The organism is Streptomyces sp. NPDC001056 (assembly GCF_053598955.1).
On record NZ_JBSFLI010000005.1, the window covers coordinates 1 to 115034 of the forward strand.

The following is a 115034-nucleotide window of genomic DNA, read 5'->3' on the forward strand; positions in this document are numbered from 1 at the left end:
TTCGACCAGTCCAGCGTCTCGGTCGGTTCCTTGGCCCAGGTCAGCCGGCGGGCCTGGGCGGCCCAGAAGCCGAGCCGGTCAGCGCTGGCCTGTTCATACGCCTCCGCGGTGACGTTGGCGTGCGCGGCCAGGTCGGCGGGGGGCGCGAACCTGCGTTCTTCCTTCAGCAGGTTGGCCAGGCTCTTGTCACTCATCAGAACTCCGTCGTCGTCGATCGGGTGGGCGGCGGTGGCGGGATCAGCCCGCGAACGGCCAGGTGGGCAGGGTCTTGTTCTTCCAGGTGGCGTTGGCCACTCCGGCGAACGAGCCGTACCAGGCCAGCAGCGCGGTGATCAGGCCGGCCCAGCCGCCGGCGTGCGACACGCCCGCGTTCTGCCCCAGCGCGCCGGCGGCAAGCAGTGCGAAGGTCACCGACAGCACCGTGAACACGGCGAACAGGACACCGTTGATCCGGATCGTGATGATCGTCATGTAGACGGTGAAGATGGTCCAGGCGAGCAGGAACAGGCCGGTGGCCTGGTAGGCGTGGGCCGCCGGCAGCTTCGGGGCGATGAACTCGACGTAGGCCGCGAAGGAGAGCCAGAAGCTGCCGTAGGAGACGAAGGCCACGGCGCCGAAGGTGTTGTTCTTGCGGAACTCCCACATTCCGGCGAGCACCTGGGCGATACCGCCGTAGAACAGGGCGAGCGGCAGCACCACGGCCTCCAGGGAGCCGTCCTTGATCAGGCCGGCGTTGAAGACGGAGAGCACGAAGGTGGTGAGGGCGAAGGCCGCCAGGCCCAGGGGGCCGGGGTCGGCGATCTGGGGGGCTGCGGGGCTTGCCGGGGTCCGCTCGTCGGTGCCGGGCGTCTGGGTGTCGGTCATGGTGCGGTCCTTCGTCGAAGAGGGCTCGGACACGGGTCCGGGAGCGAGGCGGTGCGGGGCGCAGACACGACGGCACGCAGGAGTGGCGTGTATCGGGCTACGGGTGTGTCCGGGGCGCGAGTGCGCGGACGGACAGGGCAGGTCCGGTTGCCGGTCCCGGTCGGGGGGTACGGCCGGCCGGGCCTTGCCGGTGCCTTTCTCTGGTCGGTTACTGTGCGGCACACCTGCCCCGACGGGGAGCCCTCGTACGGGACTTGTCGGTCAGCGGTGGCCGTTGCGCGACGAACGGGCGGGGTGCTGGGACGAACGGTCGCCATCCGTTGCCGAGCGGCCGGCCGCGCCCGCCGCCAGCGCCTCCGGCAGGTGCAGCCGGGCCAGCATCACGGAGGCCGCGGCGGGCACCTTGCCGGGGGTGAGCAGGGAGACGCCCACCATGGTCAGGAACGCCGCCGGAACGCTCCAGGCCGCGGGCTCGGAGAGCAGGGCCCCCGCCCACCCGGGGCCGCCCACCCCCAGCAGCGTGAGCGTCAGGGCCGCCGCCGACAGCCCGCCGCCGACCAGCATCCCGGCGACGGCCCCGGCCGCGGTCAACCGCCGCCACCAGATGCCCAGGACCAGCAGCGGACAGAACGTGGAGGCGGCCACGGAGAAGATCAGACCGACCTCGTGCGCGACGGACATGCCGCTCCCCGACAGCAGCAGCGCGATCCCGCAGGGCACCACGACCGCCGGCGCGGCGGCCCGGCGGAAGCCCCGTACGTCCCCGCCGAACAGGTCCTGCGACAGCACGGCGGCCACGGACAGGGCCAGCCCGGAGCAGGTCGACAGGAACGCGGCGAAGGCACCCGCGACCACCAGCGCCGTGAGCAGTTGTCCCGTGGTGCCCGGCACCAGCCGTCCGGGCAGCAGCAGCACCTCGGTGTCCACCCGGTTCCCCGCGGCCGGACCCGGCGCGTAGAGCCTGCCGAGTCCGCCGTACACCTCGGGCAGCAGGTAGAAGACACCGAGCAGGCCGAGGACGCCCACCGTGGTGCGGCGGGCCGCGCGGCCGTCGGGGTTGGTGTAGAAGCGGGCGGTGACGTGCGGCAGACCCATCGTCCCGAGGAACGTGGCCACCATCAGCGAGTAGACGCCGTAGAGTTCGTGTCCGCCGGTGTGCCCGGCCACCGGCTGCACGGGGGCGACGGGGGGCGGGCTGCCGGCCGGGTGCCAGACGCCGCGCCAGACGAGCAGCAGGACCACGGCCGGGACGGCGAGCGCGGTCAGTTTCAACCAGTACTGGACGGACTGGACGAGCGTGACACTGCGCATGCCTCCGGTGATCACGCTCACCAGCACCACCGCGGTGACCAGCACGGTGCCCGACCAGGCGGGCGCGCCGAGGGCCGTCTGCAGGGCGAGCCCCGCGCCCAGCAGCTGAGGCACCTGGTAGAGCAGTCCGATGAGGACGACGAACACGGTGGCCGTCCGCCGCACCGCCATCGAGCCGAGGCGTGCCTCGGCGAAGTCGGAGACGGTGTAGGCCCCCGACCGGCGCAGCGGGGCGGCCACCAGGACGAGCAGCACCAGATAACCGGCCGTGTATCCGATGCCGTACCAGAGCATCGTGCTTCCGTACGTCGCCAGCAGCCCGGCGATGCCCAGATAGGAGGCGGCCGAGATGTACTCGCCGCTCACGGCGGCCGCGTTGCGCAGCGGCGAGACCGTGCGCGACGCGACGTAGAAGTCCGGGGTGGAACGGGACCGCAGGCCGTAGCCGCCGATGCCCACGGTCACGGCCACGACGAGGAGGACGGCGATCAGGTTCGCCGGTGCGTTCATCGACATGGCTTCACGAGCGGCGGACGTGTTCGTCGAAGTCGCGTTCGTTGCGCTCGGCCCGGCGGACGTAGCAGGCTCCGGCCGCCACCAGCAGCGCGTAGACGGGCAGCCCCAGGACCAGCCACGGCAGCCCGGCGCCCCACGGCCGGGCCCAGTGCGGCACCGGTACGCGCCCGAGCAGCAGCGGCAGGGCGGCCAGCGGCAGGAAGACCGCGGCGCACACCAGCAGCCCCAGCCGGAGCTGGGTGCGCATCAGCGCCTTCATGTAGACCTCGCCGAGCGGGGTCTGCTCGTGTATGTCGCGCACCGCCGCGTCCCGCCGGCCGGGCCGGGCGGCGCGGGTACGGGGATGGGTGACGCTCACACGCCTGGACGGGTCACCCATGGGCGGTCCTTCCGCCGCGCGGGAGGCCGGAAGCGGGCAGCATCAGTTCGCGGAGCCGGCGGCTGCTGCGACGGCTGACCGGCAGCACGGTGCCGGCCACCCGCACCGACAGCCGGCCGGAGTCGGCCAGCAGCTCCTCGATGTGGCCGGTGGCGACGAGGTAGCGGCGGTGCACCCGCACGAATCCGGCGTCCTGCCACTGCTCCTCCAGGCTGGACAGCGGGGCCCGCAGCAGACAGCTGTCGGATTCGAGGTGGAGACGCACGTAGTCGCCGCACGCCTCCACGTGGCGCACCTCGGAGCGCTGCACGAAACGGGTGACTCCCGACATCTCCACGGGGATCGTCTCGTCGGCCGCGGCAGGCTCCGCCGGGGGCGCGGGTGGTGGCGCGGGTGCGGGTGGCGGTACGGGGGCGGGTTCCGGGAACACGGAGGACGGCGTCCGCCGCTCGGCGATCCGCCGGACGGTCTCCGCGAGCCGCTCGGCGCGGACGGGCTTGAGCAGGTAGTCGAGGGCTCGTACCTCGAAGGCGGGCACCGCGAAGTCGTCGTACGCGGTGACGAACACGACCGGCGGCGGCTCGGCGAAGCGGGACAGGACCCTGGCCACCTCCAACCCGTCCAGGCCCGGCATGCGGATGTCGAGGAAGACCGCGTCCACGGCCTGGTGGTGGGCCAGCGCGCGGTCCAGCGCCAGCAGCGCCGCGGCGCCGTCCGCCGCGCATTCGACGGGGCCCACGCCCTGGTTCAGTCCGAGCAGGTAGGCCAGCTCGTCGCGGGCGTGTGGCTCGTCGTCGACCACCAGAATGCGCAGCATGCGCAAATATGAGCATTGCGCGCATACCTGGTCAATCTCTTGGGGCGTGTGGGCTTGGCCACAAGCGTAGAGGGATTTCGGTCGATCGAGTGCCTCACGTGTGCCCGGAGAACTGCCCACCCCCGGCGGCCGGCGGGGCCGTCACCCCCGCCCGGTACTTGGGGATCCGCAGCCGCACCTTGGTGCCCGCTCCGGGCGCGGTCTCGATCACCAGCCCGTACGCGTCGCCGTACACCCGTCGCAGTCTGGCGTCGACGTTGCCGAGGCCCACTCCGCCCGAACCGCCGCCGCCCGACGCGACCGTGTCACCCGCGACCAGGATGCGTCGCAGCTTCTCGGGGTCCATGCCGGCCCCGTCGTCCTCCACCGTGATGTGCGCCTCCGCGCCCACGTCCCCCGCGAGCACCGTGATCCGCCCCGGGCCGGTGCTGCCCTCGAAACCGTGCCGCACCGCGTTCTCGACCAGCGGCTGCACACACAGGAACGGCACCGCCACCGGCAGCACCTCCACGGCCGCCTGGACATCGACGCGCAGCCGGTCGCCGAAGCGTGCCTGTTCCAGCACCAGATACTGGCCGATCGAGCGGAACTCCTCCGCCAGCGTCGTGAACTCGCCGTGGCGACGGAAGGAGTAGCGCGTGAAGTCGGCGAAGTCCAGCAGCAGCTCACGCGCCCGCTGCGGATCGGTGCGCACGAGCGAGGCGATCGCGGTCAGCGCGTTGCACGAGAAGTGCGGGGAGATCTGCGCGCGCAGCGCCCGCAGCTCTGCCTCCACCAGGCGGGTACGGGACCGGTGCATCTCCGCGAGTTCCAGCTGACCGGAGGTCCAGCGCGCCACCTCACCGGCGGCCCGGACCAGGCCCGCCGACACACCCGGGGCGTAGACCAGCAGCGCGCCCTCGATCCGGTCCTCCACCACCAGCGGCGCCACGACGGCCTCCCGCAGCTCGCAGCGCAGGTCGCCGCACCACACCCGGTCCGCCTTCAGCACGGCACTCCCGCCGCCGGCCAGCACGTCCGCCGCCAGGTCCGCCGCGCCCGCGCCGTGGTGCCGCCCGGCACCGTCCCAGGCCAGCACCCGCTCGGTGTCGGTGAGGGCGAGCCCCGGCGCGCCCAGCAGCTCGCGCAGATGACGTGCGGCCGCGCCGGCCGACGCCTCGGTCAGCCCGCCACGCAACGCCGGGGCCGCCAGGGACGTACGGTGCAGCGCCTCGAAGGCCGCCTGTCCGGCCCGCCCGTCGAAACCGGTGTGCCGGCGCAGCCGCCCGGGCCGCCAGAATCTGCCTGTCATACCGGACAAGGTAGCCCTCCCGGCGGAACACCGGGCGACCTGACCGGGGGGGCCGGGAGTCCGGGGTGACGGGAGGGGCGGCGCCCGCGGTCGCGGTCGGACGGAACAGATCGGGGGGTGGCACCCGCGCCGACCTCCAGGACTGCCGCAAGGCCGCGAAGGGATACGGCGACGGCACCGGCACCGGCGACCGCAAGGTATGCCGTGTCACCGACACCGACACCGACACCGACACCGACACCGACACCGACACCGACACCGACACCGACACCGACACCGACACCGACACCGACACCGACACGGACACGGACACGGACACGGACACACCGACACCGCGACCCCGGCCGGCACCGGCCCGGACGGTCACCAGGCCGTCAGCGAGCCCGCCGGGGCCACCATCACCGTGACCCTGAAGAACGCGGAGAACCCCTCCCACCACAGCGGCTGACGGTCCGGCTCGCCGTACGACCTGACCCGCCGGCCGTGCTACCCGGCGGTCACCGGCTCCGTGACGGCCGGCTCCGCCGTCGTGCCGCGGCGGCTGCGGCGTGCCGCCATCACGGCGTAGACGACGACGCCGGCGAAGAGGAAGAGGGCGCCCTGGTAGACGGCGGCGTAGCCGGCGCCGGCCATGAGCCACAGGGAGAAGCCGGCGGCGACGGCGGTGATCACGGAGTCGCGGATCAGACGGGCCCGGTTCACCGCGTCGGCGCGGCCGGAGACGAGGTGGAAGAGCTGGGCGGCGGTGGCCAGCAGATAGGGGACGGTCGCGGTGAAGGTCGTGACGAGGACCAGGACCTCGAAGACCTTGCCGGAGCCGGAGAAGTAGTTGTAGGTGGTGAGGAGGGAGGCGAGCACCACGGTGACGCCGACGCCGACCGTCGGCACGCCCCGGCGGCGCCGGGTGAAGGCGGCCGGGAAGAGGCCGTCGCGCGCGGCGGCGTACGGGGTCTGGGCGCTGAGCAGGGTCCAGCCGTTCAGGCAGCCGACCATCGACACCAGCGCGGCGAGCGCCACCGCCCAGCCGCCCCAGCTGCCGCCGAACATCGCGTTCACGGCGTCCGAGAAGGGCGCGGTGGAGTCGACGAGGCGGTGGTGCGGGACCGTACCGAACACGGACAGCGTGCCCAGCAGGTACACCAGCGCGGCGCCCGCGGTGCCGATCACGGTCGCGCGGCCCACGTTGCGTCGGGCGTTCCTGACCTCACCGGCGCTCACCGCGGCGGACTCCACGCCGAGGTAGGAGAAGAGCAGCAGGGCCGCGGAGGCGGACACCGCGCCGATCGCGCCACGGCCGCTGGAGTTGAACGGCCCGAGCCGGGAGGGGTCGAAGAAGAACAGCCCGCCGACCGCGACGAGCAGCAGCGGCACGAACTTCAGCACCGTGGAGACCAGCTGCACGGCGCCCACGTAGCGGGTGCCGGCGAAGTTGGCGAGCGCGGGCAGCCACTGGATCACCAGCGCGGCCAGACACGCGGTCCAGCGGTGTCCGCCCACCGGGACCAGCACGTCCAGATAGCCGACGGCGGCCACGGCGAGGGCGGCGTTCGACACCCAGGTGGTGATCCAGTACGACCATGCCGCGAGGAAGCCCGCGAAGTCGCCGAACGCCTCGCGGGCGTAGACGTACGGGCCGCCGGTACGGGGATCGCGCGCGGCGAGCCTGCCGAAGGTCAGCGCGAGGGCGATGGCGCCGATGGTCAGCACGCCGAAGGCGACCAGGCTGACCGTGCCGTAGGGAGCGATGGAGGCGGGGAGCAGGAAGATGCCGCCGCCGATGATGTTGCCCATGACCAGCGCGGTGGCCACGGGGAGCCCGAACCGGCGCGCGTGCCGGCCGGGCGAGTCCTGGGGGTCCTCGACGGGGGCCGCGAGGGTCTCCGAGGGGGCCGGAGCCGGCAGGGGAGCGGTTCCGGTGACGTGCATGGGTGGTGCGCCTCTCATCAAGCCGATGTCCCGGGATCGCCGGGACCCAGCCATGGTCGGCGATGCCCCTACCTGTCGCAAAATCGCCGTTTCTTGTCGCGTCCGGGCATTCCGTACACGCAAAAACTGAGCCGCGGGACCCCTCGGGCCGCGATATCTCCGGCGCCCCCGTCCGGGACCTCCTCAGCGGACCCCCACCGGTGCACCATGTGATCCGAGGGGCGAGCGGGCTTCGGGAGGCGACATGAGCATGTCCGCACAGGGCAGGGTGTCCGGGATCGAGGTCCGGTCCATCGACTACGTCCCGCTGAACGAGCGGCACGGCAAGCTGTGGCACCTGGGACCCCTGTGGTTCATGTCCAACGCCCAGATCGCCACCCTCGCGGTGGGGCTGATCGGCGTCACCGGCGGCGGCAACCTCGTCTGGTCGCTGCTGGCCATCGTCGCCGGGACCGTCCTCGGCACCTTCTTCATGGCCTTCCACTCCGCCCAGGGCCCGCAGCTGGGCCTGCCGCAGATGATCCAGTCGCGGCCCCAGTTCGGCTATGTCGGCGCCCTCCTGGTGTGGCTCTTCGCCTATGTGCAGTACGCCGGTTTCAACGTCTTCAACAGCATCCTCGCCGCCGACGCCCTGCACACCACGCTGCACGGCGGGGTCGAGCCCTGGGTGCTCGCGGTCACCGTCGTAGCCCTCGTGATCGCCCTGGTGGGCTACGACATCATCCACAAGGCGGAACGGATCCTGACCTACGTCTTCCTGGTGGTCTTCGGGATCTTCACCGTCGGCATCCTGCTCACCCTGCACTACCCGGCGGGCTCCTTCGACCTCGGCGCTTTCAAGTGGACGCCGTTCCTCGCCCAGTTCGGCGTGGTCGCCGGCTACCAGATCAGCTGGGCCATCTACGTCTCGGACTACTCCCGCTACCTCCCGCCGGACGTGACCGTCCGCAAGACCTTCTACTGGACCTACTTCGGCTCCGCGCTCGGCGGCATCTGGATGATGGTCCTCGGGGCGCTGCTCGCGGCCTGGGCGGGGGCGCACTTCGAGACCGTCACCTCCATCGGCGCCGCCGGCGACAAGGTCTTCGACGGCTTCGGCGCGATCGTGCTGCTCTTCGCCGCGCTCGGCCTCGTCTCCGTCACCGCGCTCAACATGTACGGCGGTTCGCTGACGCTCATCAGCGCCATCGACTCGGTACGACGGGTACGGCCGACGCTCGCCGTACGGCTGCTCGCCCTCGCCCTCACCGCCGCGCTGTCCGTGATCGGCGCGCTCGTCGCCACCGCGCACTTCCTGGCCGACTTCAACGACTTCCTGCTGCTGGTGCTCTATCTGTTCATCCCGTGGACCGCGGTCAACCTGATGGACTACTACGTGGTGCGCCGCGGCCACTACGCGGTCGCCGAGATCTTCAACCCCCTTGGCATCTACGGCCGTTGGGGCTGGCACGGCATCATCTCCTACCTGGTCGGCTTCGCCGCGATGGTCCCGTTCTGCTCCGTCGGCACCCTGTACGTCGGCCCCGCTGCGAAGGCGCTCGGCGGCGCGGACATCTCCCTGTTCATCGGGCTGCCCGTCTCCGCGCTCCTGTACTGGTGGCTGACCCGCTCCCTCGACGTCGAGGCGGAGGCACGGCTCGCGAGGGCCGAGGCGGAGGAACTGGAACGGGCGGCGCACGAGCACCGGGAGCCCTGAGAAGCGGGCCCTCGTCCCTGACGGTGGACACCCTCTTGACGCCCGGCCGAGGGGGATCGAGACTCCCGACAGGGAATCCTAGTGAACGGGTAGGAAATCATGGCGCGCCTCGAAGCGGTCACCGGCCGAGCAGGCCGGACACCGTCGCGCACCTCGCCCAGCACCCCCCTGCTCACCTCCCGCCGGCACATCGATCTGCTGCGCGTCAGCAGCGCCCTGGGCGGCCCGCGCTGAGGTCCGGGACCCCGCGCGCCCCTCGCTGACACGGTCGGCGCGCGCCCGGCCCGCGCCGGATCAGGCTCCGCGCACGGAGCCAGGTACCGGACCAGGCCCCCACCCGGCCCCGGACCAGGCCCCCACCCGGCCCCGGACCAGCTCCGTGCCTCGCGCGGGACCAGACCCCACGTCCACCTCATCCGGCCCTCCCGGCCCCGCCCGGCGGCTCCCGCCGACGGGGCCCCTCGTACGCCCACGAACCCGGGGAGACGCATGACCATCACTCCGCTCGCCGCCGCCGCCGTCCCGCCCGCCCACCGCATCGCCGCGCCCGTCTTCCGGGGCAGGCTCGGCCGCGACGCGCGCAGCGGCCACTACGCCGTGCCCCACCGCTACCGCCTCCATCTGTCCACCGCCTGTCCCGACGGGCTCCGCCTCGCCGTCGGCCACACCCTCCTCGGCCTGGGCGGCAGCTGTCCGGTCACCTTCCTGCCCGCCCTCCCGGACGGCCACGACGGCGGCCACGCCGAGCTGCGCCCGCTGTACGAGGCGAGCGCCCACCGCTACCGGGGCCCGGCGCTCGCGCCGGTGCTCAGCGACGAGTGGTCCGGCCGCATCGTCAGCACCCGCGCGGCCGACATCCTGCGCGACCTGGACCGCTTCCCGCGCGCCGGCCGAGGGCCGCTGTTCCCGCCCGGCTCGGAGTCCGTGCTCGAAGCCGTCGAGCGGATGTGCGCCGAGGGGATCGAGGGAGCCGCCCAGCGCGCGGGAGACGCCGGTGCGGGACCGGCCGAGCGGGCCGCCGCCCTCGGTGTGCTGCTGGACACCCTGGGCCGCCTGGAGCGGCGGCTGACGGGGGAGGACCACCTGGCCGGCGGCCGGCTCACCGCGGCCGACATCGAACTGTGGGTGTCGCTCGTGTGGTTGGACACCGTGCACCGCTGCCACCTCGACGCCTCCGCCGTGCGGCGGATCGCCGAGCACCGGGCCCTGTGGGCCTATGCCCGGCGGCTCACCGCCCACCCCGCCTTCGGGCGCCACCTCGACCTCGTCGGCATCGCCCGCCGCCATCAGGGCCGTTGCCGGGGCCTGGAGGCAGCCGGAGCCGCCGTCCAGATCCTGGACTGGGTGGCCCACACGGCCGACTCCCCGGACGCTTCCTGCTGGTGAGACCGGGCCCGCGACTGTCCATCTGGCGGACAGCCGTTGACATTCGCGGCGCCGACTGCCTTACTTGCGGCTCAGATGCGGTCATGAGTGTCAGCGCCAAGCCCTGGCTTGCTGACCGGCAACCCTCGCGACGCGGTGGGGTGCCCCAGGTGACGACCGGACCGGACGACGACTTCGGTAAGCGCGCGGCCCCCAGGGCCCGAACAGTGACAGGTGACGCCATGTACGCAGCTTCCAGGACGGCCCTGAGCCGCCCCCAGGGCTGCGTACCGCCGCGCGCCGCCCTGGTCGCGGACCGTGCCGTCGACCTGCTGCGCGTCAGCAGCGCGCTGTGTACCGCGCCGGGCGCGGCCCGCGGCTGCCGGGGCTGACCTCCGCCCTCCAGCCCGGCCGGCCGCGCACCGGGCACGCCGTCTCCGCGGCCCCCGGTCCGCCCGTTCCCCGCTTTCCGGACCAACTCCGTTATCGCTCCCGCGCGTTCCGACGCGTCCCGCCGTGTGCCCCGAGCCGCGCGGCGGGGCGCGCCCGGTCCGTCGTACCCGGGATGCCCCGCCCTCCGCCGGAGCCCGCCATGAATCAATCCCCAGGCGCCGCCGTCTCGCCCGCCGACGCGCCGCCCGCCCAAGAGCCCCCGAAACGCCTTGAGGCACAGCGAGTTCAGCCGCTGCGCCGACCCGGCCGGTGGATCGCCACCGCCGTCGTCCTGGTGGTCGTCGCACAGATCGCGCACGGCCTGGCCGCGAACCCCTTCTACCAGTGGGACCGGTTCCGGTACTGGTTCCTGCGGCCCACCCTCCTCGACGGTCTCCTCGTGACCCTCGAAGTCACCGCCCTCAGCGCCGTGTCGGGCCTCGTGGGCGGCGTGCTGCTGGCCCTCGCGCGGCAGTCCGGCAACCCGGTGCTGCGCGCCGTCAGCTGGACCTACACCTGGCTGTTCCGCTCGGTCCCGCTGATCGTCGTTCTGATCTTCCTCTACAACTTCGGTGCCCTGTACCGGACGTTGAGCCTCGGCATCCCCTTCGGGCCCGCCTTCGTCACCTTCGACGAGTCGAAGCTCGCCACCGACATGACGGTCGCCGTCATCGGACTCGGCCTCAACGAGGCGGCGTACGCGGCCGAGGTGGTGCGCGGCGGGCTGCTCTCCGTCGACCAGGGCCAGCACGAGGCGGCCGCCGCGCTCGGCCTGCCCAAGGGCTACCGGTTCACCCGGATCGTCCTGCCGCAGGCGCTGCGCTCCATCACGCCCAACTACGTCAACCAGCTGATCGGCCTGGTCAAGAGCACGTCACTGGTGTTCTACGTGTCCCTGCTCGACCTGTTCGGCTCCGTGCAGAGCATGGGCAGCACCTACCCCGGCGACATCGTGCCGCTGCTGCTCGTCGCCACCGTCTGGTACCTGGTCCTGACCAGCGCCGTGTCCGTCGTCCAGTTCTACGTCGAGCGGTACTTCGCGCGGGGAGCCACCCGCACCCTGCCGCCGACCCCGCTGGAGAAGGCGCGCGCGGGGCTCACCGGATTCCGGGCCCGGCTGCGCGGGGAGGCCGCCGTATGACCGCCCCCACCACCCCCGAGACGGCCCCGGTCGCGCTGGAGGTGCACAACGTCCACAAGTGGTACGGCACCCACCGCGTCCTGGACGGCATCGACCTGACCGTGCGCCCCGGCGAGGTCACCGTCGTCATCGGGCCCTCGGGCTCAGGCAAGTCCACCCTGCTCCGGGTCGTCAACCACCTGGAGAAGCCCGAGATCGGCCATGTCAGCGTCGGCGGCGAACTGATCGGCGTCAGACGCGGCACCGGCGGCCGGCTGAAGGAACGCGCCGAACGCGCCATCCTCGCCCAGCGCAGCCGGATCGGGTTCGTCTTCCAGAACTTCAACCTCTTCCCGCACCTGACCGCCCTCGACAACGTGGCCGCCGCGCCGGTCGCCGTCGGACGCCTCGGCAGGACCGAAGCCCGCGTTCTCGCACGGGAGTTGCTCGCCCGGGTCGGGCTCGGCGACCGCACCGGCGCCTACCCGCGCCAGTTGTCCGGAGGCCAGCAACAGCGCGTCGCCATCGCCCGCGCTCTCGCGCTGCGCCCCGGCATCATCCTCTTCGACGAGCCGACCTCCGCGCTCGACCCGGAACTCGTCGGCGAGGTCCTCTCCGTCATCAGGGACCTCGCCACCAGTGGTACCACCCTGGTCATCGTCACCCACGAGATCGGCTTCGCCCGCGAGGTCGCCGACCGGATCGTCTTCATCGACGGCGGACGGATCGTCGAACAGGGCCCGCCAGACGAGGTGTTGGACCGACCGCGGCACGCGCGCACCCGGGACTTCCTCGCCAGGGTCCTCTGAGCCATCCCCTTCACCGCACCACCGAACGACAAGGACAGCCATGCCCATCCACCGCACCCGACCCAGCCTGATACGCGGCCTGACCGCGGCCGCCGTGGTCGCCTCCCTCACCGGCTCCCTCGCCGCCTGCGGCGGGAACGGCGACGCGGCCACCACGACCGACACCGCCGGCACGGTCACCGTGGGCAGGGTGTCCAACGGCGCCGCCAGACCGACCGGGTTGAAGGTCTCCGAGGTGAAGTCCCTCAACGCCGAACTGCCCGCCGCCGTCCGCGAGAGGGGCACCCTGAACATCGTCGTGGGCGCGCTGCCCGACGGCTTTCCGCCGCTCGCCTACATCGGCGGCGACCAGAAGACCCTCACCGGCGCGGAGCCCGACTTCGGCCGTCTGGTCGCCGCGGTCCTCGGACTGGAACCCCGACTGTCCAACGCCACCTGGGAGAACATGTTCGTCGGCATCGACAGCGGCAAGGCCGACGTCGGTTTCGCGAACATCACCGACACCGAGGAACGCAAGAAGAAGTACGACTTCGCCTCGTACCGCAAGGACAACGTGGGCTTCGAGGTGCTGAAGAAGAGCACCTGGGAGTTCGCCGGCAACTACGAGAACCTCGCCGGGAAGACCGTCGCCGTCGACAACGGCACCAACCAGGAGAAGATCCTCCTGGAGTGGCAGCGCAAGCTGAAGGCGCGGGGCAAGACCCTCACCGTCAAGCACTACGCGAGCAAGAACGCCACCTACCTCGCGCTGACCGGCGGCCGGATCGACGCCTACTTCGGGGCCAACCCCGGCGTCGCCTACCACGTCACCCAGACCGCGAAGTCGCCGAACCCCACCCGCAGCGCGGGCACCTACTCCGGCGCGGGCGCGGGCCTCCAGGGGCTGATCGCGGCCACCACGAAGAAGAACAGCGGCCTGGCCCGGCCCATCGCGGACGCCGTCAACCACCTGATCAAGAACGGGCAGTACGCGAAATGGCTGGCCGCCTACAACCTCTCCACCGAGGCCGTGGCCACGTCCCAGGTCAACCCGCCCGGACTGCCGCTCGGCGACTCCTGACGAGCGAACGCCGCACTCCCCGGCCCCGCGGAGTGCGGCCGGGAACACCCGGTGGGGCCGGGACGTTGTGACTCACGACGAGATATGCGCGGGCCCGCACACGCGGCCCGCCGAGCACGCCGGCAGCGGTGGACGGAGGTGGCGGACATGACCGAGGACCCCAGGCGCCTCCCGTGCGCGCGCGTCCTGCGGACCGCCCGTTCCGCCGTGCTGCACTCCCGGCCCCACATCGACCTCCAGCGCGTGGCCGGCACGCTCTGTCGCCCCTGACGCTTCCCCCCTGTTCAGCCCCGGTTTCCACGGCCGCGCGGATCTCCCGTCCCGCCGTGCCCGCCCGCCGCCGTGCCCCGCCACCGGCGCGGCCCGGCGCGCCCTCGTACGGACACCCAGGAAGGCGCCCAACTCGTGTCCTCTGCCACTCCTTTCGACCATCCCGAACACCGCCACCTCCACCTCGCCGTCGCCCTGGACGGCACCGGCTGGCACCCCGCGTCCTGGCGGGAACCGGTCGCCCGCCCCCGGGAACTGCTCACCGCCGGATACTGGGCCGGCCTGGTCGCCGAGGCCGAGCGGGGCCTGCTCGACTTCGTGACCATCGAGGACGGCCTCGGGCCGCAGTCCTCGCACCCGCTGGATCCGGACGACCGCACCGACCAGGTCCGCGGCCGGCTCGACGCGGTCCTCGTCGCCGCCCGCGTCGCGCCGCTCACCCGGCACATCGGCCTGGTCCCGACCGTGGTCGCCACCCACACCGAGCCGTTCCACATCTCCAAGGCGATCGCCACCCTCGACTACGTCAGCACCGGCCGCGCGGGCCTGCGGGTGCGGATCACCGCCCGGCCGAACGAGGCGGACCACTTCGGCCGCCGCACCGTCGACCGGATCGAGGCGTACGACAGCCCGGACGCCCAAGCGCTGGTCACCGATCTGCTCGACGAGGCCGCCGACTACGTGGAGGTGGTGCGCAGACTCTGGGACAGCTGGGAGGACGACGCCGAGATACGCGATCGCGCGACGGGCCGCTTCGTCGACCGGGACAAGCTGCACCACATCGACTTCGAGGGCCGCTTCTTCAGCGTCAAGGGCCCCTCCATCACGCCCCGCCCGCCCCAGGGGCAGCCGCTGGTCACCGCCCTCGGCCACGGCACCGTGCCGTACCGGCTGCTGGCCCGCCAGGCCGATGTCGGGTTCGTCACCCCGCGCGACACGGCGGACGCCCGCGCGATCGTGGCCGAGATCCGCGCCGAGCAGGAGGCGGCCGGGCGGGCGGGGGAGACCCTGCACGTCTTCGGTGACCTCGTGGTCTTCCTGGACGACAGCCAGGCCGAGGCCGAGGCGCGGCGGGAGCGGCTGGACACGCTCGCGGGGGAGCCGTACACCAGCGACGCCCGGATCTTCACCGGTACGGCGGCCCAGCTCGCCGACCTCCTGGAGGAGTCGGCGGGCGCCGGGCTGACCGGATTCCGGCTGCGGCCCGCCGTCGCCGGGCACGACCTGCCCCGCGTCGGCCGCGACCTGGTGCCCGAACTCCAGCGCCGGGACCGGTTCCGCACCGCCTACGCGGCGGACACCCTGCGCGGCCTGCTCGGCCTCGCCCGCCCCGCCAACCGCTACGCCCCCACCGCCCCTGCCGCAGCCACCGCCGTCTGAGCCGGAGGACCGTACGACCATGAGCAAGCCGCTGAAGCAGATCCATCTGGCCGCCCACTTCCCCGGCGTCAACAACACCACCGTGTGGAGCGACCCGGCCGCCGGCAGCCACATCGAGTTCAGTTCCTTCGTGCACTTCGCGCGCACCGCCGAACGCGCCAAGTTCGACTTCCTGTTCCTCGCCGAGGGCCTGCGCCTGCGCGAACAGGGCGGAAAAATATACGACTTGGACGTGGTCGGCCGTCCGGACACCTTCACGGTGCTGGCCGCGCTGGCCGCCGTCACCGACCGGCTCGGCCTGACCGGCACCATCAACTCCACGTTCAACGAGCCCTACGAGGTGGCCCGCCAGTTCGCCAGCCTCGACCATCTCTCCGGCGGCCGCTCCGCGTGGAACGTCGTCACCTCCTGGGACGCCTTCACCGGGGAGAACTTCCGCCGCGGCGGCTTCCTGCCGCAGGAGGAACGCTATGCGCGCGCCAAGGAGTTCCTCGCCACCGCCAACGAACTCTTCGACTCCTGGGGTGCCGACGAGATCCTCGCCGACCAGGCGGGCGGCACCTTCCTGCGGGACGCCCGGGCAGGCGCCTTCGTGCACCAGGGACAGCACTTCGACATCCACGGCCGGTTCAACGTGCCGCGCTCCCCGCAGGGCCGCCCGGTGATCTTCCAGGCGGGCGACTCCGACGAGGGCCGCGAGTTCGCCGCCGCCGGCGCGGACGCCATCTTCAGCAGGTACTCCGACCTGAAGGAGGGCCAGGCCTTCTACGCCGACGTCAAGGGCCGGCTCGCCACGTACGGCCGCCGCCCCGACCAGCTGCTCATCCTGCCCGCCGCGACCTTCGTGCTCGGTGACACGGACGCCGAGGCCGCCGAACTCGCCCTGGAGGTGCGCGGGCAGCAGGTCAGCGGCGCCACCGCGATCAAGCACCTGGAGTTCGTCTGGAACCGCGACCTGTCGGCGTACGACCCGGAGGGCCCGCTGCCCGACATCGATCCGCTGGTCGGCGAGGAGCACATCTCCCGGGGCCGCGCCCAGGTGCGGATGTACCGGGACCCGCTCGCCGTCGCGCGCGAGTGGCGGGAGCTGGCGGAGGCCAACAAGTGGTCCATCCGCGATCTGGTGATCAACACCGGAAACCGGCAGACCTTCGTGGGCGCCCCGGCCACCGTGGCCCGGACCATCAACGAGTTCGTGCAGGCGGACGCCTCCGACGGATTCATCCTCGTCCCGCACATCACCCCGGGCGGCCTCGACCCGTTCGCCGACAAGGTCGTCCCGCTCCTCCAGGAACAGGGCGTCTTCCGCGCGGACTACGAGGGCACCACCCTGCGCGACCACCTGGGCCTGGCGCATCCCGACTCCGTCGTCCCGGCCGAGCGGGCCGCCTCGTAGGACAGCGGCGGGAAACGGCGCGGGCGCGTACGTCACCTCCCCCGTGGGTGACGTACGCGCCCGCTCCCCCGGTGCCGGACTATGGGCCGTGTCGTCCGCGTGTGCCGTTCACCAGCACATCACCGCCGTCCGACCCGCCCCCCAGGCGGAGTAGAGGCGGACGCGGACGAAGTAGCGGCGGCCCCGGACGAGCCGCACCCGCACGGAGGCGTTGTCCGGGGTGCCGCCGTCGTCGTGGCCGGCGAGGAAACGCGGTTCCCCGTCCCGCTCCTCGAAGACCACGAGCACGGTGTCGGCGTCGCCGAAGGTCCCCACGGTGTAGTCGCGGGTCTCCGTCGGCTCGACGACGAAGTCCGCCTGCTCGCCCGGCCCCAGGCCCAGCGGTGCCGAACGGAACGGCACCAGTGGGTCGGGCCCGGACCCGGCACCCGGCGGGTACCAGCGCAGGACGAACTCCCGGTCCCGGTCCGAAGGCCGGTCGGCCGGACGCAGCCCCCCGCGGTACTGCTCCGGCTCCAGCACCAGCCCCGGACCGAACGGCAGGGCCATCACCGAGCGCGGGTCCCATACCGCGCCCCTGGACTCCCCTGCGTCCAGTGACCGCAGGACGTTGGTGTACACCGTCTCCCGGCTCCAGTGGTTCGGCGGGCCCGCCAACTCCGCGTAGACGGCCTCGTCGTCCCAGTGCAGCCCGGCGCACGGGTTCTGGTGCTCGTGCACCAGGCCCAGCGCGTGCCCGATCTCGTGCAGGACCGTGCCGCGCTCCCCGCGCGCGGTCACGTCCCAGCCGAGATTCATGGTGCGCTCGCCCCGGCCGACCGCGAGGGCCTCGCGGCCCACCGCCGACCAGGAGCCCCCGCCGGCCTGGAACCCGATCCGCAGCTCGGCCTCCCCCCGGTCGCCGACCTCCGCGAAGGTGACGCCGATGCCGAGTGCCTCCCACTGCGCGAAGCACTCGCGGACCACGTCCTGCTGCTCCTTGCCGCCCGCCCACGCGACCCGGCGCAGCTCCCCGGTCCCGGGGACCGGGATCACCGAGGCGTCGTGGTCGGCGTCGAGGAAGCAGTAGTGCAGCACCGTGCCGTTGACCCACATGCGCCGCCCGGCGAGCAGCGCGGCCTGCCGCTCGGCGGTCAGCCCCGGTCCGAAGGACGGGGCCGGCTGCCGCGAAAGCGAGCACAGGCGTCGGGTCATGCGGCCAGCGTGCCCGGCCCGCCCCGACCGGCGCCTGAGTCGGGGGCTACTCAAGTCGCCCTGTATCAAACCTGAGTACGCGTGCTCTGGATGATGTGAGGACTTACGAACAGGACGCGAAGACCCTCGAACTGCCCTGGCCGTTCACCGGTCGGCAGGACGAACTGGAGCTGGTGCGGGACGCGACGGCCTCGTGCCGGCGCGGCATCGTGGTGACCGGTCCCGCCGGGCGCGGCAAGACCCGGCTGATCACGGAGGCGGTCCGGGGCATGGACCACGCCCGGGTGACCGGCACTCCCGAGGCCCGCCACCTGCCGTTCGCGGCGTTCGCGCACCTGCTGCCCGACACCGGCTCGCTGCACGGCGCGGTGCGGGCCCTGGCCGGCGTCCGGCTCCTCGTCGTGGACGACGCCCACCTGCTGGACGAGGACTCCGCCGCGCTGGTCCACCAGCTGGCCGCGCACGGGCGCACCCGGCTGGTCGTCGCGGCGACCGAGGGGGCGGCGGCGCCCGGCGCGGTGTCCCGGCTGTGGACGGGGGAACTGCTGCCCCGGCTGGCCCTGGCGCCGCTGCCCGCGGAGGACACCACCGCGCTTCTCGGCCCGGCCGGGCTCGACGCGCTCACCGTGCGGCGGCTGCACCGGCTGTGCCGAGGGGATCTGCGGCTGCTGCGCTCCCTGGTGACCGCGCTCGGCGCCGGTGACGGCCTCGTCCCCGTGCCCGGCACCGGCGAGCGCGCCTGGCGCGGCCCGCTGCCGGTCACCCCGGTCGTCCGCGAACACCTCGCCCCCGTGCTGGAGCGCTCCGCGCCCGGCGAACGCGAGATCCTCGAACGCCTCGCCTTCGCCGAGCCGGGGCGGCTTCCGTCGCACGACCTCGACCTCGACGTCCTCGAACGGCTGGAGGCGGCGGGACTGATCGCCGTGGACGACGCGGGCGGGGTCGTGCTGGCCGACCCGCTGCACGGTCCCGCGCTGCGGGCGACGACCGGGCGGCTGCGGGCGCGTCGGCTGAGCCGGGACGCGGACGGTCACGCCGCCGCGCTCGATGCCGAACAGCGCTTCCTCGCACGGCGCCTGGAACAGATGGACGTGCGGCCGGTGGCCACGCCGGTGGGGGACTGGGTGGTGGGTGAGGGGGGCCCGGTGCCGGCCGGGTACGCGGCCGTACGGGCTCGGTTCGCGCGGCTGGGCGGTGCGGTGCGGGACGCCGCCGCCTGGGCGCGCGAAGGGATGCGGTGGGCGCCGGGGGACGCCGGGTGCGGTGCGGAACTGGAGCTGGCCGAGGCCGAGTCGGACGAGTCGGGGCGGGAATGCGTCGCGGGCGACGTGTACGCGCGCTACGGCGCCGTACGCCTCGGCCACCCCGCCGGTCCGCTGCCCGCGGGCAGTGTGCTGGCGCGGCACGCCGAGGCGCTGGCGCGGGGGGACGGGGGCGCGCTGGACCTCGCCGCGGCGGCGCTGGAGGAGCGGGGGTTCCTGCTGTTCGCCGCGGAGGCGTACGCACAGGCCGTCCGCGTCCATCGCGACCCGCGTGCCGCGCGGTGCTCCCGGACGCGGGCGCTCGCGCTCGCCCGGCGCTGCCAGGGCGCGCGCACGCCGGCGCTGGCGGGGCTGGTGCTCGGCGAACTCACCGCGCGGCAGCGGCAGGTCGTGGCACTGGCCGCGGCGGGGCTGAGCAACCGGGAGATCGCCGAGCGGCTGACGCTGTCCGTGCGGACGGTGGGGAACCATCTGTACAGCGCGTACACGCGGCTGGGTACGGGGGACCGGGGGGCGCTGCCCTGTCTGGTCGACGAACCGGCGTGACCGGACACCCCGGCCTTCCGGTTCACGCCGCGCCGAATGCCGCGAAGGCCCAGCCGGTTGCCTGGTGGACCGTGTCGGAGGGCAGGGTGGTCCGGGCGTCGCGGAGGGACTCGGCCAGGGAGAGGCCGGCGGCGAGGCCCTTGTGGAGGGCGAGCATCAGGGGGATCACCGCCGCGTCGTTCACCGGGGCGCTGCTGGCGACCACCCCGGCCGTGCCCAGCGGGAGCAACGCCGTGACCAGGCCGAGGAGTTCGTCGGCGCCGACCGAGGCCAGGCGGGCGGTGTCGCAGCTGGAGAGGATGATCCGGTAGGGGCTGCGGGCCAGGCGTTCGAAGTCGTGGACGATCAGGGGGCCGTCGGCCATGCGCAGGGCGGAGAAGAGGGGGCTGTCCGCCCGGAAGGTGCCGTGGGCGGCGAGGTGGGCCAGGCAGGAGCCGTCCAACTCGGACAGGACACGGGGTACTTGGGCGTTGTCGCCCTCCAGGACCGTCGCCGTGCCGTAGCGCCCCGCGAGATCGGGGACCTCCGCGCCGCCCGTGGCGAGGCCGGGGCCGCGCACCAGCACGGTGCGGCCCTCGCGCGGCGGTTCCGTCTCGCGGGCCCGCAGCCAGCTGCCCGCCGACGGCGACACGCTGAGCACCCGCTCCCGCAGCGCGGGCAGCAGCGCCCAGGGCACCCGGTGCAGCGCCCCCGGCGGCACGATCACCACCGGGCCCCCGCCCAGATGCGGCACGGCCCCGGCGAGCAGCAGCTCCTGGAGCCGGGCGCCGGCCGCCTCCACCAGCGGCAGCCGTGCCTCCGCCCCCGGGTGGGCGAGCCGTCGCAGCCCCGCCTGGACGTACTCCGCCTCGGCCACCGCGTCCGCCAGCGGGCCCCCGACGAACCGCCGCACCTTGCCCTGACCGCACAGCAGGACGTGCACCCGCCCCCGGACGACGGCGAGTTCGACCAGTCGGCCGTCGCCGAGCCGGTCGAGCAGCCGGGGCACGTCGAAGCGCGCCCCCTCGTGCGGCGCGGAGCCGCGGATGTGACGGGTGCGGGAGCGGATCTCCCTTTCCAGGCGCCGCTGTTCACGCTCCAGGGCCGGGACCGGGCGGCCCTCCATCCGGGCCTCCTCCGCGCGCGCCGCGATCTCCCGGTACGCGGTGAGCCCGCTGAGCAGTGCCGGGTCGGCGGGCGGCCGGGTCGGCGGCGTGGACAACACCGTCGCCCGCCACCGCTCGCTCCACTCCAGCAGCCGCCGCGGGCCGCCGTGGGTGAGGCTCACCTCCTGGGCCAGCGCGGCCAGTTCGGCGCCCTGCGCGGTCACATGGGCGCGCAGCTCCGAGGCCCCCAGCGTCATCCGGTGGTCGTCCAGGACGTCCAGGCCGCGCCGGCACGCCTCAAGGACGCCCCGCCGGGAGCCGGCCGCGCGCGACCGCAGAGCCTGCGCCGCCCAGCCGGTCATCCGGGCGGGCGGCGGTCCGTTGTGGCGGCTGCGGGCCGCGACCGCGAGGTGCCGCTCCGCGTCCGCCGTCCAGCCGAGGGCCAGCGCGATGCGGCCCGCGAGCAGCGACGCCTCGGGCGCGGCGGGCGAGCCGAAGGAGGCGAGCCGCTCGGCCACCGCCGCCGCGTCCCCGACCAGCCGCCCCGAGCGGCGCCCGGCCGCCACCCGCGCCTCGATCAGCACCAGCCGGGCGTGCGTCTCCCACCACAGCCGCCGCTGCGCCGCGAACAGCCGTACGGCGACGGCCGCGCGGGCGATCGCGGTGTGCGCGTCCCCGGCCGAACGAGCCGCCCGCGCGGCGGCCAGCAGCAGCTCCGCCTTGCGCGTCGACTGGCCGCCGATCCGGTCGAGCAGGGCGATCGCCGCGTCCGCCTCGGACAGCGCCTCCGGGGCGAGCCCCGCGGCCATCAGCACCTCGCAGCGCCGCACCGACAGCATGTAGGTGGGCGTGCCGAGCTTGGCGTACCGCTCCTCGGCCTCGTCCAGGAGGCGCAGCGCGGCCGGGATGTCCCCGGAGCGGAACGCGGCCAGACCCCGGCTCTCCACCGAGTCCGCCTTGTCGTGCTCCTGGCCCGTGGTGTCCCACAGCCGCTCCGCCGCCGTGAAGTCCGCGTCGGCCCGGTCCACCGCGCCGAGCGCCAGGTGCACGGTGGCCCGCAGGGTCAGCGCCCGAGCCGTCCAGATGTCGTCGCGCAGCTGCCTGAGCACCGGCAGCGCCCGCCGCACGTCCTCCAGCGCCTCCCGGTGATGTCCCAGCACCCACCAGACGTACGCCCGCCGGTACAGCACCCGGGCCCGGGTGTGCCCGGTGCCCCGCGCGACGCCCCGCTCGAAGGAGGCGAGCCCCTGCCGTGTGCGCCCCGCGTGCACCAGTGCGACCCCCAGCGTGGCCAACACGTCCGCCTCGCGGTCGGCGGAGTCGGCGCGCGCGGCCAGGTCCCGGGCCCGGCGCAGATGCGTGAGCGCGATCCGCAGATCGCCGAAGTCCCGCTGCCAGATGCCGAGGACCTGGTGGGCGATGCTGGCGGACAGCGGTGTCGGGGCCGATTCGAGCAGCAGTTCGGCGCGCGCCCGCGCCTCGCCGGGGTCGGCGAACACCAGGGGCAGCAGTTGGAGGGCCGGTTCGCTTCCCGCTGTCACGCCTCGCATGGTAGTGGCCTGTATCAGACGGCGGACCGGCGGCTCTCACTCTCGTACACCGCCTTTCAGGGGGAGGACACGGCATGGCACTCCAGCGATACCGCGAGCAGTTCGACCACATCCAGCGCTCGATGCCCGACGTCCCGTTGGCCATGGGCCCGGACGACGAGACCCATCTGCTGTACGAGAAGGGAGTCGTCCTCGCCCGCTCCGGGGAGGAGGCCCGCGCCGTCGAGGACGCGGTGCGCGCCCACTTCACCGAGACCCGGGGGCTGCTGCCCGAACACGTGCGCCGCGACGGGCCGGAGACCGGCCGGGGCGGCGTCACCCGCATCCGGGTCGGCGCGCCCGACCTCGGCGACGACCCCGTGCCGCACGCCCTGGGCGCCCTGCGGTCGGCCGAGGAGCGGCACGGACGCCCGCTGGTCGGCCGCAACCACGTGGTGCACATCGCGGTCAACGCCTGCCCCGGCGACGAACCGGTGCCCGTCGCGCGCGCCGGGCAGCCCAACCCGGCCGCCGCCGGGACCGGGCACGACCCGGCGAGCGCCGTCCGCGTCCTGGTGGTCGACACCGGTCTGGTGCACGACCACCACGCCTACCCGCTGCTCGCCCACACCACCGGCGACATCCAGGCGGCCGAGACCGACGGCGGCGGGGTGCTGCGTCAGTACGTCGGCCACGGCACGTTCATCGCGGGCATCCTCGCGGCCGTCGCGCCCAACACCGACATCACCGTCCGCGGCACCCTGAACGACGCGGGTGCCGTACTGGAGTCGGAGTTCGGCGGCCGGCTCTTCGAGGCCGTCGACCGGGGCGGCTGGCCCGACGTGATCAGCCTCTCCGCGGGCAGCCCCGCCGCGGGCCGGCACGGACTGCTCGGCCTGGACGCCTTCATGCGCGAACTGCGCCGGCAGCGCACCCTGCTGGTCGCGGCCGCCGGGAACAACGGCAGCGACATCCCGTTCTGGCCCGCCGCCTACGCGGGCCTGCCCGAGTACGCGGACAGCGTGGTCTCGGTCGGCGCGCTGCGCTCGGACGGCGAGGGTCCCGCGTGCTTCAGCAACCACGGCCGCTGGGTGCGCGTCTTCGCCCCCGGCGAGCGCCTCACCAGCGCCCTCACCGGCTTCGGCACCCCGGTGCCGTACCTCTACCAGCACTCCACCTACGACGACTGCCGGTTCGGCTTCGACTACTCCTGCACCTGCCAGTCCCCGCGCCACACCGGCGAGTTGAGCGAGGGCAGGGAGAGCACCGGGAGCAAGCCGGACCAGGTGATGTTCGACGGGCTCGCGCAGTGGAGCGGCACCTCCTTCGCCACCCCGGTCGCCGCCGGACTCGTCGCCGCCCTGATGACGGCCGAGCGCGAGCGCGACCCGCGTACGGCGGGCGCCCGGCTGTTGGCGGAGGCGACCCACCGCACCGACGTACGCGGGGCGATGGTGCGCGCGCTGCGGCCGCCGACCTGGCGGCCGGTCCCGGTCCCGGCCCCGGCGCTGCCGGCGTGAGCGCCGGAACCCTCCGCTCCACGGCGTACCATGACGAGCCCTATACGAGGGGTGGAGCCGTGGACCGAACAGAGGTCGGCGCGCTCGTCCGGTCCGCCGTCGACGGGGACGCCGCGGCCTGGAAGGCGCTGGTCGAAGGCATGAGCCCGCTGGTGTGGTCGGTGGTGCGCGCGCACCGGCTCTCCGACGCCGACGGGCACGAGGTCTACCAGACCGTGTGGTTCCGCTTCGCCCAGCACCTGGGGCGGATCCGGGAACCCGACAAGACCGGTGCCTGGCTGGCGAGCACGGCCCGGCACGAGTGCCTGAAGGTGATCAAGGGCATGACGCGGCTCACCCTCACGGATGATCCGCAGGTCCTGGACCGGGCCAGCGACGACCGCACGCCGGAACAGACACTGATCGACTCGGAGGAGGCGGCGGACCGGGCCGAGCGGGCCCGTCGGCTGTGGCAGGAGCTGGACGAACTGGGAGCGCGCTGCCGCCAGTTGCTGCGCGTGCTGATCGCCTCGCCGCCGCCCAGCTATGTGGAGATCTCGGCCGCGCTCGGCATCGCGGTCGGCAGCATCGGCCCCCTGCGCCAGCGCTGTCTGCGCCGGCTGCGGGCCCGGATGGATCGACGGGGTGCGGCATGAACAAGGACAACGGATTCCCGTACGACGGGGCGGACGGGGGCGGTGACGGGGCGGAGGACTCCTTCGCGGGGGACGCTCCGCCGGGGGACGCCCTTGCCGAGGGCGTCCTCGCCGAGGACGCCCTCGCGGCCGACGCGCTGCTGGAGGAGGAACTGCGCCAGGCGGCGGCCGTGTTCGACCCCGTCCCCGAGGCGCTGTGCCAACTCGCCCTGGACGCCTACGCCCTGCACGACCTGGACGCGAAGATCGCCGAGCTGACCTTCGACTCGCTGGTGGACGCGCTGCCGGTACGCGGGGCCACGGACGTGCCGCGCATGCTGACGTTCCGCGCGGGCCCGCTCACCGTCGACGTCGAGGTCACCGGGGACGGACTGATCGGGCAGGTGCTGCCGCCCGGGTCGGCGCGGATCGAGGTGCTCGGCGGTCCGGGCGCCGCCCACCCGATCGCCGTCGACACCCTCGGCCGCTTCATCAGCGACACCCCGCCGTCCGGCCCCTTCGCCCTGCGGCTGCGCACCGGCACGGAGGTGATCGTCACCGAGTGGCTGCGGGCCTGACCGGGCGTCGGCTCACCAGGTCACCGGCAGGGTGCGCGGGCCCCGGATCATCGTCTGCTGCCGCCACCGGACCTCTGCCGCGGGCACGGCGAGCCGGAGGCCCGGCAGCCGGTCGAGGAGCGTGTCCACCAGCAGTTCGAGCTGGAGGCGGGCCAGCACCGCGCCGGTGCAGTAGTGGTGGCCGTTGCCGAAGGCGAGGTGCGGGTTGGGGTCCCGGTCCGGCTCGATGCGGTCGGGGTCCGTGAAGACCCGGGAGTCGCGGTTGGCGGTGAGGTAGGAGACGTAGACCGGCTCGCCCGCGGCGATCCGGTGTCCGGCGATCTCCACGTCCTCCAGGGCGATCCGGGCGAGCCCGACCGTGCTGCGGTGCGGGATCCAGCGCAGCAACTCGTCGAACACCGGGCCGCGTTCCGCGGGCCGCGACCGCATCCGCTCCATCAGCTCCGGCCGGGTCAGCATCAGATACAGCATCTGCCCGCAGTTGTGGGTGACCGCCTCGCCGCCGATCTGCAGCGGACCGGCGAGCCCGACGGCCTCCTCCTCGCCGATCTCGCCGCGCGCCACGGCACCGGCGAGCATCGAGTAGACGTCCTCGCCGGCGCTGCGCGCGCGGGCCCGGACGATGTCGGTGATCCAGCCGTACAGACCGTTCTTGGCCCGGTCGGCGGCCTCGGCGCCCCCGCACAGGGAGATGATCTGCCGGGTCCAGGCGTGCACCTGCTCCCGGTCGGTGTCGGGGACGCCCATCACCTCGCTGACGACGTACAGCGGGAACGGTTCGAGCACCCGCTCGACCAGGTCGGCGGGCGGACCCTCGCGGACCATCGCGTCCACCAGCTCGTCCAGGATCTCCTGGGCGCGGGGCCGCAGCCGCTTCATCGCGCCGACCGTGAAGGCGCCGGCGATGGGCTTGCGCAGCCGGTTGTGGTCCGGCTGGTCGGCCCAGGCGAGCGAGCCGGGGCGGGGCGCGAAGTTCGGCGCGAGCCGGGTGACCTGGCCGCGGGCGACCTCCGCGCGGCTGAAGCGCGGGTCGTTGGTGATCAGCTTCACGTGCTCGTAGCGGGTGGCCAGCCAGGCCCAGCCCTCGCCGAACGGCAGCCGTATGCGCGTCAACGGCCCCTCGCGGACCAGCCCCGCGAGCACCGGGTCGAACTCCGTACCGTCCAGGTCGAGCACGGGCCAGTCCCGCACGGGAGGCGGTTCCTGGCCGGTCGGCGCGCTGGTCTCCAAGGTCGTCATGCCCTCCACGATGGGGCGGGGCGCGGCGGGTGTCGTGCCGGATTGCTCCAGGCGGGGAGTGGGACGACGGGGCCACGGCGTGTCGCGCGGCGGCGTCATCGCGAGGCTGCTACGGGGCGTCGCCCGGCGCAGGCAGCGCGGCCCGGTTCCGGTGCGCCGGCCCGGCGTGGTCGCGGCGGGCCCGGCTACAGCGTGTCGACCAGCGCGCCCAGGGCGGCCGCGAGCCGGTCGAGGCCCGGTCCGGCCGGGCCGCCGGGCTCGCTCATGTAGGTGTCCCGCCGGACCTCGATCATCAGGGCCTCGATGCGGGGATCGGTGCCGTAGTGCTCCAGCGGCACGTAGGCCCCGTTGAACGGGCTGTCCACCCCCGTCTCCCCGCAGGGCGAGAACGCCGCGCGGGCGGCGTCGAGCAGCTTCGGCGGGGTGTGGAAGGGGTCGGTGCCCAGGCACACCGGCGGGCGCGGGCCGCCGCCGTGCAGCTCGTAGGGGAGCGCCTTGGCCGGATACGAGTGCACGTCGATCACCACGGCCCGCCCGGTCGCCGCGAGCCGCTCGGCCACGGCCCGGGTCATGGCCTCGGCGTACGGCCGGAAGTACCGCTCCACCAGCGGTCCCGGATCGGTGTCACCGGGCCGCAGCTCCTCCCGGTGCGTGGTCCGCGTGTACACGGCGCCCATGCCGACGGCGAGCATCTCCTCCCGCTCGTCCGGAAACCGCTCCGGGTCCACCACCAACCGCGACAACCGGTTGACGAACCGCCACGGCGCGACCCCCGCGAGCCCCGCCGCCCGCTCGGCCAGATCCGCCGTGTGGGCGTCCGTGAGGTGATCCAGCTCCCGCTCCAGCGCGGCGTCGTCCAGCAGGATCCCGGCGCGCACGTCGCCGGGGATCGCGCGGGCGGAGTGGGGTACGTGCAGCAGCACGGGCGACTCGGGGGCGCCGGGCAGGAGTTCGAAGGCGGGCATCGGCGGCTCCGGGGCGTCGTCGGTGGCGTGGCGCGGGATCAGGTGGGAAGGAACATACAGTCCCGGAGGCGGCCGAGCGGCCGCCGGCCTGTCCGCGCCTCACCGGCTCACCCCTGTGCGGTGACAACGATCAGTTCAGCAACTCCCTCACCAAAGAGCCCACTTGCTCCGTCTCGATCAGGAACCCGTCGTGCCCGTACGGCGATTCCACCACCCTCGCCCGGTCCGCGCCCGGGATCAGCGCGGCCAACCGCTGCTGCTGTGCGAGGGGGTAGAGGCGGTCGGAGTCGACGCCGGCGACCAGGGTGGGGGCGCTGACGCGGGACAGGGCGGAGGGGAGGCCGCCGCGTGAGCGGGCGACGTCGTGCGCGTTCATGGCCTCCGTCAGGACGACGTAGCTCGCCGCGTCGAAGCGGCGCACCAGTTTGGCGGCGTGGTGGTCCAGGTAGGAGTCGACCTGGTAGCGGCCCCCCTGCCAGGGGTTCTCGCAGGCTTGCGGGGCGCGGCCGAAGCGGGTGGCCAGTTCGGGTTCGCTGCGGTAGGTGACGTGGGCGAGGCGGCGGGCGAGGCCGAGGCCGGTGCGGGGGCCGTGGGGGGTGTCGTGGTAGTCACCGCCCTGCCAGTGCGGGTCCGCGCGGATGGCGCGCAGCTGGACGCCCGCCCAGGCGATCTGCTCCGCGCTCGCCGCCGCCGTCGTGGCGAGCAGCAGCAGCGCCCCGGTGCGCTCCGGGTACGACACCGCCCACTCCACCGCCCGCATCCCGCCCATCGAGCCGCCCACCACCAGCGCCCAGCGGTCGATGCCGAGCGCGTCCGCGAGCCCCGCCTCCGCCGCGACCTGGTCGCGTTGGGTGAGGAAGGGGAAGGCGCTGCCCCATGTCCCGCGGCCGTCGGGGCGGGGCGAGGCGGGCCCCGTGCTGCCCTGGCAGCCGCCCAGCACATTGGGGGCCACCACGAACCACCGGTCGGTGTCCAGCGGCCGCCCGGGGCCGACCAGCGGCTCCCACCAGCCGGGCGTGGGGTGCCCGGGGCCGGCCGGGCCGGCGACATGGCTGTCGCCGGTCAGCGCGTGCAGCACCAGCACCGCGTTGGACGCGTCCGGTGCGAGCCGCCCCCACGTCTCGAACGCCAGCCGCAGGCCCGGGAGTTCTCCGCCCGCCTCCAGCCGCAGCGGCCGCGCGGCCGGGTGCCACAGGCGGCGGCCCGGCGGATCGCCCTCCCGCCAGGCCCCCGTGGCCCGCACCTGCCCGGTCGCCGTGACGGCGTTCACCTACGCGCCCTTCGCCGCGCGGAAGCCGGCCTCCAGGTCCGCCTTGAGGTCGGCCAGGTTCTCGATGCCGACCGACAGCCGCACCAGCCCCGGCGTGGTGCCGGTGGCCGACGCCTCCTCCTCGGTGAGCTGGCTGTGCGTGGTGGACGCCGGGTGGATGATCAGACTGCGTACGTCGCCGATGTTGGCGAGATGGCTGAACAGCTCCACCGCGTCCACGAACCGCTTGCCCGCCTCGATGCCGCCGCGCAGCTCGAAGGAGACGATGGCCCCGGCCCCGCGCGGCAGGTACGTCCGCCCGGCCTCGTACCACGGGCTGGACGCGAGGCCGGCGTAGTGGACGGCCGCCACCTCGTCCCGACCCTCCAGCCACTCGGCGAGCGCCTGCGCGTTGGACGTGTGCCGCTCAAGGCGCAGGCTCAGCGTCTCCACGCCCTGGAGCAGCAGGAACGCCGAGTGCGGGGCGAGCGCCGGGCCGAGGTCGCGCAGCAGCTGCACCCGCAGCTTCACCGCGAACGCGCCCGGACCGAGCGCCGGCCAGTAGCGCAGCCCGTGGTAGCTCGGGTCGGGCTCGCTGAAGCCCGGGAACCGGTCCGCGTGCGCGCCGAAGTCGAAGGTGCCGCCGTCCACCACCACACCGGCGATCGCGGTGCCGTGCCCGCCCAGGAACTTGGTCGCGGAGTGCACCACGACGTCCGCGCCGTGCTCGATCGGCCGCAGCAGGTAGGGCGTCGGCACGGTGTTGTCCACGATCAGTGGCACCCCCGCCGCGTGCGCCACGTCCGCGACCGCCCGCACGTCCAGCACGTTGCCGCGCGGGTTGCCGAGCGACTCGGCGAACAGCGCCTTGGTGTTCGGCCGGATCGCCGCCCGCCAGGCCTCCGTGTCGTCCGGGTCGGCCACGAACGACACCTCGATGCCGAGGCGCGCCAGCGTGTGCCGGAAGAGGTTGTACGTGCCGCCGTACAGCGCCGCGCTGGAGACGACGTGGTCGCCGGCGCCCGCCAGGTTCAGGATCGCCAGGGTCTCCGCGGCCTGCCCGGAGGCCAGCGCGACCGCCCCGACCCCGCCTTCCAGCGCGGCGATCCGCTGCTCGAACACGTCCGTGGTGGGGTTGTGGATCCGGGTGTAGATGTTGCCGGGCTCGGCCAGCGAGAACAGGTCGGCCGCGTGCCGGGTGTCCCGGAAGACGAACGAGGTGGTCTGGTAGACGGGCGTGGCCCGCGCGCCGGTCGCGGGGTCGGGGGCGGCCCCCGCGTGGACCTGCTTCGTCTCGAAGGACCAGGCGGCGGTACCGGGCTGCGTGCTCATGGTGCGGGCTCCTCGTGCGCGGGAGGCGGTGACGTGGCACGAGGCAACCACGCGGGATCTTCCACCGACAGGTCTACGCGTGAGGCGACATGAGGACTTCACGGACGACACACGGCCGCAACGCCGCCGACATACGACGCCGCCCCGGCCGGGGATACCGGCCGGGGCGGCGGGTCACTCAGGTGGGCGGCTCCAGGAAGCCGGGGTCACTTGGCGAAGGACGCCAGCGCCTCGTTCCAGGTGGCCGACGGGCGCATCACCGCGTCCGCCTTCTCCAGGTCGACCCGGTAGTAGCCGCCGAGGTCGGCCGGCTTGCCCTGGACGCTGTTCAGCTCGGCCACGATCTTCTGCTCGTCGGCCGCGAGGGTCTCGGCGAGCGGCGCGAAGGCCTTGGCCAGGTCGGCGTCCTCGGTCTGCTTGGCCAGCTCCTGCGCCCAGTACAGGGACAGGTAGAAGTGGCTGCCGCGGTTGTCGATGCCACCGAGGCGACGGGTCGGGGACTTGTCCTCGTTGAGGAAGGTCGCCGTGGCGCGGTCCAGGGTGTCGGCGAGCACCTTGGCACGGGTGTTGCCGGTGGACGTCGCGTACTGCTCCAGGGAGGGCACCAGCGCGAAGAACTCGCCGAGCGAGTCCCAGCGCAGGTAGTTCTCCTTGACCAGCTGCTGGACGTGCTTGGGCGCGGAGCCGCCGGCGCCCGTCTCGAACAGGCCGCCGCCCGCCATCAGCGGGACGACCGACAGCATCTTGGCGCTGGTGCCCAGCTCCAGGATCGGGAACAGGTCGGTCAGGTAGTCGCGCAGCACGTTGCCGGTGACCGAGATGGTGTTCTCGCCGCGGCGGATGCGCTCCACCGACAGCTTGGTGGCCTCGATCGGGGACAGGATACGGATGTCCAGGCCCTCGGTGTCGTGCTCCGGCAGGTACTGCTTCACCTTGGCGATCAGCTGCGCGTCGTGGGCGCGGTTCTCGTCCAGCCAGAACACGGCCGGGTCGCCGGTGGCGCGGGCGCGGGTGACGGCCAGCTTGACCCAGTCGCGGATGGGCGCGTCCTTGGTCTGGCAGGCGCGGAAGATGTCGCCCTGGGCCACGGCCTGCTCAAGCACCACGTTGCCGGCCGCGTCGACCAGGCGGACCGTGCCGTCGACCGGGATCTCGAAGGTCTTGTCGTGGGAGCCGTACTCCTCGGCCTTCTGCGCCATGAGGCCGACGTTCGGCACCGAGCCCATGGTCGAGGGGTCGAAGGCGCCGTGGGCGCGGCAGTCCTCGATCACGGCCTGGTAGACGCCGGAGTAGCTGGAGTCCGGCAGCACCGCGAGGGTGTCGTGCTCCTGGCCGTCGGCGCCCCACATGTGGCCGGAGGTGCGGATCATCGCGGGCATGGAGGCGTCCACGATGACGTCCGAGGGGACGTGCAGGTTGGTGATGCCCTTGTCGGAGTCGACCATGGCCAGCGCCGGGCCCTCGGTCAGCTCCGCGTCGAAGGACGCCTTGATCTCGGCGCCCTCGGGCAGGTTCTCCAGGCCCTTGAAGATGCCGCCGAGGCCGTCGTTCGGGGAGAGGCCGGCCGCCTTGAGCGTCTCGCCGTACTTCGCGAACGTCTTCGGGAAGAAGGCGCGCACCACGTGACCGAAGATGATCGGGTCGGAGACCTTCATCATCGTGGCCTTCAGGTGCACGGAGAACAGCACGCCCTCCTGCTTGGCGCGGGCGACCTGCGCGGTGAGGAACTCGCGCAGCGCGGCGACGCGCAGCACGGCGGCGTCCACGACCTCACCGGCGATGACCGGCAGCGGCGCGCGCAGCTCGGTGGTGGTGCCGTCGGCGCCGACCAGCTCGAAGCGCAGGGTGGTGTCCTCGGCGATCACCGCGGACTTCTCGGTGGTGGCGAAGTCGTTCTCGCTCATGGTCGCCACGTTGGTCTTGGACTCGGAGGTCCAGGCGCCCATGCGGTGCGGGTGGGTCTTGGCGTAGTTCTTCACCGACGCCGGGGCGCGGCGGTCGGAGTTGCCCTCACGCAGCACCGGGTTGACCGCGGAGCCCTTGATCTTGTCGTAGCGGGCGCGGACCTCGCGCTCCTCGTCGGTCTTCGGGTCGTCCGGGTAGTCCGGCAGCGCGTAGCCCTTGCCCTGCAGCTCGGCGACGGCGGCCTTGAGCTGCGGGATGGACGCCGAGATGTTCGGCAGCTTGACGATGTTGGCCGAGGGGGTCTTGGCCAGCTCGCCCAGCTCGGTCAGCGCGTCCGCGACGCGCTGGTCCTCGTTCAGGTACTCCGGGAAGACGGAGATGATGCGCCCGGCCAGCGAGATGTCGCGGGTCTGCACGGGCACGCCGGCCTGCGAGGCGTACGCCCGGACCACCGGCAGGAACGAATGCGTCGCCAGGGCCGGGGCCTCGTCTGTGTACGTGTAGATGATGGTCGAGTCAGTCACCGGGTGCTCCGCTCCACGTCTGCAACATTGCTCGACATCAAGATATCTCGTGCCGGATGCGGGATCGACAGGGGTGGCGCCCGGGGCCGCTGTTTTCCGCCGACCGGCCGCCCGGCTGGTCATTCGCGTTCGCTTGTTTCCCCGGGTCCGTCGGTCAGCTCGTGCTCGATCCAGCGGCAGATCACCTTCACCACGTACAGGTGTTCGGTTCGGTTGAGCCGCCGTCCCTCGGGAATGCCGTGCCAGCGGGACAGACAGCCCCGGCAGCAGGTGGCGGTCGCGTGCTGGGCGACGAAGACGGGATGCCCCCGGTACGGCGTCTGCTTGCCGTCCTTGTGCGGCGCGGCCGGGGCGAGCCGCCTCGCGATCAGGTCGTACGCGTGCCACCGGAGCGTGGCCGGCCCCTGCACCTCCGCGGTGACCCGCTCCCGCCCGCGCAACCGGAACTTCGCCCGGAACGGCTGGCGGGCGATGGCGTCCAGCCGCCGGTCGAGGGGGTGGGGATCGGGCGAAACGGTCATGTCGGTACGAGCATACGGGGCCGGCCATCGCCCGCGGCGTCCGCACCGGGGGTCGTTGCGCCTCCGACCCCTCGGTCACCCGCGGCTCCCCTCCCGGTGGTCCCTCCTCGGCGTCGTCATCCGCGGCCTTCCCTTTGGCGAACATCCGCCGTCTCGGCCCTGGAGATCGCCCTCCGTCACCCGTCTCGGCCCTGGGGATCGCCCCTGCTTCCCGCTCTCGGCCCCGGGGATCGCCCCCGGCCACTCGTCTCGACCCGGGGGACGCCCCGGCTTCCGCCCCCCGGCGACCACCGGTTTCCGCCCCGGGGGCGCTCTGCGTGCCGCCTCGGGATCGTTCGCCCTGTCCGCTCGGTGGTCGCGGTCCGGCTTCGGGGTCGCTCGGTCCGTGTGCGTGCGGCCGGTTCGGTCCTGGTGGTCCCGCGTGGCGTTCGTGTTCGCGGGTGCGCCGGGTTCGCGGCCCGGTTCCCACCGCGGCCGCGGCGGTCACCGCCCCGGTTCCGGGGCGTTCCCCGGTCCCCGCCCCGGGATCGCCCCGGCCCGTGGGCCGCGATCCCCCAGCTTGTGTCCCGCGGCCCCCGTTCCGCGCCTTTGCGACCGGCGCCCGCCTTCCCGCCGTCCCCTACTCCGCGGCCCCCCGCGACACGTCCTCCCCGCTGCGCTGCTGCGGGATCGTGAGCGTTCCCTGCTGGATGGCGACCGTGCGGACGGGGGAGGGGATGCGGATGCCCTCCTCGCGGTACCGGCGGTGCAGGCGCTTGATGAACTCGTGTTTGATGCGGTACTGGTCGCTGAACTCGCCGATGCCGAGGATCACCGTGAAGCCGATGCGGGAGTCGCCGAAGGTGTGGAAGCGGATCGCGGGCTCGTGGTCCGGCAGGGCGCCGCTGACCTCGTGCATGACCTCCGCGACCACCTCGGCGGTCACCCGCTCCACCTGCTCCAGGTCGGAGTCGTAGCTCACGCCCACCTGCACCGGCACCGTGAGCCGCTGCTCGGGCCGGGTGTAGTTGGTCATGTTGGCCTTGGCGAGTTGGCCGTTGGGTATCACCACCAGGTTGTTGGACAGCTGGCGGACCGTCGTCTGGCGCCAGTTGATGTCGACGACGTAGCCCTCCTCGTTGCTGCTCAGCTGGATGTAGTCGCCGGGCTGCACGGTCTTGGAGGCCAGGATGTGGATGCCGGCGAAGAGGTTGGCGAGGGTGTCCTGGAGGGCCAGGGCCACCGCGAGACCGCCGACGCCCAGGGCGGTGAGCAGCGGCGCTATGGAGATCCCGAGGGTCTGGAGCACCACCAGGAAGCCGATGGCCAGGACCAGCACCCGGGTGATGTTGACGAAGATGGTCGCCGAGCCCGCCACACCCGAGCGGGACTGCGTGACCGTGCGCACCAGCCCGGTGATCACCCGGGCCGCGGACAGCGTGGCCACGAAGATCAGCCACACCTCCAGCACCTGGTCGGTGTGGTGCTGCACGGTCTCGCTGAGGGGCAGGACGATCGCCGCCGCCGCCACACCGCTCGCGATCAGCGCCCAGGGCACGATCGAGCGCAGCGCGTCCACGATGACGTCGTCGCCGCTCCAGCGGGTCCGCTTGGCGTGCTTGGCCAGCCAGCGCAGCAGCGAACGGGAGAGGAAGGCGGCCAGCAGGCCCGCCGCGATCGCGATGCCCGCGACCACGGCGTCGTCCAGGGTCAGCGCGCGGTTCACCGGTCACCTCCGCCGCGCAGGGTTCCTGCGGTGTGCCGTCTGTGAGGTCTCGTCACGTTGTCACCTGCTCGATGTGCGGGAGTACGAACGTGCCGGTACCGGAACTCCGGTGACCGGCACGAGCGTTCATCCTGCCGTATCCGGAACGCGCCCTACCACCGGGCCCGGTGAAGCGCCGGGATACGGATCAGATGATGCCCTCGGCGAGTTCGGCCTGGTCGCGGTCGCTCCCGTAGGCCGCCGTCGGGGTGCCGTAGGACCGGCGGGCCACGTACCACCAGACGCTGGCGAGCAGCAGGACCACGCCCAGGGCCACGGCCGCGTAGTTCATCGTGCCGACGGTGACCGGCGACGACTGCGGCAGACAGAACAGGACCGTGACGCACGTCACCCAGGCGACCGCGATCCAGCCGACCGGCCTGCTCCAGCGGCCCAGGTGCCACGGCCCGCGCCGGAACCGGTCGCCCGCCCGCAGCCGCAGCAGCACCGGGATGGCGTAGGCCGGGGTGATGCCGATGACGTTGATGGCGGTCACCGCGTTGTACGCCGTCGCCGAGCACAGCGACGGCAGCGCGAGGACCGCGGCGGCACCGACCGACAGCCATACGGCGGCCACCGGGGTCTGGGTGCGCCCGCTGACCCCGCGCCACAGCCGGGAGCCGGGCAGCGCCCCGTCCCGGCTGAACGCGAACACCATCCGGCTGGCCGCGGCGACCTCGGCGTTCCCGCAGAACAGCTGGCCCACGATCACCATCAGCAGCAGCGCCCTCGCGCCCCCGGTGCCGAGGCCGTCCAGCAGGATCTGCGCGGGCGGCACCCCGGTGGCGGTGGTGCGCGTGGCGTCGTAGTCCTGGATGGCGAAGGTCAGCCCGGCGAGCAGCACGAAGCCGGCCAGCCAGGAGACCCAGATGGCCCGGACGATGCCCTTGGCGGCGGACACCGAGGCGCGCGAGGTCTCCTCGGCCAGGTGGGCGGAGGCGTCGTAGCCGGAGAAGGTGTACTGGGCGAGCAGCAGGCCGATCGCCGCCACGTAGAGCGGGTTCGACCAGCCCGTCTCGTTGACGAACGTGGTGAACACGAAGGACGGCGACCGGTGGTGGTCGGGCACGATCGCGAGCGCGCCGACGATCAGCGCCACGCCCGCCAGGTGCCACCAGACGCTGACCGAGTTGAGCAGGCTGACGACGCGGACGCCGAACAGGTTCAGCACCGCGTGCAGCAGGAGGACGGCGCAGAAGATCAGCATCGTCCGGCCCGGCGTCGGCACGAAGCCCCACTGGAGGTCGGCGAACGCGCCGGCGAACAGGGCGGCGCCGTAGTCGATCCCGGCGATCGCGCCGAGCAGTCCGAGCAGGTTCAGCCAGCCCGTGTACCAGCCCCAGCGGCGCCCGCCGAGCCGGTCGGCCATGTAGTACAGGGCGCCCGAGGTCGGATACGCGCTGGTGACCTCGGCGAGCGCGAGCCCGACGCACAGCACGAAGAGGCCCACGCCCGCCCAGCCCCACAGCATCACGGCGGGGCCGCCGGTGTTCAGGCCGAAGCCGTACAGGGTCATGCAGCCGGACAGGATCGAGATCACCGAGAAGCTGATCGCGAAGTTGCCGAAACCGCCCATGCGGCGGGCCAGTACGGGGCGGTAGCCGAGTTCGCGCAGGCGCCGCTCCTCGTCCTGCTGGGGGAGCCCGGGGACGGGGGACGGGTCGGGGGACATGGGGGACCTCCGGAGGTGGGCGGACCTGGGGGCTCAGGGGGTGGTTCCGGTGCGGGGGCGGGACCCGGCACGGGTTCCTGCGCCGTCGGCCGTGGCGCGGCAGTGGTCGCGGGCCCGCGTGAACACGTCCGCCGCCCGGCCGCCGTCCCGGACGCGGTACAGCCAGGGCGGCGGCGTGAAGTGCGGGCCGATCGCCTCGAACACCCGGTCCGCACAGGCGAATTGACGGGCGCCCCACAGGGCGTGGGCCAGGTGGTTCAGGTCCGGCTGCGCGCGCAGCCCGGGTGGTGCGTGCTCGAACCAGGAGTGCAGCGCGGACCGCGCCTCGCGGAGGGCGTCGTCGGTGGCCCAGTACGTCTCGGGCCGGCCCTCGCGGCGGTGGCGCTCGACGCGGACGTAGAGGGGGAGGAGGTGGAGGGCCGAACCGGGCGGGGCCTGGGCGGCGGCCCAGCAGGCGTAATCGGCGGCTTCGGCATACCGGTGGGGGACCCGCGCGGTCGGTCGCGTACGGCCGGCCCGACCGTCGTCGGCTTCGGCGACGGCTTCCGCGCGGCTGACGGGGGCGTGGGCGGTGGTTCTCGTACGACCGTCCGTGTCGCCGCGCGCGTACAGGAACTGGAGCATCCGGTGGTGGGCCTCGCGGTTGTACGGGTCTCGTTCGGCGGCCGCGGCCAGCAGCCCCCAGGGGCCCGGCACGAGCCCTGGTTCGGGCGGGGCGGCCCGGTGCTCCGCCCACCGCTGCTCCGGGTCCAGCTGGGCCAGGGCGAGCAGGCATATCCAGGGGACGGGGTCGCGCGGCGCGAGCAGGGCGGCGGTCTCGGCGGCGTCCCAGGCCTCGATCCACAGCTCATGGGCCCGCAGGTGCCGTTCGCGGTGTGCCCGCAGCGCCCGCTCCACGCCGATCCGGGCCCGCATCACCGCCGCGTGGATGCTGTCCGGCTCCTCCGCGAGCCAGGCCCGCACCACGTCACTGCCGGCGGCCGCCGCCGCGAGGATCTGGGTGCGCTGGGTCCACCGCCACCACTCGGTGGTCTCCGCGAGCAGCGTGCGCATGGCCATCCAGCGGCCGGTGCGCAGGTCCTGTAACACCGCGCGCAGGGCGTGGTCGGGGCCGGCGGGGTCGTAGCCGGGTCTCGCTCCGTCGCGTGCCATCAGCCGAAGCCCCGGAGCCGGTGACGCACGGACGAGGCGGCGGAGTGAGGTGGCAACAGCCCTCCCCTGGGCGGCGCGTGGCGGTCGGCGGCCACTATAGGGGTGGTGGTTGCGCCTCACCATTGTTGCCAACTCAATAAGCCAGGAAGGTGAGTTGAAAGATCATCGGCCTGCCCCGGGTCGGCTTGACGCCGGATGCGCGCGGCGGCAGGCCGACGCGGTGATCTCCGGTGCGGCGCGCGGGAGGGCGCGGATGACGGGGCCGACGCGATGACAGGGCCGGTGCGACGAGGGAGCGCGGTGCGATGCGGGGGACCCGCGTGACGGCGGGGCCGGTGCTCGCCGTCGACCGGGGCACCTCCGGCACCAAGGCCCTCGTGGTCTGCCCGGAGCGGGGCGTCCTCGGCACCGGGTACGCCGAGGTCCACCCGAGTCACCGGCCCGGTGGGCTGGTGGAGGCGGACCCGGACGAGCTGTACGACTCCGTGTTCGCCGCCGGCCGGAGCGCGCTCGCCGAGGCCGGGGAGCGCGTCGCGGCCCTGGGTCTCGCCAACCAGGGCGAGACCGTCCTCGCCCGGGACCCCGCGACGGGCCGGCCGCTCACCGGCGCCCTGATCCGGCAGGACCGCCGCGCCGAGTCCGCCGCGCCGGACTCCGCGACCACGCCGACGAGTTGCGGCACCTCACCGGCCTGCCGCCGGACCCCTGTTCCGCCGCGCCCAAGATGGCCTGGATTCGCCGCCACCTCGCCCGCGAGGGCGTCGTCACCACCTCCGACTCCTGGCTGGTGCACCGCCTCACCGGCGCCTTCGTCACCGACGCCGCCACAGCCGGGCGCACCCAGCTCCTCGACCTCGACCGTGTCCGGTGGTCGTCCCGCGCCCCCGACCTCTACGGCCTCACCGGAGAACGCCTGCCGGAGATCACCGATGTCGCCCAACCCATCGGCAGCACGCGGGAGTTCGGCTACGACATCCCCCTCACAGGACTGATCACGGACCGGCGGGCCGCCCTGCTCGCCCAGCGCGTCACCGCCCCCGGCGCCGCCAAGTGCACCTACGGCACAGCCGCGTTCCTGCTCGCCCGCACCGGCGAACTCCCCCGACGCGGCGGCTCCGGACTGGTCAGCTGCGTGGCCTGGCGGCTCGCCGGAACCACCAGTTACTGCCTGGACGGCCAGGTCTGCACGGCCGCCACCAGTTACTGCCTGGACGGCCAGGTCTGTGCCGCCTCCGCCGTGCGCCGGCTCGCCGACCTCGGCGCCATCGGCTCCGCCGCCGACCTCGACCCGGTCGGCGGCACCGTCCCCGACAGCGGCGGCGTCACCTTCGTGCCCGTCCTCGCCGGGATCGCCGCCCCCTGGTGGCGCGGCGATCTGCGCGGTTCCCTCACCGGGCTCGGCCTCGGCACCACGCGGGGCCGTCTGGTGCGCGCCCTGTGCGAGGGCATCGCCGCCGGGGTACCGCGCCCGCCTCGGCCCCGGCACCGTGCCTTTGCACCGCACCCTGACGCTCGGTGCGCGCCGGCACGAGCGTGTGGACCCCGAGGGCGGGGAGGTGCGGGTGAGCGTCGGCTGAGGCGGGCGTTGTCGGTGCCGTGTGCGACAGTTCCGATGTGACTGAGATCAACACATCGGCGTCCGTCGCGCTGTCCGGCCTCGACACCGTCGACTGGTCCGCGCTGACGCATGCCTACGGGCCCGCCGAGGACGTGCCCGGCCTGCTGCTGGCCCGCTGCTCCGAGGACCCGGAGGAGCGGGCGGCGGCCCTGGACGCGCTGTACGGCAACATCTTCCACCAGGGCAGCCGGTACCCGGCCACGGCCGTCGCGGTGCCGTTCCTGGCGCGCATGGCGGCGGATCCCGCGCTGCCCGGCCGGGCCGAGCACCTGGAGCTGCTGGCCGCGCTCGCCATCGGCTACGACGAGGCCCATCTGCCCGGCGGCCTCGCGGTCGCCGACTGGCGGGCCGACGCCGAGAAGGTCCGCGCGCAGGACCCCGAGGCGATACGCGCCGAGTACGACGCCTGGGTGGAGGCGGCGACCGACGAGAAGGACCGGCGGCTGCGGGCGTTGCGCCGCGACATGTACGACCATGGCCGCCAACAGGAGGCCATGGCGGCGGAGCTGGGCGCCTACGACGCGGTGCGCGGCGAGCTGCCCGCGCTGCTGCCGCTGTTGCGCGATCGCGAGGCGGCCGTCCGGGCGGGCGCGGCCTATCTGCTGGCGTGGTTCCCGGAGGCGGCCGGGGAGAGTCTGCCGTGCCTGGTGCCGCTGCTGGACGAGGAGCGCGAGCCCGTGGTCCTGGCCACCCTGCTGGTGACCGCCGGGCTGCTCGGCGACGGCGAGCCGAGTACTGAACTCACGGTCAGAATACGGGAGTTCCTCGCCACCGAGGAGCCGGTGGTGCGATGGGCGGCGGCCACCGCGCTGGCCCGCCTCGGCGGCGAGGGCGTGGAGGCGGCGGTGAGCGCCGAGGTGCTGGCCGAACTGGTCGCCGCGGCCGAGGAGCCGGGGTCCGACGCGCCCCGGGTGCTGTTCCACGAGGGCGACCTGCGCGGATACTCCGCCGCCTCCCTCACCCTGCTCGCCGGCCGGTTCCCCGCACAGGCCCTGGACGCGGTGACCGACGGGCTCGCCGCCACCAGCGGCCCGGCGAGCTTCCCCGTCGCCACGGCCGCGCTGCGGCTGGCCTTCGGCGAACCGGGGCCGGACGGTCCCGGCGCCTTCACGGAGCTGACCGAGCCCCAGCGCCGCCTGGTCCGGGTCCTCGCCGACCTCGACAAGGCCACCTGGCAGTGGGCGAACCTCTGGGGCATCGTCCGCTCCTGGGGCCTGCCCACTCCGCGCGACGCGCTGCGCGCCTATGCCGGGCTGCCCGAGGCGTGACCCCGCGGGGCGTACTCGTGTACGCCCTGCTCACATGAACGAGCCGTGCCGCCCCGCGCCCGAGGAGAACCGGGCGGCGCCCTCCGCGCCCTCGGCCAACACACCCATCCCATGGCGGAGTTCACCACGCATCGCGCCCGCCTCGTCCAGCCCCTCCTGGTCGAGCACCGAGGCGCGGTCGCTGCGCAGACACGCCTGCGGGAACCGGGCGATCCCGGCGGCCAGCGCCTCCGCCTCGGCGCGGGCGGTGCCGACCGGCACCACGCGGTTCGCGAGTCCCATCGCGTACGCCTCCGGGGCCGGAACGGGACGGCCGGTCAGGATCAGGTCCATGGCCCGGCTCGTGCCGATCAGCCGGGGCAGTCGTACGGTCCCGCCGTCGATCAGCGGCACCCCCCAGCGGCGGCAGAACACGCCGAACACCGCGTCCTCCTCCGCCACCCGCAGATCGCACCACAGGGCCAGTTCCAGGCCGCCCGCCACCGCGTGCCCGGCGACGGCGGCGATCACCGGCTTGGACAGCCGCAGCCGGGTCGGCCCCATCGGCCCGTCGCCGTCCTCGGCCACCCGGTTGCCCCGCTCGGCGCCGATCGCCTTCAGGTCGGCCCCCGCGCAGAACGTGCCCCCCTCGCCCCACAGCACGGCCACCCGGGCGTTCTCGTCCGCCTCGAACTCCCGGAAGGCCGCGGCGAGTTCGGCGGCCGTCGGGCCGTCCACGGCGTTGCGGGCCCCGGGCCGGGACAGCACGACGGTGGTGACGTACTCCTTGCGCTCCACACGGACCGGCACGACGGGACTCCCTCTCCAGGCGGCTGGGAGGCCACTCTGCCTCAGATGACCTTCAGCCGCACCAGTGCCCCCAGGGTCAACGCCCCCGGCAGCAGCGGTGCCCAGACGGTGATGATCCGGTAGGCCAGCACCACCGCCGTGGCCGGCGCCGCCGGGCCGCCCACCGCGACCAGGGCCACGATCAGCGCCGCCTCGACCGAACCGAGCCCGCCCGGAGTGGGCACCAGGGCCACCGCGACCGTCGCCGCGAGATAGGCGAGCGCCATGTGGGCGGGCGGTACCGGCAGCCGCAGCGCCCGGCCGACCGCGGCGAGCCCGGCCGCCTGGAGCGCGGGAAAGGCCAGCGAACCGCCCCACAGGGCCAGGGCGCGCAGCGGCCGGGTGTGTACCGAGCGTGCCTCGCCCAGGGCGTCCCGGACGAACGCGGAGACGCGGGTGCGCAGCGGTCGTACCAGCGCCCCGGCGCCCGCCATCGCCACCAGCAGCCCGGCCGCGCCCAGCAGCAGCGGCAGCGTCGAACCGTCCGGCAGCAGCGGACCGAGTCGCAGCGCGTCCGGGAAGGCGAGCAGCAGGACGGCCAGCAGACCGAGCCGGCCCGCGCTCTCCGCGAGCAGGTACAGCGCGAGCGCGGCCGAGGAGCGGGCCGGCGGCACCCCGCACACGGTCATGAAACGCAGGTTCACCGCGCCCGCGCCGAGCCCGGTGGGCAGCAGGTGGTTGGCCGACGCGGCCGCGAACTGGGCGGCCAGCAGCCGCACCTTGGGCAGCGGCTGGACCACCGCGCCCTGCCGGGTGACGGCCGCCGCCACCCAGGTCAGACAGGTGGCCCCGGCCGCCGCGAGCAGCCAGGGCCAGGACGCGGTGCGCAGTTGGCCGAAGCCCTCGGCGAGCAGCGAGCGGTTGCGTACGGCGGCCACGCCGAACAGCAGCAGCGGCAGCAGGCACAGCACCTGGCGGACGGGCACGCGACGGGGGAGTCGTACCCGGGGGAGCGGGGGAGTGGGGACGGCAGTCACATCAGCAGAGGGTCTCGGCGCCGCCCCAACGGCGGGTGGCGTCGTCCCGGACGGCGGCTTACAGGGAGTGGTCATCGGGGTCATGAGGGTCACGGGTTCGACGGGACGCCCTGGTTCCGGGGCGCCGGAGCGGGGAAAAAGCCTCGACATTGACCTCAACGAAGCTTGAGGTTCTACGTTCTCTTCATGAGCATGGAGACCACCGCATGGACGCAGCTGCACAGCGTGATGAACGCGCAGTCGGACCGCCGTCCCCTCGCCCGCGCCACGCTGCGCCGCATCGCCGCCTTCGCCCGCCCGCACCGCGCGGGCATCATCCGCTTCGTCCTGCTCGGGGTGGTGACCGCGCTGCTCGCCGTGGCGACCCCGGTGCTCGCCGGGCGGGTCGTCGACGCCATCGTGTCGGGGCACGACTCCGGCACCGTGGTCCGCCTGTCCCTGCTGATCGCCCTGGTCGCCCTCGCCGAGGCCGGGCTCGGCATCCTGGGCCGGCGGCTGTCCTCGACGCTCGGCGAGGGACTCATCCTCGACCTCAGAACGGCCGTGTTCGACCACGTCCAGCGCATGCCCGTCGCCTTCTTCACCCGCACGCGCACGGGAGCGCTGGTCAGCCGGCTCAACAACGACGTGATCGGCGCCCAGCGGGCCTTCGCCAACACCCTGTCCGGCGTGGTGACCAACCTGGTCACCCTGCTGCTCACGCTCGCCGTGATGCTCACCCTGTCCTGGCAGATCACCCTGCTCGCGCTGGTACTGCTGCCCGTCTTCGTGCTGCCCGCGCGCCGGATGGGCAGCAGGATGGCCCGGATGCAGCGGGAGGCGGCGGCGCTGAACGCGGCCATGGGCACCCGGATGACCGAGCGGTTCTCGGCGCCCGGCGCCACCCTGGTCAAGCTGTTCGGCCGTCCCGAGGAGGAGTCGGCGGAGTTCGCCGTGCGCGCCGCCCGGGTCCGGGACATCGGGGTGCGCACCGCCACCGCCCAGTCGGTGTTCATCACCTCCCTCACCCTGGTCTCCGCCCTCGCGCTGGCCCTCGTCTACGGCCTCGGCGGCTGGTTCGCGCTGCACGGCACCCTCCAGGCCGGCGCGGTCGTCTCGCTGGCGCTGCTGCTGACCCGGCTCTACGCCCCGCTCACCGCGCTCGCCGGGGCGCGGGTGGAGGTGATGAGCGCGCTCGTCAGCTTCGAGCGGGTCTTCGAGGTGCTCGACCTGAAGCCGCTGATCGCGGAGAAGCCGGACGCGGCCGAGGTCCCGCGGGGCCCGGTGGCCGTCGAGTTCGACGGCGTCCACTTCTCCTACCCGGCCGCCGACCAGGTCTCCCTCGCCTCCCTCGAAGAGGTCGCCGCCCTCGACACCCGCGGCGGCACCGAGGTCCTGCACGGCATCTCCTTCCGCGCCGAACCCGGCCAGACCGTCGCCCTGGTCGGCTCCTCCGGGGCCGGGAAGTCCACCATCGCGCAGTTGCTGCCGCGCCTGTACGACGTCGACGCGGGCGCCGTCCGGGTCGGCGGGGTGGACGTCCGCGACGTGACGGCGGCCTCGCTGCGGGCCACCCTCGGCATGGTCACCCAGGACGGCCACCTCTTCCACGACACCGTCCGCGCCAACCTGCTGCTGGCCCGCCCGGACGCCGGTGACGAGGAGCTGTGGGACGCCCTCGGCCGCGCCCGCCTCGCCGAGGTCGTACGGTCCCTGCCGGACGGCCTCGACACGGTCGTCGGCGAGCGCGGCTACCGGCTGTCCGGCGGCGAGCGCCAGCGGATGACCATCGCCCGGCTGCTGCTGGCCCGCCAGCGCGTCGTCATCCTCGACGAGGCCACGGCCCACCTGGACAACACCTCCGAGGCGGCCGTCCAGGAGGCCCTCACCGAGGCTCTGGAGGGCCGCACCGCCGTGGTCATCGCCCACCGCCTGTCGACCGTCCGCGCCGCCGACCAGATCCTCGTGATCGAGTCCGGCCGGATCGCGGAGCGGGGCACGCACGACGAACTGCTGGCGGCGGGCGGGCGGTACGCCGAGCTGTACCGGACGCAGTTCGCGCAGCGGGACGGGGAAGACGCGAAGGTGGGGGTGGTCTGAGGGGGAGAGGACGGGGGTCGCGGCGGGGCGGGTGAGGCCGGGACGGGGCACCGTGGTGGAGCGGCCGGAGGAGGGGCCGGGCCTTTTCGGAGCGGGGGACCGGTGGCCCGGCCGGGCCGCGGGTGCGCCGCCGAGGTCATGCCGGGCGGCCTGCCGGACCTCCCTCGCCACCCTCTTCGGCCCTCTTCGACGAGCCGGGCCGCCGCGCCCGCACCACCGGCAAGGGTGCGGCGGCCGGCCGCCCCCGTCGGCGGAACGCATGCCGCGCCGGCCTCGCTCTGCCGCGCCCCGTCCGCCCCCGCGAGACCGGCGGCAGTACGACGGCCCCGGCGCGCGCACCACGCGAGGCGGCACGCGGCAGCAGGCCGTCGGCGCGCGCGCCGCCCGCGCTCCCCGCGCACGGACCGCCGGACGCGAGGCGCCGGAAGGCCGGACACCAGGGAAGACCCAGCCCCCGGCCGCGTCCGGAACCGGCCGGCCACCCACCCGCGGTCCGCCGTCCGGCGTCCGCGCCGAGCGCGGGGCCGGTAGGCCGTCGCCCGGTCCTTCCGGCCCCGCGCCCCCACCGGGGCCATGACAGCCGGGGCGAGACCCGATCCGCCGGTTCCCCGGACGCGGAGCGCACGTGTGAGCCCCGCGAACCTGGATACGCGGAGCGCACGGCACCACGGTCCGTCCGGAAGGCTCTCATGCCATGACCAGCGAGAACGCGCCCGCCCCGGGATCGGAGATCACCCTGAGGGTGAACGGCGAGCCGCACACCCTGCACGTCGACCACCGCCGCGTCCTCCTGGACCTGCTCCGCGAGGACCTCGGGCTCACCGGCGCCAAGAAGGGCTGCGACCACGGCCAGTGCGGGGCCTGCACCGTGCTGGCCGGCGGGCGCCGCCTCAACAGCTGTCTGCTGCTGGCGGTGACCCTGGACGGCGCCGAGGTCACCACCGTGGAGGGCCTGGGCGGCGACGGCGAGGAACCGCACCCGCTCCAGCGGGCCTTCCTCGACCGCGACGCCTTCCAGTGCGGCTACTGCACCCCGGGCCAGCTCTGCTCCGCCGTCGGCATGCTCGCCGAGGCAGCCGCCGGGCACCCCTCCCACGTCACGGACCCCGCGGCCCCCTCCGGCCGGCCCGTCCCGCTGGACCGGCCCGAGATCCGCGAGCGCATGAGCGGCAACCTGTGCCGCTGCGGCGCCTATCCGGGCATCGTCGAGGCGGTGGAGGACGTGATCCGGTGAACGGCTTCGGATACCTGAGGCCCGCCACGCTCCAGGAGGCCGCCGAGGCGTACGCCGCCCACCCCGGTGCCCGCTACCTGGCCGGCGGCACCAACCTGGTCGACCTGCTGAAGCTCGGCGTCGAGAGCCCGGCCTTCCTCGTGGACATCGGCCGACTGCCCCTGGACGGCGTCGAGGAGCTGCCCGACGGCTCCCTGCGGGCCGGCGCGACGGTCCGCAACAGCGACCTCGCCGCCGACCCGCGCGTGCGCGACCGCTACCCGGCGCTGTCCCAGGCCCTCCTCGCGGGTGCCTCGGGCCAGCTCCGCAACGCCGCCACCACCGGCGGCAACCTCCTCCAGCGCACCCGCTGCCCCTACTTCCAGGACGTCGACAAACCCTGCAACAAGCGCGACCCCGGCAGCGGCTGCGGCGCCCTGGAGGGCGTCCACCGCGACCACGCGGTCCTCGGCCACTCGGAGCAGTGCATCGCCACCCACCCGTCCGACATGGCCGTCGCCCTCGCCGCGCTGGACGCCCGGGTCGAGCTGTACGGCACCGACGGCACCCGCAGCGTGCCCGTGGCCGACTTCCACCGGCTGCCCGGCGAACACCCCGAGCGGGACACCGAGATCCGCCCCGGCGAGATCATCACCGGCGTGCTCCTGCCGACCGCGACCGCCGGGATGCCCTCCGCCTACCGCAAGGCCGGGGACCGGGCGTCGTACGCCTTCGCCCTCGCCTCCGTGGCCGTCGTGCTGCGGCTCGCGGACAGCGCGATCGAGCACGTGGGCCTCGCCTTCGGCGGGCTCGCGCACAAGCCCTGGCGGGCCCGCCGAGCCGAGGAGGCCCTGCGCGGCGCCGCGCCCACCCCCGCCGCCCTCGAACGCGCCGTCGACCTCGAACTCGCCGAGGCCCGGCCGCTGGGCGAGAACGCCTTCAAGGTGCGCCTCGCCCGCAACCTCGCCCTCGACGTCCTCGGCCGCCTCACCTCGGCCCCCGCCGTGGTCTGACCCCGCACGTCCGTGCCCGGCCGCGCACCTCACCCGGTGACACAGGAGGACCCATGCCCCACACCGACACCGTCCTCGGCGCCCCCGCCGAGCGCCTGGAGGGGCGGCAGAAGGTCACCGGCACCGCCCGTTACGCCGCCGAGCACCCGCTACCCGGGCGCGCCCAGGCATGGCCCGTGCCCGCCGTCGTGGCCCGCGGCCGGGTCACCGAGGTGGACACCTCGGCCGCCCGCGCCCTGCCCGGCGTCCTCGCCGTCCTCACCCCCGGCGACGCGCCCAGGCTCGCCGATCCCGAGGACGCCACCCTCGCCGTGCTCCAGGACCCCCGCGTCCCGCACCGGGGGTGGTGCGTCGCCCTCGTCGTCGCCGAGACCCTGGAGACCGCACGGGCCGCCGCCCGGCTGGTGCGGGTCCGCTACGACAACGAGCCGTGCGACGTCGAACTGACCGAGGACCACCCGGAGGCATACGAGCCGGAGGAGGCCAACGCGGGGCTGCCCGGCAGGGTCGAGCACGGCGACCCCGAGGGCGCGTTCGCCGCCGCGCAGACCCGTGTCGACGTCGCCTACCGGGTGCCGCCGCTGCACAATCACCCCATGGAGCCGCACGCGACCACGGCCCACTGGGACGACGACCGGCTCACGGTGTACACCTCCAGCCAGGGCGGTACGACGGCACGCTCCGTGCTCGCCCAGATGTTCGAGCTGCCCGAGGACCACGTCACCGTGGTCAGCGAGCACGTCGGCGGCGGCTTCGGTTCCAAGGGCACCCCGCGCCCCGACCTGGTGCTCGCCGCGATGGCCGCCCTGCGCACCGCCCGCCCGGTCACCCTCGCCTACCCCCGCCGGTATCTGCCCACCGTCGTCGGCCACCGCGCGCCCACCCTGCACCGGCTGCGCCTCGGCGCCGCCCCCGACGGCCGGCTGACGGCGGTCGTGCACGAGGTGACCACCCACACCTCACGCGTGAAGGAGTTCGTGGAGCAGGCCGCGGTGCCCGCCCGCGTCATGTACGCCACGCCCAACCTGCGCACCGTCCACCGCGTGGTCGCCCTGGACGTGCCCAGCCCCTCCTGGATGCGCGCCCCCGGCGAGTCGCCCGGCATGTACGCCCTGGAGTCCGCGGTGGACGAACTCGCCGAGGCGCTGGGCATGGACCCGATCCAGCTGCGCATCCGCAACGAGCCCGAGCACGAGCCGGGCACCGGCAAGCCGTTCAGCAGCCGGCATCTGATGCAGTGCCTGCGCGAGGGGGCCCGCCGGTTCGGCTGGGACGAGCGTGATCCGCGCCCGCGCTCGCGCCGCGAGGGCCCCTGGCTCCTCGGCACCGGTGTCGCCGCGGCCACCTACCCGTCCTCCGCGGTCCCGGCCACCGCCACCGCCCGCGCCCTGCCCGACGGCACCTTCACGGTGCGCGTCAACGCGACCGACATCGGCACCGGGGCCCGCACCGTCCTCGCCCAGATCGCCGCCGACACCCTCGGCACCGCCCTGGACCGGGTGCGGATCGAGATCGGGCACAGCGATCTGCCCCCGGCCTGGCTGGCCGGCGGCTCCACCGGCACCGCCTCCTGGGGGTGGGCCGTACACGACGCCTGCGCCGATCTCGCCGCGCGAATCGCGGCGCACTCCGGCCCGTTGCCCGCCGAGGGCATCGACGCCCACGCCGACACCGCGGGGAAGGCGGACGCGGAAGTCCCCTACGCGCGGCACGCGTTCGGCGCCCAGTTCGCCGAGGTCGCCGTCGACACCGTCACCGGCGAGACCCGGGTGCGCCGGCTGCTCGGCGTCTTCGCCGCCGGGCACATCCTCAACTCCCGCACCGCGCGCTCCCAGTTCACCGGCGCCATGATCATGGGCCTGGGCATGGCCCTCACCGAGGGCAGCACCCTGGACCCCGCGTTCGGCGACTTCACCGAGTGCGACCTCGCCTCCTACCACGTGCCCGTGAACGCCGACGTGCCCGCCGTCGAGGCCCACTGGATCGAGGAGGACGACACCCACCTCAACCCCATGGGCGCCAAGGGCATCGGCGAGATCGGCATCGTCGGCACCGCCGCCGCCATCGGCAACGCCGTCCACCACGCCACCGGGGTGCGCTGCCGTGAACTGCCCCTCACCCCCGACCGGATCCTCGCCGGTCTGCCCGCCGCGAGGTGACAGTGGCCGCGCCGACCTGGGAGTACCACGGATACGAGGCGGAGTCCGAACGCCTGCGGGAGTCCCTGTGCACCCTGGGCAACGGCTACTTCGCCACCCGGGGCGCGCTGCCCGAGTGCACCGCCGACGAGGTCCACTACCCGGGCACCTACGCGGCCGGCTGCTACAACCGGCTCACCTCCGAGATCGCGGGCCGCCGCGTCGAGAACGAGGACATGGTCAACCTGCCCAACTGGCTGCCCCTGCGCTTCCGCCCGGCGGCCGACAGCGGCGGCTGGCTCACCCCGGACACGGCCGGCGTCACCGAGCACCACCTCGTCCTGCACCTCGACGCGGGCCTGCTGGAGCGCCATACCCGCTACTCCCTCGGCCCGGACCGGGCCCTCGACGTACGGCAGTTGCGCCTGGTCCACCTCGGCGACCCCCATCTCGCCGCTCTGCACACGGAGTTCACCGTCGAGGGCGGCGCCCTGGACCTGGACGTCGAGGCCGCGCTCGACGGCGACGTCACCAACTGCGGCGTCGCCCGCTACCGCGACCTGAACGGCCGCCACCTCACCGACGTCCGCACCGGGTCGGACGGCGCCGACACCGTGTGGCTGCACTGCCGCACCCGCACCTCCGACATCCGGATCGCGCTGGCGGGACGGCTCACCGCCGAGGCCCCGGGGACCGGCGACGCCGACGCCTCGACGGCCCTGACCACCGCCGCCCCCGGACCCGGCCGCGCCGTACAGACGGTGCGCCTCACCCTGCCCCCCGGCCGCACCGCCACCGTCGACAAGACCATCGCCCTGCACACCTCCCACGACCCGGCCATCGGCGACCCGCTGCGTGCGGCCCTCGCCCGGCTCGCCGACGCGCCGGGCTTCCCGGACCTGCTGGAATCCCACCGAGCCGCCTGGGAGATGCTGTGGCGGCGCACCGTGCTCGAAGTCCCCGGCGAGGCCGGGCGGATTCTGCGCCTGCACCTCTTCCACGTGCTCCAGACCCTCTCTCCGCACACCGCCGACCTGGACGTCGGCGTCCCCGCGCGCGGACTGCACGGCGAGGCGTACCGCGGCCATGTCTTCTGGGACGAACTCTTCGTGCTGCCCTACCTGAACCTCCACCTGCCCGAGGTCTCCCGGGGCCTGCTCCGCTACCGGCACCGCCGCCTGGACGCGGCCCGGCGCGCGGCGGCCAGGCTCGGCCGGCGCGGCGCCTGCTACCCGTGGCAGAGCGGCAGCGACGGCCACGAGGAGACCCAGGAACTGCACCTCAACCCACGCTCCGGCCGCTGGCTGCCCGACCACTCCCACCTCCAGCACCACGTCGGCTCCGCGATCGCCTACAACGTGTGGCAGTACTGCGAGGCCACCGGCGACAGCGCCTTCCGCGCCGGCGAGGGCGCCGAGATGCTCCTCCACATCGCCCGCTTCTGGGCCGACTCCGCGGAGTACGACGACCACCTCGGCCGGCACCGCATCCGGGGCGTGGTCGGCCCCGACGAGTACCACGACGCCTATCCCGGCGCGGACCGGCCAGGGCTGGACGACAACACGTACACCAACGTCACCGCCGCCTGGGTGCTCGCCCGCACCCTGGAACTGCTGAGCTGCCTGCCCGAGCCGCGCCGCCGCGAACTCACCGAGAAGGCGGGCCTCGAACCCGGCGAGACCGACCGCTGGGAAGAGGTCGCGCACACCCTCCACGTGCCTCGGCACGACGGGATGATCAGCCAGTTCGCGGGCTACGGCGACCTCGCCGAACTGGACTGGGGCGCCTACCGCGAGCGCTACGGCGACATCCGGCGCCTGGACCGGATCCTGGAGGCCGAGGGCGACACCGTCAACCGCTACAAGGCATCCAAGCAGGCCGACCTCCTGATGCTCCGCTACCTCTTCTCGCCCCGCGAACTGCGTGCGCTGTTGCGGCAGTTGGGCCATGACGTCGACGAGGAGGCATGGTCCGCGAACGTCGACTACTACCTCGGCCGCACCAGCCACGGCTCCACCCTCAGCGGCCTCGTCCACGGCTGGATCCTGGCCCGCGCCCGCCGCGCCGACGCCTGGCGGTTCGTCCAGGAGACGCTGCGCGGCGACATCGCCGACGTCCAGGGCGGCACCACCGGCGAGGGCATCCACCTCGGCGCGATGGCCGGCACCCTCGACCTGGTACAGCGCGGGCTGACCGGCCTGGAGACCCGCGTGGGCGCCCTCTGGCTGGACCCCGTCCCGCTCCCCGCGGTCTCCTCCTACAGCTTCTCGATCCGCTACCTGGGCCACTGGGGCATCGCCGTCCGCCTGGCCAGCCGCCGGCTGGAGATCGCCGTGCCCGAGTCCGACAGGGAGCCCATCGACGTACGGCTGCCGGACCGGGTGGTGCCGGTGCGGCCGGGCCGTACGGCGCGACTGGTGCTCCCGGAGTGAGGTCCGGCCACTCGACGGTGGCGGGCCCGCGGGGTCACCATGCACCTGGTTGAAGGAGAAAGGAGCTGTCCGCCGTGCCCCTGCGCGCTCACACGGCCCCGCTGCGGGCCCTGGCGGTGGACGACGAGGAACCCGCGCTGGCGGAGCTGCTGCACCTGCTCCGGGAGGACCCGCGGGTCGGCGACGTGGTGCCCGCCTCGACCGCCGCCGAGGCGCTGCACCGGCTCAGCCGCGCCGGACGGGCGGACCCGGCCGGACGGGACGCCGTGGACGTGGTCTTCCTGGACATCGGCATGCCCGGCCTCGGCGGCCTCGAACTGGCCCGGGTCCTCGGCGAGTCCACCGCACCGCCGTTGATCGTCTTCGTCACCGCCCGCAAGGACTACGCCGTCCGCGCCTTCGACCTCAAGGCCGTCGACTTTCTCCTCAAGCCCCTGGGCAGGGAACGCTTCGCGGAGGCCGTACGACGGGTCGCCGAACTGGTCGGCGCCGGGCAGGGACCCCGCCCGGCGGGCCCCGGCACCGGATCCGTCCCCGGCGGCCACGTGCCCGTGGAACTCGGCGGGGTGACCCGGTTCGTGCCCGTCGCCGACATCGTCTACGCCGAGGCGCAGGGCGACTACGCGCGACTGCACACCCGCGACGGCAGCCACCTGGTGCGCATCCCGCTGTCCGCGCTGGCGGAGCGGTGGCGCCCGCACGGATTCGTGCGCATCCACCGCAGCCGCCTGGTCGCCCTCGGCCGCATCGAGGAACTCCGCGTGGACGGCGGCAACCTGACCGTGCGGGTCGGCGACCGGCTGCTCGCCGTGAGCCGTCGTAACGCCCGCGCGGTACGCGACCTGCTGGCCCAGGGCGCGTACACTCGCCCGCACACCGGGTGATCGGAGCGGCGTCCGGGAGCGCGTGGGGAGACGGAACCCGCCCCTGCGACGAGGCCGTCGCCGAGGGCGGGACCGGTCGTGCCGCGCCGTTGTCCGCCTCACGCCGCCCCTTCGAGCAGGTCGGTATGTGAGCGGGCCCATGAACTCCTGCGGCAATGGGACGAGTTCACCCGCTGCTCGCCCGCCGCGACGGCGCTGGGCGGCACCGCCGGACCGTCGGCCGGTATCGGCCTGGGCCACGTGGACCGCCGGCTGCACCGGGTCTCGAATCTGCCGCCGAAGCTGTGTAAGTTCACCTGCGTTGTCGTTGTGCTGGTGTTGTTGGAGGTGTGTGGGCTGTGCTGATGACCGGCAAGGTGCTGCGTTTCGACGAGGTCCGTGGATACGGGTTCATCGCCCCGTCCGAGCCGGGCGAGGACGTCTTCATGCACGCGAACGACCTGCTGGACGAGAAGTACCTCTACCACGAGGGCAGCGAGGTCGAGTTCCACATGGAGATGGGGGAGAAGGGCCCGAAGGCCTCCCAGATCCGGCTGGTCTACCAGCCCTCCTCGCACCGCCTCCCCAACCGCCCCGTCTTCTCCGACGGTTCCGCCGCCGAACGCCACGCCGCCCCGTCCGGCGAGGGCACCAGCACGGGCCGCTTCCGCACCGAACTGACCGAGGTGCTGGTCACCTCGGTCGACTCCCTCACGGCCGCGCAGATCCGCCAGGTCAGGGAGCGGGTCGTGGAACTGGCCCGGGAAAAGGGCTGGTTGACCGCCTGACAGGGTTCGCCGAGGCCCCTCGGCCGGCCCGGCGACAGCCTTGCCCCCACCCCCCTCCCGGACCCTTGGACCACACCATGACGACAGCGAGCCCGACCGGTGACCCGTGGGTACGCCGTTTCCATCCCGCGCCGCGGGCGTCCGCCCGGCTCGTGTGCTTCCCGCACGCCGGCGGCTCGGCGACCTTCTACTTCCCCTTGTCCGCCGCCCTGCGCGGCACGGCCGACGTGGTCGCGGTGCAGTACCCGGGGCGGCAGGACCGGCACGCGGAGAAGGGCATCGAGACCATCGCGGAGCTGGCGGACCGGGCCCACGAGGCCCTGCTGCCCTACGCGGACCGCCCGTTGACCCTCTTCGGACACAGCATGGGCGCCATCGTCGCCTTCGAGGTCGCCCGCCGTTTCGAACGCGACGGCGAGGCCCCCGTCCACCTCTTCGCCTCCGCGCGCCGCGCCCCGTCCGCCGCCGCGTCCGAGAACGTCCACCGGCGCGACGACGACGGCCTCATCGCCGAGATGCGCCGCCTCAGCGGCACGGACGCCCGGCTGCTGGACGACGAGGAGGTCCTCCGCATGGTCCTCCCGGCCCTCCGCAGCGACTACACCGCCATCGAGACCTACCGCGCCACCCCCTCCACCGTCATCACCACCCCCATCACCGCCCTCACCGGCGACACCGACCCCCGCGTCACCCCCGACGAGGCCCACGCCTGGCGCACCCACACCACAGGCCCCTTCGACCTCAGGGTCTTCCCGGGCGGCCACTTCTACCTCACCGACCGGATCACCGAGCTGTCCCAGCTGCTGCGGCAGCGGTTGACGGCTTAGCCCTTCCGTCCTGTCAGACCAGTTCCCTCGGGCCGTAGAGCGCGGCCGGAGCCCCCGTGGCCAGGGCCCAGTACCGGTCGCCGTACGACCAGTGCCACCATTCCGTGGGGTAGTTCACCAGCCCGGCGTTCCCGAGCGCGGTACCGAGGATCTGTCGGTTGGCGCGGGCCTCGGTGCCGATGCCGGTGGCCCCGGTGTAGCAGGCGCCCGCGCTGACCTCCGGATCGGCGTTCAACGGCGTTCCCATGTCCAGCTCTCGGCCGTCGGCGTCGACAAGGGTCAGGTCGACGGCCGCGCCGGCGCTGTGCGGCGCGATCTCGGGCGGTGAGACGTAGCGGCTCGCCGCCGAACGGATCCGCTCGGCCGGCCAGTCGGGATGGGCGGCGCGCAACCCGGCGCCGTACCCGTCGAAATAGCGCCGCTGAAGGGCCGGGGGACGGTACCCCTCGACGAAGAGCAGGCGCAGTCCCTCCGGCAGCGTCTCCTGCGCCTTGAGCAGCCGCTCCAGCACGCCCTCCCGCAGATGGGCGAACGCGCCGTCGCCGTCCGCCTTCCGCCCGTCGACCGGCAGCCGGCCACCGCGGCGCACATCCACCAGCCGCTCACCGCACTCCCGGACGGGCACCGCGGCGACCTTCGCGTCCGACATCAAGATGATCTCAGCCATGAGGCGATCATCGCAGCCCGCGGCGCCGGGGGCGGTGTCGGAACGACTTTCGGGACAGCGGCTCTCAGAGCCGCAGCGACAGATGCCGTGGCCCCCGCAGCATCGCGTTCTGCCGGTACGGCGGCGGGTCCTCGACCAGCTCCGCCGTGGCCAGGCGGGGGAGCAGGGCGGTGAGGGCGGAGCGCGCTTCGAGGCGCGCGAGCGGTGCGCCGTAGCAGAGGTGGATGCCGGAGCCGAAGCCCAGGTGCTGGTTGTCCGGGCGGGTCGGGTCGAAGCGGTCGGGGTCGGGGAAGCGGCGGGGGTCGCGGTTGCCGGCGGCCAGGGCCAGGATGACGGAGGAGCCGCGGGGGAGCGTGGTACCGGCGACGTCGAGGTCGGCGAGGGGGATGCGCTCGCGCATGTGCACCGGCGGTTCGAAGCGCAGCAGTTCCTCGACCGCACGTGGCATCAGGCCGGGTTCGCGGCGCAGCCGGTCCAGTTCCTCGGGATGGCGCAGCAGGGTCAGGACGCCGTTGGTGATGAGGTTGACCGTGGTCTCGTGCCCGGCGATCAGCAACAGCACCGCCGTTTCCGCGAGTTCCTCACGGGTGAGACGCAGTTCGGGGTCGGGTTCACCGGCGAACGCGGACAGCAGGTCGTCGCCCGGCTCGTCGCGGCGCTGCTCGGCCAGGCCCACCAGATACCCGCCCATCTCCGTACGGGCCCGCTCGGCCTCGTCGCGCGGTGCCGAGGCCGCGTCCGGTCGTACGTCCGCGGACGCGACCAGCGTGTCCGACCAGGCGCGGAAGAGCGGTTCGTCCTCGTGCGGAACGCCGAGCAGCCGGCAGATCACCGTGACCGGCAGCGGATAGGCGAAGTCGTCCACGACGTCGACCTGCCCGCCCGACTCGAACGGCGCCAGCAACTCCTTGGTGATGTTCTCGATCTCGGCGCGCATCCCGTCCACGCGGCGCGGGGTGTGCGGCGGCCCGAACGGCCGCATGGCCAGCGTGCGCAGCCGGTGGTGCTCCGGGTCGTCGAGGCGCAGGAACGGCGGCTTGGCGGTCACCAGGCCGCGGTTGCGCGGGTCGGCGCTCATCCGCGGGTCGTGCAGCAGCGCGGCGACCTCGTGGTAGCCGCCGACCAGCAGGCTGCCGTCCGACTGCGGGACGACGGGACCGGCCGCGCGCAGCTCCGCGTACAGGGGGTAGGGGTCGGGGCGGCTGGCGTAGTCGGTGATCCTCGCCAGCAGGGTGCCGGAGTCCATGTCGGCTCCTCGAAGTGGGCGTGGGCTGTACCGTCGTCGGGCTGTACCACCGCCGGCTAGACCACCGTCAGCCGGCGGTCCGGGAGGTAGCCGGTCAGCGCGACCGTCGGGCCGTGGGAGAGCACCGAGGGGTCCGGTACGTCCGACGGGATCGTGATCTCGGCCGCGAGGGCCCGGTCGGCGGCGCCCGGCGGGGGCGGGAACGGCGCGGCCGTCTCGATCAGGTGCTGGTAGTAGTCGAGCGACTTGGCCATGTCCACGGTGACCGCGGCGGTGACCCGGCCCCGGTAGCCGTAGACCATGGCGAGCCGGCGCGCTTCCAGCGAGCCCTGGGCGATGACCACGTGGTCGGAGTAGGTGGGCACCCCCACCGACTTGATGTTGAGCCCGAACTGCGTCGACCAGAACGTCGGCAGGGCCAGGTGGGGGCGGCGCAGGGGCCCCGGGCTGACCATGTTGTGGGCGGCCACCTCGGCCTGCGTGACCGCGTTGCCCCAGTGTTCCAGGGACAGCAGCTGGTAGCCGAAGAGCGGGTGCGGGAAGCGGGAGACGTCGCCGGCCACGAAGACGTCGTCGGTGACGATGCCGTACATGGTGAAGGCCCGGCACCCGGCGTCGCAGGCCAGCCCGCGCGGGCCCGCCGCGAGACCGGACTCCGCCAGCCACTCCACATTGCGCACCGCCCCCAGCGCCACCACGCACACGTCCGCGTCCACCCGGCTGCCGTCGGACAGCTCCACGCCGGTGAAGCTCCCGTCGCCGAGCAGCCTGGTCACCGTCACCCCGGTGCGCAGGTCCACGCCGTGGTTGCGCTGCATCACGGCCGCGAGTTTGGACAGGGTGCCGCCGAGCGCGCCGACGAGCGGCGCGGGGCCGCGCTCGGTGACCGTGACCTCCAGCCCGCGTTCCCGGCAGGCCGAGGCGATCTCCGAGCCGGTGAACCCGCCGCCGATCACCAGGACCCGCCGCGGCCCCGCGTCCAGCCGCGCCGCGAGCCCCGCCGCGTCCTCGCGGGTGCGCACGGTGAACACCCCGTCCAGCGCGGCCTCCTGCGGGTTCGGCCAGGGCCGGGCACGGGTCCCGGTGGCGATCAGCACCCGGTCGTACGGCAGCGACTCGCCGTTGTCCAGCAGCACCCGCTTCCCCAGCGGGTCCAGGCCCGTGGCCCTTACACCGAGCAGCCACTCCGCCTTCGGGTCGCGGCGCATCGGCAGCCCGGTGGAGTCGGCCGGGGCGATGCCCAGCAGCACCTGCTTGGACAGGGGCGGGCGGTCGTACGGCGGATGGGGTTCGTCCCCGACCACCGTCAGGGAGCCGGTGAAACCCTGGTCGCGCAGCGCCTCCGCGGCCCGCAGTCCGGCCAGCGAGGCGCCCACGATCACGATGCGGCCGTCGGTGAGCTCATCGGACACCGCCGCTCACCTCTTCCCCGAGGAGGATGGCCTGGACCGGGCAGGCGGCCGCGGCCTGACGGACCCGTTCGACCTGGTCCTCGGGGACGGCCGGGGTGTACAGCAGGCCCTCCTCGCCGTGCAGCCGGAACACGTCCGGCGCGAGGAACACGCACTGTGCGTAGCCCTGGCAGCGCGTGAGGTCGACAACGGTCCGCATCGCAACCACTCCTCCTCCGCCGTACCGCCCCCTCGACTCCAGCATGGGGTGAGACCGGGAGGCTCGCACGGCCACGCGGGCGGGACCGGGGAATCCCGTGCCAACGTCCGGCAGGGGAAGGCCGCTTGGCGGATCCGGACGAACACCGACATGTCCCCGGCCCGGCGGAGAAATACTGGTCCAACCAGTTGACCACTGTACGAAGCGCGTCCACCCTGATCGCCATGGCTGAGGGACACATACGGCGCGAGGCGGTCTCCGACCAGCTCTTCGCCCTGCTGCGCGACCGGATTCTCGGCGGCGCGCTGCCGCCCGGCGCCGCGCTCACCGCCGAGCGGGATCTGGCGGCCGAGTTCGGGGTGAACCGGCATGCCGTACGGGAGGCCGTCAAACGCCTCCAGCAGGCACGGCTGGTCGAGGTCAGCCACGGCGGCCGCACCCAGGTACTGGACTGGCGGCGCACCGCGGGGCTCGACCTCGCCGTGGGCATCGCCGCGGCCGACACCGGGCCCACCGTGCAGGACATCGCCCGCGACGCCCTGGAGATGCGGGCCTGCGTCGGCGCCGACGCCGCCCGGCTGTGCGCCCTGCGCTGCTCCGCGGACACCGCCGCCGAGATCGCCGCGGCCGCCGAACGGCACGCGCACACCGGGCCCGATCTGACCGAGCTGGACGAGACCTACGTCGCCTGGTGGCGGCTGATCGTGGAGGGCTCCGGGAACATCGCGTACCTGCTGGCCTTCAACAGCCTGGTGGACGGCCTGATCCCGGTCGCCGACGTGCCCGCCGACCTGGGCGCGGGCGAGATCCTCGACGTCGAGGCCCACCGCCGGCTGGCCGCGCACATCGCGGCCCGTGAGGCCGACGCGGCCGAGTCGCTGGCCCGCGAGCTGCTGTCCCGCAGCGTGCCCGCCGCGCCGCGCACCCGCGAGGGGGTACGGCCGTGATCCCCACCGTGGTCTACGCCATCCCGGCGTTCATGCTGCTGGTCGTGGTCGAGGCGCTGTCGTACCGCTTCCTGCCGGACGACGACGAGCGCGGCTACGAGCTGCGCGACACCGTCACCAGCATGTCCATGGGCGCGGGCAGCCAGGTCATCGCGGTGCCGTGGAAGGTGGCGACGATCGTGGTGTACGCCGCCGCGTACACCGCCGTCCCCTGGCACCTCTCGCCGTCGTCCGGCTGGACCTGGCTGCTGCTGTTCTTCGGCGAGGACCTGGCGTACTACGCCTACCACCGGGCCCATCACCGGGTACGGGTGCTGTGGGCGAGCCACGTCGTCCACCACTCCAGTCTCCGCTTCAACCTCTCCACCGCCCTGCGCCAGACCTGGACGCCGATGACCGGCCTGCCGTTCTGGCTGCCGCTGGCCCTGATCGGCATCCCGCCGTGGATGATCCTGATCGAGCAGGCCGTCAGCCTCGTCTACCAGTTCTTCCTGCACACCGAGCGGGTGGACAGGCTGTGGCGGCCGGTGGAGTGGTTCTTCAACACCCCCTCCCACCACCGCGTCCACCACGGCTCCAACAACGTGTACCTGGACCGCAACTACGGCGGCATCCTCATCATCTGGGACCGGATCTTCCGCACCTTCGAACCGGAGGGTGTGCGGGTGGTGTACGGCCTGACGAAGAACATCGACACGTACAACCCGCTGCGCGTGGCCTTCCACGAGTACGCGGCCGCGTGGCGCGACGTCCGCGCGGCGGGCCGGTGGCGGGACCGGATCGGGTACGTCTTCGGGCCGCCGGGGTGGGCGCCGAGCGTGAAGGGGTGACGAGGCCGGGGCGCGGGGTGACGCCGCGCGCGAGGGGCTGACGCCGGGGGCGCCCGGGGCGGGAGGGATGATGCCCCTGGCAGAACGGATGACGCGGGTGGCACGGGGAAGACCGGCCGTGCCCCTCGCGCCCACCGGCACCCGGAAGGAACCACCAGATCATGTACGACATCGTGGCCCGCGCCCTGACGGAGACGTCCCGGTGAGCGGCACCGAGGAACCCGTGCTGTTCCGCACCACCGGACGGGCCGCCCTCATCACCCTCAACCGGCCCCGGGCCCTGAACGCCCTCAACCACGAGATGGTCCGCCGCATCGACACGGCGCTCACCGCCTGGGCGCACGACCCCCGCGTGGAGACCGTCGTGCTCACCGGCGCCGGCGAGCGCGGGCTGTGCGCGGGCGGCGACATCCGCGCCGTCCACGACGACGCCCGGGACGGCGACGGCAGCGCGTCCGCCGCGTTCTGGCGCGACGAGTACCACCTCAACGCCCGCATCGCCCGCTACCCCAAGCCGTACGTCGCCCTCATGGACGGCATCGTGATGGGCGGCGGGGTCGGTGTCTCCGCGCACGGGAGCGTCCGGATCGTCACCGAGCGGTCGCGGATCGCGATGCCCGAGACCGGCATCGGATTCGTCCCGGACGTCGGCGGCACCCGTCTGCTCGCCCAGGCACCCGGCGAGTCGGGCACGCACCTCGCGCTGACGGGAGATCAGATCGGCCCCGGCGACGCCCTGTTGTGCGGGCTCGCCGACCACTACGTACCCTCCGGCGAGCTGCCCGCGCTGCTGGACGACCTCGCCGTCATGCCCGTGCCGGACGCCCTCGCCCGGCACGTACAGCCGTCGCCACGGGGGGAGTTGGCGGAGCGGCGGGAGTGGATCGACGCCTGCTACGCGGCCGACACCGTCGAGGAGATCGTCCAGCGGCTGCTCGCGTACGGCAGCCCGGAGGCGAAGGAGGCGGCGGAGACGCTGTTCTCCCGATCGCCCACCGCCCTCAAGGTCACCCTGGCGGCGGTGCGCCGGGCCCGGCGGCTCGGCTCCCTGGAACGGGTGCTGGACCAGGAGTACCGCGTCTCCTGCGCCGCGTTGGGCGGCCACGACCTGGTGGAGGGCGTCCGCGCCCAGATCATCGACAAGGACCGCGCCCCCCGCTGGTCACCGGCGACCTTGGCGGAGGTGACCGAGGCGGACGTGGAGCGCTTCTTCGCTCCGCTGGGCGACCGCGAACTCGGACTGGGCGCGGCGGGGTAGCCGCGGGCCGGAGAGGAAGATCACGTCGGGCGGGGGCGGTCTTGGCCGCGGGCCGCTGACGCGGTACGGTCTGTCCGATATCGACGACGGCAGGACGGAAGCCGGTGGGAACCCGGCACGGTCGCGCCACTGTATGCGAGCCCCCAGGGGCTCGTGAGTCAGACCCGTAGCCGTCGTCCAACGCACCACCGACATGGGACGCGAACTCCCAAAGGAGGTCCTGCCATGGCGCAGACCGTCGCCCAGCCGACAGCCACCACCCCCGCCCTGCCCACCAAGCTGCCGCTGAAGGCGATAGCTCCCTGGGCGGTGTTCTTCGGCATCCTGATGCTGGTCCTGCTGTACTTCGTCGGCGCCGAGCAGGGCGCCACCTCCGTGTTCAACGGCACGGACGTCCACGAGTGGGTGCACGACGCCCGCCACCTGCTCGGTTTCCCCTGCCACTGAGGCCGGGGAAACCGCTCGCCCATGAACCACGCAACCGTACGGAACCTTCTCGTACGGGGCATGCTCGCCGGCCTCGCCGCCGGTGTGCTCGCCCTGATCGTGGCGTACCTCCTCGGTGAGCCGAACGTCGACAAGGCGATCGGCTTCGAGGAGGCCCACGCCCACGAGCACGAGATGGCGGTCGTCTCCCGTTCCCTGCAGTCCACCGCCGGTCTCGCCACCGGCGTCCTGGTCTACGGGGTCGCCTTCGGCGGCATCGCCGCGCTCGCCTACTGCTTCGCCCTGGGACGGGTGGGCCGCTTCGGCCCGCGCGCCACGGCGCTGCTGCTGTCGGGATGCGCGCTGCTCGCCGTGTACGTCGTACCGTTCCTGAAGTACCCGGCCAACCCGCCGTCGGTCGGCAACGCCGACACCATCGGCCGGCGGACCGCCCTGTACTTCCTGATGATGCTGCTCAGCGTGTTGCTGGCGATCGCCGCGACCCTCTTCGGCAGACGCCTCGCGCCCGTGCTGGGCACATGGTGGGCGACGGTGGCCGCAGCGGTCGCGTTCGCCGTCGTGATCGCCCTGGCCTTCCGGTTCCTGCCCGTCGTCGACGAGGTACCGAAGGGCTTCCCGGCCACCCTGTTGTGGCGGTTCCGGCTCTCGGCACTGGCCGTCCAGGCCGTGCTGTGGAGCGGATTCGGCCTGCTCTTCGGCGAGTTGGCCGAGCGGCTGCTCAACCCGGGGCCGGCGCGGGCCGCGGCGGGGCGAGCGGCACCGACGGCACACTGACACCGTCCGGATCGCCGCGTCGGCACGGGCCTTCCGCCAAAGGCTAGGCGTCGTCCGACGCGGCGATCGGGCGTCCCAGTCGCAGGTTCCACCGTCCGGCCCTGCCACTGAGTTCGGTCACGGTCAGAGGCGGTACGTCGAGGCGCCAGAAGGCCGTGTCCGGCAGGTCCAGCGCCGTGACGGCCGCCGCCCGGACCACTTCCGGCTCGACCACGGCGAGCGTGCGACCCTCCAGCCGACGCATGCCTTCGAGCCGGCCCGCGACCCGCGCGCACAGCTCCCGCACCGACTCGCCCCCGTGCGGTGCACAGCCGGGATCGGCGAGCCACCGCCCCACCGCCTCCGGCTCGGCCGCGCCCACCTCCTCCAGGGTCCGGCCGGTCCAGCGCCCCACGTCCAGACCCGCCAACTCCGCTACCGGTACGCCCTCCAGACCCAGCGCCGCCGCCGTCTCCCGGCAACGCGCACCGGGCGAGACGAACACCCGGGCGACGGCGGGCAGGTTCCCGGCCGCGGCCCGGGCGCGCGCCGCACCCCCGGCGTCGAGCGAGCCACCGTCGTCGAAACGGGCCTGCCGGAGCGAGGCGCCGATGGCGGGGGAGACGAGCAGGACTCGACTGGTCACGCGGTCACTCCTGCGGTGGTGGCCGTGGGGCACGGAACGGGGCCCGGGGAACATAACACCCGCGCGATCAGTCCCGTCCGCCCCGGCGGACCAGGTCCCGCCGCGGGGCCACCACCCAGTGGTTCGTCCTGAGGGTCCGGCCCGCGAACTCCTTGTCCATCTCCGCGAGGAACCGGAAACCGACCGACCGGCAGATGCCGTTCGACGGGGCGTTGGCGGTCGCCGGGAAGGCGTGCACGACGTCCCAGCGGTCCTGGTCGCGGGCCTGCTCCAGCAGCGCGACGACGGCACGCCTGGCCAGTCCCCGGCCCTGGAACTCGGGCAGGACCATCCACCCGATCTCGGACAGCGGCCCGGCACCGGTGTCATGGGCCCACAGCGTCACCGTCCCCGCCACCACCTCGGGCCGGGCCGGATTGGGCACGATCATCCTCAGCCACGCCCGGTCGGCCGCCGCCTCCGCCGCGTCCCGGCGGACCTTGTCGGCCATCCCCGCACGCGGCAGCGGCCCGCCGAGGTCCGCCATCATGACGGGATCGCAGCGCATCCGGACGTAGGCGTCGACGTCCTCCGGCACGACGTTGCGCAGCTCCATGAACTCCCCCTCGCCCGGCGGCGGTCGCGGCCCCCACCTGATCGTCTCATCGCCCGCACGGCCGGTCGCCGCCTCGGCGGTGACGGGCTTCCCGCCCGCGCCGCCTTCGGAGACGCCGGACCGGCCTGTACCGTCGCCGACGGGCCGACCTCACGGCGCGGAGCGGACGACGGAGGCTTTCACATGATCGACAGGCGTACCTTCGGGAAGGCCGTCGGCCTGGGGACCGGCGCGGCCGCGCTGTCCCTGAGCGGGGCGCAGGCGGCCGACGCCGCTCCCGGCGCGGCGGACGAGGCGCCCGCGCCCGCGGCACACACCGAGTTTCCCGCGCTCAAGCAGATCGAGGCCGGCGTGCTCGACACCGGGTACGCCGAGGCGGGACCGGCGCACGGCCCCGTCGTCGTCTGCCTGCACGGATGGCCGTACGACATCCACAGCTACGTCGACGTCGTCCCGCTCCTCGCCGAGCGGGGCTACCGCGTGATCGTCCCCTACCTCCGCGGCCACGGCACCACACGGTTCCGGTCCTCCCGCACGGTCCGCAACGCGCAGCAGTCCGCGGTCGCGCTGGACATCGTCGCGCTGATGGACGCGCTGGAGATCCCCGAGGCCGTGCTCGCCGGTTTCGACTGGGGTTCGCGTACCGCCGGCATCATCGCCGCGCTGTGGCCGCAACGGGTCAGCGCGCTCGTGTCGACCGGCGGGTACCTCGTCACGAACGTCGAGGCGCAGAAGTCGCCGATCGCGCCCGCGGGTGAGCACAACTGGTGGTACCAGTACTACTTCGCCACCGAACGCGGTCGTCTCGCCATGGAAACCCCCGAACTCCGCGACGAGTTGTGCCGCCTGGTGTGGCAACTCGTCTCACCCACCTGGAAGTTCGACGAGGCCACCTTCCGGCGCACCGCGCGAGCCTTCGAGAATCCCGACTACGCCGCCATCGTCATCCACAACTACCGCTGGCGCCTCGGCCTCGCGGACGGCGAACGCCGCTACGACCGCTACGAGGAGGAACTCGCCACCCGGCCCGTGATCCACGTCCCCACCATCACCCTGAGCCCCGAGCTGGACCCCTTCACCGTGCCCGGCGACGGCACCCGCGACCGCTTCACCGGTCCCTACGAGCACCGGGTCGTCGAGGGCATCGGCCACAACCTCCCCCAGGAGGCACCCGCCGCCTTCGCCCGGGCCGTCCTCGACGCCGCCCGGCTCTGAAAGGCGACAGGGGGCCGGACGCGAGTCGTCCGTCCCCCTGCGCCGGGAGGCTCAGTCCCAGTTGCACCGGTGCTTCAGGAAGTAGACCAGGCTGGTGGCGTTGTCCATGCCCACGTCCGCGTGCCAGGACTCCAGGTCGAAGGTCCATCCGGTGCTCCAGCCGCTGTCGTCCAGGGGATCCTCGACGACGAACTTGGCGTGGCAGGCGAACTGCTCGAACAGGGACCGGTGTTCGGTCTCGTCCACGTCGTTCGGATAGGGCACCAGCTGCCACAGCTGCGCCCACGCGCCCTGGAAGTCCGTGCGATGCCGTTCCACGGACTCCAGAGGACAGACAGGTTGTCGGAGGAGAAGGTCTGGACGACCTCCTTGTCCGGGTCGTCCGGCCGCTCGTCGGACGTCGGGTAGCCGAACGGCCCGCTCTCCCAGCCGTACTGCCCCCACAACTCCCCGATCTTCCCCCACACGGGATGGGCGCCGTGGGAGAGGGGCGGGTGCCAGTAGATGCTCCCGCCCTCGAACCGCTGGCGCTTTCCCTGCCCGTCGGGGTTGGTCAGCTCGTCGCCGGTCGGGAAGCCGAGCGAGCCCACCGGGGTGGGCCTCCCGTGGTGGCGGTCCAGCAGATCGAGCCGCCGGTGAAGGTGTTGTACTTGCCGCGCCCGTTCGGAGTGGTGAGTTCGTCCGTCGTGGCGCAGCCCAGAGGGGATGTCTCCCCGCCCATTTCCTGGTACTTCTTCAGGATGTCGCCGCCGACCCGGTGGCCGCAGATCGTGGCTCGTCGGCGAGCGCCGGGGGTGCCTGCACGGTCAGGGCGACCAGCGCGGCGGCGCAGGCCACGGCCGCGGACCTGAGCAGGGCGGGGCGTGGCACCGGTGGGGCGCCTGAAGACGTGTGGTGCCGGCCGGGCGGTCTCGTCAGCGGCCGGGCCGATGGCGGTCGAGCAGCCTTTCGAGGTCGTCGATCCAGGACTCGATCTGTTCGGCCTCACGGGTGCGCACCGCGCAGAAGTACCGCTGGCCGGCGTAGGTGTCCACGGCCACGGTGAGCGCGAAGCCGCGGGTGCGGACGTTCTGCTCGTAGGCGACCCGGGCGATGAACGGCCACGCCAGGTCGATCATGGCGCCGTTGAGACCGAGGGAGATGCCCCGGGCGTCCGCCAGGACGGCGTTCTTGCGGTCCATCGCCAGGAACTCGGGCTCCTCCTGGCCGGGCGCCGGCTCCTGGGAGAGGGCGGTCGGGGCGTGCGGTGCGTACGGCGGCGGCGGGGGTACGGCGGTGGGCACGTACGGGGGCGGGGGAGCGGGCGCCGGGGCCGGCGGCGGACCGGCGGCCAGCGCGTCGAGGAGCGCGGCGGGGGTGGGCCGCAGCCCGGGTTCCCTTGCGAGGCAGGACCGGACGATCGGCCGCAGGGCGCCGGGGACCGCGCTCACGTCGGCGTCGTGGTGGACCGACCGGTACATCAGCGCCATGGGCGTGCCGTCGCCGAACGCCTTGCCGCCCGCCGCGGCGACCAGCACGGCGCCCAGGGCGAACACATCGGCCGCGCCGGTGACATCGAGCCCCTCCGCCTGCTCGGGGGCGAGGAACCCGGGCGTCCCCATGCCCGTTCCGGTCATCGTCAGACGGGAGTTCTCGACGGCGCGGGCGATGCCGAAGTCCAGGACGCGAGGGCCGTCCGCGGCCATGATGATGTTCCCCGGCTTCAGGTCCCGGTGCACCAGCCCGCAGGCGTGGATGGCTCCCAGGGCCTCGGCGAGTGCGGCGCCCAGACCGCGCAGGCGCGCCTCGTCCATCGGACCGTGCGCGGTGAGCAGTCCGGCGAGGGTGGGCCCGGCGATGTAGGCGGTGGCCAGCCAGGGCGTGTCCGCGTCCGGGTCGGCGTCCACCACCGGCGCCGTATGGAAGCCGCCGACCCGCCGGGCCGCCTCCACCTCGGCGCGGAACCGCTCGCGGAAGCCGGGGTCACGGGCCAGCTCGGAGCGCGCCACCTTCACCGCGACCTGACGGCCGCCCCGGGACCTGGCCAGGTAGACGACCCCCATGCCGCCCTCGCCCAGCACCCGTTCGACCGCGTACGGACCCACCCGGGTGGCCGCATGCGGCTCGGTCCCCTCCACGACGCACTTCCCCCTTCCCGGCCCCTGCGGCATACGTCCTGCCTGCCCGAGCGGGTACGCGGTGGGTCGTGCCGGCCGATGTACCGTCGATCATAAGGCGCCCGTCCGATCCGGAGCGCCGTGAGAGCCCGCCACGACGAACTGTAGGGTCGGCCGCATGCCCGGCTCCGGTACCCCCTCCGCCCTCGACCTGCTCCGCCGGAACCCCCGCCTGGCCCGACTGGCCGCCTTCCCCTTCGACTTCGACCTGGAGCGCGCGGACCACGGCGAGGAGGTCGAGTCGGCCTCGGGCGCGCCACTGACCGGCATCGCGGGCGACGACACCGGCGGCACCTACTTCCTCTGCGCCGACGGCGGCGTGCTCTACGCCGACTCGGACGGCCGCGCCGGACTGATCGGGCGCGGCGTCGACGACGTACTGGAACTGGTGACGGGCCTGCCCGGCTGGCGGGACCACCTGGAACTCCCGCCGGACACCGGGGACCACGAGGTGACCTCGGCGGCCCGCGCACACGAGGCCGACCTGCGGGCCTCCTACGCCCCCGACCTCGACGCCCACCGCGCCGAACTCCTGGCGGGCCTCGGGCTGTCCCCGCGCCCGCCCGCCGAACTCTTCGCCGAGATGCACCGCGCCCTGCGCGACACCGAGCCCGAGCACGTGCTGCTGCTCACCGAGGAAGGCACCGCCTACGAACCGCTGGGCGGGCATCCCCGGCCCCCGTTGGCCGAGACGGTGCTCGCCGCCTGCCGTCGCGACCTGGACCGGCTCAGGACCGACCCGGCCGCCTGGCACGAGGTCGCCTTCTCCCCGGTGGCCGGCGGCGAGGACCCGGAGCACGACGCCCACGCCGCCCGGCGCGCCTGTGTGCTGCACGCGGCGAGGTACGACCGCCGGCCCACCGACCTCCCCCTCCTGCGCCACCTCCTGGAACAGGAGACCCGCTGCCGCCGCGAGGCTCCCTCCGGCGGCATGGGCGAGGAGTTGCACCTCGCTGTCTTCCTGGTGGCCCGCCTGCACCACGAGGAGGACCTGCCCCGCCTGTATGCCGCCCGCGCTGCCGACTTCGACACCTGGTGCGCGCTGTCGGACCTGCCGCTGGGCCTGCCGGGCAAGGGCCCGGACGCGGAACCGGGTGGAGAGCCGGACGCCCTGCGGCGCTGGGTCGAGGCGCTCGACACCCCCGAATGGTTCGGGGACGACCCCGGCCACGAGCCGGACGAGACGTGGGTGACGCTCGCCCGCCGTCGGGGACGTACGGAACTCGCCCGCATCGCCCTGATCCGCGCCCTGGACGACATCGGTCCCGCCGACACGGACGAACTGCCCTGGATCATCGAGGAGTTCACGGCACTCGGCGACCTGCGCCAGGCAGTCCGCGCCCAACGCCTCCACGCCCGGCTCCAGGACACCGACCGGAACCGCGCCACCGCGTACATCCGGCTCGCCGCCCTGGAACGGCGGCACGGCGACCTCGACGGCGCGTCGGCCTCCCTCGGGACCGCCCTCAGGGCAATCGGCGTCGCGCCCGCCCCCGAGCCGGACGCCGTCGACCAGCCGCCCCTGTTCGAGACCGGGCCGGCCGACACGGACGCGCGAGCGCACCGGACGGACTCGGCCGTCGCCGTCGACCTCACCCGGGAGTACTACGAGCTCGCCCGCGAGGCCGCCGAGAGCGACCGCGCCGCACTCGCCCGCCACCTCCTCACGACGGCCTCGGCCCTCCTCTCCGCGCTCGCCCGCCCCCTGCCTCCGGTCCTGCTCCGTGCGGCCCACTCTGCGGCCCTGACCTGCAAGGGCGCCGAGCCGGCCGACCGTTGCGCGACCGTCGTGACGGGCGAGGAACAGCGCATCGCCGAGTTACCCCACGACGGGGACGACGACGCCGACTGATCACTGCGCGTGCAGCGCCCACCGGCTGCCGTCGACGGACTCCGACCCCGGCAACGCGATCAGTTCGGGCTTGAACAGCGGCGGCGCGCCCATCGCGGGCTCCCAGGTCGCCAGCTTCTCGTCCTGAGGGACCTCGATGCGCCGGCCCTCGGCGAGATCGGCGACCACCCGCACCAGCAACCGCACCCCGAGCGGGGCGAGATGCTCGCGCCACAGGGTCTCCGCGGTCGAGCCCGGCGGCACGAACAGGTGCTCCTGCGCGGCGATCGGACCGGCGTCGGTGCGCTCGGTGAGGTGGTAGACGCTGCCACCGGTCACCTTGTCGCCGTCGCGGATCGTCCAGCGGATCGCGTCCCGGCCGCGGTGCAGCGGCAGCAGGCTTGGGTGGTAGCCGATCGCCGCGACGGCGGCCCTCGCCCGCGTCCGGCGGCCGATGAAGGCGTGGGAGTGCGCGGCGACGATGAGGTCGACCCCGTCCGGGACGTGCATCGCACGCAGTTCGGCCGAGTCCGTCCAGGGGATGCTCCTGGGGTACGCCCACGCGCGCAGCCGGTCCCAGGACAGCGCGTTGCTCTCGTCGCAGTGCCCCTTGCGCAGCCGGGGTGCGGCCACCCCCGCGATCCGGTGCCCTTCCTCCCACAGGGCGTCCGCGACCTGCACCGCGAACGCCCCCTGTCCCGAAACGTAGATGTTCACTGGGTCGCCGCCTCTTTCATTCCGTGGGGGTCGGGCCGAAAACGCACCGGCAGCGTGGAGAACCCGGTCAGGAAGTTGGACCGGATACGCGACGCCTCGCCGGTCTGCTCGAAGCCGGTGGTGAAGTCCCTTAGTGCCAGGAGCAGTTCTGAGATCTCCACCTTGGCCAGGTACGAGCCGAGGCAGAAGTGCGGGCCGTAACCGAAGGCCAGGTGTTTGTTGGGGGTGCGGCCGAGGTCGAACGTCCCGGGACGGTCGAAGACCCGCTCGTCCCGGTTGCCGGAGGCGTGCCAGAGCGTGACGATCTCGCCCGGCCGCAGCCGGGTGCCGTGCAGTTCGGTCTCGCGGACGACACTGCGCCCGAAGTGCATGGTGGGCGACGCCCAGCGCAGCACCTCGTCCACGGCGGTGTCGATCGCCACCTCGCCGTGCTTGAGCCGCCGCCACTGCTCGGGCCGGGCCGCGAGGGTGTGCACGCCGTCGATCATCGTCAGCCGGCTGGTCTCGTCGCCGCCGATGATCAGGCTGTAGCAGTTGAGCACGATGTCCTCGTCGGACAGGGGCACCCCGTCGATGGAGCTGGCGACCAGCATGCTGATCACGTCGTCGCCGGGCGACGCCCGACGCTCCTCGACCATGTCCATGAAGTACAGCAGGATCTCGTTGCGGGCCATCTCGGAGTCGACCTCGTCGACGTCCTCGGTGTCGGCCGACAGCGCGGTCTTGGTCTGTGCGAGGAGGTGGTCCCGGTCCTGTTCGGGCACGCCGAGCAGGTTGGAGATCGTGGTCATCGGGATACGGCTCGCGATCTGTTCGGCGAAGTCGCAGCCGCCGGTCTCGACGGCCTCGCGGATCAACCGCCGGGTGTTGACCCGCACCGCCGCCGCGACATCGCTGAGCACCCTCGGCGACAGCACCCGCTGGAGGATCTTGCGCAGCTCGTGGTGCCGGTGCCCGTCGGTGACCGCCAGCATCCGCCCCGCCCCGGCGTCACCACCGCCCAGCAGCGTGACCAGCACGTTGCCGCGCTCGGAGGTGAGGTTCAGGTCGTCCCGGTAGGCGGCCACGATGTCGTCGTAGCGGGAGAGGACCCAGAACCCGCGGCGGCCGTCGACCGGGGGGTTCCAGTGCACCGGAGCGGTGTCCCGCAGGGTGCGCCAGAACCCGTCGAGGTCGTGGTCCGCGAAGGTGTTCGGGTCGCCCAGGTCCACGGTGACCGGCGCCGGGGTGCCCACGGTCACCATTCCGTACGCCAGTAGCGGCGCGGCCGGAACGGGTACGTGGGCAGCGGCACGCGGTGGCTCGCCTCGCCCTGGTGCAGGGCGCCGAAGTCCACCCGCCGGCCGTTCACCCAGGCGGCGGCGAGTTCGAACAGCGCCCGCTCGTCGTCCGTCCGGGACGGCACCAGCCCGTCGGCGCCGCGGGTGAGGGAGTCCGCGTCCCCCTGCGGCGCGGCACCGGTCGCGGCGGCCGGTCCGTGGGCGGAGCCGGCGGACAGCGCCTCGATCAGCTCCTCCCGGCTGCGGACCACGGCCGCCCACCGGCGGTCCATCGTGCGGCGCCCCAGGTTGAGGCTGAAGCACACGTCGTCCAGACGCAGGTCCGGGTCGGCCGTCAACCGGTCCCGCAGCCGGGCGCGTTGCTGCGCCAGCGCCTCGTCGTCCAGCGCGGACAGCGTGGCCAGCCGCGGCCTGCCGACGGCCTCGGGGGCGCGCTCGGTGGCGGCCGGCGGTTCCTCCAGCACCAGGTGCCCGTTGTAGCCGCCGCCGCCGATGGCCGTGATCCCCGCGCGGCGGATGCCGGCCTCCGGCCGCCAGTCCGCCGCCTCCAGCTGCGGAGTGAACGGGGTGCTGGGGAAGTCGATCTCCGGGTCCGCCTCGGTCAGGTTGATCGTCGGTGCCAGCGTCCGGTGGTACAGCGCCAGCGCGGCCTTCATGGCGCCGAAGCCGCCCGCGACCACACCGCCGTGGCCGACGTTGCCCTTGACCCCGCCGATCGAGCAGGTGCCGGTCTGCTTGCCGAACGCCATGCTCACCGCGTGCACTTCGAGCTGGTCGGTGATCGGCAGCCCGAGCCCGTTGGCCTCGTACATGGACACGGTGTCCGGGGTGACGCCGCCGACCTGCATGGCGCCCGCGATGCACGCGCTGAGCCGTTCCGGCTGCGCCAGGCCGTACGCCATCGCGCTCACCCCGTTGTTGTTGATGGCCGAGCCCTTGACCACGGCGTAGATGTGGTCGCGGTCGGCGACCGCCTGGGCCAGCGGCTTGAGCAGCATCGTGACGACACCGCTGGAGAGGGAGGCGCCGGTGCCGTTCGCGTCGAACGGGCGGCAGTGGCCGTCCCTGGACAGGATGCGGCCCTCCTCCCACAGATGGCCGCGCGGGTGCGGCAGGCGGACCATCGCGCCACCGGCGATCGCCATGTCGGTCTGGCCGAGCAGCAGCGACTGGCAGGCCAGGTGCACCGCGTAGTGGAAGCCGGCGCAGGCGGTGGTGACGGTGACGGCCTCGCCGGTCAGCCCGATGTAGTACAGCGCGTTGGACGTCATGGTGTCCGGCGACCACGCCAGGCCGTGCTCGATCGCCTCGGGGCCGACCGACACCCGGTCCGGCGGGGTGCCGTACAGCGCCGCGGTCTGCGGGTTGTTGGCGCCGTAGATGCCCACCTCGCCCCGGATCCGGTCCGGGTCGTAGCCGCCGTCCTCAAGCGCCTCCCAGGCGCTCTCCACGAACAGCCGGTTCTCGGGGGTCATCGCGGCCGCCATCCGGTCGCTGATGCCGAACACCGAGGGGTCGAACGCGTCGTACCCGTCGAGCGTGCCGCAGGCCCGGACGTAGAACGGGTTGTTGACCAGGGTCTCGTCGACCTTGATCTCGTCCTTCTCCAGGAAGCGCACGGACTCCCTGCCGTGTACGAGGTTGTCCCAGAACTGTTCCTTGGTGCGGGCGCCGGGCGCCTTGCACGACATGCCGATGACGGCCACGTCGCCCGGGTCGTAGTCCTGCTCGGGACGGTCGGACATGAAGGGCTCCTGCTCAGGTCGTCGGTGTGGTGGCTCAGTTGCCGGCGGAGGCGGCGCGGCCGCGCAGCGCGGCGCGGCGGACGGCGGCGCGGCGACGGGCCGACTCGACCGCCTCGGGGGTGGCGTCGCCCTCCTCGTCGAGCCAGCGGCCGAGGGAGTGGATGTCACGGAAGCGGAAGAGGTCGGGCACCCGGACGCGGCGGTCGAAGCGCCGGGTCATCAGCCGGGCCAGCCGGACGAGCAGGAGCGAGTCGCCGCCGAGGTCGTAGAAGGCGGCCCGGACGTCGATGCCCTCCGGTTCGAGGCCGAGCAACTGGCCCCAGATCTCCGACAGCGCCACCTCGGTCGGCGTGCCGGCGGCCGTCACGGGCCCGGCGCCGGCGGCCGGCGGCTCGGGCAGCGCGGTGCGGTCCAGTTTTCCGCCCGGCGTCAACGGCAGTTCGTCGAGGAGGACGATCGCCTGGGGCACCATGTACTCCGGCAGTTCGGCGGCGAGCTTGCCGGTGACGGCCGCCTGGAGCCCGGCGTCCGTCCGGACACCGCCTCGGGCATCGTCCTCGGTCACGACGTAGCCGACCAGCCTGCGGCCCCGTACGGCGGCGGCGGCCTCCCGTACCTCGGGACAGCCGGTCAGCCGGGACTCGACCTCCTCCAGCTCGATGCGGTGGCCGCGCACCTTGACCTGGTTGTCGGTGCGACCGACGAACTCCAGTTCACCGCCGGCGGTTCGTATGACGACATCGCCGGTCCGGTACATGCGCGCGCCGTCCACGAACGGGTCCGGCACGAACCGCTCGGCGGTGGTCTCCGGCCGGTTGAGATAGCCGTGGGCGACGCCCGTGCCGCCGAGGTACAGCTCACCGGGCACACCGGCCGGCAGCGGCTCGCGGTTCTCGTCCAGCACGTAGAGCAGGGCCCCGGCCGCGGGAGCGCCGATCGTGGGCTCACCGGTCCCGTCCCTCGGCACCGGCCCCAGCGTGCAGAAGACGGTTCCCTCGGTGGGGCCGTAGGCGTTGAAGACCTGGTCGGCGCCGGTCTCCGCGTACACCCGGTCGACCAGCTTGCGTCGCAGCGGCTCCCCGCCGAACACGACCGTGCGCAGGTTCGGCGGCAGCCCGCCCGCGTCGAGCAGGGCGTTCATCACCGACGGGATGGCGTGCAGGAGGGTGACCCTGTCGACGTACGGGCTCTCGGGCAGGTGGACGGTGCTTTCCACGAGCACGACGGCGCCGCCCAGGCTCAGCGCGGGGAAGATCTCCATCACGGACATGTCGAAGCAGATCGAGCTGGCCGCGCAGACGCCGCCGAGGTCGCGGTCGGCGAGCACCAGGTCCCAGGCGGACAGCATGGCCGCGCAGCCGCTGTGCCGGATCGCCACGCCCTTGGGGCGCCCGGTGGAGCCCGAGGTGTAGATCACGTAGGCGATGTCGGCCGGTACGACCGGTACGGGCCGTTCGCCGGGCTCGGTCGTCACGGTGCCGTCCAGCACGACCAGGGTCGGCCCCGCGGGGCAGTTCGACCGGGACGCCGGTGTGGTCAACAGCAGCCTGGTGCCGCTGTCCCGGACCATGAACTCCAGCCGCTCGGCCGGGTACCTCGGGTCCAGCGGCACATAGCAGGAGCCGGCGCGCAGGGCGGCCAGGATGCCGACGACCAGGTCGGGCGTGCGCTCGACGCAGACGCCGACCGGGACACCGGGACCCGCGCCCTCGGCGACGAGCCGCTCGGCCAGCGCCCGGGACCGCTCGTCCAGCTCGCGGTAGGTCAGTACGCCGGCGTCGGAGTAGACCGCGGTGGCGTCCGGGTTCTTCCCGGCCTGTTCGATGATCCTGGTGTGCAGGGTCTGGGTCACTGGTCCGTCTCCTCAGGACGGCCGCCCGGCGCGATGTCGTCGAGTGCCAGGTCGGGATGGGCGATCGAGTCGAAGAGCACGGTGCGGTAGAGCGTGAGCAGTGCCGTCACGGTCCGCTTCTCCAGGTAGCTCGGTTTGTACTGGACGTGGCCGACGACTTCGCCGCCGATGTCGGCCATCGAGATCTCCAGGTCGAACTTGGCGAGGTGCCTGCGCACGGGCAGCGGCTCCAGCGGCAGCGCACTGCCGGGGGCGATGGTGTCGCCGATGCCGTGGAAGAGCTTCACGGAGCGCGGAAAGGCGTCCGAGGAAAGCCAGTTGAGCACGATGTCGAACCATGGGGACCGGCCCTCGGCCCGCGGCGGCTTCAGGGCCTGGGCCAGCAGGTCGAGCGGGTAGTTCATGTGCTCCAGCAGGCCGAGCGAGAACGCGTGGACCTCGCGCAGCAGCTCCCGGAAACTTCGGTCACCGGCCGGGTGCGCGCGTACCAGCACCGTGTTCAGGTAGTAGCCGATGGCGGACTCCATACCGGGCTCGCCGCGCTGGGCGATGGCGGTGGCGAGGACGGAGTCCTCGACGCCGGCCGCGCGGTTGAGCGTGGCGAAGAACCCGGCCAGCGCGACGGTGCTGATCGACACCCCCTCACGCACCGCGAACTCCCGCAGCCGGAACGTCTCTTCGGCGCTCCAGCGGAACGTGAGGTCGCGGCCCTCGTAGGTGACGCCGGGCGGGCGCTCCATGGGGGACAGGTCGAGGTGCGCGGGCGGGTCGGCGAGGCGCCGCGACCACCAGTCCAGTGCCGCGTCGGCCGCCGGGCTCGCCAGCCATTGCCGTTCCCACTCGACGAAGTCGGTGTAGTGGGCGACGGGTTCGCCGTCGTCGGGACCAACGCCCTCGTAGAACTGCTGGAGTTCGCGGATCATCACATCGGCCGACGCCGCGTCGGACGCGATGTGGTGCACCAGGACCAGCAGGTAGTGGTCGGCGGGCCCCCGCTCCATCAGGACGACGCGCACCAGCGGCCCGTTGTCCAGGTCCATGGGCAGGTGGCCGTAGACCGCGAGTTCCTCGCGGGCCTGTTCGTCGTCCAGGTGCGTGCTGTCCACGACGAGGAACTCGTACTCGGGCTCGTCCAGGATGACCTGGTACGGGCTGCCACCCGCCTCCACGAAGACGGTGCGCAGCGCGGGATGCCGCCGCATCACGGCCGCTACGGCGCGGTCCAGCGCCTGTGCGTCGACCTCGGCCCGGATCCGGGCGGCCACCATGAAGTTGTACGGCACGGCGTCCGGCGCGATCTGCTGCATGAACCACAGCGAGGCCTGGCCGTGCGACGCCGGCGCCAGTTCGAGACCGAGACCGTCGGCGCGGAGCTGGTCGAGGGCCGGGGCGTCGGTGGGGTCGAGGAGACCGCGCGCGGCGAGTTCGTCGAGAAGCTCTTCGGCGTCCAGGTCGGAGAGGTTGTCGAGGAAGGCCGGGGCGGGCCGGGGAGGGGGCGCGGGTGCCGGGTCGGGCGGTGTCCCCGGGTGGGCGTACGACGTCTGCGCCGGGTCGGCGTGCGCGGGGGATGCCGGGGCGACCGGGGCCGACCGGGCGGGCGGTGCCGAGGCGGGGGGCCCCGGGGTGAGGGGTGTCCGTGTGCGGGATGCCTGTGCGCCCGCCGCCGTCCCGTCCACCGTGCCCGCGGCCGGCCCCGCGACCGCCTCGGCCAGATGCCCGACGAGTTCCGAGACGGTCCGCCCGTCCAGGAACACCACCGGCGACACCCGCTGTCCGAACAGCGACTGCACCCGGTTGACCAGGCGGATGGCCAGCATCGAGTCGAGGCCGAAGTCGCGCAGGCTCGCCCCGGCGTCGAACCGGTCCTCCGGCACGCCCAGCACGTCCGCGATCTCGCCGAGGACCAGCTCCTCCACCGACCTGTTCGGCACGGTCGTGCCCACCGGCTCGGCCACGGCCGCCACGACGGGCGCGGGGGCGGCGTCGGCGCGTGGCGCGGGCGCCGGTGCCGCGTCCAGCCAGTAGCGCTCCTTCTGCCACTGCACGAGCGGGGTCTGCACCACCTCGACGTCGTCGCCGAACAACGCGTCGAAGGTCAGCGGGATGCCCCTGACGTGCAGCGAGGCGGCCGCCTCCAGCAGGCAGCGCAGATCGCTCTCGCCACGCCGCAGGGAGTTCACCGCGTGCACCCGTGCCCCGTGGGTCACCGCGATCTCCTCGACCGCGCCGCGCAACGTCTCGTGCGGGCCGATCTCCACGAAGGTACCGACGCCGTCCGCGACCAGCGTGCCGATCGTCCGGGCGAACCGGACCTGGTTGCGCAGGTTGTGCACCCAGTAGTCGACGTCCACGACCGGGTTGACCGAGTCGGCCAGCGCCGTGGAGTGGAAGTCGATGGTGCCGGTCGACGGCGTGATGCCGTCGATGAGTTCGCGCAGCGGCTCGATCAGCGGGTCCATGCCGGGGCTGTGCACCGGCCGCTCGACCCGGATGTTCCTGGTCGAGATCCCGGCCCGCCGCAGATCCGCCTCCAGGGCCCGCACCGCGTCCGGCGAACCCGAAACCGCCGCGTTGGTCGGGCTGTTGACCACCGCCACGGCCGCGTGCCCGGCGTAGGGCGCGAGCCACGGCAGCAGCTCCCGCTCCGGCAGGTCGACCGAGATCATGGCACCGGGAGCCGCGGTGCGTTCGAGCAGATGCGACCGCGCCACGACGACACGCGCGGCGTCGTCCAGCGACAGCGCACCCGCGACACACGCGGCCGCGACCTCACCCAGGCTGTGCCCGACGACGGCGGCGGGCCGGACACCGAGCCCGAGCCAGACCTTCGCCAGCGAGACCTGCAACGCGAACAGGACCGGCTGCTGGAAGTCCATCTCCTCGAACCGGGCCTCGCCGTCCGGGGCGTCGAGCTGTTCGAGCACGGAGCAGCCGCCGGCCGCGCGTACGGCGGTGTCGCAGGCCTGCATCCAGGTGCGGAACCCGGCGTGTACGCGCATGAGTTCGCGGCCCATGCCGATCCAGTGCGTCCCCCCGCCGGAGAACACCAGCGCCACCCGCCGGTCGGTGTTGCCAAGGACCGTACCGGTGAGGACATCGGGGTGCGGGCGGCCGGCGGCGAACCGGGCGAGCCCGTCCAGGACGTCCTGCCGACCGGCGGCGAGCAGCGCCACCCGGTGGTTCTGGTGGGTGCGCCTGGTCGCGAGCGTGTAGGCGAGGTCGCAGACCCGCAGGCCCGGGTCGCGTTCGACGTGGTTGGACAGCTCGCGGCAGGTGTCGGCCAGCGCGGCCGCGGAGTGCGCGGAGACCGGTACGAGACAGAGCTGTTCGTCGCCCGCGGGGCCGCCGCTCCGGCTCGGCGCGACGTGCCGCCCCCGGTCGCCGACGAGGAAGGGGCTCGCCGTGACGGGGTGGCCCGCGGCGTACAGCGCGCCGAGCGAACCCAGCAGGGTCAGGGCCTCGTCGGCGCCGCGCCGGAGCGAGGGCAGGGTGGCCGCCGTGAGGATCTCGGACACGGACTTGAGGAGGACCGGGTGCGGACTGAGTTCGATCACGGCGTCGACGTCGTGGTCGCGCAGGTTGGTCAGGGCGTCGACCATCCGGATCTCGGAGCGGAGGTTGTCCGCCCAGTAGTCCGGCCCGAGTTCCGTGCCGTCGACGCGGTCACCGGTGACCGTGGAGATCATCGGGATGCGCGCCGTCCGGGGACCGAGGCCGGCGAGTTCGGCCCTCAGCGGCGCGAGGACGTGGTCGACGAGCGGCGAGTGCGGTGCGTGGCCCATCCGCACCCGGTGGGTGGTGACGCCCTCTTCGGCCAGCCGCTGGGCGAGCCCGTCGATCTCCTGCGGAGTGCCGGTGACCAGGGTGGAGTTCGGCCCGTTGTGGCCGGAGACCGTGAGCTGCCCGGTGAGGTACCGCCCGACGGCGTCGGCGCCGGTCGTGACCACGATGCCCTCGCCGCGGCCGACGGCCAGCTGCTGGAGCAGCCGGCCGTGGCAGGCCGCCAGCCGGGAGGCGTCATCGAAGTCGAGCGCACCGGCGACATGGGAGGCGGCGAACTCGCCGACGCTCTGTCCCACGACCACGTCCGGCTCGACCCCCAGCGAGCGCCAGGCGTCGGCCAGCGCGACCTGCATGCAGAACAGCAGCGGCTGGAAGACGTCCATGTCGTCCAAGCGCCCGTCCGGGGAGAGGAGTTGGTCCACCAGTGAGAAGCCCAGCAGCTCCCGCATCCGCTGGTCCGAGCGCATCATGGACCGGCGGAACACGGGCATGCCGGCCAGCAGCTGCCGTCCCATGCCCACCCATTGGGACCCGTTGCCGGAGAACAGGAACGCCACCCGCGGCCGGTGCCCGCTCGTCTCCCCGATGCTCAGCCCCGGGGCCGTCGTACCGGCGGCGAACGCGTCCAGTTGCGCCCGGAGTTCGCTCATGTCGCGGGCGGCGGCCGCGAGCCGGAACCTTCCTGCACCGGGCTGCCGCCCGCAGACCGCCCGCAGATCCTGCTCGTCGCGCAGCGCCCGGGCCCGTTCCGCCAGCGCCTCGGGGGAGTCCTCGGCCAGCAGCAGCAACGAGCCTTCGGGACGCGGCAGTTCCTCGACGGCGACGTGGCAGATCGCGCCGCCGAAGCCGAACGAACTGACACCCCCGCGGCGCGCGTCGGACCGGCGCGGCCACGCGGTGAGCCGGTCCTGCACCGTGAGGTGGTAGTCGTCGAACAGGATCTGCGGGTTCGGGGTGGCGTAGTGCAGGCTCGCCGGCAGCACGCCGTTGCGGATCGACAGCGCGAGCTTGACCAGGCCGACGATGCCGGCCGCCGCCTCCAGGTGTCCGACGTTGGACTTGACGGACCCGAGCCGCAGCGGCGTTCGGCGGTCGCCGCCCAGGACCGCGCCGATGGCGTTGGCCTCGATCGGGTCACCGAGCGGGGTCGCGGAGCCGTGGCACTCGATGTAGTCCACCAGGGACGGCGCGATGCCGGCCCGGCGGTACGCGGTGCGGAGCATCAGCTCCTGCGCCTGGGGATTGGGCGCCGTCATGCCGTTGCTCAGCCCGTCGTTGTTGGCCGAACTGCCCTTGATCAGGCAGTAGACGGGCAGCTCGCGCTCCAACGCCACGCTGAGCGGGGCGAGGACGACGACTCCGGCGCCCTCACCGCGCACGTAGCCGTCGGCGCGGGCGTCGAACGTCTTGCAGCGGCCGTCCGGGGCGAGCGCGCCCATCTGGTCCATGGCGGTGTAGTAGTCGGAGACGAAGCTCAGGTTCACGCCGCCGGCCAGCACCAGCTCGCTCTCGCCCATCCAGATCGACTGGCAGCCCAGGTGCACGGAGACCAGCGATCCGGCGCAGGCGGCGTCGATGGCCATGCTCGGGCCCTGAAGGCCGAGGACGTAGGAGACGCGGTTGGCGATGATGCCGTCGTGCATGCCGGTCGCGGTGTGCGGGGTGATCTGGCTGTCCGGGCCGCGATAGTGCGCGAGCGCCGCGTAGTCGCCCCAGCAGGAGGCCATGAACACACCGGTGTCGCTGCCGACCAGACCGAGCGGCGCGACCCCCGCGTCCTCCAGCGCCTCCCAGGCCAGCTCCAGTACCAGCCGCTGCTGCGGGTCCATCTGGACGGCTTCCCGGGGCGAGATGCCGAAGAACAGCGGGTCGAAGCGGTCGATCCCGTCGATGAACCCGCCCCAGCGCACCGCGTCACCGAGGAGTTCGCGCCGCGCCGCCGGCACCGGTCCGACGGCGTCGCGCCCCTCGGCCAGCAGCCGCCAGAAGGAGGAGGGATCGGGACCGCCCGGGAACCGGCACCCGATGCCCACGATCGCGACGGGCTCGTGCGGCGCCCCGCGGCGGTCCCTGCCGGAAACGGCACCCTCCGCGGCCCGTGGCGGACCCTCGACCAGTGCCCGGCACAGTTCGTCGACGGTCGGGTACTGCCACATCCAGGTGACCGGAACCGGCCGACCGAGGAATTCGGACAACGAGGCGGCGAGAGCGGCCGCCTTGGCCGAGTCCAGACCGTACTGGTGCATCGGTGCCCAGCGGTCCACCGCGTCCCTGGAAACGTCCAGCAACTCGACGAAGCGAGAAAGCAGAAAGTCTGTTACGGCGCGCAGGTCGCGCGCTCCGCGCTCTTGGGGCATTTCGCTCCTCGGCAGGGCGGATGGAATGGGTCGGCCGGTCGGCCCCGGAAAAGGGAGATGGTCGGCGACAGGGAGAATCACGCGGTCGCGTCAAGCGCTTCGACGCATGACCACGCGCGCGGAATCAGCCGTCAGGCGCTGATGAACGAGGAGTTGGAGGAATGTCAGGGCGATCGTGCATCCGAGGTCAGCGGATGGCTACCGACTCACGCTCGACGGATCGTGCCGCCTCGTACCCGAAGGCGGAGCTGCCGAAAACCCAATGACTGCACTGTGACCGCCCCCGTTGAGTCATCCCGACAGAATCAGCTCACGGTCAATTGCGTTCGACTGCGGAAACGCGCACGCGAAACCCCTCACGTGCACGGACACTGCCGACGGGCGCCACGGTCCGCTTTACCCCGGACGAACCGCATGACGAGGTGCTCACCCGATCGGCGAACGTCAGCCTGCCATCCGGTGATCGGTGAGACAAGAGTGCCTGCCGACGGGAAGGTGCACTGGCAGGATTTCGCTCCCCAGTGGCCGGTTCTCCCGGCATGCCCAAGGGCGGATCGCATGAACTTCGTCTTGTTTCAAGCCAGTTGGAAAGCGGGCGATTGACCTGTGTGAATCGCGGTGATCGTCTTAGGGGGTTCATGTCCAGGGGAGAGGGAGCAGCACCGCCATGCTCAACACATCGTCACCGGGGCGGGTCCTGTCGCACCGGCCGGGCCTGGCGCTCGGGGTGCTGGCCGGGGCGCTCGCACTGGATCTCAGCGGAATGGCCGTGCTGAACGCAGCCCTTCCGTCCGTCGGGGCCCGTTTCGACCTGCGCGACACCACGCTCCAGTGGGTCATGACGGCCTACTCCGTCACGTTCGCCGGATTCCTCCTGGTGGGCGGTCGGCTGGCCGACGTGTTCGGCCGGCGGCGGGTCTTCGAGGTCGGGGTCGCGCTCTTCACGGTGGCCGCGCTGGCCGGAGCGGTGGCACCGGACGGCGCGGTGCTGCTCGGCGCGCGGGCGGTCCAGGGCATCGGCGCGGCCCTGTCGGGCCCGGCTGCGCTGGCCCTGCTGACCGAGGTGTTCCCGGAGGGCCCGCGGCGCGGCCGCGCGCTGGGCGTGTACGCCGCGGTCGGCGCGGCGAGCTTCAGCGGCGGGATGCTGCTGGGCGGCGTACTGACCGAGTTCCTCGGCTGGCGCTCGGTCCTGTGGTTCTCGGTGGTCCTCGGCGCCCTCGTGCTCGCGGTCACCCGGTCCGGACTGCCCGACGGGTCCGGCACCAGGGTCCCGCTGGACATGGCCGGCGCGATATCCGGCACCCTCGGACTCGCCCTGCTGGTGATCGGCGTGAGCCTGGGCGGGGTGTGGGCATGGGCCCTGATCGCCGCCGCGGTGGTGTTCCTCGTACTCTTCGCCGTACACGAACACCGCACCCCCGACCCGCTGTTGCCCCTCGCCCTCTTCCGGGTCCCCTCGGTGCGGCTCGCCACCGCGGCCGCGTTCCTCCAGTACACGGCGTCGGTCGGGATCGTGTTCTTCGCACCGCTGTACCTCCAGGGCATGCTGGGCTACTCGCCGGTCGAATCGGGTCTCTCCCTCGTCCCGATGTCCCTGACGGTCTTCCTCACGGCCACCTTCGCCACCGGACGCCTGCTGGCCAGGTACAGCCCGCACGTCCTGATGGTCACCGGCCTCCTCCTGATCGGCGCGGGCACGGCCCTGTGGATGACCACCCCGCCGCACGGCGGCTATCTGGTGCACGTGATGCCCGGCCTGGTGATCAGCGGCTTCGGCCAGGGCCTGAACTTCCCCGCGATGACCACCTCCGGCCTCGGCGACGTCCCCCCGAACCGGCACGCCGTCGCCGGCGCCGTGAACGTCGTCGCCCAGCAGATCGGCTCCAGCGCGGGAGTCGCCGCCCTGGTCCTGCTCGCGGCGACCGCTGACACCCGGCTGGGGGGCTACCACCTCGCGTATCTGGCCGCCGCGCTCGCCTGTGCGCTCGGTGCCGGGGGCATCGCGCTGGCCCGGCGGAAGTGAGTGCGCCGGCGCCGTCCGCCGCGTACGGCGCGTGAAGCGGTCCGACCGCGTCACCGGGCGCCACGCAGCGCGGGAAACCGTGCCCGGTCCGCCGGTCCGCCCGGCAACTCGGCGGGGCTTCCCCGTACGCCGGCGTTCCCGAACGCGGACCGTCGAGGCACCGTCGAGGGCCGCCGCCCACGTCGGCCGGGGCCGGCACCCGGGCGCCACGGGCGCCCACCCGGTGCGCGAACGAGTGACAACACCGGGATGCCTGCCGTCCGAAGCACCCACCCACACTGTAGGCATGCGGTGACGCGGCGGGAGCCGAGGGGTACGGCGCGCGCCCGCGCCGCGGTCCGGCCCGGTGGTCAGCCCCCCGACAACAGGTGCAGGCGCAGGGCGAGTTGGAGCTCCAGCGTCTGTTCGGGGGTGTTCCAGCCGGGGCCGAGCAGGGCCTGGATGCGGTCCAGTCGCTGCACGACCGTGTTCACGTGCACGTGCAGTTCCTCCTTCGCCCGGGTCAGGCTCCCGCCGCAGCCGAAGTAGGCGCGCAGGGTGCGGACCAGGTGGGTGCCGCGCTGGGCGTCGTACTCCAGCAGTGGTCCCAGAGTGGCGGCGACGAAGCCGTCCACATCGTGGTCGTCGCCCAACAGCACGCCCACGAAGCCCAGTTCGGCGGCACATGCCCCGCCACCGGCACGGCCGAGCACATGCATGGCCTTCAGACAGCGCACGCCCTCGGCGTGCGCGTCGGCGATCGCCCGCGGCCCGGCCGCCGGGCCGGCACCGGCCACCGTGACCTCGGCGCCGGCCAGCCGGCCGAGCTGCGAGGCGGCGGCACGGGCGGCCTCGCCCGGCCCCGGGCCGGCGCAGGGCAGCAGCAGCACCACGGCGCCCTCGTGGACCGCGCTGACGCCGCCGCAGCCGAACAGGTACTGCACCGCGGCGTCGGCGAGCCGTTCGCGGGCCGCGTCGCCGGTCCGGGCGACGAGCAGGAAATGGGGCCGGTCGAGGTCGATGCCGAGGCGGTGGCCGCGGGCCACCAGGCCGGCCGGATCGCGGTCGGGCGCGGTGAGCAGATCGGTGACCAGGTCGCCGCGGACGCGGTTCTCGGTCTCGGCGACCGAACGCCGCAGCAGGAGCAGCAGGGAGGTGACGACGCTGCTCCGCTCGAACAGACGCCGGTCGGGGTCGTCGAGCTCCGGCCGCCCGTACAGGACGAGGCAGCCCAGCAGTTCCTGTCCGGCCAGTACGGCGCAGACCCAGCGCCCGTCGCGGAAGACGGCGTGGGCGGCCGCGCGTGAGCTTTCCGCCGCCGCGACCAGCGCGGCCGCCTCCGCGGCGCCGCCGGGGTCGTCCGCACCCCTGGTGAACGCGCCGCCGCCGATCGCGGTGAGCGGCCACCCGGAGCCGTCGTGGACCGCGACGTCCCCCTTCAGCAGGCCGGCCACGGCGGCGGCCACGTCCGACACGTCGCCGCCGCGCAGCACCAGATCGGTGAGCCGGTCATGGGATTCCGCGGCCCGCTGCATGGCCGCGGAGTGCTCCCGGATCACGGCGTTGGCCTCGGCGAGTTCGGCCAGGGCGACCCGTGCGTCGGCCATCGCCTTGGCGGTGTCGATGGCGATGGCGGCGTGGTCGGCCAGCGAGCACAGCAGGGCGACCTCTTCGGGGGCGAAGGTGCGGGGCGTACGGTCCGCCGCGAACAGCGCCCCGATGACCTGGCCGCCGCTCGCCGACCCCAGCAGCAGCGGCACCCCGAGGATCGCGACGAGGCCCTCGTCCAGGACGCCGGCGTCGATGCTTCCGGTGTGCAGGAACCGGCCGTCCGTGGGGTAGTCGGGGGAGGCGTAGGGTCGTGCGGTCTGCGCGACCAGACCGCCGAGCCCCTCTCCCATTTGCAGGCGCAGCTTCTGGAACAGCTCCGACACCGAGCCGTCGGTGACCCGCATATAGGTGTCCCCGGCCTCCTCGTCCGCCAGCGTGAGGTAGGCCGTGTCGGTGCCCAGGAGCATCCTGGCCCGCCGGACGATGGAGTGCAGTACGGCGTCCAGGTCGCGCAGGGCCGCCAGGTCGCCCGCGGTGTCGAAGAGCGCGGTCAGCTCCGCCTCCCGGCGCCGGTGCTGCCGCAGCGTGTCCCGCACCCGCAACGCCGCCTCGGTGGCCCGCTCGACCTCCGCCAGGTCCTGGCCCCCGGCACCGGCGCGGCGCGCCTCGGCGGCGACGGTGCCCAGTTCCTCGGCAGGGGCGCCCGCGGCGAGCAGTTCGAGCAGCCGGCGCAGGTGCGGGGCGACGGAGGGGGGACTGTGCGACATGGGCGGGCAACCATTGCGGAGTCGGGGCACTTGATCGGTGAGCGGCGGCCCGGGAGTGATACCGGGCCGCCGGGTGGACACGACGATCGGGTGGACGCGACCGTCAGGTGGACGCGGCCGCCCGCCGGTCCGTGGCGGTCCGCTCGGTGGAACCGTCCGTCTCGATCGCGGCCAGATCCCTGCCGCGCGTCTCCCGGGCGGCGACGACGGCGATCACGGTGATCAGGGCGGCCAGGCCGACGTACACCGAGACCGGAGTGGAGTCGCCGTAGGAGCTGAGCAGCGCGGTGGCGATCAGCGGGGCGGGGGCGCCGGCCGCCACCGAGGAGAGCTGGGCCCCGATGGACGCGCCAGTGTAGCGCATCCGCGTGGCGAACAGCTCGGAGAAGAAGGCCGCCTGAGGCGCGTACATGGCGCTGTGGAAGATGAGTCCGACGGTCACGGCCAGGACCAGGGCGGGGAACGACCTGGTGTCGAGCAGGGCGAAGAAGGCCCACGACCACAGGCCCACACCGACCGCCCCCACCAGGTACACGGGCTTGCGCCCGACCCGGTCGGAGAGGGCGCCGAACAGCGGGATCAGGCAGAACTGCACGGCGGAGCCGATCAGTACCGCGTTCAGCGACGTCTGCTTGTCGATCTTGAGGTGCTCGACGCAGTAGGTGAGGACGAAGGCGGTGATCACGTAGTAGGAGATGTTCTCGGCCATCCGCGCGCCCATCGCGACCAGGATGTCCCGCCAGTGGTCGCGGACGACCGCGACCAACGGCGGCCGCTCGGCCCGCTGTTCCGCCTTGCGTCGCTCCGCCGCGGCCAACGCCTCCTTGAACAGCGGGGACTCGTCGACGGACAGCCGGATCCACAGGCCGATCATGACCAGTACGGCGGAGAGCAGGAACGGCACCCGCCAGCCCCAGGAGTTGAAGGCGTCGTCGCTGAGCACGGTGGTCATCAGGGACAGCACCCCGACGGCGACCAGGTTGCCGGCCGGCGCGCCGCCCTGCGGCCAGGACGCCCAGAACCCGCGCCGCCTCGCGTCGCCGTGCTCGGACACCAGCAGCACCGCTCCGCCCCACTCGCCGCCGAGGGCGAAGCCCTGGATCAGGCGCAGCGTGGTCAGCAGCAGGGGAGCCGCGACCCCGATCGTGTGATAACCGGGGACACACCCGATCAGGGCGGTGGAAAGCCCCATCATCAGCAGGCTGATCACCAGGAGCTTCTTACGGCCCAGACGGTCACCGAAGTGCCCGAACACCACGGCACCGACGGGCCGGGCGACGAAACCGATGGCATAGGTGAGGAAGGAGAGCAGGGTCCCGGTGAGCGGATCCGACTCGGGGAAGAACACCCGCCCGAACACCAGGGCCGCGGCCGAACCGTAGAGGAAGTAGTCGTACCACTCGATGGTGGTCCCGATCAGACTGGCAGCGACGATCCTGCCGAGCCCGGTTGAGGGCGGGGGAGCGGTGTTTCCGGAGGCCATGTGCGCCACTTCCTCGTGTGCGGTGGGGACGGGTACGTGTCGGCACACGGTAGGAACATGCAGGTCAGGCGCACATGTGGTGGAGCGACATAGTTCGAGCGTTGGTTATGCGTGCGGCCACCATGCCGGCTCACGGAAGGGCGGTTCACGGGCTCGAATCTGGTAGAAACGAGTGCTGTCCGGATCGCACAGTTCGGGGTGATTTGACGGTGCGGTGCTGACTCCCGTGCTGACTTGGTGCTGACTACGCTCCGTTGAACTCGGACATCTTGGGGCCGATCGGCTCAGGGCCGTTCCGTGGTAGGCGACCTGAACGAGAGGTCAACCCGGCTTTGCCGCTTGGCTCTGCGGGAAAGGACAAGGCGTTGCGCCTGCGCGTGGTGTGCGTTCGGCCCAGCAGATTCCTGGTCTGCCGGCGGTACACGCTCACCATCGCCTCTGACCTGCGGCAAAGGGCGGAATCGTCTGCTGCTGAGACGAGTTGGCCCGCACCATGGTCCGGATCTTGGTGCTTGTCGGCGTGCGAGTCCTGCGGTACCACATGGCACAGGTTGTAGAGACCGTCCAGGGACGTCTGCGCCAGTCCAGAGAGGGCATGAAATCGCAGGTCAGAGCCTCCTGGTCCAGGAAGGGCTGCCCAGTTGGTGATTGCTGTGTGATACGCGAGTGATACGGCGAGGCCCCGCAGGCGTCGGCCCACGGGACCGCTGCGCGGAGCCATGAGAGGACGAAGCCGCACCGGAGGGCTCCGGTGCGGCTTCGTCTGAGAGCGGGTGCTCCGGCGCGCACGACGTGGTCGGTGCCGCATGCGGTCCGTGTTCCTGTGGCGCTCTCAGGGTGCGCCGACTTTGCGATCGCACTCGCCCCGAGGCGCGGTGCCGCAGGGCTGCCCCACGCAGGCGGCGCCCTGAGAGACCACCTCCGAGGCCGGGCACGGGTCGGGCCCTTGTCAGTAGAGTGAGAGGGGTGAGGTTGAAGGAGTGAATGCCGCCCTTCAGGCTCCTGCCGCAGGCGACATCCCCGGGACACTCGAGGAATGGACCACGCCCGACATGCCTGCCGCATGCGCAACCCGGACGGAGAGGACGCCGGGGTGGGGTGCGCCGAACTCATCGGTGCGGCGGCTGCACACGGAGATCCGCCGCAGAACCGACGTGGCCGGGATCCTTTCCGACCGCGTCGCCCTGGTGCAGTTGTTGGCGCCGTCCCGGCCGAGCAGAACGGCGAATGGACCGCTTTCACCGCTGCGTGGCAACCACTTCAGTCGTTCTGCATTTTCCGGAGGTGCCGCCGCCGACTTCTGCCTGGCTGAAGATGCCCGTCGAGGCGTCCCGTTGCGTGCTGCCGTCATCGCACCGTCGAAAGCCGAGAACTCCGGCAGCGTGCAGAAGCCGCGATCGGCCATGGCTCGCGCGACTATCGACACGTACTCGTCGCAGGAGTCGCCGCCGATCAGGTCCGTCAGCGCATGTCTGTGAGCAGGGTGCGGAGTTCAGCCTCCTGCTGGGCCGGCGACATCGGCGGGTTCGAGTGGTCGATGCCGAAGGTCTTCAGGACCTGGTCCATCTGGGCGTCGATGAACGTCCAGCCGGTGTTGTCCAGCGGCTGCAACGACGCCTGGTCGGCATCCCAGAGGTCTCGCAGCGACTGGGCAGCCGCGTGGGCCCCCTTCGCGTTCCCCGACTGGGCGTCCTTGAGCGACGTCGACGCGAGTGCCTTCAGTGCGTCGACCTTCTTGGACGGGAAGTGCTTCACGGCCTGGCCGGGGGCGAGGTGCACGGTGGAGGTGGCGTCCTCCTCCGGCGCGGGGCCAACGTGCGGCTGGTTGTGCGCCCAGATCAGCAGGCTCATGGTGGCGACGGCGAGGAGGCCGAAGCCCGCCAGCGCGATGCGCTCCCTGCGCGGGTTGGCGGTGACCTGCGGGGTGTGCGTGGCGTCGTAGGTCTCGGTGACGTCGGAGCGCGTCACCGTCAGGTAGATGACGGTCGCCAGGATGAGGCCGAGGAAGATCAGGCTGGTGGTGAAGGTGCCCAGCGCGAGGCCGGTCGGCTCACCGGGCTGAGCAACCTTGGGGGAGGCGAGCCAGTCGCCGATGTTGGCGCCCAGCGGGCGGGTCAGGATGTAGGCGAGCCAGAAGGAGAGCACCGGGTTGGCGCCGAACTTCCACAGCAGCGTGATCGCCGCAATCAGGGCGAGCGGCAACAGGACCGAGACTCCCGGGGCCCAGCCGGTGAGCTCGAGGGTCCAGTCGCCGGTCGCGGTGCCGAGCGCGAAGGTGACGAGAACGGCGAGCCAGTAGAACGACTCACGCGGCAGCGTGGTGACCGAGTGGATCGACAGCGTGCGCTCACGCGCCCACCACACGCCGAAGACCGCGGCGAGCAGCACCGAGAAGACCGCGGAACTGATCCACAGCGGCACGTTGAGCTGGTCGGTCAGGATGTCGGTGTACAGCGTGCCCGTGACACTGACGACGACCACGGTCAGCCAGTACGGGAAGGGGACGTACCGCTTGAGCCGCAACTGGACGCCCAGAACCACCACGAACACCGCGGTGAAGATCCAGGCGGTGTTCACCAGGCCGACGCCCAGCTTCATGTTGATCCAGTCGGCGAAACTCTCACCGACGGTCGTGCAAAGGATCTTGATCACCCAGAACCAGATGGTGACCTCGGGAACCTTGTTCAGCATCAGCCGCCCGCCGCGGCGTGTGCGGGCTTCGCTCGTCGTCGTCATGCGACGAGATTGGTCCGGCCAACCTGCACACAACCTGACTACACAGCCGCCTGGGGTGTGGGGAAGGTCACTTCGACGCGGCCGTGACCATCCGCGACCGCGCGGACTGCCACTCCCGCGGACGCGGCGAGGCGCCTCACCACGGCCAGCCCCAGCCCGTGCCCGTTGCCGCCGGTCACGCCCGCATCGAAGACCCGGTCGACCTCCGCCGGATCGAACCCCGGGCCATCGTCCAGGACATTGATCACGGCGCCCTGCGGCTGGACACCCGCGGTGACCCAAACCCGCGAACTGGCATGCCGCAGGCCGTTCTCCAGCAGCGGGGACAACACAGCCACCACGAGTTCGCCTGCCACGGCGACATCGACATCGGCCGGGACGGCGAGCTCGATGGAGCGACCCGCTATCGCCTGTCGCGCCGCCGTCCTGAGATCGCAGCTGTCACCGCCACCGGTCCGTGTCCGGGCGGCACCCAGGATCGTCGTGATCGCCGTGTTCAGGCGGTCGACCTCGGTCAGAACAACCTCCGGGGCCAGATGATCACCGGAGAGTTGCGCCAACTGCGCCTCGCCCCGCAGGGCCGTCAAGGGCGTCCGCAACTCATGGGCGATTTCATCGGTGAGCCGACGCTCGTCCGCGAACGCGTTGTCTATACGGTCGAGCAGTCGATCGAGAGTCCGCCCCAGCTCCCCGAACTCATCGCGGGGAACGCCGAGGTCGAATCGGCGCCCGCTTTCGTGATCGCCCCACTCGTCGGCAAGAGCGGCCATTTCGTGAACCACCCGCAACGCACGACCCACCACGAGGTACGCGACGACGCCTGCGAGCAGGATCGCGATGCCACCCAAGATGAGCGACATCGCCAGACTGCGCTGCTCCGACGTCTCGTACGGCGTCAGGTCAACCCTCACGACCGCCACGACGCGGTGGCCTTCGAGCCTGACCGGCTGGGCATACAGAAGGTCATTGCCGACCGTGGTGGTGCGGGACTGCCCGGAGCCGGCGAGCGCCTCGACGCGGTCGAGGACGCCGCGCGGCACGAGCCCGTCGACGAGGTGCCCATCGGCGTAGACCCACGCGACCGTGTCCAGCGCTTCGTTGCCATTCTCGATCAGCACGACGTGGCCGCTGCGCACGGTCACGTTCGCCGCCACCGCCTCCGCACGCGTATGCGCCAGAGCATTCGCGTCGGCGTCGGTCACCCGGCTCAGCAACACGTGAGAGACCACCACCAGCACCGCGGCCACCGCTGTCGCGATCAGAACCGCAAGCGCGACGACCCTCCCACGGAAGCCCGTCACTGCCATCGATAGCCCACCCCTCGGACCGTCGCCAGACGGTCGGCCACGCCCAGCACACCGAGTTTGGTCCGCAGCCGGCGGATGAAGGAGTCGAGGGTGTTGTCGCTGACCTGCGCGCCATGCGGCCAGCCGGCAGCGACAAGGGCGTGACGGCGTACAGCGTCGCCCTGCGAGGCGATAAGCCTGCCCAGCAACCGGAACTCGGTCGGCGTCAGGCTCTCGCTCGCTGAACCGTGGATCACGACATGTCTCGCCGGGTCGAGAACGACGCCACTTCGCGAGGTCGTCGCGGTCGTTCTGCGCAGCAGGGCGCGGACCCTCACCAGCAACTCCGGGACGTCGAACGGTTTCGTCATGTAGTCGTCGGCTCCCGCCTCGAAGCCGCCCACCTTGTGATGCATGCCGTCCAGAGCGGTCAGCATCAGCACCGGAGCATCAACGCCACGCGCCCGCAGCGCCAGGCAGACATCGCGACCGTCGGCGTCCGGAAGCCCTAGATCCAGGACGACCAGGTGAGGGACCGGATCAAGGTTCCGCAGCAGGCTGTCCGCCGTAGAAGCGACCGCGACCCTGTGGTTGTCGTGCTCAAGCGCGCGCTTGAGCACGTCGCGGACCGCCGCGTCGTCCTCGCACACCACGATAAAAGCCACGCGCTGACCCTAGATACTCCAGAGAGAGTTCTCCATTCTCCCTGGTCAGCGTCCTGCTGGTCGCGACGTCCGTAACGGCTCCTGCACCTGCACCTCGTCATGGGCGTCGAACGGCGACCGTTCGAGGCAGGGCACGACCGCACGTTTGTCTGGATGCTGCGCGGACAAGTCGATTGCACCGTCAGGGTGAGCGTGAACGCGGCCAGGAAGATACCCGCCCCGGTCAGGTAGCCGAGGCGGACAGCACGCGGCCGCGCAGGTGCGGCTCGGCACGTACTTGGGTCAGAGCGTTGGCGGTGGTGGTGACGGTGACCGCGGCGTAGCCGGTGGGGATCAGCAGCGCCATGAATGTGCCGTAGCCCGGCATCAGGCCCAGCGCCGCTTCCAGTGCTCCGAAGACTGCGGTTGCGGTGACCAGGCGCCGGGCGGTGGGAGCCTGACCGCCGTGGGCCGCAAGCGCCGCGCCGGTGAGGCTGCCTGCCGCGTAGGCGGCCGAGAGCCAGCCGAAGGCGGCGGCGCCGGAGTGGAAGACCTTGATCGCCATGAGAGAGAGGGTGACCTGGAAGTTGAGGCCGAAGGTGCCCACGACGGCGATGAGAGTGATCGGCAGCAGCAGCTCCGGGGCGGCGGTGATGTGGCGGAACGCCTCGGTCAGCCATGGACCGTCGCGCTGAGGGCCGCTGGGCTCGCGTGGGGCGCCGGTGGGGGCGGTGATCAGGCCGTAGAGGACCGGCAGGTAGGAGACGGCGTTGATGAGGAACACCGGGCCGATGCCCATGGCGGCGACGGTCAGACCGGCCGCGGCGGGGCCGAGGATGCGGGCGACGTTGAACTGGGCTGAGTTCAGGCTGATCGCGGCGGGCACCCGCTCCCGGCTGACCAGTTCGGCGATGAAGGCGTTGCGGGCGGGGCTGTCCACGGCGGTGGCGGTGCCGAGGGCCAGGGCCAGCGCATGAACGGACCACAGGTTCACCGCCCCGGTGACGGTCAGCAGCCCCAGTAGCAGGGACTGCACCGCCATGGCGGTCTGCGTGACGAGCAGCAGCCGGCGCTTGGGGAACCGGTCGGCCAGAACACCCCCGGTGTGCGAGTCGGGCTGGGCGTGCCGGCCATGGTCGCTCTCCTCGGCTTCGCACTGGCCCGCTGGATCACCCGACCCCTCCGAGCCCTGGAATGCGCCACCAGGCAACTCGCCGACGGCCGCCTCACCGACCATCCGGCCACCGACCGCGGGCCGCCGGAACTACGGCAGCTGGCCACCTCCTTCACGCGCACGGCAAACCGGCTCCAGCACCTGCTCCGCGCCCAGGAAGCCTTCGCCTCCGAGGCGTCGCACCAACTGAAGACCCCGCTGACCTCACTGCGCCTGCGCCTTGAGAACTTCGAGCCCCATCTCGCCCCCTGCGCCCAGCACGGTCTCGACGAAGCCATCGGCGAAGTGGGACGGCTCAGCCGCATGGTGCAGGGGCTGCTCGCCCTGGCCCGCCCGGAGAACTCGGCGATTACACCGGAGGTCACAGACCTCGACGCCGTCGTCGCCGACCGCGCAGCGATCTGGACAGCGTTCGCCGGTGAACAGCGCGTCGACATCACCGTGGCCGAAAGCCCGGCCGGGCCGGTGTGGGCAGTCCCGGGAGCACACGAGCAGATCATCGACAACCTGCTTTCCAACGCACTGCGGGCGTCCCCTCCCGGCAGCACCATCACCCTCGCAACCGCAGCGGCACCCACCGACTCCGGCCGTACACCACTCATGGCCGAGCTGCACGTGGTCGATCAAGGGCCAGGCATGACCGAGACGGAGCGGCAACGCGCCTTCGACCGGTTCTGGCGTGCCACCGACGCCCACCACGACGGCACGGTCTCGGCCTGTCCATGGTCCGGCGGCTCACTCAGGCCAGCGGGGGAGACGTCACACTCGATCGAGGCCGCACCCGGCGGTGGCATCGACGCCCGCATTCGGCTCCGGCCCGTACGAGGGACTCGCATCCGAGGACATTCCGTCAGCCGCGCCGGGTCACCGCACCTCGCCCATGCCGGGGCAGCCGGCCAGGAACACGGGCAGGCGCGCCTCCTGGACGATGGCGCGGGCCACCGGGCCCAGACCGACGGGCCGCAGGCGACCGTCCTCGCCGTGGCGCGCCCCGCACCGGCGGGCAGGCGATGACGCGATCCGGACTCGACACGCGGTTCGCGACACCGGTCGGGCGGCCGGGGCAACAGAGGTGCAGCGGTCACCGGCGCCGGAGTGCCGCCGCTCGTTCAGGCGCCGGCCGCCGTGACGACGGCGTCGGTGGTGAAGCCGAGCAGGAGGCCGAGCAGGATGCACCAGGTCGTGAGTGTCTTCAGCCCGGTCCTGCGGGCGACCGCCAGCAGTTCGATGACGACATAGAGGATCGAGCCGGCGGCGAGGCCGAGGAAGGCGATCGACAGGGTGTCGTCGACCAGGTGCTGGCCGATGAGCGTGCCGAGGAAGGTGGGGCCGCCGCCGATCAGGCCGAGCCACAGCAGAGTCGGCCAGGACGGGCGTTCGCCTTCGGCGGCCAGGGGGGCGACGATGCCGAAGCCCTCGGTGGCGTTGTGCAGACCGAACCCGACGATCAGCAGGAGGGCGAGGGACAGCTCGCCCTGGGCCGCGGAGTTGCCGATGGCCAGGCCCTCGGCGAAGTTGTGCAGGCCGATGCCCGTGGCGATCATCAGCGCGAGCGAGCCTGCCTGACTGCGGGTCCTCGGTGCCAGCTCGGCGGTGGCGGCGGCACCGGGCCCGGGGCGGCTTGCGTAGGCGGCCCGGCGGCGGCCGGCCCAGGCGTCGTAGTGGACGAGCCCGGCCAGTCCGATCGTGAGACCCACGGCAAGGGTGATACCCCCGGACGCGACGCTCGCCCATGTGCGCTTGCTCAGCGCCTCGTCGACCGGTTCCCAGGCGTGGGTCAGGACGTCCCATACGAGGAAGGTCAGGATGCCGATGGCCACGGCGTTCAGGCCCGCCTTGAGGCGCGGGGCGGGCGTGCGCAGGCGACCGATGGGAAGGCCGAGGTAGATGGTGAAACCCGCGATGGCGCCGAGCAGGGCGATGTTCGCGCTGGACATGGAGACTCCGGTCTTTCGTGCAGAGGAAGCACACCGAAGTTAAGTCAGGTAAGGCTCGCCTAACAAGCTATGGGGTTCCGCTGCTGGGAAACTTGACGAGACCATTACGGGCAGTGCGGTGCGGTAATCCGTTGCGGATGGCCTCCGCACCCTCTTCGCCGGCTCTCGTGGCTGGGCGTGTCGCACGCCGAGGTCCGGGTGCACTGCGTAAAGCGGCGTTGCCGGTGCTCCGCAGTCACGGTGCATCGCCGTGAGTGCCTGTTTCCGATCCCCGGATTTGAGTAGCTTTGTGCCCTAGGCTGGCTGGGTGTCCGAGGGCGCCGGGCAGGCTGCGAGACGGGTTTGTGAGAGCTGTGGGGCTCGGCTGAGGCCGCAGGCTCCGCCTCGGGCGAGGTTCTGCTCGACGGCGTGCCGTGCCAGGCAGTGGCGTCGGGACCTGCGGTTGCGCAAGCGGGTCACCGCGGAACTGGGTGGCGTCAGCCGAGCCGAGTGCCCTGAATGCGGGGCCACTTGGGTTGCGGGGGTGGACCGCCGTTCGAACGCGGTCTACTGCTCGCGACGGTGTGTCACGCGAGCCTGGCGGGCGCGAAAGGAATCGTTCGACGAACGGTCACAGTGACCGCTTCGCGAACGCACCTGGATCGCCTCTTCGGTCAGAACCGGTGATCTCCAATCGTTTGTTGTGATCTTCCTATTGACGGTCTGGCGCTCGGTCGGAGAAGCGGGCTGGGTCTTGCCACGGCCGCGGGGCCGCGCCCCGGCTCCGCGGTGGGTGGTGAAACGCCATGCCCGAAGAGATCGAGATTGCCGACAAGGTCGGCAGCGTCAGCGCGGACCGGTACGCGGAGATCGTGGGCGAGCTGCGGAAGCTGGTGGAGACCGCGCCCGGGGTGTCCTTCACCGTCCACAAGGTCCTGGCCTCGATCACCGATGACGAGGAACGGTTCACCGCGATCACCAGCCCGCCCGAGGGCAAGGCCCGCTGGACACCGGACGAGGCCAGGCGCCGGGTCGGCCGGCAGGTGGAGCGCCCGGTCACCCCGCAGGAGAAGGTCAGCGCGATCCACACCCTGGCCACCGACGAGGAGGTCGCGGTCACCGTCACCAGCGACCTGCTGCGCCGCCCGACGGTGGTCGCGCAGGTCAGGCAGGAGGACAAGGTCCGGGTCGTGGAGGAGCTGACCCGTGACGACCATGTGGCCGCGACGGTGACCACCGGTCTGCTGCGCAGGCCACACGTCGCGTTCCGGCGATGTCGGACGACACCGCCCGCCACCAGGTCAACCATGCCCAGGTCGAGCGGGGCCGGCAGGCCCGCGAGCACTTCGAGGACACCAACCCCGTCGCGCCGGCGGTGAAGAACATCGACCGGTCGGTGGAGTTCCTGGACCTGGTCACCGCCTGCCATGCGTTTGTCGCCGCGGCCGGCCGACTCGTCCCCGGCATGCGCGACCGGCAGTTCGGCGACGACGAACGAGTCATCGTGCACGGGAACGTCGCCCGGGTCCGCGCGACCCTGGACTGGACCGAGACCGCCGTCGACACCGGCAAGGTCGACGTCGACAGCGAGCTGGCCCGACTCCTGCAAGGCGAGTAGCCGTGCCGCGCGCCTCGCAGCGCAGATCGCCGGCGGCCCAACGGCACGCCGACACCGTCCGCTTCGTGCTGTTCGAGGCACGGCCGGCCGGTCTGACCTTCCTCCAACCGGTCAGGTCCAGCGAACTGTCGCCCAGCCAGACCCGGGCGGGCCTGGCCTGCCTGCGCGACATCATCACCGAACGCAGTTGGCCGCCGCTGATCTGGACCCTGAAGGACGGCTACCAGTTCTGCGCCGACCCCGAGCAGCTCCAGGCATACGAGGTCGCGGTCATCCGCGGCAAGCTCACCGAGATCCGCCGCTTCATCACCGGGACCGTCGCCCCGCACGCCGCCCTGCAGCCCAAGGGCCGGTGGATCAAGCACCTGAACACCCAGCTCAACTCCGTGGAGTCCACGCTCGACGTGATCGTCGACTTCACCGACGCATGAACCGTCCGGACTGCCGCCTGCCTGGGGGCGCGGCAGTCCGGGGCTCCTGTCCAAGGGAGGAATCGTTGCCGCGGCCACGCTGCTACCCCTCCGACACCTGGGACGACGAGTGGGCGCTGATCGAGCCCCTGCTGCCGGTCCCGGCCTGCGACACCCCGACCGGCGGGCGCCCGGAGAAACACCCGCGCCGGGAGATCGTGGACGCGATCTACCCCCGGACGCAGCACTCAAGCCCCGCCGCCCCGGCCCGCACCGGAGCCGCTGTGCTGGCCGCCGCGGCCCGCGGACACCGCCGTCTGCGGCGGCCCAGCCCCCCGTCGACGCAGGCGAGGAAGGCCGGGCGGGTGAATTCCTCTCCCACGGATCGAGCCGATGGCCGACTCCGGCTCGCGGCCTGCCTCCCGCCGGTGATGGAGTCGCTTCCGGGGGCCAGTGGACAACCTCTACCCGAGGAAAGAACATGACACGCTTCGCCGTACGGGCGGCCCTCGCCTGCCTGTCCACCGTCGCGGCGGCCGCGGTGCTCGCCGCCCCCGCGTCGGCCACCGCCCCGTCCGCGGCCTCCGCGCCCGGTGCTTCCGCGGCCACCACCGCGCTCGCGGCCCGCGCGCTGAACCCCCAGACGCTGGCCGACCTCGACACGTCCATGCGGGGCGAGGCCTTCGCCAACGCCTCGTACACCTTCTATGCCGCCCAGGCCGACCGCGAGCACCTCCCGGTGACCGCGCAGACCTACCGGCGCACCGCCTCCGTCGAGCTCAACGAGCACTTCCGCGAGGAGGCCGCTCTGGCGGGCGTGGTCGGCAGCGACGCGAGCAACCTGCGCGCCGCGATCGCCGGCGAGACGTACGAGACCACCACCATGTACCCGACCTTCGCCCGGGAGGCCGCGCAGGACGGCGACATCAACGCTGCCGCGCTGTTCACCGAGATCGGCCACGACGAGGCGGCTCACCTGGCCAGGTTCCAGGCGGCCTTGCAGGTCGTGGAGACCGGCCGCGGCCGCATCCCCGCGCCGCCGCCCGTCGACGCCGTCCAGGTCCCGGCCGGCGGCCCGCAGGTGCACTCCGCCCGTACCCTGGCCAACCTCGACACCGCCATGCACGGCGAAGCCCTCGCCCACGCCCGCTACACCCTGTACGGCGAGCACGCGACGGCCGACGGGCGCACGGCGCTGGGCCGCCTGTTCCAGGGCACCGGGCAGGTCGAGCTGCGCGAGCACTTCGCCGACGAGGCCGTGCTGTACGGCCTGGTCGGCACCACGCACCAGAACCTCGTCAAGACCATCGCCGGCGAGACCTACGAGGCGACGGTCATGTACCCGACCTTCGCCCGCCGCGCCGACGCCGTCGGCGACCACCAGGCGGCCCGCCTGTTCCGCCACAACGCCGCAGACGAGGCCGGACACGCCCGCGCGTTCCAACGGCTCCTGGACAACCCCCGCTGACAAGCCGGCAGCACCGACCTCCTTCAGCTCCCGTCACAACGATCGTGGGACGCCTGCCCGGCCTGGCGGCGTCCCACCGCTGTCGGCCCCCGACCAGTGCAGCAACCCGCTGCCCGCTGCGCACGCATCGAGCATCTGGTTCAGAAACAGGTACCGAGATGGACGTGTCGCCACAGACGGCCAGGACAGCGTGGGCGACGTTCTTCTCCTCCAGACCGATCGCATCTCGGGCCTGCTGCGTCAGTACGCCGCCCCGCCCGCGTTGCTGACGGATGGCGACCTTCGTACCGTGGGGCAGTGGCTGGGCGTGCAAGAGGGCGGCGGCGTCGAGGAGTTCGGCGATGGTGGTGGCGGTGATGCCGGCCTGGGTGAACAGGGCCTGCTGGGTCATGGTTGGGGTGGCCTCCGCCGCGGTATGCGAGGCTGTGGCACGCCGTCCGGCCTCGGACCGGCCCGCGTCCACGGCCAGCACCGGTATCGCTCGTGTCACCCGGCGGGCAGTGCGCGAGAAGGCGCGGGGATAACCGAAGGACTCCAGGTGCAGCAGCGCCAGGTCGGTGTGGCGGTTGCTCTCCCACTGCTGGAGCATGTCGTTGTCGCTGAGGTCGTACTTGTCGCCGAGCGAGACGAAGGTCGACACCCCGATGCCGAGCCGGGCCAGCCCGTCCAGCAGCGCGATGCCGACACCGCCGGACTGCACGGCGACCCCGGCGGTGCCTGGTCCGGGGTGCTGGGCGGCGAAGGTGGCGTCCAGGTGGACGTGGTCCTCGGTGTTGGCAAGGCCCAGGCAGTTCGGGCCGCCGAGCCGCATGCCGTGGCGTCGGCACGCCTCCATCAGTGCGCTGCTCTCCTGTGCGTCCAGGCCCGCGGACACCACGAGCAGGGCGCGCACGCCGACCCTCCCGCACTCCTCGGCCATATCGGGAACGGCTGCGGCTGGTACGGCGCGATCACGGCGAGGTCCGGCACCTGCGGTAGGTCGGCGACGGACCGTAGGCATGTGCTCTGGTGATCGCGGCGGCCTCCGGATGCACGGCGAACAGCCGCCCGGCGTAGGAACCGTTGTCGATGTTCCGCAGGATCGCGCGCCCGACCGGCCCGGGCCTGCGGCGCGCGCCTATCACCGTGATGCAGCAGCGGCTGCAGACTGATGACGTCGGCGACCCAACCTCGGGCCTCGTCCGCGCTCAAGTAGGTTTCATTCTCTGTGAGTTCGACCGTGCGGTGCATCTCCGGTCCGTCGAAGTGGCGGGTGACGCGGCAGCCCAGGTCGTGGAAGACCTTCAGTGCGTCGTGGTTCTCGGCCAGGGCGTCGGCGCTGAACGCGGTGATGCCTGCCGTACGCGCGGCGTCCGTGAGGTGTTCCAGCAGGAGGGTGGCCACACCTCGGTGGTGCCAGTCGTCGGCTACGGCCACCGAGATCTCCGCCCTGCCGCCGCCCGGCAGAACCTCGTGCTCGGCCAGCCCCACAAGCCGTTCACCGCACTCGGCGGCCAGCGCGCGCTATCCGGACCGTTCGCCCCTGGCCACCCGCTCGGCGGCCTGCCGGGCGAAGGACGGGCTGACGGAGAAGTTGGGCCGCACCGTGGAAGATGAGGGCCCTCTTGCAGCCCGCACGGTCGCCTGGCGGCTGCACGCGTCCGGGGCTCCTCGGGCGTTTTCTCGGACCTCCCAAATTGCAGATCCTCCTGACGAAGGGAGTCTCCAAACACGCCGGAGAGGCCAGACTTCAGCTTGTCGGCTATTACGGAGAGTGAAGTCACTTGATCCTGGATCACAACCGCCTGGGCTTCAGTCCAGTCGGCTCGTGAACCGTCAGCCGGCACGGTCCGAAACCCGTGCTGGTTCGGTGCTGACTTTGAGGCCGCCGCGGTGGCAAAACCACAGGTCCTAGCCCCGTTCGAATGAGTTGTCGTACCACTCGATGGTGGTCCCGATCAGACTGGCGGCGACGATTCTGCCGAGGCCGGTCGAGGGCGGGGGAGCGGTGTTTCCGGAGGCCATGTGCGCCACTTCCTTGTGTGCGGTGGGGAGGGGGAACGTGTCGGCACACCGTAGGAAGCCGCAGGTCAGGTACACATGTGGTGGGGCTACATAGTTTGGGGGTGGGTTGTGCGCGCGGTCACCATGCCGGCTCGCGCACGGGTGGTTCGAGGGCTCGAAAACGGTCGAGGCGGGGGGCGTCCGGGTCGCGTGGTCCGGGGTGATCCGGTGGGGTGGTGCTGTGAAAGCCCACGTCATCACCCGTCTTCACGCCTCCCGTGCTGACTTCGCGGGCCGCCGCCGAGGCCGCGCTCGCCGGGCGGGCGCGTTGCCGGCGCGGCCGACGAGAGCGGAGCCTCCTTCGGGCCGTCGGTGACGATCCCCCTCACTCCTCGGCGGCGGGCCCTTGCGGTGGGCCGGAGGCCAGGAATCTGGCGGCGAAGTTCGCCAACTGCGCCCGCAGTTCCTCCCGCGGCACGCACGCTTCCCCGGCCAGGTACTCGACCAAGTCGGCTCGTGTCGCGGCGAGTAGGGCGTGGGCGGTGAAGTCGCTGTCGGTCAGGCCGGGAATCCGCTCCAGTACGGCTCGGAGCAGGCTGTGCCACCGCTCGTAATGCTCCGCCTGGTACGGGCTGCCGCTCCCGCCTTCCTCCAGGGCCAGCGCGAGGCGCCGGTTGTCGAGCTTGAAGCACAGGACGGCGTCGAGCAGGGCGGGCACGCGATCCTGTGGCGGGGCCGCGGGCCCCAGGGGCGGTGGGCCGGTCTCGACGGCCTCCCTGATCGGTTCGAGCCGTACCTCGTACAGCGCGCGGAGCAGCCCGGCGCGATCGCCGAAGGCCCGGAAGATCGTGCCCTTGCCGACGCCGGCCGCCGCCGCGACGTCGGCCATGGTGACGTCCTCGGGACTTCCGCGACGGGCGAAGAGGGCGTCGGCGGCCGCGAGGACGGCCTCCCGGTTGCGGGCGGCGTCCTTGCGGGATCTGCGCTCGGGCATGCTGCTCCTTCGTTTGCAAACCGGACCCACGGTCCGTATTGTCAAAACGGACCCGCAGTCCGGATTCTATGAGCTGGAGGACACCCATGTCCGCACCGACTTCCCCGGCGGATCTGTACCGCCACAGCCTGCGGCTGCTGCTCGAAAAGAACATTCCCGCGTGGGTCGCCCTGTGGGCCGGGGACGGCCTCATGGAGTTCCCCTTCGCCCCCGACGGCCTGCCACGGCGTCTGGAGGGCAAGGAGGCCATCGCCGCCTACATGCGTCACTATCCCGACCACATCGATCTGCACGGCTTCCCCGACCTGCGGATCCACCGGAGCACCGATCCGGAGACCATCGTGGCCGAGATGCGCGGCGTCGGCCGCGTGGTGGAGACCGACGCCCCCTTCGACATGAGCTACATCGCCGTCGTGACCGTTCGGGACGGGCACATCACCTCCTACCGCGACTACTGGAACCCCCTCGCCGTCCTCGGGACCGGCATCGACTTCGCCAGGAGCGGCCGATGACCACTGCTGGCACTACCTTGGTCATCGGTGCCACCGGCACCACCGGCAGCCGCACCGCCGCGCAGCTGACGGCCGCGGGCCACCGCGTCAGAGCCGCCAGCCGTCAGGCCACTCCGGTCGCCGGCGCCGAGCCGGTCCCCTTCGACTGGTACGACCCCGCCACCCACGCAGCCGCCCTCGACGGAGTCGACCGCGTCTACCTCGTACCGCCCCTGGGCGAGTCCGACCCGGCGGCGGTCATGCTCCCGTTCCTCCGGCTGGCCCGCGCCACGGGCGTGCGCCGCGCGGTGCTGCTGAGTTCCTCGGCGATCCCCGAAGGCGGCCCGGCGGTGGGAACGGTGCACCAGGCCCTGCCCGATCTGTTCGACCAGTGGGCGGTACTGCGGCCCTCGTGGTTCATGCAGAACTTCACCGGTACGCACGCACACGCCGTGAGTATCCGTGCGGACGGAGTCATCCGGACCGCCACCGAACGCGGCCGGGTCGGCTTCGTCGACGCGGGGGACATCGCGGCCGTGGCCGTCCGCGCCCTGACCGACGAACAAGCCCTCGACACCGATCTCGTCATCACCGGCCCCGAGGCACTCGGTTACGACGACATCGCCGTGATCATCACCGAGGTCACCGGTCGGCCCGTTACCCACCGCCGGCTGTCCTACGAGCAGATGCGCGATCACCTCGCGGCGCAGTTGCCGGTGGAGTTCGCCGCGATACTGGCCGGCATGGACCGTGCCATCGCCGAAGGAGCGGAGGACCGCGTCACCGACACCGTCCAGCGCCTCACCGGTCGGCCCGCGCGCACCTTCCGGGCCGTCCTTGAGAGGGAGACGCGACGCCACAGCTGACGGTTCGTGACCCTGCGTCATCTCGGCCTGGCCGCCTACGGCGGCTGTGTCCGTGCCGACGGCCGGTCTTCGCCGACATGCGCCAGCCGGGAGGGGACCCCGTTCGCTCCCGGCGCAGCCGGCCTCGGCGGGGCACCGGCCGTCACGCCGTGTCGGGCCGGGACTCGTAGTGCAGGGCGTAGAAACGGCCGTCCTCCTCGTACCCCGTGGGGTCGCCGCCCAGCGCCCGTACCGCCGCGATCGCGTAGCGCCGTTCCCGCTCGTCGGTGAAGAGGCGCTGCGGATAGACGCGGGAGACATCGACGGTGGTGCTCAGACCGTGTACGGCGAGTGCTCGGGCGATCGGCTCGTACGACACCGTCCGCAGCATGAACGCGCTGACCCACAACGGTCTGCGGGCGCCGTCCAGCAGCGCCGTGAACGTCCGGGCGGTGATGTAGCTGCCGCCGCCCGTCAGGGTGACGAGGCCGATGTCGGCGAGGGCGCGTCTCAGGCCGGGGCTGGGTGGGCCCTGCTCCAGATCGTCGGTGAAGGCGGCGTCCAGCAGACCCACCTCAAGCGCGTAACGCACGGCGGGAGCCGAGACGTCCAGGCCGTACACCGGCACCGCGTCCGGCCGGCGCCGCGCGGCGTAGAACGCCTTGTCGGACGCCGTGAGTTCCTCCGTCGACATGGTCCGGGCGGCAGGGGAGGCGTACCGCTCGTACATCTCGGCCAGCGTCACGTCGTGGTTGAGCAGCGCGGCGTTGATTCCGTACGAGCAGCACAGGTCCAGCACCGCCGTCTTCTGGGCGCCGGCGTCGTGGAGCGCGGCCCGGTCGGCGGCGGTCCGCCGGAAGACCGGCTGGGCATGGTGCGGGATCTCGTACTCCAGCGGCGCCAGCCGTCCGAAGTACGCGCGGGGATCCGGCCGGCCGTAGATGTCCTCGAACCGTGCCTTGCCGCCCGTGACACCCTCGGTACCGCCAGAGCCAGGTCCGGCCATGACGCACTCCTCCTCGTGCGACGCCTCCGTACCTGCATCATCATCTGTCTCCTGCGCCCGGCACGCATGTCACACCGAGGGTCTGCGCACCTGGTCGCTCCGAAGCGCCGACCGCACGACGATGACGCCCTCGGCGCCTTCGGGACGCCGGCCCGTCCGCCCGAAGGACCGCCACCACCGCACGCGCGGTCGATTCCTACCGCCCCTGCGAAGGCGCGCCGCGTTCCGGACCCGCGGACGTCGTCGTCCCGGCAGGGACGGGAAGCCGCAGTGACATCAGCCAGCCGACGACGGCCAGCGCGGCCATGCCGATGGCCGAGACGGTCAGCGCCCGCTCCCTGGCATATGCGTTGATCCCTACCAGCCCACTGGCCGCGGTGCCCGTGATGCCCCGTGCCGCCGCCCTCGCGCGCAGGGCGTCGTCGGACATGGCGGTGATCTGGACCTGGTGATCCACCGCCTGCGTCACCAGCTCCTTCTGGGCGCCGGAAAGCACTCTGCTGTCGTTCACCCCGGCCTCGAACCCGTACAGCAGCGATGCGGTCATCAAGGCACCGGCGAGTGCTACCCCGAACGAGCTTCCCAGATAGCCGGCCGTGTAGGAGAGCCCTGTCACATCGCTCAGCTCGTCCCGCTCGGGCGCCGACTGGACGAGATCGGTGAGTGTCGTGGCCATGCCCCGGCCGAGTCCGATGAGGAGCACGCCCGGGGCGAGTGCCAGGCCCACCGCCGCGACTCCCTGCGCACGCGGACTGAACAGGACGGCGACGGCCACGCAGCCGACGCCCATGCAGAGGAACGCCCCCATCGACGCGGCACGGTGGGTCGTCCTCCCCTGCCCGATGCGCCTGGCGGTCGGCGGGGCTGCCAGCATGAGCCCCAAGCTGATCGGAAGCAGCACGACCCCGCAGTGCAGCGCGCCGAATCCGAAGGTCGTCTGGAGGAAGACCGGCAGGAGGAAGAGCACGCCGTTGGGCACCAGGATCAGCATCAACTGGGCGGAGATCCCGGCCCTGACCGTGCGGTTTCGCAACACCGTCACGCGGACCAGCGGGTCCCTTCCACTCCTGCCGAGACGCAGTTCCCATCCGGCGAAGGCGGCCAGCACCACCAGTCCCGTACCCGCCATGACGGGAACGGGTGAGAGATCGCCACGCTTCAGCAGCGTGTGGCCGAGCACCGCGAAATCCTGCCGGGCCCTGAGCAGGCCGTACCGCCCCGCCAGCAGGGCCGAGACGACGAGCAGGACCAGCCCTGTCGTGGACAGCAGCACCCCGCGGGTGTCGAAGCGCTGTCCGGGGCGTCCCGGGAACGACCCGGCGTCGACCGTGTACCGCATGGACCATGTCACGGCCAGGGTGACCGCGGCTCCCAGGAGGAACGACACGCGCCAGGTCAGGTAGTTGGTGACCAGGCCGCCCACAACCGGGCCGGCCGCCGCACCGATTCCCGACGTCATGGCCACCGTGGACAGCACCCGGGTACGCGCGGCCCCGGTGAAGGTGGTGGTGAGCATCGCCATGAGCGCCGGAAGCATCAGGGCGACGCCGAGCCCCTGGAGCATCGACCAGCCGAGCAGGACGACCGGCAGGCTCGGGGCGGAGGCGGCGATCAGCGCGCCCGGAACGAAGATCCCGCCGCCGACGGCGAAGGTCCGCCGGTACCCGTGGCGTGCGCCGAGTTTGCTGCCGCTGATCACGAACGCGGCGACCACCAGCGCGTACAGCGAGATCGCCGACTGCACACCGACCAGGCTCGTGTCCAGGTCCCTGACGAGCGCGGACAGGGCCACGTTCATGGCGGTGGCGGTGTAGTTGATCAAGAGGTTCTCGGCGGCGAGGAGGAGGAACAGCGTCCTGGAGGCCGGTGACGTCCCCTCCTCGATCGGTCCGCCGATCCACCGTGCCCCGTTTCGCCCATGCACGAATGCGTCCCACCGTTCGGTCGCCGGCCCGAGGCGGGGCCTGCCGCTCCAGGACCGGCCTTCTCGTTTCCGATTCCCGGTCCAGGGTGCACGCCGTGCCCGCCGCGGGCTTGTGGGACGCGCCAGCACGGATCCGAGCGGGCGACACCGAGGGCCGGTGCCGCACGGGAAGGGGGCCGCGGTTGTTTCGGTCGGACCTCATGACAGGTATGACATAGTCGTTTCAGGAGCTTCAAGCAGGTGGGGAGTAGTCATGTCCGTCGAGTGGGAGCCCGTTCGCCAGGCTCGCACGCATGAACTCGTGCTGGAGAGCATCGAGCAGCGGGTGGTCGCAGGCGAGCTCAAGGCCGGGGACCGGTTGCCCCCCGAGCGTGAGCTGGCGCCCGTTCTCGGTGTCAGCCGGTCCGCCCTGCGGGAGGCGCTGCGCGTGCTGGAGACGATCGGCGTGCTGGTCGCCCAGTCCGGCCGTGGTCCCGACGCCGGAGCGCGCATCGTGCGCCACCCGGACGACGCCCTCGGCCGGCTGCTCCGCCTGCACGTCGCGCTGGGCAGCTACAGCCTGCAGGACGTCCTCGAAGCGCGGGTCACGCTGGAACGCCACAGCTTCGAGGCCGCCGCCGGGAACGCCCCGTTGGAGGACATCGAGGAGGCGGAGCGGATTCTTCACCGGATGCGCGCGCCGGGCGTGGAGGTGGCGGAGTTCAGCGACCTGGACACCCGGTTCCATGTCCTGATCGCCCGCGCCTCCGGCAACCAGCTCATCTCCACCCTCACCGCGGCCGTACGCGAGTCGGTGCGGCCGATGATCCTCCGCGCCCTGGAGGCGGCCGAGGACTGGCCCGCCACGGCGGGCGCCCTGAACGACGAGCACGCGGAGATGCTGCGCCTGCTGCGCGCCGGCGAGGGCGTCCAGGCGGCCGACGTGGCCGAGAAGCACATTCGCGGCTTCCACGGCGGGCTGGTCGACGACAAGCGCTGACCGGCCGGCGCCGGGCATGTACCGGCTCGGTGGTCGGCAGGCGTCCGGCGGGATCCCGGCGGCCGGTCGGTGGGCACCTGTCCGGCGGGGCAGAGCGCCGGGCAGGCGGGTGCCGGATCGGTCGGCCGCTTTGAACGGGTGCGCGGCCACCGGCCGGTCGAGGTACCGGACGGCGGCCGACGCGCATCCGCGGGCGGCCGGCGTCTGTCCCGCGGCGGCCGGACGGGGGAGCGGGCCGGGCAGGGCTGCCCCGGCCCGCTCGTCATGCCATGTCCGTCACGGCAGCATCCACGACAGCACCGGCGTCGACTGGAGGTAGACCAGTACGCCGAGCACGGCCAGCATGGCCACGCTGTAGCCGAGGACCTTGCGCAGCAGAACCCGCTCGGACCCCGGCTGATCCACGGCGGTCGCGGCGATCGTCAGGTTCTGCGGGCTGACCAGTTTGCCGACCACGCCGCCGGAGGAGTTCGCGGCCACCAGCAGGGTCGGGTCGATGCCCGCGGCCTTGCCCGCGCTCTGCTGGAGGGTGGCGAACAGGGCGTTCGCGGACGTGTCGGAGCCGGTGACGGCGGTGCCCAGCCAGCCCAGGGCGGGGGAGAGCAGGGCGAAGACCGAGCCGACCGCGGCGAGCCAGGTGCCGATGGCGACGGTCTGGCCGGACTGGTTCATGACGTAGGCGAGCGACATCACGGTGGCGACCGTGGCGATGGCGCCCCGCATGGTCTTCAGGGTGCTGCCCGCGGCGGCCAGCCCCATGCGGCCCGACATCGGGAAGCGGGCCCGATCGTCGGCCAGGCTGTAGACGAGCATCACCAGGAGGCCGGAGATGATCAGCAGGGTGCCGGGGTTGCCCAGGACATCCAGCTTGTAGACGGCGCTGGCCGAGGGGGTGCCGTCGGCGCCCACCAGGTTGCCGTACAGGCCGGGCCAGTCGAACTTGACGGCGGCCTTGCCGAGCAGCGCGGGCATGTCGACGCCCACGGTCAGCTTGGCGAGGGCGAAGACCACGATCACCAGGGCGTACGGCAGCACGGCCAAGGTGACGCGGCGTCGGGTCAGCGGCTCGGTCTCGACCTGGGAGCGCTGGTCCTCGGGGGTCTGCGGCGTCCAGAAGCGCAGCATCACCACCGCGGCGGCGAAGGCGACCAGCGACGCGACCACGTCGGTGAGCTCGTACGCGAAGTGCGTGGAACACCAGAACTGGACGACGGCGAAGACGCCCCCGGTGACCAGGGCGACGGGCCACAGCTGGCGGAAGCCGCGCACCCCGTCGACCAGGAAGAGCAGCAGCATGGGGACGAAGAGGGCGAGCACCGGAGTCTGGCGGCCGACCACGGCGGCGATGTCCTCGGGCTTGATGCCGGTGAGGCTGCCGCCGGTGGTGATCGGGATGGCCATGGCGCCGAAGGCGACGGGCGCGGTGTCGGCGACCAGAACGGTCACGGCGGCCTTGACCTTGGGCAGGCCTATCGCCATCAGCATGGCGGCCGTGATCGCGACGGGGGCGCCGAAGCCAGCGAGGGCCTCCAGCAGTCCGCCGAAACAGAAGGCGATCAGCATCGCCTGGATCCGCAGGTCGCCGCGGCCGACGGCGCTGAAGGAGCGGCGTAGGTCCTCGAACCGCTTGCTGACGACGGTGAGTTCGTAGAACCAGATGGCAGCCACGACGATCAGCATGATCGGGAAGAGGCCGTTGAACAGGCCCTGCGTGGCGGACAGGACGCCGAGGCGCACGGGCATCCCGTAGCCGACTGTCGCGACGAGCAGCGCTGTGACCAGGGAGCCGAGCGCCGACTGGAGGGCCGATCGCCTGGCCGCCATGAGGAGCAGGAAGAACACGGCCAGCGGTACCAGGCCCAGCAGGGCCGTGCCGGTCAGGCTGCCCCCCACGGCGTGCACATCGGGGGTGTAGGCCGCGAAGACGGCCGGTGGCGCGGTGGACACGTACGTGCTCCTCCTTGAGCTGCGACTCCTGCGACTGCTGCGCGCCTGTACCGGTGCCGTGTGCACGGCCGGAATCCGCCGGTCCGGTCCCGCCGGTCGGCACGTGATGTGGCGCATGTCGCTGATGAACGGCAATCAGTAGGGCATCGATGATGTCGCATGTCAATAAGGTCGGACCGAAACGTGTCCGATCGAAATCCGGACGTGGGGTTCTATGGTCTGACCTAGTATGGTCGGACCGTAAGTCAGCTCCTCGCCCTTCCTCGCGTCCCTCGCTCGTTCCACGGAGGTGCCATGCGCATCGGACTCTTCGCCACCTGCCTCGGGGACACGCTGTTCCCCGACGCGGTCAAGGCCACCGCGGTCCTGATCGCCCGCCTCGGCCATGAGGTGGTCTTCCCGCCCGCGCAGACCTGCTGTGGCCAGATGCATGTCAACACCGGCTACCAGCGCGAACCCGTCCCGCTGGTGCGGAACTTCGCCGAGCAGTTCGGCGACCCGTCGATCGACGCGGTGGTCATGCCGTCCGGCTCGTGCGCGGGCTCGGTCCGCCACCAGCACCCGATCGTGGCCGAGCGGTACGGGGACGCGGCACTGCGCGACGGCGTCGCGACCGTCAAGGCCAAGACCTACGAGCTGTCGGAGCTCCTCGTCGACGTGCTCGGCGTGACCGACGTCGGCGCCTACTTCCCCCACCGGGTCACCTACCACCCCACCTGCCACTCGCTGCGCATGCTGCGGGTGGGGGAGAAGCCGCTGCGGCTGCTGCGCGCGGTGGACTCCATCGACCTGGTGGAACTGCCCGAGGCGGACGCCTGCTGCGGTTTCGGCGGCACCTTCGCGGTCAAGAACGCCGACACGTCCGGCGCCATGCTCCAGGACAAGACGGGCAACATCCTGTCCACCGGCGCGGACGTGTGCACGGCGGGCGACTCCTCCTGCCTGATGCACATCGGCGGCGGCCTGTCCCGCGTCGAGTCCGGCACCCGCACCCTCCACCTGGCGGAGATCCTCGCCTCGACCCGCACCTCGCCCTTCGTGTTCCCGAAGACGGAGACCACCGCCCGATGAGCAGCACCTTCCTCGGCATGCCCGCCACCCCGCCCCGCTCCCCGTTCGGAACCGGCAACCTGCGCGGTGAGCGGAAGTTCCCCGAGGCCGCCCGCGACGAGCTGCGCAACGAGCAACTGCGCGGCAACCTGCGCAAGGCCACCCACTCCATCCGCGCCAAGCGGCTCGCGGTCACGTCCGAACTGCCCGACTGGGAGCGGCTGCGCGACGCCGGCTCGGCGATCAAGGCCGACACCATGAACCGGCTGCCCGAGCTCCTCGAACAGCTGGAACGCAAGGTCACCGAGCACGGGGGCACCGTGCACTGGGCGCGGGACGGCGTCGAGGCCAACGAGATCGTCACCCGCCTGGTCAAGGAGACCGGCAGCGACGAGGTCATCAAGGTCAAGTCGATGGCCACCCAGGAGACCGGCCTCAACGAGCACCTGGAGAGCCAGGGCGTCACGGCGTACGAGACCGACCTGGCCGAACTGATCGTGCAGCTCGCCCACGACAAGCCGTCGCACATCCTCGTACCGGCGATCCACCGCAACCGCGACGAGATCCGCGACATCTTCCGCTCCGCCATCCCCGGCGTCGATCCGCGACTGGACTCCGTGCCCGCCCATCTGGCCGCCGCGGCGCGGGCGTACCTGCGGGAGAAGTTCATGAGCGTCCCGGTGGCGGTCTCCGGTGCCAACTTCGGCATCGCCGAGACCGGCACCCTGTCGGTCGTCGAGTCCGAGGGCAACGGCCGGATGTGCCTGACCATGCCGAAGACGCTGATCACCGTCATGGGCATCGAGAAGATCCTGCCCCGCTACCAGGACCTGGAGGTCTTCCTCCAGCTGCTGCCGCGGTCCTCCACCGGTGAGCGGATGAACCCGTACACCTCGATGTGGACCGGCGTCGTCCCCGGCGACGGACCGCAGGAGTTCCACCTGGTGCTTCTCGACAACGGCCGCACCGCCGCGCTCGCCGACCGGATCGGGCGTCAGGCACTGCACTGCATCCGCTGCTCGGCCTGCCTCAATGTCTGCCCGGTGTACGAACGGGCCGGCGGCCACGCCTACGGCTCCACCTATCCGGGCCCCATCGGCGCCGTACTCACCCCGCAGCTCGCCGGCATGGACGCCGCCAAGGACGACCCCAACAGCTCGCTGCCGTACGCCTCCAGCCTGTGCGGGGCCTGCTTCGACGCCTGCCCGGTGAAGATCGACATCCCGTCGCTCCTGGTCGAGCTGCGGCACCAGCACACCGAGCACGCCGGAGCCACCGCCGAGAAACTGGCGATGAAGGCCGCGGCGACGGTCATGAGCCGGCCCGGTCTGTTCACCGCCGCGCAGAAGGCGGCCGGCGCGGGCGGCAGGGTGCTGGCCGGACGCGACCGGAAGATCTCGCGTCTCCCGGCGCCGTTCGACGGCTGGACCGACACCCGGGACATCCCGGCACCGCCCCGCCGGACCTTCCGCTCCTGGCTGGCCTCCGCCGAGGGCGAGGCCGCCTTGCGGTCGGCCGCCGAGGAGGGCGCCCGGCTCGGGGGCGACGCCGTCCGGCACGATGCTCAGCACGACGCCCACGAGGAGGGGAACCGATGACCACGACCGCACGGGAGACGGTGCTCGGCCGGGTCCGGGACGCCCTGGCCCTGTCCGGCCGGGTGCCGGACCCGGAGGAGGACGCGGCGGGACCGGCGGTGCCGCGCGCCTACCGCACCGGCCGCACCCTGCCCGACCACGAACGTCTCGAACTGCTCGTGGACCGCCTGGTGGACTACAGGGCGGCGGTGCGCACCTGCGTCGCCGCCCGCACCTCCGAGGTGATCGCCGAGGCCCTCCGCGAGCGCGGCGCCCGCCGGGTCGGCGTGCCCGCCGGCCTCGACGAGACCTGGCTCGCCGGGTACGACGGAGAGGTCCTGCGCGACTCCTCGGACCTGCCGGCGCCGCGACTCGCCGTCCTCGACGGCGTGGTGACCGCGTCCGCGGTGACCTGCGCGGAGACCGGCACGATCTTCCTGGACGGCTCCCCGGACCAGGGCCGGCGCGCGCTGTCGCTCGTGCCGGACCTGCACGTCTGCGTCGTGGACCTGTCGTCGGTGGTCGTCGGCGTGCCGGAGGCGGTCGCCCGGCTGGTCCCGGAGCGGCCCACGACGCTGATCAGCGGCCCGTCGGCGACGTCCGACATCGAACTGGAGCGCGTCGAGGGCGTGCACGGCCCGCGCACCCTGGTCGTGGTGATCCGCACCGACGCCTGAGCCGCGAACGGCGGCGGCGCCGCGCCGCCGTCGTGGCGCCGCCGTGCCGGTCCGGCCCAGGCGTGCGCCGAGGCGGAGCCCCGGGCGGAGGGGCGAGGTGCCGGCCCTGTGATGCCGAGCAGCGGTGGCGAGCCCTGGCGGCCCACTGCTCGCCTCGGGCAGGTCAGCGGCCTGGGACGCGGGGGCCGGTCACTGTGCCGGGATCGCGCGTACCAGGTGCTTGCTCATGATGGAGACGCGGTTGAAGGCGTTGATGGTGATCGTCACCCAGACCACCGCGGAGATCTCGTCGTCGGTCAGCACACGGCGGGCGTCGTCGTAGGCGTCGTGCTGCGCGGCGGCGTCCGCCGGGCTGGTGGTCGCCTCCGCGAGGGCGAGCGCCGCCCGCTCCCGGGGACTGAACAGCTCGGTGTCGCGCCACGCCGGGAGCACACCGAGTCGCTGGGTGGTCTCCCCGGCGCGCAGCGCGGCCCGGGTGTGGACGTCGAGGCAGTAGGCGCAGCCGTTGATCTGCGAGACGCGCAGGTTGACCAGCTCCACCAGCCTGCGGTCCAGGCCGGCGTCGGCCGCGACCGCCCGGACCTCCTCGGCGGTCCGGGTCAGGGCCCGGTACGCCCGTGGACTGCGCTTGTCGACGAACACCCGTCGGCTCGCCTGCGCCTGGGTCGGATCAGTCACCTGCACTCCTTCGGCGGGCCGCTTCCGGCGGCTCCGGGACGGCCGCACTCTCGGGGAGTAGCGCCCGTGATCACCCGCATGATAGTTGAATTAACAACGAAAGCGGGAGGTGCTTCATCATGAGCGACGCCGAGGCTCATTCCATCGAACCGTCGCGCGGTCCGACCGCGGGCGGGGAGGCAGGCCCACGGGTGGAGGTCCTGTCCGCACGGGACGTCCCCCTGGGCGGCCCGCGCGCGATGACGGTACGGCGCACCCTGCCGCAGCGCGCCCGGACCCTGATCGGCGCCTGGTGCTTCGCCGACCACTACGGGCCCGACAATGTCGCCGAGACCGGCGGGATGGACGTCGCCCCGCACCCCCACATCGGACTCCAGACGGTGAGCTGGCTGTTCAGCGGTGAGATCGAACACCGCGACAGCCTGGGCACCCACGCCTTCGTGCGCCCCGGCGAACTCAACCTCATGACGGGCGGACACGGCATCGCCCACTCGGAGGTCTCGACCCCCGCGACCACGGTGCTGCACGGGGTCCAGCTGTGGGTGGCGCTGCCCGGAGAGCGCCGACACACCGCGCGCGCCTTCCACCACCACGTCCCGCGCCCGGTCCCGTTGGACGGTGGCGAGGTACGGGTCTTCCTCGGCTCGCTGGCCGGCGACACCTCGCCCGTGCCCACCTTCACCCCGCTGCTCGGCGCCGAAGTCACCCTCCAGCCGCACGCGAGCGTCACTCTTGCCGTCGACGAGCGCTTCGAGCACGGTCTGCTGGTCGACCGGGGCGAGGTCCGGCTGGCCGGAACGCCGCTGGGCCGGTCCGACCTCGGCTACCTCGGCCCCGGTCGGACGACGCTGAGCATCACCAACACCACCGACGGCGCGGCCCGGACGATCCTGCTCGGCGGCCCGCCCTTCGGCGAACGGATCGTCATGTGGTGGAACTTCGTCGGCCGCGCTCACGACGAGATCGTCCGGGCCCGGGAGGAATGGCAGCACGCCTCCGACCGCTTCGGCGAGGTCATGGGCTACGACGGGGACCGACTGCCCGCCCCGGCCCTGCCGGGCGCCCCCATCCACCCGCGCCGGAATCCCGCACCCCCGACCCCCGAAAGGCATCCCATGGCCACGCCCGCCGCCCCCGTCGTCCGACGAGTCGAGGACAAGCACCGGTACGAGATCCTGGTCGACGGTGTACTCGCCGGCTTCACCGAGTACCTGGACCGTGACGAGCAGCGCGTTTTCTACCACACCGAGACCGGCGACGCCTTCGCCGGACAGGGCCTCGCGTCCCGCCTGGTCCAGCAGGCCCTGACCGACGTGCGCGACGCGGGAAAGCGCATCGTGCCGGTCTGCCCGTACGTGGCGGGATTCCTGGAGAGGCACGACGAGTTCGCCGACATCGTTGACCCGGTCACCCCGGACGTCAGGCACTGGCTCCGCGAGGCACTGCGCTGACCGGATACCGAGGTCGTCCTCGCCCGCTCGGTGACTCAGTGCTCCGTCCGGGAAGGTCCGCCACCGCCGACCGCTGCCGCGGCCTCGTCGACCAGGAGCGCGGCGCCGGTCGCGGCGAGGACCTCTTCCACGGTGATGCCCGGCGCGGTCTCGGTCAGTCTCAGCCCCTCGGGGGTGACGTCGATGACGGCGAGATCGGTGATGATCCGGTTCACCACACGGCGCCCCGTGGCGGGCAGGCTCAGCTCCTCGACGATCTTCGGACTGCCGTCCTTGGCCGTGTGCTCCATCACGACCACCAGCCGCCGGGCGCCGTGGACCAGGTCCATCGCACCGCCCATGCCCTTGACCATCTTGCCGGGGATCATCCAGTTGGCCAGGTCGCCGTGGGCCGACACCTGCATCGCGCCGAGCACGGAGACGTCGATCCGGCCGGCCCGGATCATGCCGAAGGAGAGGGCCGAATCGAAGTAGGCGGTGCCGGGCACGGTGGTCACCGTCTCCTTCCCGGCGTTGATCAGGTCGGGGTGCTCCTCGCCGTCGTACGGATAGGGGCCCACGCCCAGGATGCCGTTCTCCGAGTGCAGCACCACGTGCACCCCCTCCGGCAGATGGTTCGGGATCAGCGTGGGCAGGCCGATGCCCAGGTTGACGTACTGGCCGTCGCGCAGCTCCCGGGCGGCGCGGGCGGCGAGCTGGTCGCGGTCGAGCGGCATGATCACTTCTCCTCGGAATCGGTGCGCGAGCCGGCCGCCGCGGCGCCGGCGGGTACCGGGCGCACGGTGCGGCGCTCGACGCGCTTCTCCAGCGAGCCGTCGACGGCGATCACACGGTCCACGTAGACGCCCGGCAGATGGACGGCGTCCGGGGGCAGTTCCCCGGCCTCGACGACGCGTTCGGCCTCCACGACGGTCACGCGCCCCGCCATCGCGCACAGCGGGTTGAAGTTGCGCGCCGCCGCGTGGAAGACGCAGTTGCCGTGCCGGTCGGCGACGGCGGCCCGCACCAGGGCGAAGTCGGCGGTGATGGCCTCCTCCAGCAGGTAGCGGCGGCCGCCGAACTCCCGTGTCTCCTTGGGCGGGGAGGCCACCAGGACACCGCCGTCGTGGGTGTGGCGCCAGGGCAGGCCGCCCTCCTCGACCTGGGTGCCCACCCCCGCCGGGGTGTAGAACGCGGGGATGCCCGTGCCGCCGGCCCGCAGCCGCTCGGCGAGGGTGCCCTGCGGCGTCAGTTCCACCTCCAGTTCCCCTGCCAGGTACTGCCGGGCGAACTCCTTGTTCTCACCGACGTAGGAAGAGGTCATCCGGGCGATCCGGCCGGCCCGCAGCAGCAGCCCCAGCCCCCAGTCGTCCACGCCGCAGTTGTTGGACACGACCCGGAGACCGGACACGCCCGTGTCGACCAGCGCGGCGATCAGCGTCGACGGGATGCCGCACAGGCCGAACCCACCGACCGCGAGTGTCGCACCGTCAGGGATGTCCGCCACTGCCTGCGCGGCCGCGGCCATCACTTTGTCCATGCCGTTTCCTTCCCCACCGGGGCCCGTTCCGTCCGTCGACCCGGCCGTCCGCCACGTCGCGGGCAGGACCGGGTGCTCTCACCCTTGCGGTCCCGGTCGCAACCGACCATGTGTGCCGGTGCCATGACCGGGGCCCGAAGAGCGGTGACCGACAACATGCCGCCCGCCGCACGGCGCTCCTAGGGTTCCGGCAACCACGCACCGCTCCCGTCCTCGCACAGGAGGCCGCCGCCCCGGACAGGGCGGCGGAACCCGCGCGACGGACGGGCGACACTGTCAGGAGCCGCTCATCATGCGTTCCAGCGTCACCGGCACCCTCAGAAGCAGATCCGTTCGCGCACTCACCCTGCTGGCCGCAGGCGCCCTGATCGCGGGCTGTTCCTCGGCCGGCACCGCCGGTACCGGGTCCACCGGTTCGGACAGCGCGACCGCTCCGGTCAAGGTGGGGCTGGTCTACTCCCGCAGCGGACCGCTCGCCGCCTACGGCAAGCAGTACGAGCAGGGCTTCAAGGCGGGCCTGGCCTACGCGACGCACGGGACGAACAAGGCCGGCGGCCACCCCATCGAGGTCACCGAGCAGGACGACGCGGGCGACCCGGCCAAGGCCGTCGCCGCGGCCAAGACCCTCGTCGGCGAGGGCTACAAGGTCCTCGCGGGCACCACCGACTCCGGGGTGGCGCTCCAGATGGCGCCGCTGGCCGCGCAGAACAAGGTGCTCTACGTCAGCGGCCCCGCCGCCACCGACGAGGTCACCGGTGCCAACGCCTACACCTTCCGCTCGGGCCGGCAGTCCTACCAGGACATCCTCGCCGCCGGAACCCTCCTCGGCGACCCCAAGGGCAAGAAGGTCACCGTACTCGCCCAGAACTCCGCGTTCGGGCAGGCCAACGTGGCCGCGGTGAAGGCGGTGCTCGGCAAGAAGGGGGCGCACGTCGGCTCCGTACTCGCCCCGCCGAGCGCCACCGACCTCACCCCCTTCGCCCGGCAGACCAGGGCCGGCAAGCCCGACCTGGTGTTCGTCGCCTGGGCCGGTGCCAGCGCCCCGGCGCTGTGGACCGCGCTGAACCAGCAGGGCGTGCTGGACGCGAGCAAGGTCGTCACCGGGCTCGCCGGCACCGCCTCGTACCCGATCTTCGGTCCGGCCGGTTCCAAGGTCTCCTTCCTCGCGCACTACTTCCCCGGCGCCGGGGGCGGCAACCCGGTGGAGAAGGCCATGCTCGACGGCATCACCAAGGCCGGCGGAACCCCCGACCTGTTCAGCCCGGACGGCTTCACCGCCGCCCAGATGATCGTGCACGCGATCGACTCCGGCAGCGCCACCGACACCGCGGCCATGGCCAAGGCGCTGGAGGGCTGGAGCTTCGACGGTCCCAAGGGCAAGGAGGAGATCCGCGCGGCGGACCACGCCCTGCTCCAGCCGATGTTCACGGCCCGGCTCAAGGGCAGCGGCAGCGCCGCCCGGCCCGAACTGCTCGACGGCATCCCGATGACAGCGGTCGCCCCACCGGCCGCCGGGACGGCGGGCTGAGCGGATGTCCTCCTCGAAGACGACGTCACCGAGCGCCGCGGGGGCCGGGGGCGACCGCACCTCCCCGGCGCCCGTGCTCCGGCTGCG

The 115034-nt window shown here is 72.8% G+C and carries 92 protein-coding genes, 6 pseudogenes and 1 riboswitch (1 of these 99 running past the window's edge); of the genes and pseudogenes, 48 read left to right on the top strand and 50 right to left on the bottom strand.

Annotated elements, in window-relative coordinates:
* The 6 genes from ACWDD7_RS07850 to ACWDD7_RS07875 form a co-directional block, all read right to left on the bottom strand.
* Nucleotides 1-194 (bottom strand): acetyl-coenzyme A synthetase N-terminal domain-containing protein (locus ACWDD7_RS07850; RefSeq protein WP_450456736.1); only part of this gene is annotated, 194 nt, incomplete at its 3' end.
* A gap of 43 nt (nucleotides 195-237) precedes the next feature.
* The gene (locus ACWDD7_RS07855; protein WP_351873565.1) at nucleotides 238-864 is read right to left on the bottom strand and encodes an acetate uptake transporter; all 627 of its coding nucleotides are present in this window, start codon (nucleotides 862-864) and stop codon (nucleotides 238-240) included.
* A gap of 261 nt (nucleotides 865-1125) precedes the next feature.
* Nucleotides 1126-2685, bottom strand: coding sequence for a sodium/solute symporter (locus ACWDD7_RS07860; RefSeq protein ID WP_450456737.1), 1560 nt, complete (start codon nucleotides 2683-2685; stop codon nucleotides 1126-1128).
* 10 nt (nucleotides 2686-2695) lie between these two features.
* Complete coding sequence (locus tag ACWDD7_RS07865) at nucleotides 2696-3070, bottom strand: hypothetical protein (RefSeq protein ID WP_351873571.1); 375 nt, start codon at nucleotides 3068-3070, stop codon at nucleotides 2696-2698.
* Entirely contained in the window at nucleotides 3063-3887 is an 825-nt protein-coding gene (locus tag ACWDD7_RS07870; RefSeq protein WP_351873573.1) for a LytR/AlgR family response regulator transcription factor, read from the bottom strand. Before ACWDD7_RS07870 ends, ACWDD7_RS07865 begins: the two co-directional genes overlap by 8 nt.
* Nucleotides 3888-3981: 94 nt before the next feature.
* The gene (locus ACWDD7_RS07875) at nucleotides 3982-5178 is read right to left on the bottom strand and encodes a sensor histidine kinase (RefSeq protein WP_450456738.1); all 1197 of its coding nucleotides are present in this window, start codon (nucleotides 5176-5178) and stop codon (nucleotides 3982-3984) included.
* 65 nt (nucleotides 5179-5243) lie between these two features.
* Here ACWDD7_RS07875 and ACWDD7_RS07880 point away from each other — a divergent pair, with 65 nt between their 5' ends.
* A complete protein-coding gene (locus tag ACWDD7_RS07880; RefSeq protein ID WP_450456739.1) occupies nucleotides 5244-5585 on the top strand; it encodes a hypothetical protein in 342 nt (113 codons plus the stop codon).
* 79 nt (nucleotides 5586-5664) lie between these two features.
* Here ACWDD7_RS07880 and ACWDD7_RS07885 read toward each other — a convergent pair whose 3' ends face one another.
* The gene (locus ACWDD7_RS07885) at nucleotides 5665-7104 is read right to left on the bottom strand and encodes an amino acid permease (RefSeq protein WP_450456740.1); all 1440 of its coding nucleotides are present in this window, start codon (nucleotides 7102-7104) and stop codon (nucleotides 5665-5667) included.
* A 244-nt stretch (nucleotides 7105-7348) separates the two neighbouring features.
* Here ACWDD7_RS07885 and ACWDD7_RS07890 point away from each other — a divergent pair, with 244 nt between their 5' ends.
* The 10 genes from ACWDD7_RS07890 (at nucleotide 7349) to ACWDD7_RS07935 (ending at nucleotide 16632) form a co-directional block, all read left to right on the top strand.
* Nucleotides 7349-8800: a purine-cytosine permease family protein gene (locus tag ACWDD7_RS07890; RefSeq protein ID WP_450456741.1), complete on the top strand. Its 1452-nt coding sequence runs from the start codon at nucleotides 7349-7351 to the stop codon at nucleotides 8798-8800.
* A 99-nt stretch (nucleotides 8801-8899) separates the two neighbouring features.
* Nucleotides 8900-9034, top strand: coding sequence for a putative leader peptide (locus ACWDD7_RS07895; RefSeq protein ID WP_351873585.1), 135 nt, complete (start codon nucleotides 8900-8902; stop codon nucleotides 9032-9034).
* A gap of 255 nt (nucleotides 9035-9289) precedes the next feature.
* Complete coding sequence (locus ACWDD7_RS07900; protein WP_450456742.1) at nucleotides 9290-10186, top strand: glutathione S-transferase C-terminal domain-containing protein; 897 nt, start codon at nucleotides 9290-9292, stop codon at nucleotides 10184-10186.
* Between the two features lie 79 nt (nucleotides 10187-10265).
* A riboswitch (SAM riboswitch) is annotated at nucleotides 10266-10376 on the top strand.
* Between the two features lie 31 nt (nucleotides 10377-10407).
* A complete protein-coding gene (locus ACWDD7_RS07905; protein WP_351873590.1) occupies nucleotides 10408-10557 on the top strand; it encodes a hypothetical protein in 150 nt (49 codons plus the stop codon).
* 200 nt (nucleotides 10558-10757) lie between these two features.
* Complete coding sequence (locus tag ACWDD7_RS07910; protein WP_450456743.1) at nucleotides 10758-11738, top strand: amino acid ABC transporter permease; 981 nt, start codon at nucleotides 10758-10760, stop codon at nucleotides 11736-11738.
* Nucleotides 11735-12526: an amino acid ABC transporter ATP-binding protein gene (locus tag ACWDD7_RS07915; RefSeq protein ID WP_450456744.1), complete on the top strand. Its 792-nt coding sequence runs from the start codon at nucleotides 11735-11737 to the stop codon at nucleotides 12524-12526. Before ACWDD7_RS07910 ends, ACWDD7_RS07915 begins: the two co-directional genes overlap by 4 nt.
* A gap of 40 nt (nucleotides 12527-12566) precedes the next feature.
* Nucleotides 12567-13586, top strand: a complete 1020-nt coding sequence (locus ACWDD7_RS07920) for a transporter substrate-binding domain-containing protein (protein WP_450456745.1) — start codon at nucleotides 12567-12569, stop codon at nucleotides 13584-13586.
* 147 nt (nucleotides 13587-13733) lie between these two features.
* Nucleotides 13734-13856, top strand: a complete 123-nt coding sequence (locus tag ACWDD7_RS07925; protein ID WP_351873600.1) for a putative leader peptide — start codon at nucleotides 13734-13736, stop codon at nucleotides 13854-13856.
* A 135-nt stretch (nucleotides 13857-13991) separates the two neighbouring features.
* A complete protein-coding gene (locus tag ACWDD7_RS07930) occupies nucleotides 13992-15236 on the top strand; it encodes an LLM class flavin-dependent oxidoreductase (RefSeq protein ID WP_450456746.1) in 1245 nt (414 codons plus the stop codon).
* A 19-nt stretch (nucleotides 15237-15255) separates the two neighbouring features.
* Nucleotides 15256-16632, top strand: coding sequence for an NtaA/DmoA family FMN-dependent monooxygenase (locus ACWDD7_RS07935; RefSeq protein WP_351873605.1), 1377 nt, complete (start codon nucleotides 15256-15258; stop codon nucleotides 16630-16632).
* Nucleotides 16633-16740: 108 nt separating this feature from the next.
* On the opposite strand, the gene absR1 is transcribed toward ACWDD7_RS07935, so the two are convergent.
* A complete protein-coding gene (absR1, locus tag ACWDD7_RS07940; RefSeq protein ID WP_392217640.1) occupies nucleotides 16741-17826 on the bottom strand; it encodes a beta-glucuronidase AbsR1 in 1086 nt (361 codons plus the stop codon).
* Between the two features lie 95 nt (nucleotides 17827-17921).
* Here absR1 and ACWDD7_RS07945 point away from each other — a divergent pair, with 95 nt between their 5' ends.
* On the top strand, nucleotides 17922-19634 hold the full coding sequence (locus ACWDD7_RS07945; protein WP_450456747.1) for a LuxR family transcriptional regulator AbsR2: 1713 nt from the start codon (nucleotides 17922-17924) through the stop codon (nucleotides 19632-19634).
* Nucleotides 19635-19656: 22 nt separating this feature from the next.
* Here ACWDD7_RS07945 and ACWDD7_RS07950 read toward each other — a convergent pair whose 3' ends face one another.
* Nucleotides 19657-22269, bottom strand: coding sequence for a CHAT domain-containing protein (locus ACWDD7_RS07950; protein WP_450456748.1), 2613 nt, complete (start codon nucleotides 22267-22269; stop codon nucleotides 19657-19659).
* A gap of 74 nt (nucleotides 22270-22343) precedes the next feature.
* On the opposite strand from ACWDD7_RS07950, the gene ACWDD7_RS07955 reads away from it, so the two are divergent.
* From ACWDD7_RS07955 to ACWDD7_RS07965, 3 genes are read left to right on the top strand one after another with little or no spacing between them, the layout of a single operon-like run.
* A complete protein-coding gene (locus ACWDD7_RS07955; RefSeq protein WP_450456749.1) occupies nucleotides 22344-23768 on the top strand; it encodes a S8 family peptidase in 1425 nt (474 codons plus the stop codon).
* Between the two features lie 59 nt (nucleotides 23769-23827).
* Nucleotides 23828-24403: an RNA polymerase sigma factor gene (locus tag ACWDD7_RS07960; RefSeq protein WP_351873620.1), complete on the top strand. Its 576-nt coding sequence runs from the start codon at nucleotides 23828-23830 to the stop codon at nucleotides 24401-24403.
* On the top strand, nucleotides 24400-24960 hold the full coding sequence (locus ACWDD7_RS07965) for a hypothetical protein (protein WP_351873623.1): 561 nt from the start codon (nucleotides 24400-24402) through the stop codon (nucleotides 24958-24960). Before ACWDD7_RS07960 ends, ACWDD7_RS07965 begins: the two co-directional genes overlap by 4 nt.
* A gap of 12 nt (nucleotides 24961-24972) precedes the next feature.
* On the opposite strand, the gene ACWDD7_RS07970 is transcribed toward ACWDD7_RS07965, so the two are convergent.
* From ACWDD7_RS07970 to ACWDD7_RS08010, 9 genes are all read right to left on the bottom strand, one after another.
* On the bottom strand, nucleotides 24973-26199 hold the full coding sequence (locus ACWDD7_RS07970) for a cytochrome P450 (RefSeq protein WP_450456750.1): 1227 nt from the start codon (nucleotides 26197-26199) through the stop codon (nucleotides 24973-24975).
* 185 nt (nucleotides 26200-26384) lie between these two features.
* Nucleotides 26385-27164 carry an N-formylglutamate amidohydrolase gene (locus tag ACWDD7_RS07975; RefSeq protein WP_450456751.1) on the bottom strand — a complete coding sequence of 260 codons (780 nt, stop codon included), beginning with the start codon at nucleotides 27162-27164 and terminating at the stop codon, nucleotides 26385-26387.
* 130 nt (nucleotides 27165-27294) lie between these two features.
* Complete coding sequence (metX, locus tag ACWDD7_RS07980; protein WP_450456752.1) at nucleotides 27295-28434, bottom strand: homoserine O-acetyltransferase MetX; 1140 nt, start codon at nucleotides 28432-28434, stop codon at nucleotides 27295-27297.
* Nucleotides 28435-29745, bottom strand: a complete 1311-nt coding sequence (locus ACWDD7_RS07985) for a bifunctional o-acetylhomoserine/o-acetylserine sulfhydrylase (protein ID WP_351873635.1) — start codon at nucleotides 29743-29745, stop codon at nucleotides 28435-28437.
* A gap of 206 nt (nucleotides 29746-29951) precedes the next feature.
* Entirely contained in the window at nucleotides 29952-32174 is a 2223-nt protein-coding gene (locus ACWDD7_RS07990) for an NADP-dependent isocitrate dehydrogenase (protein ID WP_351873637.1), read from the bottom strand.
* Between the two features lie 119 nt (nucleotides 32175-32293).
* Nucleotides 32294-32695 (bottom strand): DUF4186 domain-containing protein, encoded by a 402-nt coding sequence (locus tag ACWDD7_RS07995; RefSeq protein WP_450456753.1) that lies wholly within the window; start codon nucleotides 32693-32695, stop codon nucleotides 32294-32296.
* A gap of 619 nt (nucleotides 32696-33314) precedes the next feature.
* Nucleotides 33315-34400 carry a mechanosensitive ion channel family protein gene (locus ACWDD7_RS08000; protein WP_450456754.1) on the bottom strand — a complete coding sequence of 362 codons (1086 nt, stop codon included), beginning with the start codon at nucleotides 34398-34400 and terminating at the stop codon, nucleotides 33315-33317.
* 187 nt (nucleotides 34401-34587) lie between these two features.
* Entirely contained in the window at nucleotides 34588-36111 is a 1524-nt protein-coding gene (locus tag ACWDD7_RS08005; RefSeq protein WP_450456755.1) for an amino acid permease, read from the bottom strand.
* A gap of 33 nt (nucleotides 36112-36144) precedes the next feature.
* Nucleotides 36145-37263 (bottom strand): hypothetical protein, encoded by a 1119-nt coding sequence (locus ACWDD7_RS08010; protein WP_450456756.1) that lies wholly within the window; start codon nucleotides 37261-37263, stop codon nucleotides 36145-36147.
* Between the two features lie 305 nt (nucleotides 37264-37568).
* Between ACWDD7_RS08010 and ACWDD7_RS08015 the strand changes: the two are divergent.
* Nucleotides 37569-38725: pseudogene (locus tag ACWDD7_RS08015) on the top strand (FGGY family carbohydrate kinase); the annotation flags it as partial.
* A gap of 152 nt (nucleotides 38726-38877) precedes the next feature.
* Nucleotides 38878-40149 (top strand): HEAT repeat domain-containing protein, encoded by a 1272-nt coding sequence (locus tag ACWDD7_RS08020; RefSeq protein WP_450456757.1) that lies wholly within the window; start codon nucleotides 38878-38880, stop codon nucleotides 40147-40149.
* A 30-nt stretch (nucleotides 40150-40179) separates the two neighbouring features.
* Here the strand turns inward: ACWDD7_RS08020 and ACWDD7_RS08025 are convergent, their stop codons facing one another.
* Both ACWDD7_RS08025 and ACWDD7_RS08030 read right to left on the bottom strand, forming a co-directional pair.
* Nucleotides 40180-40938, bottom strand: a complete 759-nt coding sequence (locus ACWDD7_RS08025; RefSeq protein ID WP_450456758.1) for a crotonase/enoyl-CoA hydratase family protein — start codon at nucleotides 40936-40938, stop codon at nucleotides 40180-40182.
* Nucleotides 40939-40979: 41 nt separating this feature from the next.
* Nucleotides 40980-41954 carry a lysylphosphatidylglycerol synthase transmembrane domain-containing protein gene (locus ACWDD7_RS08030; protein ID WP_450456759.1) on the bottom strand — a complete coding sequence of 325 codons (975 nt, stop codon included), beginning with the start codon at nucleotides 41952-41954 and terminating at the stop codon, nucleotides 40980-40982.
* Between the two features lie 192 nt (nucleotides 41955-42146).
* Between ACWDD7_RS08030 and ACWDD7_RS08035 the strand changes: the two genes are divergently transcribed.
* The 8 genes from ACWDD7_RS08035 (at nucleotide 42147) to ACWDD7_RS08070 (ending at nucleotide 53307) form a co-directional block, all read left to right on the top strand.
* A complete protein-coding gene (locus tag ACWDD7_RS08035) occupies nucleotides 42147-44033 on the top strand; it encodes an ABC transporter ATP-binding protein (RefSeq protein WP_450456906.1) in 1887 nt (628 codons plus the stop codon).
* Between the two features lie 694 nt (nucleotides 44034-44727).
* Nucleotides 44728-45267 (top strand): (2Fe-2S)-binding protein, encoded by a 540-nt coding sequence (locus tag ACWDD7_RS08040; RefSeq protein ID WP_412822921.1) that lies wholly within the window; start codon nucleotides 44728-44730, stop codon nucleotides 45265-45267.
* Nucleotides 45264-46259, top strand: coding sequence for an FAD binding domain-containing protein (locus tag ACWDD7_RS08045; protein ID WP_450456760.1), 996 nt, complete (start codon nucleotides 45264-45266; stop codon nucleotides 46257-46259). Before ACWDD7_RS08040 ends, ACWDD7_RS08045 begins: the two co-directional genes overlap by 4 nt.
* A 53-nt stretch (nucleotides 46260-46312) precedes the next feature.
* Nucleotides 46313-48418, top strand: a complete 2106-nt coding sequence (locus ACWDD7_RS08050; RefSeq protein WP_450456761.1) for a xanthine dehydrogenase family protein molybdopterin-binding subunit — start codon at nucleotides 46313-46315, stop codon at nucleotides 48416-48418.
* The gene (locus ACWDD7_RS08055; protein WP_450456762.1) at nucleotides 48415-50829 is read left to right on the top strand and encodes a glycoside hydrolase family 65 protein; all 2415 of its coding nucleotides are present in this window, start codon (nucleotides 48415-48417) and stop codon (nucleotides 50827-50829) included. The genes ACWDD7_RS08050 and ACWDD7_RS08055 overlap by 4 nt, the downstream gene beginning before the upstream one ends.
* 80 nt (nucleotides 50830-50909) lie before the next feature.
* Nucleotides 50910-51713: a LytR/AlgR family response regulator transcription factor gene (locus tag ACWDD7_RS08060; protein WP_450456907.1), complete on the top strand. Its 804-nt coding sequence runs from the start codon at nucleotides 50910-50912 to the stop codon at nucleotides 51711-51713.
* Nucleotides 51714-52051: 338 nt separating this feature from the next.
* On the top strand, nucleotides 52052-52480 hold the full coding sequence (locus ACWDD7_RS08065; RefSeq protein WP_351872410.1) for a cold shock domain-containing protein: 429 nt from the start codon (nucleotides 52052-52054) through the stop codon (nucleotides 52478-52480).
* Nucleotides 52481-52557: 77 nt separating this feature from the next.
* Entirely contained in the window at nucleotides 52558-53307 is a 750-nt protein-coding gene (locus tag ACWDD7_RS08070; RefSeq protein WP_351872412.1) for a thioesterase II family protein, read from the top strand.
* Between the two features lie 13 nt (nucleotides 53308-53320).
* Here ACWDD7_RS08070 and ACWDD7_RS08075 read toward each other — a convergent pair whose 3' ends face one another.
* From ACWDD7_RS08075 to ACWDD7_RS08090, 4 genes are all read right to left on the bottom strand, one after another.
* Nucleotides 53321-53974, bottom strand: coding sequence for a M15 family metallopeptidase (locus tag ACWDD7_RS08075; protein WP_450456763.1), 654 nt, complete (start codon nucleotides 53972-53974; stop codon nucleotides 53321-53323).
* Between the two features lie 64 nt (nucleotides 53975-54038).
* Complete coding sequence (locus tag ACWDD7_RS08080; RefSeq protein WP_450456764.1) at nucleotides 54039-55220, bottom strand: cytochrome P450; 1182 nt, start codon at nucleotides 55218-55220, stop codon at nucleotides 54039-54041.
* Between the two features lie 56 nt (nucleotides 55221-55276).
* Entirely contained in the window at nucleotides 55277-56632 is a 1356-nt protein-coding gene (locus ACWDD7_RS08085) for an NAD(P)/FAD-dependent oxidoreductase (protein WP_450456765.1), read from the bottom strand.
* Nucleotides 56622-56831 (bottom strand): ferredoxin, encoded by a 210-nt coding sequence (locus ACWDD7_RS08090; RefSeq protein WP_351872423.1) that lies wholly within the window; start codon nucleotides 56829-56831, stop codon nucleotides 56622-56624. The genes ACWDD7_RS08085 and ACWDD7_RS08090 overlap by 11 nt, the downstream gene beginning before the upstream one ends.
* 224 nt (nucleotides 56832-57055) lie before the next feature.
* On the opposite strand from ACWDD7_RS08090, the gene ACWDD7_RS08095 reads away from it, so the two are divergent.
* The 5 genes from ACWDD7_RS08095 (at nucleotide 57056) to ACWDD7_RS08115 (ending at nucleotide 61087) form a co-directional block, all read left to right on the top strand.
* The gene (locus tag ACWDD7_RS08095) at nucleotides 57056-57778 is read left to right on the top strand and encodes a FadR/GntR family transcriptional regulator (protein ID WP_450456766.1); all 723 of its coding nucleotides are present in this window, start codon (nucleotides 57056-57058) and stop codon (nucleotides 57776-57778) included.
* The gene (locus tag ACWDD7_RS08100) at nucleotides 57775-58608 is read left to right on the top strand and encodes a sterol desaturase family protein (protein WP_450456767.1); all 834 of its coding nucleotides are present in this window, start codon (nucleotides 57775-57777) and stop codon (nucleotides 58606-58608) included. Before ACWDD7_RS08095 ends, ACWDD7_RS08100 begins: the two co-directional genes overlap by 4 nt.
* 202 nt (nucleotides 58609-58810) lie before the next feature.
* On the top strand, nucleotides 58811-59866 hold the full coding sequence (locus ACWDD7_RS08105; protein WP_450456768.1) for an enoyl-CoA hydratase/isomerase family protein: 1056 nt from the start codon (nucleotides 58811-58813) through the stop codon (nucleotides 59864-59866).
* Between the two features lie 225 nt (nucleotides 59867-60091).
* Nucleotides 60092-60313 (top strand): CbtB domain-containing protein, encoded by a 222-nt coding sequence (locus ACWDD7_RS08110; RefSeq protein WP_285557592.1) that lies wholly within the window; start codon nucleotides 60092-60094, stop codon nucleotides 60311-60313.
* Nucleotides 60314-60334: 21 nt separating this feature from the next.
* Entirely contained in the window at nucleotides 60335-61087 is a 753-nt protein-coding gene (locus tag ACWDD7_RS08115) for a CbtA family protein (protein ID WP_450456769.1), read from the top strand.
* Between the two features lie 43 nt (nucleotides 61088-61130).
* On the opposite strand, the gene ACWDD7_RS08120 is transcribed toward ACWDD7_RS08115, so the two are convergent.
* Both ACWDD7_RS08120 and ACWDD7_RS08125 read right to left on the bottom strand, forming a co-directional pair.
* Entirely contained in the window at nucleotides 61131-61712 is a 582-nt protein-coding gene (locus tag ACWDD7_RS08120) for a histidine phosphatase family protein (RefSeq protein ID WP_351872439.1), read from the bottom strand.
* Between the two features lie 67 nt (nucleotides 61713-61779).
* A complete protein-coding gene (locus tag ACWDD7_RS08125; protein ID WP_450456770.1) occupies nucleotides 61780-62307 on the bottom strand; it encodes a GNAT family N-acetyltransferase in 528 nt (175 codons plus the stop codon).
* 183 nt (nucleotides 62308-62490) lie between these two features.
* On the opposite strand from ACWDD7_RS08125, the gene ACWDD7_RS08130 reads away from it, so the two are divergent.
* Nucleotides 62491-63522, top strand: a complete 1032-nt coding sequence (locus tag ACWDD7_RS08130; protein WP_450456771.1) for an alpha/beta fold hydrolase — start codon at nucleotides 62491-62493, stop codon at nucleotides 63520-63522.
* Nucleotides 63523-63573: 51 nt separating this feature from the next.
* Here ACWDD7_RS08130 and ACWDD7_RS08135 read toward each other — a convergent pair whose 3' ends face one another.
* The 4 genes and pseudogenes from ACWDD7_RS08135 to ACWDD7_RS08150 form a co-directional block, all read right to left on the bottom strand.
* Nucleotides 63574-63840 (bottom strand): hypothetical protein, encoded by a 267-nt coding sequence (locus ACWDD7_RS08135; RefSeq protein WP_450456912.1) that lies wholly within the window; start codon nucleotides 63838-63840, stop codon nucleotides 63574-63576.
* A 104-nt stretch (nucleotides 63841-63944) separates the two neighbouring features.
* Nucleotides 63945-64112: pseudogene (locus ACWDD7_RS08140) on the bottom strand (LGFP repeat-containing protein); the annotation flags it as partial.
* Complete coding sequence (locus ACWDD7_RS08145) at nucleotides 64076-64243, bottom strand: hypothetical protein (protein WP_450456772.1); 168 nt, start codon at nucleotides 64241-64243, stop codon at nucleotides 64076-64078. The pseudogene ACWDD7_RS08140 and the gene ACWDD7_RS08145, both read right to left, overlap by 37 nt.
* Before the next feature lie 193 nt (nucleotides 64244-64436).
* Nucleotides 64437-65639: a serine/threonine-protein kinase gene (locus ACWDD7_RS08150; RefSeq protein WP_450456773.1), complete on the bottom strand. Its 1203-nt coding sequence runs from the start codon at nucleotides 65637-65639 to the stop codon at nucleotides 64437-64439.
* A 157-nt stretch (nucleotides 65640-65796) separates the two neighbouring features.
* Between ACWDD7_RS08150 and ACWDD7_RS08155 the strand changes: the two genes are divergently transcribed.
* Nucleotides 65797-67530: a hypothetical protein gene (locus ACWDD7_RS08155; protein ID WP_450456774.1), complete on the top strand. Its 1734-nt coding sequence runs from the start codon at nucleotides 65797-65799 to the stop codon at nucleotides 67528-67530.
* On the opposite strand, the gene ACWDD7_RS08160 is transcribed toward ACWDD7_RS08155, so the two are convergent.
* The 5 genes from ACWDD7_RS08160 to ACWDD7_RS08180 are packed head-to-tail and all read right to left on the bottom strand — an operon-like array spanning nucleotide 67531 to nucleotide 79243.
* Complete coding sequence (locus ACWDD7_RS08160; protein WP_351872456.1) at nucleotides 67531-68226, bottom strand: formyltransferase family protein; 696 nt, start codon at nucleotides 68224-68226, stop codon at nucleotides 67531-67533.
* Nucleotides 68223-69467, bottom strand: coding sequence for a cytochrome P450 (locus ACWDD7_RS08165; RefSeq protein WP_450456908.1), 1245 nt, complete (start codon nucleotides 69465-69467; stop codon nucleotides 68223-68225). The genes ACWDD7_RS08160 and ACWDD7_RS08165 overlap by 4 nt, the downstream gene beginning before the upstream one ends.
* Nucleotides 69464-71251: a beta-ketoacyl synthase N-terminal-like domain-containing protein gene (locus ACWDD7_RS08170; RefSeq protein ID WP_450456775.1), complete on the bottom strand. Its 1788-nt coding sequence runs from the start codon at nucleotides 71249-71251 to the stop codon at nucleotides 69464-69466. The genes ACWDD7_RS08165 and ACWDD7_RS08170 overlap by 4 nt, the downstream gene beginning before the upstream one ends.
* 34 nt (nucleotides 71252-71285) lie before the next feature.
* Entirely contained in the window at nucleotides 71286-73103 is a 1818-nt protein-coding gene (locus ACWDD7_RS08175; RefSeq protein WP_450456776.1) for a non-ribosomal peptide synthetase, read from the bottom strand.
* A complete protein-coding gene (locus ACWDD7_RS08180; RefSeq protein WP_450456777.1) occupies nucleotides 73100-79243 on the bottom strand; it encodes an acyltransferase domain-containing protein in 6144 nt (2047 codons plus the stop codon). The genes ACWDD7_RS08175 and ACWDD7_RS08180 overlap by 4 nt, the downstream gene beginning before the upstream one ends.
* A gap of 667 nt (nucleotides 79244-79910) precedes the next feature.
* On the opposite strand from ACWDD7_RS08180, the gene ACWDD7_RS08185 reads away from it, so the two are divergent.
* Nucleotides 79911-81266: an MFS transporter gene (locus ACWDD7_RS08185; RefSeq protein WP_450456778.1), complete on the top strand. Its 1356-nt coding sequence runs from the start codon at nucleotides 79911-79913 to the stop codon at nucleotides 81264-81266.
* 350 nt (nucleotides 81267-81616) lie between these two features.
* Here ACWDD7_RS08185 and ACWDD7_RS08190 read toward each other — a convergent pair whose 3' ends face one another.
* The 6 genes from ACWDD7_RS08190 to ACWDD7_RS08215 form a co-directional block, all read right to left on the bottom strand.
* Entirely contained in the window at nucleotides 81617-83563 is a 1947-nt protein-coding gene (locus ACWDD7_RS08190) for a helix-turn-helix domain-containing protein (RefSeq protein ID WP_450456779.1), read from the bottom strand.
* 103 nt (nucleotides 83564-83666) lie between these two features.
* Nucleotides 83667-85046 carry an MFS transporter gene (locus ACWDD7_RS08195; RefSeq protein WP_351865118.1) on the bottom strand — a complete coding sequence of 460 codons (1380 nt, stop codon included), beginning with the start codon at nucleotides 85044-85046 and terminating at the stop codon, nucleotides 83667-83669.
* 1461 nt (nucleotides 85047-86507) lie between these two features.
* A complete protein-coding gene (locus ACWDD7_RS08200; protein WP_450456780.1) occupies nucleotides 86508-87782 on the bottom strand; it encodes a COG4705 family protein in 1275 nt (424 codons plus the stop codon).
* Between the two features lie 38 nt (nucleotides 87783-87820).
* Nucleotides 87821-89089 carry a sensor histidine kinase gene (locus ACWDD7_RS08205; RefSeq protein WP_450456781.1) on the bottom strand — a complete coding sequence of 423 codons (1269 nt, stop codon included), beginning with the start codon at nucleotides 89087-89089 and terminating at the stop codon, nucleotides 87821-87823.
* Nucleotides 89080-89733: a response regulator transcription factor gene (locus ACWDD7_RS08210; RefSeq protein ID WP_450456782.1), complete on the bottom strand. Its 654-nt coding sequence runs from the start codon at nucleotides 89731-89733 to the stop codon at nucleotides 89080-89082. Before ACWDD7_RS08210 ends, ACWDD7_RS08205 begins: the two co-directional genes overlap by 10 nt.
* Nucleotides 89734-89956: 223 nt before the next feature.
* Nucleotides 89957-90949, bottom strand: coding sequence for an MFS transporter (locus ACWDD7_RS08215; RefSeq protein WP_450456783.1), 993 nt, complete (start codon nucleotides 90947-90949; stop codon nucleotides 89957-89959).
* Between ACWDD7_RS08215 and ACWDD7_RS08220 the strand changes: the two genes are divergently transcribed.
* The gene (locus ACWDD7_RS08220; protein WP_450456784.1) at nucleotides 90845-91900 is read left to right on the top strand and encodes a sensor histidine kinase; all 1056 of its coding nucleotides are present in this window, start codon (nucleotides 90845-90847) and stop codon (nucleotides 91898-91900) included. The genes ACWDD7_RS08215 and ACWDD7_RS08220 overlap by 105 nt on opposite strands.
* Nucleotides 91901-91995: 95 nt before the next feature.
* Here ACWDD7_RS08220 and ACWDD7_RS08225 read toward each other — a convergent pair whose 3' ends face one another.
* Entirely contained in the window at nucleotides 91996-92823 is an 828-nt protein-coding gene (locus tag ACWDD7_RS08225; RefSeq protein WP_450456785.1) for a ZIP family metal transporter, read from the bottom strand.
* A 785-nt stretch (nucleotides 92824-93608) separates the two neighbouring features.
* On the opposite strand from ACWDD7_RS08225, the pseudogene ACWDD7_RS08230 reads away from it, so the two are divergent.
* The 4 genes and pseudogenes from ACWDD7_RS08230 to ACWDD7_RS08245 all read left to right on the top strand — a co-directional run bounded on the left by ACWDD7_RS08230 (nucleotide 93609) and on the right by ACWDD7_RS08245 (nucleotide 96298).
* Nucleotides 93609-94420: pseudogene (locus ACWDD7_RS08230) on the top strand (DUF6192 family protein).
* Between the two features lie 2 nt (nucleotides 94421-94422).
* Complete coding sequence (locus tag ACWDD7_RS08235) at nucleotides 94423-94851, top strand: RacP protein (protein ID WP_450456786.1); 429 nt, start codon at nucleotides 94423-94425, stop codon at nucleotides 94849-94851.
* Nucleotides 94852-94916: 65 nt separating this feature from the next.
* A pseudogene (locus ACWDD7_RS08240) lies at nucleotides 94917-95060 on the top strand (transposase); the annotation flags it as partial.
* 251 nt (nucleotides 95061-95311) lie between these two features.
* Entirely contained in the window at nucleotides 95312-96298 is a 987-nt protein-coding gene (locus ACWDD7_RS08245) for a rubrerythrin family protein (RefSeq protein WP_450456787.1), read from the top strand.
* Between the two features lie 211 nt (nucleotides 96299-96509).
* Here ACWDD7_RS08245 and ACWDD7_RS08250 read toward each other — a convergent pair.
* Both ACWDD7_RS08250 and ACWDD7_RS08255 read right to left on the bottom strand, forming a co-directional pair.
* Nucleotides 96510-97915, bottom strand: a pseudogene (locus ACWDD7_RS08250) (GNAT family N-acetyltransferase); the annotation flags it as partial.
* A 751-nt stretch (nucleotides 97916-98666) separates the two neighbouring features.
* Nucleotides 98667-99275 carry a TetR/AcrR family transcriptional regulator gene (locus ACWDD7_RS08255; RefSeq protein WP_450456788.1) on the bottom strand — a complete coding sequence of 203 codons (609 nt, stop codon included), beginning with the start codon at nucleotides 99273-99275 and terminating at the stop codon, nucleotides 98667-98669.
* Between the two features lie 86 nt (nucleotides 99276-99361).
* Between ACWDD7_RS08255 and ACWDD7_RS08260 the strand changes: the two genes are divergently transcribed.
* Nucleotides 99362-99787, top strand: coding sequence for a nuclear transport factor 2 family protein (locus tag ACWDD7_RS08260; protein WP_450456789.1), 426 nt, complete (start codon nucleotides 99362-99364; stop codon nucleotides 99785-99787).
* On the top strand, nucleotides 99784-100632 hold the full coding sequence (locus ACWDD7_RS08265) for an NAD(P)H-binding protein (protein WP_450456790.1): 849 nt from the start codon (nucleotides 99784-99786) through the stop codon (nucleotides 100630-100632). Before ACWDD7_RS08260 ends, ACWDD7_RS08265 begins: the two co-directional genes overlap by 4 nt.
* A gap of 142 nt (nucleotides 100633-100774) precedes the next feature.
* Here ACWDD7_RS08265 and ACWDD7_RS08270 read toward each other — a convergent pair whose 3' ends face one another.
* Both ACWDD7_RS08270 and ACWDD7_RS08275 read right to left on the bottom strand, forming a co-directional pair.
* On the bottom strand, nucleotides 100775-101617 hold the full coding sequence (locus ACWDD7_RS08270) for a hypothetical protein (protein ID WP_450456791.1): 843 nt from the start codon (nucleotides 101615-101617) through the stop codon (nucleotides 100775-100777).
* 196 nt (nucleotides 101618-101813) lie between these two features.
* Nucleotides 101814-103541 (bottom strand): MFS transporter, encoded by a 1728-nt coding sequence (locus tag ACWDD7_RS08275; RefSeq protein WP_450456792.1) that lies wholly within the window; start codon nucleotides 103539-103541, stop codon nucleotides 101814-101816.
* A 253-nt stretch (nucleotides 103542-103794) separates the two neighbouring features.
* Here ACWDD7_RS08275 and ACWDD7_RS08280 point away from each other — a divergent pair, with 253 nt between their 5' ends.
* A complete protein-coding gene (locus tag ACWDD7_RS08280; RefSeq protein WP_351865082.1) occupies nucleotides 103795-104520 on the top strand; it encodes a FadR/GntR family transcriptional regulator in 726 nt (241 codons plus the stop codon).
* A gap of 276 nt (nucleotides 104521-104796) precedes the next feature.
* Here ACWDD7_RS08280 and ACWDD7_RS08285 read toward each other — a convergent pair whose 3' ends face one another.
* Nucleotides 104797-106467, bottom strand: coding sequence for an L-lactate permease (locus ACWDD7_RS08285; RefSeq protein ID WP_450456793.1), 1671 nt, complete (start codon nucleotides 106465-106467; stop codon nucleotides 104797-104799).
* 294 nt (nucleotides 106468-106761) lie between these two features.
* Here ACWDD7_RS08285 and ACWDD7_RS08290 point away from each other — a divergent pair, with 294 nt between their 5' ends.
* Genes ACWDD7_RS08290 through ACWDD7_RS08300 form a run of 3 tightly spaced genes read left to right on the top strand, consistent with a single transcriptional unit; the run spans nucleotide 106762 to nucleotide 109771 of the window.
* Nucleotides 106762-107538 (top strand): (Fe-S)-binding protein, encoded by a 777-nt coding sequence (locus ACWDD7_RS08290; RefSeq protein ID WP_351865077.1) that lies wholly within the window; start codon nucleotides 106762-106764, stop codon nucleotides 107536-107538.
* Nucleotides 107535-109115: a LutB/LldF family L-lactate oxidation iron-sulfur protein gene (locus tag ACWDD7_RS08295; protein WP_351865074.1), complete on the top strand. Its 1581-nt coding sequence runs from the start codon at nucleotides 107535-107537 to the stop codon at nucleotides 109113-109115. Before ACWDD7_RS08290 ends, ACWDD7_RS08295 begins: the two co-directional genes overlap by 4 nt.
* Nucleotides 109112-109771 (top strand): LutC/YkgG family protein, encoded by a 660-nt coding sequence (locus ACWDD7_RS08300; RefSeq protein ID WP_450456794.1) that lies wholly within the window; start codon nucleotides 109112-109114, stop codon nucleotides 109769-109771. The genes ACWDD7_RS08295 and ACWDD7_RS08300 overlap by 4 nt, the downstream gene beginning before the upstream one ends.
* 189 nt (nucleotides 109772-109960) lie before the next feature.
* Here ACWDD7_RS08300 and ACWDD7_RS08305 read toward each other — a convergent pair whose 3' ends face one another.
* On the bottom strand, nucleotides 109961-110449 hold the full coding sequence (locus tag ACWDD7_RS08305) for a carboxymuconolactone decarboxylase family protein (RefSeq protein ID WP_450456795.1): 489 nt from the start codon (nucleotides 110447-110449) through the stop codon (nucleotides 109961-109963).
* A 119-nt stretch (nucleotides 110450-110568) separates the two neighbouring features.
* On the opposite strand from ACWDD7_RS08305, the pseudogene ACWDD7_RS08310 reads away from it, so the two are divergent.
* Nucleotides 110569-111537 (top strand): annotated as a pseudogene (locus ACWDD7_RS08310) (pirin family protein); the annotation flags it as partial.
* A gap of 27 nt (nucleotides 111538-111564) precedes the next feature.
* Nucleotides 111565-111900 carry a GNAT family N-acetyltransferase gene (locus ACWDD7_RS08315; protein WP_351865126.1) on the top strand — a complete coding sequence of 112 codons (336 nt, stop codon included), beginning with the start codon at nucleotides 111565-111567 and terminating at the stop codon, nucleotides 111898-111900.
* Nucleotides 111901-111935: 35 nt separating this feature from the next.
* Here ACWDD7_RS08315 and ACWDD7_RS08320 read toward each other — a convergent pair whose 3' ends face one another.
* Entirely contained in the window at nucleotides 111936-112616 is a 681-nt protein-coding gene (locus tag ACWDD7_RS08320) for a CoA transferase subunit B (protein WP_450456796.1), read from the bottom strand.
* Between the two features lie 2 nt (nucleotides 112617-112618).
* Nucleotides 112619-113419 (bottom strand): CoA transferase subunit A, encoded by an 801-nt coding sequence (locus ACWDD7_RS08325; protein ID WP_351865062.1) that lies wholly within the window; start codon nucleotides 113417-113419, stop codon nucleotides 112619-112621.
* 292 nt (nucleotides 113420-113711) lie between these two features.
* Between ACWDD7_RS08325 and ACWDD7_RS08330 the strand changes: the two genes are divergently transcribed.
* Nucleotides 113712-114947, top strand: a complete 1236-nt coding sequence (locus tag ACWDD7_RS08330) for a substrate-binding domain-containing protein (RefSeq protein WP_450456797.1) — start codon at nucleotides 113712-113714, stop codon at nucleotides 114945-114947.
* A gap of 4 nt (nucleotides 114948-114951) precedes the next feature.
* Nucleotides 114952-115034 carry the start of an ABC transporter ATP-binding protein gene (locus tag ACWDD7_RS08335; RefSeq protein ID WP_351865057.1) on the top strand. 721 nt of this gene lie beyond the right edge of the window, so 83 of the gene's 804 nt are visible here — the first part of the coding sequence; the start codon lies at nucleotides 114952-114954; its stop codon lies off the right edge, out of view.

Bases quoted from the DNA above. Each gene is read 5' to 3' on its own strand.
- ACWDD7_RS07855 (WP_351873565.1), bottom strand. From the start codon at position 864: ATGACCGACACCCAGACGCCCGGCACCGACGAGCGGACCCCGGCAAGC.
- ACWDD7_RS07860 (WP_450456737.1), bottom strand. From the start codon at position 2,685: ATGAACGCACCGGCGAACCTGATCGCCGTCCTCCTCGTCGTGGCCGTG.
- ACWDD7_RS07865 (WP_351873571.1), bottom strand. From the start codon at position 3,070: ATGGGTGACCCGTCCAGGCGTGTGAGCGTCACCCATCCCCGTACCCGC.
- ACWDD7_RS07870 (WP_351873573.1), bottom strand. From the start codon at position 3,887: ATGCTGCGCATTCTGGTGGTCGACGACGAGCCACACGCCCGCGACGAG.
- ACWDD7_RS07875 (WP_450456738.1), bottom strand. From the start codon at position 5,178: ATGACAGGCAGATTCTGGCGGCCCGGGCGGCTGCGCCGGCACACCGGT.
- ACWDD7_RS07885 (WP_450456740.1), bottom strand. From the start codon at position 7,104: ATGCACGTCACCGGAACCGCTCCCCTGCCGGCTCCGGCCCCCTCGGAG.
- ACWDD7_RS07890 (WP_450456741.1), top strand. From the start codon at position 7,349: ATGAGCATGTCCGCACAGGGCAGGGTGTCCGGGATCGAGGTCCGGTCC.
- ACWDD7_RS07895 (WP_351873585.1), top strand. From the start codon at position 8,900: ATGGCGCGCCTCGAAGCGGTCACCGGCCGAGCAGGCCGGACACCGTCG.
- ACWDD7_RS07900 (WP_450456742.1), top strand. From the start codon at position 9,290: ATGACCATCACTCCGCTCGCCGCCGCCGCCGTCCCGCCCGCCCACCGC.
- ACWDD7_RS07905 (WP_351873590.1), top strand. From the start codon at position 10,408: ATGTACGCAGCTTCCAGGACGGCCCTGAGCCGCCCCCAGGGCTGCGTA.
- ACWDD7_RS07910 (WP_450456743.1), top strand. From the start codon at position 10,758: ATGAATCAATCCCCAGGCGCCGCCGTCTCGCCCGCCGACGCGCCGCCC.
- ACWDD7_RS07915 (WP_450456744.1), top strand. From the start codon at position 11,735: ATGACCGCCCCCACCACCCCCGAGACGGCCCCGGTCGCGCTGGAGGTG.
- ACWDD7_RS07920 (WP_450456745.1), top strand. From the start codon at position 12,567: ATGCCCATCCACCGCACCCGACCCAGCCTGATACGCGGCCTGACCGCG.
- ACWDD7_RS07925 (WP_351873600.1), top strand. From the start codon at position 13,734: ATGACCGAGGACCCCAGGCGCCTCCCGTGCGCGCGCGTCCTGCGGACC.
- ACWDD7_RS07935 (WP_351873605.1), top strand. From the start codon at position 15,256: ATGAGCAAGCCGCTGAAGCAGATCCATCTGGCCGCCCACTTCCCCGGC.
- absR1 (WP_392217640.1), bottom strand. From the start codon at position 17,826: ATGACCCGACGCCTGTGCTCGCTTTCGCGGCAGCCGGCCCCGTCCTTC.
- ACWDD7_RS07950 (WP_450456748.1), bottom strand. From the start codon at position 22,269: ATGCGAGGCGTGACAGCGGGAAGCGAACCGGCCCTCCAACTGCTGCCC.
- ACWDD7_RS07955 (WP_450456749.1), top strand. From the start codon at position 22,344: ATGGCACTCCAGCGATACCGCGAGCAGTTCGACCACATCCAGCGCTCG.
- ACWDD7_RS07965 (WP_351873623.1), top strand. From the start codon at position 24,400: ATGAACAAGGACAACGGATTCCCGTACGACGGGGCGGACGGGGGCGGT.
- ACWDD7_RS07970 (WP_450456750.1), bottom strand. From the start codon at position 26,199: ATGACGACCTTGGAGACCAGCGCGCCGACCGGCCAGGAACCGCCTCCC.
- ACWDD7_RS07975 (WP_450456751.1), bottom strand. From the start codon at position 27,164: ATGCCCGCCTTCGAACTCCTGCCCGGCGCCCCCGAGTCGCCCGTGCTG.
- ACWDD7_RS07985 (WP_351873635.1), bottom strand. From the start codon at position 29,745: ATGAGCACGCAGCCCGGTACCGCCGCCTGGTCCTTCGAGACGAAGCAG.
- ACWDD7_RS07995 (WP_450456753.1), bottom strand. From the start codon at position 32,695: ATGACCGTTTCGCCCGATCCCCACCCCCTCGACCGGCGGCTGGACGCC.
- ACWDD7_RS08005 (WP_450456755.1), bottom strand. From the start codon at position 36,111: ATGTCCCCCGACCCGTCCCCCGTCCCCGGGCTCCCCCAGCAGGACGAG.
- ACWDD7_RS08010 (WP_450456756.1), bottom strand. From the start codon at position 37,263: ATGGCACGCGACGGAGCGAGACCCGGCTACGACCCCGCCGGCCCCGAC.
- ACWDD7_RS08035 (WP_450456906.1), top strand. From the start codon at position 42,147: ATGGAGACCACCGCATGGACGCAGCTGCACAGCGTGATGAACGCGCAG.
- ACWDD7_RS08040 (WP_412822921.1), top strand. From the start codon at position 44,728: ATGACCAGCGAGAACGCGCCCGCCCCGGGATCGGAGATCACCCTGAGG.
- ACWDD7_RS08050 (WP_450456761.1), top strand. From the start codon at position 46,313: ATGCCCCACACCGACACCGTCCTCGGCGCCCCCGCCGAGCGCCTGGAG.
- ACWDD7_RS08070 (WP_351872412.1), top strand. From the start codon at position 52,558: ATGACGACAGCGAGCCCGACCGGTGACCCGTGGGTACGCCGTTTCCAT.
- ACWDD7_RS08075 (WP_450456763.1), bottom strand. From the start codon at position 53,974: ATGGCTGAGATCATCTTGATGTCGGACGCGAAGGTCGCCGCGGTGCCC.
- ACWDD7_RS08080 (WP_450456764.1), bottom strand. From the start codon at position 55,220: ATGGACTCCGGCACCCTGCTGGCGAGGATCACCGACTACGCCAGCCGC.
- ACWDD7_RS08090 (WP_351872423.1), bottom strand. From the start codon at position 56,831: ATGCGGACCGTTGTCGACCTCACGCGCTGCCAGGGCTACGCACAGTGC.
- ACWDD7_RS08095 (WP_450456766.1), top strand. From the start codon at position 57,056: ATGGCTGAGGGACACATACGGCGCGAGGCGGTCTCCGACCAGCTCTTC.
- ACWDD7_RS08110 (WP_285557592.1), top strand. From the start codon at position 60,092: ATGGCGCAGACCGTCGCCCAGCCGACAGCCACCACCCCCGCCCTGCCC.
- ACWDD7_RS08115 (WP_450456769.1), top strand. From the start codon at position 60,335: ATGAACCACGCAACCGTACGGAACCTTCTCGTACGGGGCATGCTCGCC.
- ACWDD7_RS08125 (WP_450456770.1), bottom strand. From the start codon at position 62,307: ATGGAGCTGCGCAACGTCGTGCCGGAGGACGTCGACGCCTACGTCCGG.
- ACWDD7_RS08130 (WP_450456771.1), top strand. From the start codon at position 62,491: ATGATCGACAGGCGTACCTTCGGGAAGGCCGTCGGCCTGGGGACCGGC.
- ACWDD7_RS08145 (WP_450456772.1), bottom strand. From the start codon at position 64,243: ATGGGCGGGGAGACATCCCCTCTGGGCTGCGCCACGACGGACGAACTC.
- ACWDD7_RS08155 (WP_450456774.1), top strand. From the start codon at position 65,797: ATGCCCGGCTCCGGTACCCCCTCCGCCCTCGACCTGCTCCGCCGGAAC.
- ACWDD7_RS08170 (WP_450456775.1), bottom strand. From the start codon at position 71,251: ATGTCCGACCGTCCCGAGCAGGACTACGACCCGGGCGACGTGGCCGTC.
- ACWDD7_RS08180 (WP_450456777.1), bottom strand. From the start codon at position 79,243: ATGCCCCAAGAGCGCGGAGCGCGCGACCTGCGCGCCGTAACAGACTTT.
- ACWDD7_RS08185 (WP_450456778.1), top strand. From the start codon at position 79,911: ATGCTCAACACATCGTCACCGGGGCGGGTCCTGTCGCACCGGCCGGGC.
- ACWDD7_RS08190 (WP_450456779.1), bottom strand. From the start codon at position 83,563: ATGTCGCACAGTCCCCCCTCCGTCGCCCCGCACCTGCGCCGGCTGCTC.
- ACWDD7_RS08195 (WP_351865118.1), bottom strand. From the start codon at position 85,046: ATGGCCTCCGGAAACACCGCTCCCCCGCCCTCAACCGGGCTCGGCAGG.
- ACWDD7_RS08200 (WP_450456780.1), bottom strand. From the start codon at position 87,782: ATGACGACGACGAGCGAAGCCCGCACACGCCGCGGCGGGCGGCTGATG.
- ACWDD7_RS08205 (WP_450456781.1), bottom strand. From the start codon at position 89,089: ATGGCAGTGACGGGCTTCCGTGGGAGGGTCGTCGCGCTTGCGGTTCTG.
- ACWDD7_RS08220 (WP_450456784.1), top strand. From the start codon at position 90,845: ATGGTCGCTCTCCTCGGCTTCGCACTGGCCCGCTGGATCACCCGACCC.
- ACWDD7_RS08215 (WP_450456783.1), bottom strand. From the start codon at position 90,949: ATGGTCGGTGAGGCGGCCGTCGGCGAGTTGCCTGGTGGCGCATTCCAG.
- ACWDD7_RS08225 (WP_450456785.1), bottom strand. From the start codon at position 92,823: ATGTCCAGCGCGAACATCGCCCTGCTCGGCGCCATCGCGGGTTTCACC.
- ACWDD7_RS08245 (WP_450456787.1), top strand. From the start codon at position 95,312: ATGACACGCTTCGCCGTACGGGCGGCCCTCGCCTGCCTGTCCACCGTC.
- ACWDD7_RS08255 (WP_450456788.1), bottom strand. From the start codon at position 99,275: ATGCCCGAGCGCAGATCCCGCAAGGACGCCGCCCGCAACCGGGAGGCC.
- ACWDD7_RS08260 (WP_450456789.1), top strand. From the start codon at position 99,362: ATGTCCGCACCGACTTCCCCGGCGGATCTGTACCGCCACAGCCTGCGG.
- ACWDD7_RS08265 (WP_450456790.1), top strand. From the start codon at position 99,784: ATGACCACTGCTGGCACTACCTTGGTCATCGGTGCCACCGGCACCACC.
- ACWDD7_RS08270 (WP_450456791.1), bottom strand. From the start codon at position 101,617: ATGGCCGGACCTGGCTCTGGCGGTACCGAGGGTGTCACGGGCGGCAAG.
- ACWDD7_RS08280 (WP_351865082.1), top strand. From the start codon at position 103,795: ATGTCCGTCGAGTGGGAGCCCGTTCGCCAGGCTCGCACGCATGAACTC.
- ACWDD7_RS08290 (WP_351865077.1), top strand. From the start codon at position 106,762: ATGCGCATCGGACTCTTCGCCACCTGCCTCGGGGACACGCTGTTCCCC.
- ACWDD7_RS08295 (WP_351865074.1), top strand. From the start codon at position 107,535: ATGAGCAGCACCTTCCTCGGCATGCCCGCCACCCCGCCCCGCTCCCCG.
- ACWDD7_RS08300 (WP_450456794.1), top strand. From the start codon at position 109,112: ATGACCACGACCGCACGGGAGACGGTGCTCGGCCGGGTCCGGGACGCC.
- ACWDD7_RS08315 (WP_351865126.1), top strand. From the start codon at position 111,565: ATGGCCACGCCCGCCGCCCCCGTCGTCCGACGAGTCGAGGACAAGCAC.
- ACWDD7_RS08320 (WP_450456796.1), bottom strand. From the start codon at position 112,616: ATGCCGCTCGACCGCGACCAGCTCGCCGCCCGCGCCGCCCGGGAGCTG.
- ACWDD7_RS08325 (WP_351865062.1), bottom strand. From the start codon at position 113,419: ATGGACAAAGTGATGGCCGCGGCCGCGCAGGCAGTGGCGGACATCCCT.
- ACWDD7_RS08330 (WP_450456797.1), top strand. From the start codon at position 113,712: ATGCGTTCCAGCGTCACCGGCACCCTCAGAAGCAGATCCGTTCGCGCA.